Source organism: Burkholderia lata, assembly GCF_902499025.1.
Taxonomy (GTDB): domain Bacteria; phylum Pseudomonadota; class Gammaproteobacteria; order Burkholderiales; family Burkholderiaceae; genus Burkholderia; species Burkholderia lata_C.
In genome coordinates this window covers 55,796-167,947 of the sequence record NZ_CABVPW010000013.1, presented here as the reverse complement: position 1 = coordinate 167,947, position 112,152 = coordinate 55,796, and the positions used below count along the sequence as shown (strand labels likewise).

Here is a 112,152-nt window from a genome sequence, read left to right as displayed (position 1 = left end):
ATGAACGGCGAGCGTGTGTTCCTCGCCGGCGTGCGTGCGAGCCCGAACGACCCGTTCCGCTACATGCGGATTCCGGCCGACAGCCAGGATTCGATCGGCGAATGGATGCACCTGCGCGCCGCGCTCGAGGATCCGTCCGTGCGCGCCGAAGCCGCCGCGCGCTTCGCGCAGCGGTCGCTGCCGGGCACCGACGCGTCGCTGCGCAGCCGCCTGCAGGACAGCGCACTGAAGGTGCTGACCCTTTTTGCGGCGAGCGACGACAGCGTTGGCCGAGGCGCCGACGGCCAGCCGATCGGCGGGTTCCAGGCCGTGGCGACGTTCATCGACCGCTCGGTGCCGAAGGCCGAGCAGGAGAAGGCCGCGAGCCTGCTGCTGCGGATGCTCGAAGGCTCGATGTGGGAGGTCTGGCAGATCGCGCGCGAGCGCGCCGGCGAGCCGGCGGCGCAGCAGGGCACCGACACGATCCGTTTCGTGCAGAACGCGATCAACGCGCTATCCGACAGCTTTTTGTATGGATCGCCGGTCTATTTGCAGCTTGACTCATTCAAGCAGGTGCAAGCTTCGGTATTTCAGTTGACGCGCGCACCCGGCAAGAATCTGGTGTATCTTGGCAGCCTGCTGCTGGTCGCCGGCATCTTCTCGATGTTCTACGTGCGCGAGCGGCGCCTCTGGTTCTGGTTGAAGGACGCCGGTTCGGGCGTCGATGTGGTGATGGCAATGTCCACGGCCCGCAAGACCTTCGATTTCGAGAAAGAATTCGTGCAGACGCGCGACGCGGCCGGTGCCGCCCTGCACGCCGCACCTCGCGACGCCGCGCCCGCCCGTGCGGCATCGACGGCCCGTCCGCCTGCCGGCGACGGTTCCGATTCCGAGAATTCCACCCGGTAACATCATGGATCTCACGCAAGTTTCCTCTTCCCATCGGGCGTCGGCCCAGGCTCCGGCTGTGTCGCCGCTGTTCGACGACCGTCCGTTCCTCGCGCGCCTGTCGCTGTTCGACTGGCTGTTCGCACTGGCGCTCGTGGTGGGCGCGGGCTATGCGCTCGTGCACTACAACGCGCACATGGATTACTACGACAAGGCGGTGATGATCGGCACCGTGCCGGCGCTCATCACGCTCGGCTGGCGCTGGAAGCCCGCGCGGCTGATGATGGCGTCGATCGCCGTGCTGGCGCTGCTGTCGATCCAGATCTACCAGGGCGATCTCGCGCGCGCCGATTCGGCGTTCTTCCTCAAGTATTTCCTGTCGAGCCAATCGGCGATCCTGTGGATGAGCGCGCTGTTCGTGCTCGCGACGATCTTCTACTGGATCGGCTTGCTTGCGCGCTCGGAGTCGGGCTCCGCGATCGGCCAGAAGCTCACGTGGGTTGCTGTGCTGATGGGCTTCACCGGCCTGATGGTGCGCTGGTACGAGTCCTACCTGATCGGCGCTGACGTCGGGCACATTCCGGTGTCGAACCTGTATGAAGTGTTCGTGCTGTTCAGCCTGATCACCGCGCTGCTCTATCTGTATTACGAAGGCCACTACGGCACGCGCGCGCTCGGCGCGTTCGTGCTGCTGGTGATCAGCGCGGCCGTCGGCTTCCTGATGTGGTACTCGGTCGCGCGCGATGCGCAGCAGATCCAGCCGCTCGTGCCGGCGCTGCAGAGCTGGTGGATGAAGATCCACGTGCCGGCGAACTTCATCGGCTACGGCAGCTTCGCGCTGTCGGCGATGGTGTCGGTCGCGTACCTGATGAAGGAACGCGGCGTGCTTGCAGATCGCCTGCCGACGCTCGAAGTGCTCGACGACGTGATGTACAAGTCGATCGCGGTCGGTTTCGCGTTCTTCACGATCGCGACGATCCTCGGCGCGTTGTGGGCCGCCGAAGCATGGGGCGGCTACTGGAGCTGGGACCCGAAGGAAACCTGGGCGCTGATCGTGTGGCTCAACTACGCGGCGTGGTTGCACATGCGCCTGATGAAGGGCCTGCGCGGCACGGTGGCCGCATGGTGGGCGCTCACGGGCCTGCTCGTGACGACCTTCGCGTTCCTCGGCGTCAACATGTTCCTGTCCGGGCTGCACAGCTACGGCAAGCTGTAAGAATTCCGCTGTTCGTCCGACTATGAGACCGCCGGTGCACTGCGTGCCCGGCGGTTTTCTTTTGTAACGGGCGGGCGGTCCGGGCGTCGAACGGCGCAAGACGGGTCGGGTCGAACGCTCATGAAACTGCGCGCGGCGCATGCAGGAGGAGCAGCACGATGTGGATCAAACGCCCTTTGCGGAACGTCCTGACCGGCACGGATATTGCGTCGAGCGAGATTACGCCGCGCGCGGTATTCGAGAACCGGCGGCGCGTATTGCAGGCGGCCGGCCTCGTAGCAGCGGGCGGGCTGCTCGGCGGCAGCGGCGCGGCATTGGCCGCCTATGCGTCGCCCGATGCGCGGGCCGCGAAGCTGGCGGCAAAGACGAATCCGAAATTCGTCGCGGCCGACAAGGTGACGCCGTTCAAGGACATCACCACCTACAACAACTTCTACGAATTCGGCACCGACAAGAGTGACCCCGCGCAGAACGCGGGCACGCTGCGGCCGCGCCCGTGGCGCGTGAGCGTCGAGGGCGAGGTGCAGCATCCGAAGGTGTTCGATCTCGACGAACTGCTGAAGCTCGCACCGCTCGAGGAGCGCGTGTACCGGTTGCGCTGCGTCGAGGGATGGTCGATGGTGATCCCGTGGATCGGCGTGCCGCTGTCCGAACTGATCAAGCGCGTGCAGCCGACCGGCAACGCGAAATACGTGCAGTTCATCACGCTGGCCGATCCGTCGCAGATGCCCGGCCTCTCGACGCCGGTGCTCGACTGGCCGTACTCGGAAGGGCTGCGGATGGACGAGGCGATGAACCCGCTGACGCTGCTGACGATGGGCGTCTACGGGCAGGTGCTGCCGAACCAGAACGGCGCGCCGGTTCGGATCGTCGTGCCGTGGAAGTACGGCTTCAAGAGCGCGAAGTCGCTCGTGAAGATCCGCTTCGTCGACAAGCAGCCGAAGACGAGCTGGAACACGTACGCGTCGAACGAGTACGGGTTCTATTCGAACGTGAACCCGAACGTCGATCATCCGCGCTGGAGCCAGGCGACCGAGCGGCGCATCGGTGAGGACGGCTTTTTCACGCCGAAGCGCAAGACGCTGATGTTCAACGGCTACGGCGATCTGGTCGCGTCGATGTATCAGGGCATGGACCTGAAGAAGAATTTCTGAGGGCGACGGTGAGAAACGACATGCCCCCTTCGACGCTGACGGCCACGCCCACGCCCACGGCCGGCGCCGGTCCGGCTGCACGTGCCGCCCGGGCAGGTGCTGCTCGTCCCGCCGCGCCGCGCTGGCTCGCGCCGGCCAAGGTGCTGGTTTTCGCGGCCGGCCTGTATCCGCTCGTGCGTCTCGTGCTGTTTGGGCTGACCGACCGGCTCGGCGCGAATCCGATCGAATTCATCACGCGCTCGACGGGCCTCTGGACGCTCGTGATCCTGTGCGTCACGCTCGCCGTCACGCCGCTTCGGCGCATGACGGGGTTCGCCACGCTGCTGCGCTTTCGCCGGATGATCGGGCTGTTTGCGTTCTTCTACGCGACGCTGCACTTCACGACCTACCTGTGGTTCGACAAGTGGTTCGACGTCGTCGCGATCCTGAAGGACGTCGGCAAGCGCCCGTTCATCACGGTCGGTTTCGCCGCGTTCGTGCTGCTGATTCCGCTCGCGGTAACGTCGCCGCGCGCGATGGTGCGCCGGCTCGGCCGTCACTGGGCGACGCTGCACAGCGCGATCTATGCGATCGCGCTGTTCGGTGTGCTGCACTTCTGGTGGATGAGGGCCGGCAAGCACAATCTCGCGCAGCCGAAGCTTTATGCGGCGATCGTGGCCACGCTGCTCGGCTGGCGCGTCATTGCATGGGGATGGCGGCGCGTGCGCGCGTGACGGCGCAGCCTGGAAAAACAAAAGGCGATGACCGGAAAGTCATCGCCTTGTTTCACGCGCCGTGCAGGCGGCACGCCGTTACTTCGCGACGGCAGGGCTCGATGCCGGTGCGGGCATGGACGATGCGCCGCTCGACAATTCGGGCGACAGCGTGAGCGGTGTGCCGGACGAATCGGGCACACTGTCGGACGACGCGTTTTCATCGGTCGGCTTCACGTCCGACGGCGGCGTGTCCTGCTGCTGAAGTGGCTTGGGCATCGGAGGCACGGTGGGCAGATAGAGCGCGCCGCTTTGACCGCAGCCGGCAAGAATCGCCAAAGCCGCTACAATCGCGCTCATCCGGAAAACGACTCGCATGATCGTCCCTGAACAATTGAACCGATAGAGTTTAGCATGTCCGATACCGAATACCTGACCCGTGCCGAGGCCGTGCTGGCGGCCGTCGAGCGTACTGTCGACGACGCCAACGACGGCGATCACGACATCGATCTGGAGCGCAACGGCAGCGTCCTGACGCTGACGTTCGAGAACGGCTCGAAGATCATCGTCAACCTGCAGCCGCCGATGAAGGAAGTGTGGATCGCCGCGAAGGCGGGCGGTTTCCACTACCGTTTCATCGACGGCGAATGGCGCGATACGCGCACGGGCACCGAGTTCTTCTCGGCGCTCACCGAATACGCGACGCAACAGGCCGGCCTGGCGATCACGTTCAGCGCGCCGTAACGGCCAGGGCCGAAGCCGGGGCTACGCCCCGAGACGGTGCCCAAAGAAAAAGCGCCCCGCGGGGCGCTTTTTTCATGTCCGGGCCGATGGTCAGTGCGCGAACAGGTTCATGATGTCCTGCTTTTCCTGCTCGTCGACGTGCGGCACGGTGGCGTCGACGTTCTGCGCGGCCGGCGCCTGCGGTACGCCGACCGTCGACACGAAACCGTGACCCGGCGCGAACTCGGTGAAGTACAGCTCGCCGCCAAGCGATTCGACGCCGTCCGGCACCGTCGGCTTGAACTCGGGCACGCCCTTCAGCGCCGCGCCCATGTAGTCGATCCAGACCGGTAGCGACAGGCCGCCACCCGTTTCGCGATCGCCGAGGCTGCGCGGATTGTCGTAGCCGATCCACGCGATTGCGGCGAGCGTGTGCTGGTAGCCGGCGAACCACGCGTCGTGCGAGTCGTTGGTCGTGCCGGTCTTGCCCGCGAGGTCGGTGCGCTTCAGCACGTTGGTCCGCGCGCCCGTGCCACGCTGCGCGACACTCTGCAGCAGGCTGTTCATCACGTACGCGTTGCGTGCGTCGATCGCACGCGGTGCGTTCTGCTCGGCGACGAGCGGCTGTGCGCGCACGACGATCGCGCCGTTCGGATCGGTGACTTCGGCGATCAGGTACGGATTGACACGGTAGCCGCCGTTCGCGAAGACCGAGTACGCGCCCGCCATCTGCAGCGGCGTGACCTGGCCCGCGCCGAGTGCCATCGGCAGGTAGGCCGGATGGCGTTCGGCGTCGAAGCCGAAGCGCGTGATGTACTGCTGCGCGTACTTCGTGCCGATGTGGTTCAGGATCCGGATCGACACGAGGTTGCGCGAGCGCTGCAGCGCGGTGCGCATCGACATCGGGCCTTCGAAGCCGCCGCCGTAGTTCTTCGGCTCCCACGGCTGGCCGCCCGTTTCGGCGGCACTGAAATACAGCGGGCCGTCGTTGATCACGGTTGCCGGCCCGAGGCCCTTGTCGAGCGACGCCGAGTAGATGAACGGCTTGAACGACGAACCCGGCTGCCGCCACGCCTGCGTGACGTGGTTGAACTTGTTCTTGTTGTAGTCGAAGCCGCCGACGAGCGAACGGATCGCGCCGTCCTGCGGGACGATCGACAGGAACGCCCCCTCGACCTGCGGCAACTGCGTGATCGACCATTTGCCGGCGTCGTTCTTCACGACGCGGACGATCGCGCCCGGGCGGATGCGGCGATTCGGCTGCGCATTCGCCGACAGCGCGCCCGATGCGAAGCGCAGGTTGTCGCCTTCGATCGTCGCATTGCTGCCGTCGATGAACGCAACCGTGATCTGGCGCGGGGTGGCGGCCGTGACGACCGCGGCAATCAGTTCGCCGTTGTCGGGGTGTTCGAGCAGCGCGTCGTCGATCGCCTGTTCGCGGTCGTCGGCACCGGCCGGCAGCTCGATGAAGCCTTCCGGCCCCCGATAGCCGTGCCGGCGTTCGTAATCCATGATGCCCTTGCGCAGCGCGGTGTACGCGACCTGCTGGTCCGCGGAGTCGATCGTCGTGACGACGTTGAAGCCGCGCGTGTAGGTTTCCTCGCGGTACTGCGCGTACATCATTTGTCGGACCATTTCCGCGACGTACTCGGCGTGCACGCTGAAATCGCGGCCCGGACCCTTGACGACGAGCGGCTGTGCGACGGCCTCGTCGTACTGCTCGCGCGTGATGAAGTTCAGCTCGAGCATCCGTTGCAGGATGTATTCCTGGCGCACCTTCGCGCGCTTCGGGTTCACGACCGGGTTGTACGCGGACGGTGCCTTCGGCAGCCCGGCGAGCATCGCGGCTTCGGCGAGCGAGATGTCCTTCAGGTCCTTGCCGAAGTAGACCCGCGCGGCGCTCGCGAAGCCGTACGCGCGCTGGCCGAGATAGATCTGATTCATGTAGACCTCGAGAATCTGATCCTTCGTCAGCGCACGCTCGATCCGGTATGCGAGCAGCATCTCGTAGATCTTGCGCGTGTAGGTCTTCTCGCTCGACAGGAAGAAGTTGCGCGCGACCTGCATCGTGATCGTGCTCGCGCCCTGCGACGCATGGCCGTTCGTCAGCGCGACGAAGCCGGCGCGGACGATGCCGGTGAGGTCGACGCCGCCATGATCGTAGAAGCGCGCGTCCTCGATCGCGAGGATCGCTTTCTTCAGCGAGTCGGGCACGTCCTTGAAATGGACGACGTCGCGGCGCTCTTCGCCGAATTCGCCGATCAGCACGTGATCGGACGTATAGATGCGCAACGGCACCTTCGGGCGATAGTCGGTCAGCGCGTCGAGCGACGGCATGTTCGGCCACGCGACGACGAGCGCATAGCCGAGCACGAGGCCGCCGGCCACGACGAGCGCCACGCACATCGTGGCGAATCCGAGCAGGACTTTTTGCCACCAGGGCCGCTTTTTCGGCTCCGGGGCGGGAGGCGGGGACGTAGGGGTCGTGGATTGCATAGGCATACCGGAAAACAGTCCCGCGATTATAGCTGCCCGGTAAGACCGGTCCTGACGCGGGGGCTACCCGCCGCGAAGCCGCGGGTCTGCGTCCTTCCAGCATAGCCCGCGCGCGGCCGTCGCGAGCGGGCGTTGGCCGTTAGGCCGACTGTCGGTCACGCGCGCCGCTTTGCAGAATCAGGTCTCGGAAACGCGGCATGGGCCGCGACGATTTCGGGAGGCAGGGATGGCGGGACGATGGAGAGCGCGGTTTGCGCAGGGCGGGCACCGATCGACGGGAATCGACGTCGGTGCGGACGAGGTGAGGGTGGTCGTGCTGAGCCGGCAGGGTCGGGGCGCGGAGGTGTGCGTCGAGGGGCTCGAGCGGGAGCCGGCCGGGTTGGCCTGCGGGCCGGAAGATGCGCGCTGGGCGGCGGTCGCGCGTGCGCTGGCCGCAGCCGTGTCGAGGCTGGCGGCGGCCGGCGTGCGGTGCGACGCGCGCGGCGTGATGGCGTTGCACGATGACGAAATGCGCACCGCGACGCTCGACCTGGCCGGGCGGGACGACGTCGAGGACGCCGCGCGGCAGGCGGCCGAACGCATCTCGGGGCTGGCGCCGGACAGTCTCGCGTTCGACTGGCGGCAGGATGGCGGTGCGGGGGCGGGCGAGATCGAGGTTGCCGTGGCCCCGCTGGCGCTGCTCGAACGCCGGATCGATGTGGCCGCGCAGGCCGGTGTCGACCTGACGGTGGTCGACGGCGAGTCGGCCGCGGCGCTGCGAGCGTTGCGCTATGCCGCGCAATTCGACCCCGACGCGCAGGCGGGCTCCTACGCGGCGCTCTGGTTCCACGACTCGGGCGTGCACGGCTGGCGCATCGACGGTCCGCTTGCCGTACCGGTGCTGACGCTGTCCGGCGCCGTGCCGGGGGCGTTTTTCGACGCATTGCGCCGGCGCGCGCTCGGGGCGGTGAGTTGCGTACTCGTGGCCGGGGACGAGCGCTGTATCGCCCGCTTCGATACGTCCGTTGCCGAGATTGGCGACGTGCTCGGCACGGTTGCGGTGTCGTTCGACTGCACGGGCTGGCGCGGGCAGCCGTGCCAGCCCGCCGGCATGCCGGGCGGCCCGGCATGGGCGGTCGCCTTCGGGCTGGCATTGCGCGGGGTGTGGGAATGACGGCCTGTCGTGCGGAGCCGGGCGGCTTCAACCTGCTGCCGTACCGCGAGCGGCAGGCGCAGGCGCTGCGACGTCGTCGGGCCGTGCAGTGCGGTACGGCGATTCTGTTCGGTGTGCTCGGCGCCAGCCTGTGGACGGGCGCCGCTGCCGGGGCACGGTGGCGCGTCGATGCCGAGCGTGCAGGCGTGGAGGCGCGGCTGCGGCAGTTGCAGCCGCAGGTGGGTGCTGCGACGCGCGCCGCCAAGGCTGTGGCTGTTGCCGCGCAGCGCGACGCGCAGGCGGCTGCGCTTGCCGTGCCCTACCGGCACGTGGCGGGGCTGCTCGCCGCACTGGCGCAGGTGCGCGACGGCACCGTCCGGCTCGACGCGCTGCGCACGACGTCCGCCGGTGCCGTGCTCGATGCACGCGCCGCGAGCTACCGGGCGGCCGCGCGATGGCTCGCGGGGATGGCGCGCGAGCAACGTGGCTGGCGGATCGATATCGATGCGTTGAAGCCGGCTTCGGATGCGCCGATCGCGACCGGCGGGATGCCGTTCCGGTTCTCGGTCCAGTTGCGCTGGCACGACGCGCGGCCGTCCCGGAAAGCGTCGGGAGGTGGCGCATGACGGCGCACGTGCATCGGCTAGCACCGCGCGATGGCAGGTGGCTTGGCGGCATCCGGCGCGTGCCGCCGGCTGCTGCGCACATCGCAGGCTGCGGGCTCGCGTTCACGGCTGTACTGGCGGGCGGCATTCATCTGGCGAATGCCGCCGACTGGAGCGGGCTCGCGCACAGCCGCGCAATGCTGGCAGCGGCGCAGATGCGTGAGGCCGACGCGCGGCGCGTCCTGGCGGCCGCTGTACGGCAGCGAGACGTGCATCCGGCGGCGGCACACGGCGGTCGCTTGTCGCGTGCGCCGGAATGGGCCGCGTTGATGCTGGAACTGGCCGATCGCGCCGCGTCGAGCGGGCTGCGCGGCGTATCGATCGAACCTCTACGTACCGATGGTGCCGCGCAGGACGGCCGGCACACGGTACGCATCGTCGCGGAGGGCGGCTTTCGCGCGCTGCTGCAGATGGTTGGCGGGTTGGCGCGTTTCCCGGTGCTGGCGGTGCCGACTGCGCTGCGTGTCGAGCGGGGAAGGGAGGCCGCGCGGGTGGAAATGTCTGTCGACGTGTTTCCCGAGCTGCCGGCGGCAACGTCCGCGGGCGGGGAGACGCCGGTTCTGGCCGACACGCCCGGTGCCGATCCGTTCGGCGAGGCTGGCTTGTCTGAAGCGGAGGGCGCGGCGGCCCGCCTGGCAGGCACGATTCGCGATGGGCGCGCCGGTCTCGCGCTGTTCGACGACGGTGGCGGCGCGTTCACGGCCGTGGTGCCCGGCGAAGCGCTCGGGTCTGCGCGGGTGGTGCGAGTCGATCCCGTTGCCGTGACGCTCGCGACGGCGGACGGTGCGTACCGAGTCACGCTGGACGACGGGAGGCGGCCATGACGAAGCGTGGATGTCGGGTGCTCGTCGTCTGGGCCGGATTAACCGCGGCCGGTGCAAGCGCCTCGTTGCCGCCGCTGCCGACCGTCTGGCCTGCCGCATCAATGGATATGCCGGTGCCGGGCACGCCGTTGCCCCAAGGTGCGGTGGGCGGTGCGGACGACACAGTATCGGCGGAGGCCGGCCCGCCCCCGTTCGACCAGGCGGTTCGCGCGGCGCTTCAGGCGGAGGCCGCCACCCCGGCACCCGGGCTGGAGGGGCCGCCGATCCCGTTGGCGCCGCCGGCCCGGATCGGCGACGCAGCGGCACGGCAACCGGGCGATGCGGACGATACGCGGCGAATCTCGCTGAATCTTCAGGGCGCGGGGCTCGCGGCCGCGTTCGACGCGTTCGCGCGGTTCACCGGGCTCAATATCGTCGTCGGCGAGCAGGTGCGCGGCACCGTCTCGTTACGTCTGAACAATGTGCGTTGGCGCGATGCCTTCGATACGCTGCTCGACACGCACGGGCTCGCGATGTCCCGGCGGGGCAACGTGATATGGGTCACGCCGGCGGCCGAACTGGCCGCGCGCGAACGCGAGCGCTTCGAAATGCATGCACGTGCCGCCGATCTGGAGCCGCTTGCGAGCCGGACGTTCGCGCTGCACTACCCACGCGCGCAGGACGTGCAACGGCTGCTGGCCGGCGCGACCGGGCAGCGCCTGCTGTCGAAGCGCGGCGCCGCGGCAGCCGATCCGCGCACGAACCTGCTGTTCGTCACCGAGCTCGCACCGCGCCTCGACCAGATCGCGAGTCTGATCGACGCGATCGACCTGCCGTCGCGACAGGTCCGGATCGAGGCCCGCATCGTCGAGGGCGAGCAGGGCTTTTCGCGCAATCTCGGCGCACGCGTCGCGCTGCGGGCGCAGGAGCGGCCGCCGTCCGGCGAGAGCGCCACGTTCACGGCCGGCGCGCGCAACGCGCTCGACCTTGCTGCGCGGCCGCTCGGCGGCTTCGAAGCCGCGACTGCCGGTTTCACGCTGTTCGCCGCGCCGCTCAGCCGTGTGCTCGATGTCGAATTGAGCGCGCTCGAGGCGCAGGGGCGGGGTCAGATCGTCTCGAGCCCGCGCGTGGTGACCGCCGATCGCGTCAAGGCCATCGTCGAGCAGGGTTCGGAGCTACCCTATCAGGCGAAGGTCGGCAACGGCGTGAGCGGTGTGCAGTTCCGCCGGGCCACGCTCAAGCTCGAGGTCGAGCCGCAGATCACGCCGGACGGGCGCGTGGTGCTCGACCTGGACGTGACGAAGGACAGCATCGGCGAGCCGACGGCGGCCGGCCCGGCGATCCATACGAAACACGTACAGACGCGCGTCGAGGTCGAGAACGGCGGGACGGTCGCAATTGGCGGGATCTATGAGCAACTGAACCGGAACGATGTGACGCGCGTGCCGCTCTTGGGCAAAATACCGTTTCTGGGCGCGCTTTTCCGGCACCGCGCGCAGCGCGACCAGCGCAACGAACTGGTCGTCTTCATCACGCCGACCGTCGTCGATGCGCGCTGCGATGCGCGCGGCGCGGGCAGCGCAGATGCCGATAAAACGGGGCCGGAAGCCGCCGGCGCAGGCTCGACAAGGCAGCCGCTTTGCCAGTAAGCTGCGCCACACACCAGCAAGATTGAAGCAGAGGAAGCCGTTGCAAGCGCGGGACCCACATGCAAACGTATTTTTCGTCGGCCTTATGGGAGCGGGTAAGACCACCGTGGGCCGCGCGGTCGCGCGTCGTCTCGACAGGACGTTCTTCGACTCCGACCATGAAATCGAGGCCCGCACGGGCGCGCGCATTCCGGTGATCTTCGAGATGGAGGGCGAGGCCGGGTTTCGCGATCGCGAAACGCAGGTGATCGCCGATCTCACGCAGCGCGAGAACATCGTGCTCGCGACGGGCGGCGGCGCGGTGCTGCGCCCGGAAAATCGCGACTGCCTGAAAAACAACGGCATCGTCGTCTACCTGCGCGCCAATCCGCACGACCTGTGGCTGCGTACGCGCAAGGACAAGAACCGCCCGCTGTTGCAGACCGAAGATCCGAAGGGGCGTCTCGAAGCGCTGTACGAAGTACGCGACCCGCTGTACCGCGAATGCGCGGATTTCGTCATCGAGACCGGCCGTCCGTCGGTCAACGGTCTCGTCAACATGGTGCTGATGCAACTCGAACTGGCAGGCGTTATCGCCAAGCCGCTACAAGCATGATTACTGTCAACGTCGATCTGGGCGACCGCGCCTATCCGATTCACATTGGTGCCGGCATGATCGGCCGCGCCGAGCTGTTCGCGCCTCACATCTTGGGTTCGTCCGTCACGATCGTCACGAACACGGCGGTCGATCCGCTCTACGGCGATGCGCTGCGCGCGGCGCTCGCGCCGCTCGGCAAGCGCGTGTCGACGGTCGTGCTGCCGGACGGCGAGGCGTACAAGAACTGGGAAACGCTGAACCTGATCTTCGACGGCCTGCTGACCGACCGCGCGGACCGCAAGACGACGCTCGTCGCGCTCGGCGGCGGCGTGATCGGCGACATGACGGGCTTTGCGGCCGCGTGCTATATGCGCGGCGTGCCGTTCATCCAGGTGCCGACGACGCTGCTGTCGCAGGTCGACTCGTCGGTCGGCGGCAAGACGGGCATCAACCACCCGCTCGGCAAGAACATGATCGGCGCGTTCTACCAGCCGCAGGCCGTGATCGCGGACATCGGCGCGCTGGCGACCCTGCCCGACCGCGAGCTGGCGGCCGGCGTTGCCGAGATCATCAAGACCGGCGCGATCGCCGATGCGGAATTCTTCGACTGGATCGAGGCGAACGTCGACGCGCTGAACCGTCGCGACCCGGCTGCGCTCGCGCACGCGGTGAAGCGCTCGTGCGAGATCAAGGCGAGCGTGGTCGCGGCCGACGAACGTGAAGGCGGCCTGCGCGCGATCCTGAACTTCGGCCACACGTTCGGCCATGCGATCGAGGCCGGGCTCGGCTACGGCGAGTGGCTGCATGGCGAGGCGGTCGGCTGCGGGATGGTGATGGCGGGCGACCTGTCGGTGCGGCTCGGCCTGCTCGACGAAGCGTCGCGTCAGCGTCTCGATGCGGTGATCGCGGCCGCACACCTGCCGACCCGCGGGCCCGCGCTCGGCGACGCGCGCTACATGGACCTGATGCGCGTCGACAAGAAGGCCGAGGCCGGCGCGATCAAGTTCATCCTGCTGAAGCGATTCGGCGATACGCTGATCACGCAGGCGCCGGACGAAGCCGTGTTCGCTACACTGGCCCAGACGACCCGCTAACGGCGGCCCGGATGCCCCGGCGCCCCTGACATGGAGGAGACGTGAGCGAGACATCCAGCAGCACACTGCCCGAAGCCGGCCAAGCATCCACTGCGCCGGTGGTCGAGCCGCCGACGCTGGCGGCGCTGGAAGCCCATCTCGCTCCGTATGCCGCACATGCGTCGCAGTCGCGCGGCCGTCGCCATCCGGAAACACCGCCGGCGGCGCGCACCGAATTCCAGCGCGACCGCGACCGCATCGTCCACTCGACCGCGTTTCGCCGGCTCGAATACAAGACGCAGGTCTTCGTCAATCACGAAGGCGATCTGTTCCGCACGCGCCTCACGCACAGCCTCGAAGTCGCGCAGATCGCGCGCTCGGTCGCGCGCAACCTGCGCCTGAACGAGGATCTCGTCGAGGCGATCTCGCTCGCGCACGATCTCGGCCATACGCCGTTCGGCCATGCCGGGCAGGACGCACTGAATGCCTGCATGCGCGAGCACGGCGGCTTCGAGCACAACCTGCAGAGCCTGGCGGTCGTCGACGAGCTCGAGGAGCACTACGGCGCGTTCAACGGGCTGAACCTGTGCTTCGAGACGCGCGAAGGCATTCTGAAGCACTGTTCGCGCGAGAATGCGCGCAAGCTCGGTGCGCTCGGCGAGCGCTTCCTGCAGGGCCGCCAGCCGTCGCTCGAAGCGCAGCTCGCCAACATCGCGGACGAGATCGCGTACAACAACCACGACGTCGACGACGGCCTGCGTTCCGGCCTGATCACGATCGAACAGCTCGCGGAAGTCGAGCTGTGGCAGCGCCACTACGAGGCGGCGCTGGCCGAATTCCCGCACCTCGAAGGCCGCCGCCTCGTGCACGAGACGGTGCGCCGCATCATCAACACGCTGATCGTCGACCTGATCGACGAGACGACGCGCAATCTCGCGCGCGTCGCGCCCGCGTCGCTCGACGACGTGCGCGTCGCGCCGCCGCTCGTGTCGCACAGCGAAACGGTCGCCGCGCAGGCGGCCGCCCTCAAGCGCTTCCTTTTCAAGAATCTCTATCGCCACTACAAGGTGATGCGCATGGCGAGCAAGGCGCAGCGTGTCGTCACCGGGCTGTTCGATGCGTTCATCGACGATCCGCGGCTGCTGCCGCCGCCGTACCAGTCCGACGACACCGCGCAGCAGCCGCGTCTCGTCGCGCACTACATCGCCGGCATGACCGACCGCTTCGCGCTGAAGGAGTATCAGCGCCTGTTCGTCATCAGCGACAACTGACTGTCACAAACGATCACTAGACTTCGCCGGTTCAATGGCGATGGGAATGTTGCACGCGCTGTTGGTAACGTTTTCATAGGAGAGAGGTCGATGAAGAAGAAGCCTGCGGGGACACTGGTTCGTTCGATCGCGCTCGGCGGCGCGCTGATGTTCGGGGTGCAGCACGTGGCGCTTGCCGCCACGGAGATCCAGTTCTGGCACGCGATGGAGGCCGCGCTCGGTGAGCGGGTCAATGCGATCGCCGACCAGTTCAATGCGTCGCAGAGCGACTACAAGATCGTGCCGGTATTCAAGGGCACCTACGACCAGGCGCTCGCGGCCGGCATCGCTGCCTATCGCAGCGGCAACGCACCGGCGATCCTCCAGGTCTATGAAGTCGGCACGGCCACGATGATGCAGGCGAAGAAGGCCGTCGTGCCCGTCCACGACGTGTTCAAGCAGGCCGGCGTGCCGCTCGACGAAAAGGCGTTCGTGCCGACCATCGCGAGCTACTACAGCGACGCGAAGACGGGCCATCTCGTGTCGATGCCGTTCAACAGCTCGACGCCGGTGCTGTACTACAACAAGGACGCGTTCAAGAAGGCCGGCCTCGATCCGAACCAGCCGCCGAAGACGTGGGCCGACGTGCAGGCCGATGCCGAGAAGCTGCGCAAGTCGGGGATGGCATGCGGCTTCACGACCGGCTGGCAGGGCTGGATCCAGCTCGAGAACTACAGCGCGTGGCATGCGCTGCCGTTCGCGAGCCGCAACAACGGCTTCGACGGCGCCGACGCCGTGCTCGAATTCAACAAGCCGCAGCAGATCGCGCACATCTCGTTCCTGCAGCAGATGGCGAAGGACGGCACGTTCACGTACGCGGGCCGCAAGGATGAGGCGTCGGCGAAGTTCTACAGCGGTGACTGCGGGATCCTGACGACGTCGTCGGGCGCGCTCGCGAACGTGCAGAAGTTCGCGAAGTTCAGCTACGGCACGGGCATGATGCCGTACGACGCGAACGTGAAGGGCGCACCGCAGAACGCGATCATCGGCGGCGCGAGCCTGTGGGTGCTGGTCGGCAAGGATCCGGCGACCTACAAGGGCGTCGCGAAATTCCTCGCTTACCTGGCTTCGCCGGCTGTCGCCGCGAAGTGGCACCAGGACACGGGCTACCTGCCTGTGACGACCGCCGCGTACGACCTCACGCGCCAGCAGGGCTGCTACGCGAAGAACCCGAGCGCCGAAACCGCGATCAAGCAGATGCTGAACAAGCCGCCGCTGCCGTACACGAAGGGGCTGCGCCTGGGCAACATGCCGCAGATCCGCATGGTGGTCGACGAGGAGTTCGAACAGGTCTGGGCGCAGAAGAAATCGCCGAAGGACGCGCTCGATTCGGCCGCGTCGCGCGGCGACGAACTGCTGCGCCGCTTCGAGAAGTCGGGCGGCTGAGCCCGCATCGCATCGTGCCGCCGGCCGCGTCGCGTCCTGTACGGATGCGCGCGCCGGTCGGCGGCACGACCCCCTTTCCGCTACGCCTGACCGGATATCCGCGATGCAATCCCGTTCCCGTTTCGGTACGAGCCTGCTGCCGTACCTGCTGATCGCGCCGCAGCTCGCGATCACCGCCGTGTTTTTCCTGTGGCCGGCCGGCGTCGCGCTGTGGCAGTCGACGCAGATGCAGGATGCGTTCGGCACGTCGAGCGAATTCGTCGGTCTCGCGAACTTCACGCACCTGTTCGCCGATCCGCTGTATCTCGATTCGTTCCGCACGACGCTCGTGTTCAGTTCGCTCGTCACGGTGAGCGGGCTCGTCGTGTCGCTGATCCTCGCCGCATGCGCCGATCGCGTGATCCGCGGCGCGCGCGTGATCCGCGGCGCGCGCGTGTACCGCACGCTGCTGATCTGGCCGTACGCGGTCGCTCCGACGATTGCCGCCGTGTTGTGGGCATTCCTGTTCAACCCGAGCATCGGCCTGATCACCTATGCGCTCGCGAAGAGCGGCATCGTGTGGAACCACGCGCTGAACGGCGGCCAGGCGATGTTCCTCGTCGTGCTCGCGTCGGTGTGGAAGCAGGTGAGCTACAACTTCCTGTTCTTCTATGCGGGCCTGCAGGCGATCCCGCGCTCGCTGATCGAGGCGGCCGCAATCGACGGCGCCGGGCCGGTGCGGCGCTTTTTCAACATCGCGCTGCCGCTGCTGTCGCCCACCAGTTTCTTCCTGCTGGTCGTGAACCTCGTCTACGCGTTCTTCGACACGTTCCCGGTGATCGACGCGGCCACCGGCGGCGGCCCGGCGCAGAGCACGAAGACGCTGATCTACAAGATCTTCGCGGAAGGCTTCCAGGGGCTCGACATCGGCAGCTCGGGCGCGCAGTCGGTCGTGCTGATGATCATCGTCGTCGGGCTTACGGTGATCCAGTTCCGCTTCGTCGAACGCAGGGTGCAATACGCATGATCGAAAATCGCAAGGGCTTCGACCTGTTCTGCCACGCGGTGCTGATCGCGGGCGTCGTGCTGATCGTGTTTCCCGTCTACGTCGCGTTCTGCGCGGCGACGATGAACGCGCAGGAAGTGTTCACGGTGCCGCTGTCGCTCGTGCCGAGCACGCACCTGTTCGAGAACGTCGCGTATATCTGGGGGCACGGCAGCGGCGGCACGACCGCGCCGTTCGGCCGCCTGCTCGTGAACAGCTTCGCGATGGCGCTCGGCATCGCGGTGGGCAAGATCGCGGTGTCGATCCTGTCCGCGTACGCGATCGTCTATTTCCGCTTCCCGTTCCGCAACACGGCGTTCTGGCTGATCTTCATCACGCTGATGCTGCCGGTGGAAGTGCGGATCTTCCCGACCGTGCAGGTCGTGTCGACGCTGCACCTGACGAACACCTATGCGGGGCTCACGCTGCCGCTGATCGCGTCGGCGACCGCGACGTTCCTGTTCCGCCAGTTCTTCATGACGCTGCCCGACGAACTGATGGACGCCGCGCGCATCGACGGCGCGGGGCCGCTGCGGTTCTTCTGGGACGTCGTGCTGCCGCTGTCGAAGACGAGCATCGCGGCGCTGTTCGTGATCACGTTCATCTACGGCTGGAACCAGTATCTGTGGCCGATCCTGATCACGACGGAGGCGTCGCTGTCGACGGCGGTGGTGGGCATCAAGACGATGATCGCGAGCGGCGACGCCGCGACCGAATGGCAATACGTGATGGCGGCGACGCTGCTGGGGATGATCCCGCCGCTCGTCGTCGTGCTGGCGATGCAGCGCTGGTTCGTGCGCGGCCTCGTCGATTCCGAGAAATAAATGACGGACGGCAACCGGGAGAAAGACCAAGAATGGCTGCGCTGAGCTTGAAGGGCGTCAGGAAATCCTACGACGGCAAGCAGCACGTGCTGCATGGCATCGACGTGGAGATCGCCGACGGCGAATTCATCGTGCTGGTCGGCCCGTCGGGCTGCGGCAAGTCGACGTTGCTGCGGATGATCGCGGGGCTCGAGACGGTGACGGACGGCGAGATCGCGATCGGCGAGCGCGTCGTCAATATGCTGGAGCCGAAGGATCGCGACATCGCGATGGTGTTCCAGAACTATGCGCTGTATCCGCACATGACGGTTGCGCAGAACATGGGCTACGGGCTGAAGATCCGCGGGATCGAGCGCGCGACGATCGACTCGCGGGTGGCCGCGGCCGCCAAGATCCTCGAACTCGAGCCGCTGCTCGCGCGGCGGCCGCGCGAGCTGTCGGGCGGCCAGCGGCAGCGCGTCGCGATGGGGCGTGCGATCGTGCGCGAGCCGTCGGTGTTCCTGTTCGACGAGCCGTTGTCGAACCTCGACGCGAAATTGCGCGTGCAGATGCGGCTCGAGATCCAGCGGCTGCATGCGCGGCTCGCGACGACGAGCGTCTACGTGACGCACGACCAGATCGAGGCGATGACGCTCGCGCAGCGCGTGATCGTGATGAACCGCGGCTACGCGGAGCAGATCGGCGCGCCGGTCGACGTGTACGAGAAGCCGGCGACGGTGTTCGTCGCGGGCTTCATCGGCTCGCCGGCGATGAACCTGATGCACGGCCGGCTGTCGGACGACGGCGCGACGTTTACGGTCGCGGGCGGTGGCCCGGCGCTGCCGGTTGCCGGCGCGCCCGGCATCGGCACGGCGATCGCCACCGGGCGCGACTGGGTGCTCGGCGTGCGTCCCGAACACATGACGCCGCAACCGGGCGTCGCGCAGGCGACGCTGCCGGTCGACTCGTGCGAGCTGCTCGGCGCGGACAATCTCGCGCACGGCCGCTGGGGCAATCACGACGTCGCGGTGCGCCTGCCGCACGCGGATCGCCCGGCGCGCGGCACGGCGCTGGCGGCGGCGCTGCCTGCGCACCGGCTGCATTTCTTCGATCCCGAGACCGGCAAGCGTGCCGGTTGAACCTGCTGACCTTGCCAAGAGACCGACGATGACGACCCGTACCGACTGGTGGCCCTATCCGCGCGTCGTCGCCCATCGCGGCGGCGGCACGCTCGCGCCGGAGAACACGCTCGCCGCGCTCGACGAGGGCGCGCGCCGTGGCCACCGGATGGTCGAGTTCGACGCGAAGCTGTCGGCCGACGACGTGACGTTCCTGCTGCACGACGACACGGTCGACCGCACGTCGAACGGTCACGGCGCGGCGGCGGGCATGCGTTACGAGGCGCTGGCCGCACTCGACGCGGGCGCATGGCGCGACGCGCGCTTCGCGGGTGAGCGGATGCCGACGCTCGAGGCGGCGGCGGCGCGCTGCATTGCCCACGGGCTGGCCGCCAATGTCGAGATCAAGCCTTGCCCGGGGCGCGAGCGCGAGACCGGGCAGCGGGTGGCGGCCGACGCTGCCGCATACTGGCGCGATGCCGCGGTTCCGCCGCTCCTGTCGTCGTTCTCGTTCGATGCGCTGCAACAGGCGCGCGCGACGGCGCCGGCGCTGCCGCGCGGGATGCTTTACGAGGCCGTGCCGGACGACTGGCATGCGCAAGTCGTCGGCGCGCTCGGCTGCGTTTCGTTGCATGCAGACCACAAACAGCTCGACGAACCGCTCGTGCGTGCGATCAAGGCGGCCGGGCTGCGCATCCTGGTTTACACGGTGAACGACCTCGAACGGGCACGCGAACTCGCGCGCTGGGGCGTCGACGCGGTCTGTACGGACCGGATCGACCTGATTGCGCACGATGCGCTGGACGACATCGCCATCGTCTGACGGCTGTACCGACGGCCGGCGAAGCCGGCGTCGGGAACGTGCCTGACGCGAAAAAACGACGCCCCGGCGGGATTCCCGCCGGGGCGTTTCGCATCGTGGAGACGTTACGTCAGGAAAAATCCGCTACAAATTGCAGCAGGATTAACCATTCCCCAAATATTCGACTACGCTTAGAAGCGGTAGCCGACGTTCAGGTACGTCACGATCGGGTTCAGCGAGATGTGGGCCTTCGACGTTTCCGTCAGCGTACCGACCGGTGTCCGGCGGGCCGTCGTGAAGGTCGCGGTCACGCTGACCGGGATGTACGACATCGAGAAGCCGGCGAACCAGTGCTTCGTGAAGTTGTACGTGAAGCCGGCGTTGAACACGGGCGCCCACTGGTTGCTGGTCTGCGCGCTGGTCGGGCCGCCGAGCACACCGTTCTCGAACGCGCTGTTCGTGATCTTCGCGCCGGTGAACCAGATGTACGTTGCGCCGACGCCGACATACGGACGGAACTTCGCGTTGGCGTCGTTGAAGTAGTACTTGAGGAGGAGCGCGGGGCTCCACTGGTACGCGCGGCCAAGCGTACCAAAATTCGAGAACTGGCCCTTGCCGGTGATGTCGAACTTCGGCGGAATGCCGGCGATGAACTCCGTGGCGATGTGGTCGGTCACGAAGTAACCGGTCGCCAGTGCGAGCGTGTCGGCATCGCTGATGCCGGCGCCCGTGTTGGGAACCGATTGGTTGATGGGCGTGCCGCCTACGCCGTAGAGGAACAGCGGGTCGCTGCTGTCCTGCGGCGCAAGGTGCAGCCAGCCGGTGCTGACGTAGAAATCACCTGCGGATTGTGCATGTGCCGTACCGCCCGCGAAAGCGAATGCGAGCGCTGCGGCCCCCGTAATGGCCAGTTTTCGTTTCATTGTGTCTCCTCCGATCAAAGGCGTGCTCATTATGACGACTGCGTTTAAAACCAAACAAGCTCGTAAGTTAGAGTTTTCTCCCTAGGATTCGTACGACCGTACGCTTTCGCGCCCCGCGGGGACAGGCATTCTACGCAGGTGCGCATTTTCGGACCTCCGGGTATTTCCTAACGCGTTCAAACGGACATTCAGCATGGCACGGTTAGCACGACTCTACGTTCCCGACCAGCCGCAGCACGTGATACTGCGCGGCTTGGATCAGCAACCCGCGTTCGTCGACGACCAGGACTACGAACTCTTCATCGATTGCCTGAAGGCCGCCGCACGCGATCATCACCTGTCGGTGCACGCCTACGTGCTGCTGCCGCGCCAGGTGCAACTGCTCGTGACGCCGAGCGACGAAGCAAGCCTGCCGAAAGCGATGCAGGCCGTCGGTCGCCGCTACGTCGCGCATTTCAACCGGCGCTATTCGCGGCGCGGCACCCTGTGGGAAGGCCGCTATCGCGCGACCGTGATCGAAGGCGAGCGCTATTTCCTGCTCGCGAGCCGCGTGGTCGAGATGAGCCCGGTGCGCGCGCAGCTCGTCGCGACGCCCGAGGCCTATCGCTGGTCGAGCTACCGGCATCACGTCGGGCTCACCGTCGACAGCCTGATCACCGACCATCCGCTCTACTGGGCGCTCGGCAATACGCCGTTCGACCGCCAGCGCGCGTACAAGGAGCTGTGCGAGCAGCCGCTCGACGAGCGGCAGGCCGACCAGCTGCAGCAGGCGACGCTGAAGGGCTGGGTGCTCGGCGGCGAGAATTATCGCGAGTGGGCGGCGCGTACCGCGAACCGGCGCGTGTCGCCGCTGCCGCGCGGACGCCCCAGAAAGGTGCGTGAAAACACGCCGCCGATCCAGCAGTAACGCAGGAACGGCGGTTCAGGAGGCGGCGCTGCGGGCGCCGCTTCTTTTTGCACCAAAACGATACGGCCCCAATAAAATGGCACCAGATCGAGGCATGCATTTAATTGGGGCTCGATCAAGCGGTTTTTGTTGCTATTCCTTTGATTCGTCGCGTATATTCCGAATTCCGGTGGCCCGGGCGAAGCATGCCCAACCACTGTCGGCCGCGCCGTCTCCCGTCGGGAGCGGGATCGACGGCAACAAGAAAATGGTTCAACGGCCTCCAGGCCCCCTTTACGACGGTGTCCCCATGAACGACCACCAGCAGCCGCTCGCCGCGGTGCCCGCCGCACAAGGTCTGTATGACCCGCAAAACGAACACGACGCCTGTGGCGTCGGCTTCGTCGCTCACATCAAGGGCAAGAAGAGCCACGAGATCATTCAGCAGGGTCTGAAGATCCTCGAGAACCTCGATCACCGTGGCGCGGTCGGTGCCGATCCGCTGATGGGCGACGGCGCGGGCATCCTGATCCAGATTCCGGACGCGTTCTATCGCGAGGAAATGGCGAAGCAGGGCGTGAATCTGCCGCCGGCTGGTGAATATGGGGTCGGCATGATCTTCCTGCCGAAGGAAAACGCATCGCGTCTCGCGTGCGAGCAGGAGCTCGAGCGGACGGTGAAGGCCGAAGGCCAGGTCGTGCTCGGCTGGCGCGACGTGCCGGTCGACCATGCGATGCCGATTTCGCCGACCGTGAAGGCGAGCGAGCCGCTGATCCGCCAGATCTTCATCGGCCGCGGCAAGGACATCATGGTGACGGACGCGCTCGAGCGGAAGCTGTACGTGATCCGCAAGACGGCGAGCCACCGCATCCAGGCGCTGAAGCTCAAGCACGGCAAGGAATACTTCGTGCCGTCGATGTCGGCGCGCACGATCGTCTACAAGGGGCTGCTGCTCGCGGGCCAGGTCGGCGTGTATTACCGCGACCTGCAGGACACGCGCGTCGTGTCGGCACTTGCGCTCGTGCACCAGCGCTTCTCGACCAACACGTTCCCGGCGTGGGAACTGGCTCACCCGTACCGGATGATCGCGCACAACGGCGAGATCAACACCGTGAAGGGCAACGTGAACTGGCTGAACGCGCGTACCGGCGCGATCGCGTCGCACGTGCTCGCCGACGATCTGCCGAAGCTGTGGCCGCTGATCTACCCGGGCCAGTCGGATACCGCATCGTTCGACAACTGTCTCGAACTGCTGGTGATGGCCGGCTACCCGCTCGTGCACGCGGTGATGATGATGATCCCGGAAGCATGGGAGCAGCACACGCTGATGGACGAGAACCGCCGCGCGTTCTACGAATACCACGCCGCGATGATGGAGCCGTGGGACGGCCCGGCCGCGATCGCGTTCACCGACGGCCGCCAGATCGGCGCGACGCTCGACCGTAACGGCCTGCGCCCGGCGCGCTACCTCGTCACCGACGACGACCTCGTCATCATGGCGTCGGAAGCCGGCACGCTGCCGATCCCCGAATCGAAGATCGTTAAGAAGTGGCGCCTGCAGCCGGGCAAGATGTTCCTGATCGACATGGAACACGGCCGCATCATCGACGACAAGGAACTGAAGGACAACCTCGCGAACGCGAAGCCGTACAAGAGCTGGATCGATGCCGTGCGCATCAAGCTCGACGAGATCGAGCCGAAGGCCGAGGAAGTCGCGGCCGGCCGCACGCAGGGCGCCGCGCTGCTCGACCGCCAGCAGGCGTTCGGCTATACGCAGGAGGACCTGAAGTTCCTGATGGCGCCGATGGCGCAGCAGGGTGAAGAAGCCGTCGGTTCGATGGGCAACGACTCGCCGCTCGCGGTGATGTCGAACAAGAACAAGACGCTCTATCACTACTTCAAGCAGCTGTTCGCACAGGTCACGAACCCGCCGATCGACCCGATCCGCGAGAACATGGTCATGTCGCTCGTGTCGTTCATCGGCCCGAAGCCGAACCTGCTCGACACGAACAACATCAACCCGCCGATGCGTCTCGAAGTGTCGCAGCCGGTGCTCGACTTCAAGGACATCGCGAAGATCCGCGCGATCGACCAGTACACGGGCGGCAAGTTCAGCGCCTACGAACTGAACATCTGCTACCCGGTCGCCTGGGGCAAGGAAGGCATCGAGGCGCGCCTCGCGTCGCTGTGCGCGGAAGCCGTCGACGCGGTGAAGTCGGGCTACAACATGCTGATCGTGTCGGACCGCAAGACGGACGCCGAGCATGTCGCGATTCCGGCGCTGCTCGCCACGTCGGCGATCCACTCGCACCTCGTCCAGCAAGGGCTGCGCACGAGCACGGGCCTCGTCGTCGAGACGGGCTCCGCGCGTGAAACGCACCACTTCGCGCTGCTCGCGGGCTACGGCGCGGAAGCCGTGCACCCGTACCTCGCGATGGAAACGCTCGCGAAGATGGCCGAAGGGCTGCCGGGCGACCTGTCGCCGGAGAAGGCCGTCTACAACTTCACGAAGGCGGTCGGCAAGGGCCTGCAGAAGGTGATGTCGAAGATGGGCATCTCGACGTACATGTCGTACACGGGCGCGCAGATCTTCGAAGCGCTGGGCCTGTCGAGCGACCTGGTCGAGAAGTACTTCAAGGGCACGGCGTCGAAGGTCGGCGGCATTGGCCTGTTCGAAGTCGCGGAAGAGGCGATCCGCCTGCACCGCGACGCGTTCGGCGACAACCCGGTCCTGCGCGACATGCTCGACGCGGGCGGCGAGTACGCGTACCGCGTGCGTGGCGAAGACCACATGTGGACGCCGGATTCGATCGCGAAGCTGCAGCACGCGACGCGCAGCAACTCGTACCAGACGTACAAGGAATACGCGCACCTGATCAACGACCAGACCAAGCGTCACATGACGTTCCGCGGCCTGTTCGAGTTCAAGGTCGAGCCGACCAAGGCGATCCCGATCGACGACGTCGAATCGGCGAAGGACATCGTCAAGCGCTTCGCGACCGGCGCGATGTCGCTCGGTTCGATCAGCACCGAAGCGCACGCCACGCTCGCGATCGCGATGAACCGGATCGGCGGCAAGTCGAACACAGGCGAAGGCGGCGAAGACGAGAAGCGCTACCGCAACGAGCTGCGCGGCATTCCGATCAAGTCGGGTGAAACGCTGAAATCGGTGATCGGCGACGAGATCGTCAGCGACATTCCGCTGAAGGACGGCGATTCGCTGCGCTCGAAGATCAAGCAGGTCGCGTCGGGCCGCTTCGGCGTCACCGCCGAGTACCTCGCGTCGGCCGACCAGATCCAGATCAAGATGGCGCAGGGCGCGAAGCCGGGCGAAGGCGGCCAGCTGCCGGGCCACAAGGTGTCGGAATACATCGGCAAGCTGCGTTACTCGGTGCCGGGCGTCGGCCTGATCTCGCCGCCGCCGCACCACGACATCTACTCGATCGAGGATCTGGCGCAGCTGATCCACGACCTGAAGAACGTGAACCCGATCTCGAGCATCTCCGTGAAGCTCGTGTCGGAAGTGGGCGTCGGCACGGTCGCGGCCGGTGTCGCGAAGGCGAAGGCCGATCACGTCGTGATCGCCGGCCATGACGGCGGCACGGGTGCGTCGCCGCTGTCGTCGGTCAAGCACGCGGGCACGCCGTGGGAACTCGGCCTCGCCGAAACGCAGCAGACGCTGGTGCTGAACCGCCTGCGCGGCCGGATCCGCGTGCAGGCCGACGGCCAGATGAAGACGGGCCGCGACGTCGTGATCGGCGCGCTGCTCGGCGCGGACGAATTCGGCTTCGCGACGGCACCGCTCGTCGTCGAAGGCTGCATCATGATGCGCAAGTGCCACCTGAACACGTGCCCGGTCGGCGTCGCGACGCAGGATCCGGTGCTGCGTGCGAAGTTCCAGGGCCAGCCCGAGCACGTCGTGAACTACTTCTTCTTCGTCGCCGAGGAAGTGCGCGAGATCATGGCGCAGTTGGGCGTCGCGAAGTTCGACGACCTGATCGGCCGCGCCGACCTGCTCGACACCCGCAAGGGCATCGAGCACTGGAAGGCGAAGGGCCTCGACTTCTCGCGCGTGTTCTACCAGCCGGAAGAGTGCGAGGACGTCGCGCCGCGTCACGTCGACGTGCAGGATCACGGCCTCGAGCGCGCGCTCGACCACGTGCTGATCGAGAAGGCGAAGGCTGCAATCGAGAACGGCGAGCATGTGTCGTTCATCCAGCCGGTGCGCAACGTGAACCGGACGGTCGGCGCGATGCTGTCAGGCGTGATCGCGAAGAAGCACGGCCACGACGGCCTGGCCGACGACGCGGTGCACATCCAGCTGAAGGGCACGGCCGGCCAGAGCTTCGGCGCGTTCCTCGCGAAGGGCGTGACGCTCGACCTCGTCGGCGACGGCAACGACTACGTCGGCAAGGGCCTGTCGGGCGGCCGGATCATCATCCGTCCGACCAACGACTTCCGCGGCAAGTCCGAGGAAAACATCATCTGCGGCAACACGGTGATGTACGGCGCGATCGAAGGCGAATCGTTCTTCCGCGGCGTCGCGGGCGAGCGCTTCTGCGTGCGCAACTCGGGCGCGACGGCAGTCGTCGAAGGCACGGGCGACCACGGTTGCGAATACATGACGGGCGGCACGGTCGTCGTGCTCGGCGAGACCGGGCGCAACTTCGCGGCCGGCATGTCGGGCGGTCTCGCGTATATCTACGATCCGGAAGGCACGTTCGCGGCGAAGTGCAACAAGTCGATGGTCGCGCTCGAGCCGGTGCTGCAGCAGGCCGAGCAGGAGCGCACGGTCGACCGCGCGCTCTGGCATGCGGGCATGACGGACGAAGCGCTGCTCAAGGGGCTCGTCGAGCGTCATTTCCAGTTCACGGGTTCGCCGCGCGCGAAGTCGCTGCTGGAAAACTGGGACGCGGCGCGCCGCCAGTTCGTGAAGGTGTTCCCGCACGAATACAAGCGCGCGCTGGGCGAGATCGGTGCGAAGAAGGCGGCGAAGGAAGAGCTGGCCGCCTGAGCGACGAACGACATAGCGAATGCCGCGCGCGCATGATTGCCGCGCGCGGCTCCCCCACCCGATACACCGAACAGAAGAGCACCTTATGGGCAAGGCAACCGGTTTTCTGGAGTTCGAACGCCGCCACGAGGCGTACGAAGCACCGCTCACGCGCGTGAAGCACTACAAGGAATTCGTCGCGGCACTGACCGACGCGGACGCGAAGGTCCAGGGCGCGCGCTGCATGGATTGCGGCATCCCGTTCTGCAACAACGGCTGCCCGGTCAACAACATCATTCCGGACTTCAACGATCTCGTTTACCGCCAGGACTGGCAGCAGGCGATCGAAGTCCTGCACTCGACCAACAACTTCCCGGAATTCACGGGCCGCATCTGCCCGGCGCCGTGCGAGTCGGCATGCACGCTCGGGATCAACGACGACCCGGTCGGCATCAAGTCGATCGAGCACGCGATCATCGACAAGGCCTGGGCGGAAGGCTGGGTGAAGCCGCTGCCGGCCGAGCACAAGACGGGCAAGAAGGTCGCGGTCGTCGGTTCGGGCCCCGCGGGCCTCGCCGCCGCGCAGCAGCTCGCGCGCGCGGGCCACGACGTGACGGTGTTCGAGAAGAACGACCGCGTCGGCGGCCTGCTGCGCTACGGGATTCCCGACTTCAAGCTCGAGAAGTGGCTGATCGACCGCCGCATGCGCCAGATGGAAGCGGAAGGCGTGACGTTCCGCACCAGCGTGTTCATCGGCAAGGATCCGCTGCCCGAGTCGATCGGCAGCCTTGCGAAGGAAACCATCTCGCCGGACACGCTGAAAGAAGAGTTCGACGCGGTCGTGATCGCGGGCGGTTCGGAAACGCCGCGCGACCTGCCGGTGCCGGGCCGCGAACTCGCGGGCGTGCATTACGCGATGGACTTCCTGCCGCAGCAGAACCGCGTGAACGCGGGCGACAAGCTCGTCGACCAGCTGCTCGCGAAGGGCAAGCACGTGATCGTGATCGGCGGTGGCGATACGGGTTCCGACTGCGTCGGCACGTCGAACCGTCACGGCGCGAAGCAGGTCACGCAGTTCGAGCTGCTGCCGCAGCCGCCGGAAGAGGAAAACAAGCCGCTCGTGTGGCCGTACTGGCCGATCAAGCTGCGCACGTCGTCGTCGCACGAAGAAGGTTGCGAGCGCGACTGGGCGGTCGCGACGAAGCGTCTCGAAGGCAAGAACGGCAAGGTCGAGAAGCTGATCGCAGTGCGCGTCGAGTGGAAGGACGGCAAGATGCAGGAAGTGCCGGGCTCCGAGTTCGAAATGAAGGCCGACCTCGTGCTGCTCGCGATGGGCTTCACGCAGCCGGCGGCACCCGTGCTCGAGGCATTCGGCGTCGCGAAGGATGCGCGCGGCAATGCGCGCGCGGCGACCGAAGGCGATCGCTCGTACTACACGTCGGTCGACAAGGTGTTCGCGGCGGGCGACATGCGTCGCGGCCAGTCGCTCGTGGTGTGGGCGATCCGCGAAGGCCGCCAGTGCGCGCGCTCGGTCGATGCGTACCTGATGGGGCATTCGAACCTGCCGCGCTGAGCCGAATATCGCGAGCGGGTTTCGATGAAAGACGGGCGTCCGGAAGGGCGCCCGTTTTTTATGCGTGCGCCGGATGGCGGTTGCCGCTTAACATGCGCGAAACAGGGTGCAGGCCTTGGCCGATCGACGGCCGAAGCCTGTTTCAGCCACGAACGCGTCGCGCAGTCCATGTCTCGAGAAACCGCCCCGGAAATCACCCGACCGTGCTTGACGGACGACGGCCTGCGCGTCCGGCTGGACGAGGTCGTCGCGCTGCTGCTTTCGTTCGGATCCGGTCTTCACGTCGAGGATCACGCATTCGTCGGACGACAGCGGCCGATCGAAGTCGAGCAACACATTGCCGACGCGATCCACGCCCGGGTGGCGCTGGAGGGCTTCGCCCAGTTCACTCCGAGCGACGACGTGCGGAGCACCCTTCCGCTCGCGGCGATGCGCGACATGGTGGCGAACCTCGTGCAGGCCGGCATTCCACCGGTGTTCGCGTTCGTGTGCGACGAATTCTGGCTCACGTACTGGCGGCTCCACCGGATCGTCCAGGCGGCGCTGGGCGCCGACACCTACCAGTTGATGCCTGATTTCTGGGTATGGCACGTCCGTGCGAACGCGGGGCAGGCCGGCTGGAGCATGCACCGCGATGCGGGGGCGAGATCGCTGTTGCCGGACGGGCGCGCCGGCGCGCTGTCGCTGTGGATCCCGCTGACGCCGGTCGATTCGACCACCGGTTGCGTGATGCTGCTGCCGAAGCATCGCGATCCCGACTATGGGACGGATCGCGTGTCGCAGGCCGAATTCGACGTGCGGGACATCCGCGCGCTTCCCGGGCTCGCCGGCGACCTGATGATGTGGAGCCAGGCCGTGCTGCACTGGGGCAGCCGCGGCAGCCCACTGTCGGACATGCCGCGGATCAGCATGTCAATGGGCGTGCAGGTCGACAGCCTGGGGCCGCTGAACCCGCCGCTGCTGAAATCCGATGTGTTGCCGGATGCCGGGCTGCGGCTCGAACTGATCGCCAAGCAGATCCTGCAGTACGAGCGATTCGCGTCCATCGAACCTGCCTGGGCGCATTTTGCGCGCGTCTTGCTCGCCAGCGGATTGTCCGGGCTGGTCTTCGATATTCCGGTCGAATGGAGGCCTCACTGACGCAACGCAGCGTGCCCGCGTCGTTCGGGCGGGCGACCGCGGATAACTCGCTGATATCTTTCATTTTGTAATGTTCCTTGCGAACTGTCATATCATGTCGCCCCTCGGGCCGCATTCGCGGTGGTTGCATGTGACTGACCCTATTTACAAGGACTCTGGATGGAAGCATTCGTGCAAGGGCTGATCGACGCCGTCAACGGCGTGCTGTGGAACTACGTGCTGATCGCGCTGCTGCTCGGCGTGGGCGTGTGGTTCACGCTGCGGTTCCGGATGATCCAGCTGAAGGCGCTGTTGCTCAGCGTGAAGCTGGTCGGCAGCAAGGGCGAGCCGGGCAGCATCTCGTCGTTCCAGGCGTTCGCGACCGGGCTCGCGAGCCGCGTCGGCACCGGCAACATCGCCGGCGTCGCGGTCGCGCTGACGGTCGGCGGGCCGGGCGCGATCTTCTGGATGTGGATGACGGCGCTGGTCGGGATGTCGTCCGCGTTCGTCGAGGCGACGCTCGCGCAGATCTTCAAGGTGTCGCACCCGGACGGCAGCTATCGCGGCGGCCCCGCTTACTACATCCAGACGGGCCTGCGCTCGCGCGGCTTCGGCGTGCTGTTCTCGCTGTCGCTGATCCTCGCGTTCGGCTTCGTATTCAACGCGGTGCAGGCCAACGCGATCGCCGATGCATTCGACACGTCGTTCGGCTGGAGCCGCGCGACGGTGGGTCTCGGGCTCGTGCTGCTGACCGCGCCGATCATCTTCGGCGGGATCCGCCGGATCGCGGCGGTTGCGCAGGTGATCGTGCCGCTGATGGCAATCGGCTACCTCGCGCTCGCGGTCTATGCGGTCGCGACGCACATTGCGCTGGTGCCGGGCGTGATCGCGCTGATCGTGAAGAGCGCGTTCGGTCTCGAGCAGGCGGCGGGCGGCCTGACGGGCTATGCGGTCAGCCAGGCGGTCGCGATGGGCGTGAAGCGCGGGCTGTTCTCGAACGAGGCCGGCATGGGCAGCGCACCGAACGCGGCAGCGACCGCCAGCACGCGGCATCCGGTCGTGCAGGGGCTGATCCAGATGCTCGGCGTGTTCGTCGACACGATCGTGATCTGCAGCGCGACCGCCTTCGTGATCCTGCTGTCGGGCCAGTACGAGCTGGGCACCGGCATGGAGGGCGCGGCACTCACGCAGCGTTCGATCGCAAACCACGTCGGCGACTGGGGCGGCATCTACATGGCGTTCGCGATCTTCTTCTTCGCGTATTCGTCGGTGATCGGCAATTACGCCTATGCGGAAGGCAACGTCGAATTCATCACGAAGCGGCGCGGCGTGCTGCCGCTGTTCCGCGTCGCGGTGCTCGCGATGGTGATGTTCGGCAGCGTCGGGCAACTGCCGCTCGTGTGGGCAATGGCCGATACGAGCATGGGGCTGATGGCGATCATCAACCTGGTCGCGATCCTCGCGCTCGGCAAGTACGCGCACGCGGCATGGCGCGACTATCGCCGCCAGCGCGCGGAAGGCGTTGCCGATCCGGTGTTCACGCGCAACACGATTCCGGAACTCGCGAACGTGCTGCCGACCGACGTGTGGGGCGAGCATGGCCCGTTGCCGCAGCGTCCGGCCGCGGCTGATCCGGCGCGCGCGCCACGCGCGGTGGCGAGCGAGTCATGAACGGCGACCGGTTGCGCGTGTTCGTCGCGCTGATGCCCGATGCGGCATCGCGCGACGCGCTGCACGCGTTGCCGGTCACCCGTGGCGCGCGGCGTCCGCAGCCCGCGCAACTGCATGTGACGCTCGCGTTCGTCGGCGCGATCGAGCGGGCCTGTTGCGATGCGCTGGCCGCGTGCCTGCCGGCGCTTGCGGCCGCGCATGCGCTGCCGCTGATGCCGGTCGAACGGATCGCGTGGTGGCCGAGCCTGCCGCGCGCGCGGCTGATCGTCGCGGAACTGGCCGCCGAGCCCGCGTGTGCGGCATTGAATGCCGCGCTGTCGGCGAAGTTGCGCGAGCTCGGCGTGCCGTCTGACCGGCGGCCGTTCCGGCCGCACGTGACGCTCGCGCGGCTGCCGCACGATGCGGTCGGGCAGCCGGCGCACGGCGGTGCGGTGAAGCGGCCGGTCGCGCTGCGGTTCGACGCGCTCACGCTGTTCGAAAGCCGGCTGTCGCACGAAGGCGTGTCGCATCGGCCGATCGTGTCGGCGCCGATTGCGCGGGCGGACGGTGAGGCGGGCGGTCAGGCGACGCAGTGAGCGGCTCGCGATCCGTGTTGCGATTGCCGGGCGCCATATGTATCGCGTCAGCGCATCACGTCGCCGATATCGTCGGGCCTACCGGGCCTACCGGGCCTACCGGGCCTACCGGGCCTACCGGGCCTACCGGGCCTACCGGGCGTAGCGCGCGAGCGTCAACCCCGACAGATCGATCTCCGGATCTCGCCCCGTGACGAGATCCGCCACCACCTTCCCCGATCCCATCGACATCGCCCAGCCGGTCGAGCCGTGGCCCACGTTGAGCCAGAGCCCGCCGATCCCGCTCGCGCCCAGCAGCGGCGGCCCGTCGGGCGTCATCGGCCGGCGGCCGACCCAGAAGCGTGCCGATGCGCGATCGGCCGCGTGCGGGAACCAGTCGTCGAGCACCTTCATCAGCGTATCGAGCGCCTGCTGGCGCAGCGCTGCGTGCCGGTTGCCGAGTTCCGCCGTACCCGCGACGCGCAGCGTCGGGCCGAAACGCGTGATCGCCGTCTTCAGCGATTCGTCCATCAGCGCGGCGCGTGGCGCTCTTTCGTCGTCGACGACGGCGAGCGTCGCCGAGTAGCCCTTCACCGGATACAGCGGCACGTCGATGCCGTGCGGCCGCAGCAGGCCGGCGCTGTCGACGCCGAGTGCGACGCCGAGTGCGACGACGATCGCGTCGGCAGCGAGCCGCGCGTCGCGGTGCTGGCCGCCGGCGTTCGATGCGTGCGGATCCGGTCCGCCATCCTGATCGCCGTTACCGACGATCCGTACACCCCGCACCTGGCCGGCTTCGACATCGAGCGCCTGCACTTCCGTGCGAAAGCGGAACGTCACGCCGTTCGCTTCGCACAGCGCGCGCAGTTCGCGCGTGAAGCGTGCGCAGTCGCCGGCTTCGTCGTCGGGCAGGTAGATGCCGCCGACGGGCGCCTGCCGCGCCCAGCGCAGGCCCGGCTCGATCGCCGTGCAGCCGGCGGCGTCGAGCTCGCGAAACGCGATGCCCGCGTCGCGCAGTACCTTCAGCGCGGGCTGCACCATCTCGACGTCGAACGCGCCGCGCAGCAGCTGCAGGTAGCCGCGGCTCGCGCCGTAGTCGAACGGATGACGGTCGCGAAACGCGTGCAGGCATGCGCGGCTGTAGTACGCGATGCGCTGCATCCGCTGCTTGTTCACGCGGAACCGCTCGAATTCGCATTCGCGCAGCCAGCGCGCGATCCAGCGCCACTGCGCGGCGTCGAGCGTCGGCCGGAAGATCAGCGGCGACGCGGGCTTGAACAGGTACTTGAGGATCTTGCCGGGCATTCCGGGCGCGGCCCACGGCGTCACGTAGCCGGGCGCGATCACGCCCGCGTTGCCGAGGCTCGTCGCCTGCGCGACGTCGGCTTCGCGCTCGATCACGGTGACGTCGCAGCCTGCTTCGCGCAGGTGCCAGGCGGTGGTGACGCCGATCACGCCGGCGCCGAGAACGATCACGTGCATGCGGTTTCCGGGACGAAGCGGTGGCTCACGATGCGACGGCCGGATCGTCGGCGAGCGACTTGCCGCGCGTTTCCGGCAGCACGAGCGCGGCGACGATCACGAGCAGGTAGCCGCCGCCAGCGACGAGGCCGATCGCCTTCACGAGCGACATCGACTGCGACAGCGCACCGACGAGGATCGGGAAGAACGAGCCGAGCCCGCGCCCGAGGTTGTAGCAGAAGCCCTGGCCCGAGCCGCGGATCGCGCCCGGATACAGCTCCGACAGATAAGCGCCGACACCCGCGAAGATCCCCTGCACGACGATGCCGAGCGGGAAGCCGAGCAGCAGCATCGCGGTGTCGGTGATCGGCAGCATCGTGTACGCCATGCCGAGCGAGAACGAGCCGATCGCGAACAGGATGAACGACGCGCGGCGGCCGAGCCGGTCGGACAGGATCGCGCCGACCACGTAGCCGACGAACGAGCCGACGATCAGCACGACGAGATAGCCGCTCGTGTTGAACACCGACAGGTGGCGGACGGTCTTCAGGTAGGTGGGCAGCCACGTCGTGATCGCGTAGTAGCCGCCGAGCATCCCGGTGCACAGTGCGCTGCCGAACAGCGTCGCGCGCAGGTGCGGCGGCGAGAAGATCTCGAGGAAGTGGCCCGACACGCGGCCTTCGTCGCGCGCGCGGCGGGTGGCCGTGTAGATGTCGGGATCGCTGACGTTGCGGCGGATGTACAGGATCCACAGCGCGGGCAGGATGCCGATCCAGAAGCAGGCGCGCCACGCGACCTGCTCGGGCAGCAGTGCGAAGAACGCCCAGTAGAGGATCGCGGCCGCGCCCCAGCCGAACGACCAGCTGCTCTGCACGGTGCCGACCGCCTTCCCGCGATGCTCGGGCGAACGGATCGTCTCGGCCATCATGATCGTCACGACCGACCATTCGCCGCCGAAGCCGAAGCCCTGCAACGTGCGCGTCGCGAGCAGCTGCCAGAACGAATGGGTGAAGCCGGACAGGCAGGTGAACAGCGCGAACGTCGCGATCGTCCACTGCAGCACGCGCACGCGACCGTAACGGTCGGCGAGGATCCCGGCGACCCAGCCGCCGAGCGCCGACGAGATCAGCGAACTCGTCGCGATCATCCCGGCCTCGCTCTTCGTCATGCCCCAGGTGGCGATCAGCGTCGGAATCAGGAACGAATAGATCATGAAGTCGAACGCATCGACCGCGTAGCCGCCGAATCCGGCGTACAGCGTCCTGCGCTCGCGCGTCGACAATTCGTTGAACCACTGGAATGCCTGCATGCTTGCCGCCCCCTCTTTTGTCTCGTCTCGCGCTGCCGGATGGCGGCTATTTTACGGGCGGGATGCGGGGTGCCAAAAAGGCGAGTGCAGGTGCGTGGCGGCGCGGCGAGCGGTGAGGGCGGTGGGCGTGCGTTCGGGGAAGGCGCGATGGCCGATCGCGCTTGGGCGCCATGCGGGCCCTGGCGACGGCGATGATCCACGCGCCAGCGGGGCGCGCAGGCGCTTGCTTCAGAGCGTCAGGCCGCCGTCGACATGAACGACCTGGCCGGTGATCTGTCGCGCGGCGTCCGACAGCAGGAACGCGATCAGCGCGGCGACGTCGTCGGGTTCGGCGATCCGGCCGAGCGGTGTCGCCTGTTCGGCCTGCGTCCACACGGCGGCGTTGCCGGCGCTGGGCCCGTGGTCCTTGCGCGTGAAGCCCGGCGCGACCGCATTGACGGTGATGCCGCGCGCGGCGAATTCGGCGGCGGCGGAGCGCACCAGCGATTCGAGCGCGGCCTTCGCAGCGGCGGTGGCCGCGAACGGTGAGTCTGCGCGGTAGCGGTGCGCGACGAACGAACTGACCGCGACGATCCGCGGCGCGGCCGACGCTTCGAGCAGCGGCTGCGCGCGGCCCGCGAGCGCCGAGAACGCGCCGGGCATCGCCGCGAAGGCGGACGCGAGCGCGTCCGCGGCAAGACCGGAAAAGGATTGCCGCGCGGCGAAGCCGGCGTTGGCGACGAGATGATCGAGCCCGCCGAAGCGCGTGGCGGTTGCATCGACGAGCGACGCGGCGACGCGTGGCTCGCCGAGATCGCCGGTGAGCGTGACGCACTCCGCGCCGGAAGCCGTGCACGCGCGGGCGACGTCGGCGAGCCGGGCGCGCGCCGCGTCGTCCGCGCCGCGCGCGTGCAGCGCCAATGCGATGCCGGGTGCCGCGAGCCGCCGCGCGAGCGCCGCGCCGATCCCCGAACCGGCGCCGGTGATCAGCGCGATGCGTGCGATGTGCGCGGCGCGTGCGCTCAAGCCGCGACCTTGTCGCTGTCGCTCACGCGCTCGACGTTGATCGTGCCGACGTGGAACGCGGCCAGCGACTCGCGGTGCGCGATGCTGACGATCGCGGCCTTCGGCAGCCGTTCGGCGAACAGGTGATAGAGGCGTGCCTCGTTGTCGGCGTCGAGCGCGCTCGTCGCTTCGTCGAGGAACAGGAAGTCGGGCTTGTGCAGCAGCACGCGTGCGCCGGCCAGGCGTTGCTGCTCGCCGGGCGACAGCACGCGGGTCCAGTGCGCGGTCTCGTCGAGGCGCTCGACGTAATCCGCGAGGCGGCATGCGCGCAGCGCGTCGCGGCAGGCTTCGTCGCTGAACGCGTCGGCCGTCGCCGGATACGTGAGCGCGGCCTTCAGCGTGCCGATCGGCAGGTAGCTCGTTTGCGGCACGAACATCATCCGCGCACCGACCGGCGCATCGATCGCGCCGTCGCCGAACGGCCACAGGCCCGCGAGCGCACGCATGAACGTGCTCTTGCCGGAACCCGACTTGCCGATCACGAGCCAGCGCGAGCCGGGCTCGATCGTGACGCTGCCGATGTTCGCGAGCGCGTTGCCGTTCGGCAGCGCGAGCTTGAGCGACGACGTCGACAGCGTCGCGTCGTCGACGTAGTGCAGGTTGATGCCGCCGTGCTCGGTCGCGGGCGACAGGCTTTCCTTCAGGTGCGACGTGCCCATCACGCGCTTGAATTCGCGCAGACGGTTGACGGTGGCGCGCCACTCGACCAGGGTCGAGTAACTGTTGATGAACCACGAGAACGAATCGCTGACGGTGCCGAACGCGGACGAGATCTGCATCAGCACGCCGAACGAGAACGCACCCGCGAAATAGCGCGGCGCGGCGACGACGAGCGGGAAGATGATCGCGATCTGCCCGTAGAAGCTCAGCACGAACGTGAGCCGCTTCGTGTACTTCATCACGCGCCACCAGTTGTCGCGGATGCGCATGAAGAGGTTCTGCGCGTTGCCGGTCTCGGTCTTCTCGCCGTCGTAGAACGCGATCTGCTCGGCGTTCTCGCGCACGCGGATCAGGCCGAAGCGGAAGTCGGCCTCGACGCGCTGCTGCTGGTAGTTGATCGACACGAGCGGATGGCCGACCTTCTGGATGATCAGCGAGCCGACCACCGCGTACAGCGCGGCCGCCCACACCATGTAGCCGGGAATCGCGATCGGCGTCGCGCCGAGCGTGAACGTCAGCGCGCCAGCGAGCGACCACAGGATCGTGATGAACGACACGAGCGTGACGACCGTCGACAGCAGGTCGAGCGACAGCGCGAGCGTGGTCGTCGCGAACGACTGGAGATCGTCGGTGATCCGCTGGTCGGGGTTGTCGGCGAGGCGGTCACGTTCGATCCGGTAGAACGCGCGATCGCCGAGCCACTGGCCGAGAAAGCGGTCGGTGAGCCACTGGCGCCAGCGGAAGCCGAGCATCTGCCGCAGGTAGCGGCCGTACACGGCGAGGATGATGAAAGCGAACGCGAGCGCGGAGAACTGCATCAGCAGGTTCGGGAAGTCGTGGACGTCCTTCGACTGCAGCGCGTTGTAGAACTCCGCGTTCCACTTGTTCAGCCGGACGTTGATCCAGACCACGCAGAGGTTGATCGCGATGATCGTGACCAGCAGGCCCCATGCGATTTTCCATTCGGACGATACCCAGTAGGGCTTGATGAGGCTCCATGCGGATACCGGGCGCTCGTCCTGCGGCGCGTCGGAGGCGGAGCGGACGGGATCGATCGATTGGGTCATGTGCTTCCTGATGAGTAGCCGGCGCGCGGGCCGGGCGAAGCCGGGCGCGCGCCGCGATACGGCATGCCGGGACGCGGCGCCGACTGACGGCGGGCGTCCGGATGGTCGCCCGCGCGTCTTAAACGGCACTTAAGGCCGGCGGTGACGCGGCAACCGGCCGCTCGCGCGGCCGGCCTGCGGGCATTGTGCCAGAGCGGCGCGGCACGACGGCGAATTTGCCGCAAGGGGGACAGTTTGCGGCGCTTTCCGCTTTTATGGTCTAATGGCCGACGACGAAACAGGGGTGCTTCGTGGCGCGGCCGGCAGATGTTCCGGGCAGCGCGATGAGGCTGAGAAAAACCCTTTGCACCCGATCCGGGTAATACCGGCGAGGGAAGTTTCTGAACCCGCCGGGTCGCGCTGGCTGCCATCCCACATGGTCAGCGCCCTTGTCCCGCCCGGCCGGCCTTTGCTGCCGGTTTCGTCCTTTTGGGTACGCGCTTTGCGCGTTACGGAAGGAATGATGACCGCACAATCTTCAGTCTTTTGCATGGTTCCCGGCCCGATGTCGCGTGCGTTCGCATGCGGCGGCGCGTGCACGTCGACGTTCGTCGTGCGTGCTCGCGCGGAGGGCGCACGATGAACGTCCGTGACTCCCGACCCGATTTCGCGGTGCTCGGCGGCGGCCTCGTCGGCCGCCTGATCGCATGGCGGCTCGCAGGCGACGGGCATCGCGTCGCGCTTTACGAGCGCGGCGGCCCGGACGGCGAGCAGTCGGCCGCGTGGATCGCGGCCGCGATGCTCGCGCCGCTCGCGGAAGCGGCGAGCGCGGAGCTGCTGATCACCGAGCTTGGCGCCGCGTCGCTCGCGCGCTGGCCGCAGTGGCTCGCGGAACTGCCCGAACCCGTCTTCTTCCAGCATCACGGCACGCTCGTCGTCTGGCATCACGCGGACCGCGCGGAGGCGCCGCTGTTCGAGCGGCGCGTGCGCGCGAACGCGCCGGCCGACCTGTTCGACCACGGTTTCGTGACGCTCGCCGGCGCGCAGGTCGACGCGGCCGAGCCGGTGCTCGCGGGCCGCTTCGCGCGCGGCCTGCTGCTGCCGAACGAAGGCCAGCTCGACAATCGCCAGGCGCTGCGCGCGCTCGCGGCGGGCCTCGTCGAACGCGGCGTCGACCTGCACTGGCACGTCACGATCGACGATGCGAACCTGCCCGCCGCGCATTTCACGATCGATTGCCGCGGGCTCGGCGCGAAACCCGCGCTGCCCGCGTTGCGCGGCATCCGCGGCGAAGTCGCGCGCGTGCGTGCGCCCGGCATCGGGCTTACCCGGCCCGTGCGGCTGCTGCATCCGCGCTATCCGTTGTACATCGCGCCGAAGCAGGACGATCTCTATGTGATCGGCGCGACCGAGGTGGAGGGCGAGGACATGTCGCCCGTCAGCGTGCGTTCCGCGCTCGAATTGCTGAGCGCGGCGTTCTCCGTGCATCCGGCGTTCGGCGAGGCGCGCATCCTCGAACTCAATGCGCAGTGCCGGCCGACGCTGCCCGATCATCGCCCGGCGGTGATCTGGGACGGCGCGTCGACGCTCGCCGTCAACGGCCTGTACCGGCACGGCTTCATGATCGCGCCGGAAGTGGCGCACGCGGCGGTCGCGGTCGCCGAAGCCGCGCTGGGCGGCGCGTTCGGCGATGCCGACGCGTTCGCCGCGTGGCGCGACGCCGCGCGCTGGCCGACGCTCCTTCATCACCGCAACGACACGCGCCAGCCGGCCTGACGCGCGCTGCCGACCGAATTCGACGAAGCCTCATGGATATCCAGATCAATCAACAGACCCTGACGTTGCCCGACGGCGCAACGGTCGCCGACGCGCTCGCCGCGTACGGCGCGCGTCCGCCGTACGCAGTCGCGCTGAACGGCAACTTCGTCGCGCGCACGCAGCACGCGGCGCGCGCACTCGCGGCGGGCGACAAGCTCGACGTCGTGCACCCGGTCGCGGGCGGCTGAGCGCCGCCGGTTCGTCCCCGCTCTTTCAGGAAAACGACATGACGTCCCTCACCTCCGCCGACGCGTTGACGCTGTACGGCGAAACCTTCGCAAGCCGCGTGCTGATCGGCACGTCGCGCTATCCGTCGCTGCAGTCGCTGTCCGATTCGATCGCCGCGTCGCGGCCGGGGATGGTGACGGTCGCGCTGCGCCGCCAGATGACGGGCGGCACGGCCGAAGCCGGCTTCTTCGACCTGCTCAAGCGCCACGCGGTGCCGCTGCTGCCGAACACGGCCGGCTGCCAGACCGTGGCCGAAGCCGTGACGACCGCACACATGGCGCGCGAGGTCTTCGGCACCGACTGGATCAAGCTCGAACTGATCGGCGATGACTACACGCTGCAGCCCGACCCGGTCGGCCTGATCGAAGCGGCTGCGCAACTGGTCAAGGACGGTTTCAAGGTGCTGCCGTACTGCACCGAGGATCTGGTGATCGGCCGGCGCCTGCTCGATGTCGGCTGCGAGGCGTTGATGCCGTGGGGCGCGCCGATCGGCACCGGCAAGGGCGTCGTGAACCCGTACGGCCTGCGCGTGCTGCGCGAGCGGCTGCCCGACGTGCCGCTGATCGTCGACGCGGGGCTCGGCGTGCCGTCGCACGCATGCCAGGTAATGGAGTGGGGCTTCGACGGCGTGTTGCTGAACACCGCCGTGTCGCAGGCCACGCACCCCGAGATCATGGCGCGCGCATTTGCGCAGGGCGTCGAGGCCGGCCGTGCCGCGTATCTTGCCGGCCCGATGGACGCGCGCGAGACCGCGCATGCGAGCACGCCGGTCGTCGGGATGCCGTTCTGGCACCAGGACGGGGGCGGCGCATGAGCGCGCGTTTCGCCGATGCATTCTGGCCGCCGGCCGACGAACTGGCCGAAGCGGCCGAGCGGATTCGCGCGCGGCTCGGCGACTGGCCGGGTAGCGCGGCGCCGTGGCGGCTCTGCGTCGCGGTGCCCGACACGCCTGTCGACGGCGACGTGCTGATCGTTTCGGCGGGCGATCGCGCCGCGCAGGCGCGCGCATCGGCCGCGTCGCGGCCCGCGGCGGCGGGCGCGGTCGCGATCGAATTCGACGAGCAGGGCGCGGTGCTGCACACGGCAGGTGCCCGCTACGCACTCGACGCCGCGCATCCGCTCGGGGACGACTGGATCGCCGCGCTCGCCGCGTTCCTCGATTGCGGCTTTGCGCCGGTCGATGCGCTGGTGCTGGCGCTGGCCTGGCGCGACGGCGACGAAACGCACGCCGCCGATGCGTGGCCGGTCGACGCCGCGCGGTTCCCGCGTGTCGCCGGGCTGCCGGCCGCGCCCGAGCCTGCGTTCGCGCCGTGCCCCGCGCAACTCGGCCTTTATCCGGTCGTGCCGGACGCCGAATGGGTCGAGCGCGTGCTCGACTGCGGCGTGCGGACCGTGCAACTGCGTGTGAAAGGTGCGACGCCGGACGCGTTGCGGCGGGAAATCGCCCGCGCGGTCGCGGCCGGGCGCCGCTATCCCGATGCGCGCGTGTTCATCAACGATCACTGGCAGATCGCTGCAGAAGAAGGGGCGTACGGCGTTCATCTGGGCCAGGAAGACCTCGAAACGGCCGATCTGGCCGCGATCGCGCGCGCGGGCCTGCGGCTCGGACTTTCGAGCCACGGTTATTACGAAATGTTGCGGGCGCTGCACGAGCGCCCGAGCTACCTCGCGCTCGGCCCGGTGTACGCGACCGCGACCAAGGCTGTTGCCGCACCGCCGCAGGGTCTCGCGCGAATCAGCCGCTATGCGCGCTTCGCGGGCGCGCGGGCGCCGCTCGTGGCGATCGGCGGGGTGGGGCTCGATGCGCTGCCGGCCGTGCTGGCAACGGGCGTCGGCAGCGTCGCGGTGGTCAGTGCGGTGACGGGTGCGGCCGATTATCGGACTGCGCTTATTGCACTGCAGCAATGTTTTCCCGGACAATTTGACAATCATTGACCGCAGGGCCCGGAACGGCGTCACGACATCATTCCAATGCAGGCCCTATAATTCGGCGTTCTGCGTAAAAGGATTGTCCGCTCCGTGAGCCCCACTCCTACCGACACACTGCTGGAACTCCGCGACGTCGACTTTGGCTACGGCGACCGCCTCGTCCTGTCGAACCTGAACCTGCGCTTCGGGCGCGGGCAGGTTGTTGCGGTCATGGGCGGATCGGGTTGCGGCAAGACGACCGTGCTGCGCCTGATCGGCGGCCTCGTGCGTGCGCGCCGCGGCCAGGTGCTGTTCGACGGCGCCGATGTCGGCGCGCAAACGCGCGACGGCCTGTACGCGCTGCGCCGCAAGATGGGCATGCTGTTCCAGTTCGGCGCGTTGTTCACCGACATGTCGGTGTTCGAGAACGTCGCGTTCGCGCTGCGCGAGCATACCGACCTGCCCGAAGACCTGATCCGCGACCTCGTGCTGATGAAGCTCAACGCGGTCGGGTTGCGCGGCGCGCGCGACCTGATGCCGTCCGAGGTGTCGGGCGGGATGGCGCGCCGCATTGCGCTGGCACGCGCGATCGCGCTCGATCCGCAGCTCATCATGTACGACGAGCCGTTCGCGGGCCTCGATCCGATCTCGCTCGGCATCACCGCGAACCTGATCCGCACGCTGAACCAGGCGCTGGGCGCCACGTCGATCCTCGTCACGCACGACGTGCCGGAATCGTTCGCGATCGCCGACTACGTGTATTTCCTGGCCAACGGCGGTGTGCTCGCACAGGGCACGCCCGACGAGCTGCGCGCCTCGACCGATCCGAGCGTGCGGCAGTTCATCGACGGCGCGCCGGACGGCCCGTTCAAATTTCATTACACGAGCCCGCCGCTCGCAGCGGATTTCGGGCTCGGCGGAGGGCGCGCATGATCAGCGCGATCGGACGTTACGTCATCGGCGGCCTCGAGCGCGCGGGCTACGGCACGCGGCTGTTCGTGCGCCTCGTGCTGGAATTCTTCCCGCTGCTGCGCCGGCCGCGGCTGGTCACGAAGCAGATCCACTTCCTCGGCAATTATTCGTTCGTGATCATTGCCGTGTCCGGGCTGTTCGTCGGCTTCGTGCTCGGTCTGCAGGGGTATTACACGCTGAACCGCTATGGTTCCGAGCAGGCGCTCGGGCTGCTGGTCGCGCTGTCGCTCGTGCGCGAGCTGGGGCCGGTCGTCACCGCGCTGCTGTTCGCGGGCCGCGCGGGCACGTCGCTCACGGCCGAGATCGGTCTGATGAAAGCCGGCGAGCAGCTCACCGCGCTCGAGATGATGGCGGTGGACCCGATCAAGAACGTGATCGCCCCGCGCATGTGGGCGGGGATCATCGCGATGCCGCTGCTCGCCGCGATCTTCAGCGCGGTCGGCGTGCTCGGCGGTTATATCGTCGGCGTCGTGCTGATCGGCGTCGATCCGGGCGCGTTCTGGTCGCAGATGCAGGGCGGCGTGCAGGTCTGGGCCGACGTCGGCAACGGCGTGCTGAAGAGCATCGTGTTCGGGTTCGCCGTGACCTTCATTGCGCTGTATCAGGGGTATGAAGCGAAGCCCACGCCCGAGGGCGTGTCGCGCGCGACCACCAAGACGGTCGTGTTCGCGTCGCTCGCCGTACTCGGCCTCGATTTCCTGCTGACCGCGCTGATGTTCAGCTAAGCCTCAGCCAAGCCAAATTTTGGGATGACGATGAAAAAGACTGCTCTCGACTTCTGGGTCGGCCTGTTCGTGGTGGTGGGCTTCCTTGCGGTGCTGTTCCTGGCACTGAAGGTCGGCAACATGAGCTCGCTGTCGTTTCAGCCGACCTATTCGGTGAAGATGAAATTCGACAATATCGGCGGGCTGAAGCCGCGCGCGGCCGTGAAGAGTGCGGGCGTCGTGGTCGGCCGCGTGAAGACGATCGGCTTCGACACGAATACGTACCAGGCACTTGTCACGATCGACGTCGACGGCCAGTATCAGTTCCCGAAGGATTCGTCGGCGAAGATCCTGACGTCGGGCCTGCTCGGCGAGCAATATATCGGCCTGGATCCGGGCGGTGACACCGAAATGCTGAAGACGGGCGATACGATCACGATGACGCAATCGGCGATCGTGCTCGAGAACCTGATCGGCCAGTTCCTGTACAGCAAGGCCGCCGATGCGGGCGGTGCGAAGCCGGCAGCCGGTGCGCCGGCCGCGCCCGCACCGGTGGCGGTGCCGGCGTCGGCGGTGTCCGCTGCTTCCGGTTCGGCGGCTCAATAACCACACGAGAGAAAACAAGAGGGTAATGACCATGCAGACGATCCGCATCAGGCACGCCGCGCTGGCGGTAGCGGCAGTCGCCGCGTTGAGCGGCTGCGCGACCGTGCAGACGCCGACCAAGGGCGATCCGCTCGAAGGCTTCAACCGGTCGATGTACAAGTTCAACGACACGGTCGACACCTATGCGCTGAAGCCGGTCGCGAAGGGCTACCAGTACGTGGTGCCGCAGCCGGTGCGCGACAGCGTGACGAACTTCTTCTCGAACATCGGCGACGTCTACATCGCAGCGAACAACATCGTGCAGCTGCGGATCGCGGACGGCGTCGGCGACATCATGCGCGTCGTGATCAACACGGTATTCGGCGTCGGCGGCCTGTTCGACGTCGCGACGATCGCGAAGCTGCCGAAGCACACGGCCGACTTCGGGATCACGATGGGCCGCTACGGCGTGCCGTCGGGCCCGTATCTCGTGCTGCCGCTGCTCGGCCCGAGCACGTTGCGCGACACGGCCGGCCTGGGCGTCGACTACGTCGGCAACCCGCTTACCTATGTGAAGCCGGATGGCCTGAGCTGGGGCCTGTTCGGCGTCAACCTCGTGAACACGCGTTCGAACCTGCTCGGCGCGGGCGACGTGCTGGATGCCGCGGCGCTCGACAAGTATTCGTTCGTGCGCAACGCGTACCTGCAGCGGCGCCAGATGCTGATCAGCAACGCGCGCGGCGAGGCGGCCGCGACGTCGAGCAACGACGCGCTGCCGAAGTACGACCTGCCGGACGACGGCGCGGCACCGGCGGCAGCCGGTACGGCGGGCGCGGCGGCGGTGGGCGGTGCGACGGCGCCGGCAGGTGCATCGGGCGCGGCGGTGGCCGCACCGGCTTCGGGCACGGCCGAATCGCCGAACCCGGCGAGCGAAACGAACGTTCCGGCAATGCAGGTGGCGCCGCCGTCGCCGGGCGGGTTCCGCTTCCCGAGCATCCGGCTGCACTGACGGATTTACATTCGTTACAGCCGGAAACGATTCAGTCGGTAGCGTGCGCGAACTTGCGCGTAAGCTACCTGCTCCAACCTCCGCATCGACTCATATGCAGGTCACCATGATGAAAAAACTGTTCCTGATCCCCGTTTTCGCGGCGCTGTTCTCGTTCGGCAGCGCGGCTCACGCGCAAGTCGACCAGTCGAACCCGCAAGCGCTGATCAAGACCGCGACGCAGCAGGTGCTCGACGAAGTCAAGGCGCAGACGATCAAGCAGGGCGATACCAACCGCATCATCACGATCGTCAACAAGGACATCCTGCCGTACACCGATTTCCGCCGCACCACGCAGCTCGCGATGGGCCGCAACTGGCGCACCGCGACGGCCGAACAGCAGCAGCAGGTCCAGGAGCAGTTCAAGCTGCTGCTGATCCGCACGTATTCGGGCGCGCTGGCGCAGCTGAAGCCGGACCAGCAGATCCAGTACCCGCCGTTCCGCGCCGATCCGGCCGATACCGATGTCGTGGTCAAGACGGTCGCGATGAACAACGGCCAGCCGGTCCAGATCGACTATCGCCTGTACAAGTCGGCGAACGGCTGGAAGGTGTATGACCTGAACGTGCTCGGCGCATGGCTGATCCAGACGTACCAGCAGCAGTTCAACGAGAAGATCCAGCAAAGCGGCGTGGACGGCCTGATCCAGTTCCTCACGCAGCGCAACCAGCAACTTGCCGCCGGCAAGCAAGCGTCGTGAGTGGCTTCGAAGCCGGCTCCTCGCTGACCGTCGCGAGCGCGAAGTCCGCGCTCGCGGACGGTCTTGTGCGCATCGGCGCGGGCGCCACCGCCGTCGATTGCGCGGCGCTGACGCAGTTCGACTCGTCCGCGCTCGCCGTGCTGCTCGCATGGCAACGTGCCGCCAAAGCGCGCGGTGCGACCCTCGACATCCTCAATCTCCCCCCGAAGCTCGCCAGCCTCGCGCGCGCCTACGGCGTCGACGCGCTCATCGAAGGCACCGGGCGACATTGACGCTGCCCGACCGGAGCCTGCCGCGCCGCCCGGCGCGCGCAAGCTTCAGGCCGCGTGCCTCCGGCACCGGCTCCACCAGCCGGTTTGCCCTATAATCAAGCGTTTTGCGGGGCAGCCAATCGGCGTCCGGCCCCCATTTTCATTCGCAGCAAGCACAGAATAGGCGTCGCGGCCCTGGCGTCGCGCACAGTCATGTCAGCCATAGAAATCCGTCACGTCAAGAAGCGCTACAAGTCGCTTCAGGCGCTCAAGGGCGTCAGCCTGTCGGTCGAGGAAGGCGAGTTTTTCGGTCTGCTCGGCCCCAACGGCGCAGGCAAGACCACGCTCATCAGTATCCTCGCCGGGCTAGCCCGGGCCGACGAAGGCAGTATCTCGGTGCGCGGTCACGACGTCGTCAAGGACTTCCGTGGCGCGCGTCGTGCACTCGGCGTCGTGCCGCAGGAGCTCGTGTTCGATCCGTTCTTCACCGTCCGCGAGACGCTGCGGATCCAGTCCGGCTATTTCGGGCTGCGCCGCAACGACGACTGGATCGACGAAGTGATGGCCAATCTCGACCTCACCGAGAAGGCCGACGCGAACATGCGCGCGCTGTCGGGCGGGATGAAGCGCCGCGTGCTGGTCGCGCAGGCGCTCGTGCACCGGCCGCCCGTGATCGTGCTCGACGAACCGACCGCCGGCGTCGACGTCGAATTGCGCCAGACGCTGTGGAAATTCATCTCGCGCCTGAACCGCGAAGGCCACACGATCGTGCTGACCACCCATTACCTCGAGGAAGCCGAGTCGCTGTGCGACCGCATCGCGATGCTGCGGCGTGGCGAAGTGGTTGCGCTCGACCGCACCGACGCGCTGCTGCGTCGCTTCGCCGGGCTGCAGCTCTACCTGCGCCTCGCGACCGGCGCGCTGCCGTCCGAGCTGCGCGGGCTGGAGTCCGACCCGGCCGCCCGCGCGCCGGGCGAGCACCTGCTGCGCCTGACGAGCTACGACGATGTCGAGCGGATCCTCGCGCAATGCCGCGCGGCGGGCTGCACGTTCGACGAGATCGAGGTCCGCAAGGCTGACCTCGAGGATGTGTTCGTCCAGGTGATGAACGGGGCAGACGTCATCGAGGGATTGGCATGAGCGGGTTTCAAACGCTGTTCTACAAGGAACTGCTGCGTTTCTGGAAGGTGTCGTTCCAGACGGTGTGCGCACCGATCGTCACGGCGCTGCTGTATTTGACGATCTTCGGCCACGCGCTGTCGGGCCGTGTCGAGGTCTATCCGGGTGTCGAGTACGTGAGCTTTCTCGTACCGGGCCTCGTGATGATGAGCGTGCTGCAGAACGCGTTCGCGAACAGCTCGTCGTCGCTGATCCAGTCGAAGATCACCGGCAATCTGGTGTTCATGCTGCTGCCGCCGCTGTCGTACCGCGACATCTTCGGCGCGTACGTGCTCGCGTCCGTGGTGCGCGGCCTCGCGGTCGGCACGGGCGTGTTCGTCGTGACGATCTGGTTTATCCCGATGCATTTCGCGGCGCCGCTGTTCATCATTGCGTTCGCGCTGCTCGGCTCGGCGATCCTCGGCACGCTCGGCCTGATCGCCGGGATCTGGGCCGAGAAGTTCGACCAGCTCGCCGCGTTCCAGAATTTCCTGATCATGCCGCTGACGTTCCTGTCCGGCGTGTTCTATTCGACGCACTCGCTGCCGCCCGTGTGGCGCGAGATCTCGCGTCTCAATCCGTTTTTCTACATGATCGACGGCTTCCGTTTCGGGTTCTTCGGCGCGTCCGACATCAACCCGTTCGAGAGCCTCGCGATCGTCACCGGTTTCTTCGTGCTGCTCGCGCTGATCGCGATGCGGCTGCTCGCGACCGGCTACAAACTGCGTCATTGATATCGACAGGCAGCGGCCGCCATCCGGGCGGCGCGCGCCGACAGGAGCCTTACACCATGTTGCCGACTCCCGAACAGGTCAAGCAATACATCGCCGGCGGTCTCGCCTGTACTCATCTGGAAGTCGAAGGCGACGGCCAGCATTTCTTCGCGACGATCGTGTCGGCGGCCTTCGAAGGCAAGCGGCCGATCCAGCGGCACCAGCTGGTCTATGCGGCGCTCGGCGATCGCATGAAACAGGAAATTCACGCGCTCAGCATGAAGACGCTGACGCCCGCCGAATGGCAGAACGCATAATCGGAAATCACTGAGTGCAAGTCACCGTCAACGAGCGCGACGCCGTCCAGAGCGTCGCCACGGCACACCCGGCCGCCAACGGGGAAGCGCATGGCCATGGGATGGACAAGCTCGTGATCGAAGGCGGCCACCGCCTGTCGGGCGAGATCGTCGTGTCGGGCGCGAAGAATGCCGCGCTGCCGATCCTGTGCGCGGGGCTGCTCACCGCCGATCCGGTCGACCTCGACAACGTGCCGAATCTCAAGGACGTGCGTACCACGCTGAAGGTGCTGAACCAGATGGGCGTGAAGAGCGAGACCGACGGTAGCCGCGTGCAGCTCGACGCGTCGCACGTCGACAATCTCGTCGCGCCGTACGAACTCGTGAAGACGATGCGCGCGTCGATCCTCGTGCTCGGGCCGCTGCTCGCGCGCTTCGGTGAGGCGAAGGTGTCGCTGCCGGGCGGCTGCGCGATCGGCGCGCGTCCGGTCGACCAGCACATCAAGGGCCTGCAGGCGATGGGCGCCGAGATCAGCATCGAGCACGGCTTCATCGAAGCCCGCGCGAAGCGCCTGAAGGGCGCACGCATCGTGACGGACATGATCACGGTGACGGGCACGGAAAACCTGCTGATGGCCGCGACGCTCGCCGACGGCGAGACGGTGATCGAAAACGCCGCGCGCGAGCCGGAAGTGAGCGATCTCGCCCACTTGCTGGTCGCGATGGGCGCGAAAATCGACGGCATCGGAACCGATCGCCTCGTGATCCAGGGCGTCGAGCGGCTGCACGGCGCGCGCCATTCGGTGATCCCCGACCGCATCGAGGCCGGCACGTTCCTGTGCGCGGTCGCGGCGGCCGGCGGCGATGTGATGCTGACGGGCGTGCGCCCGCACATCCTCGACGCGGTGATCGACAAGCTGCGCGAAGCCGGCGTGTCGATCGAGGAAGGCGACAGCTGGCTGCGCGTGAAGATGGATCGCCGCCCGTCGGCGGTCACGATCCGCACGTCGGAATACCCGGCGTTCCCGACCGACATGCAGGCGCAGTTCATGGCGCTCAATACGGTCGCGACGGGCACCGCGCAGGTCGTCGAAACCATTTTCGAGAACCGTTTCATGCACGTGCAGGAGCTGAACCGGCTCGGCGCGAACATCACGATCGACGGCAACACCGCGCTCGTGACGGGGGTCGAGAAGCTGTCGGGCGCGAACGTGATGGCGACCGACCTGCGTGCGTCGGCAAGCCTCGTGATCGCCGGGCTGCGCGCCGACGGCGAGACGCTCGTCGACCGCATCTATCACCTGGACCGCGGCTACGACCGCATGGAAGCCAAACTGACCGCCGTCGGCGCGAACGTGCGCCGCCTTTCCGGGAGCCAAGCATGACTGCGCCGCTGACCCTCGCCCTGTCGAAGGGCCGGATTTTCGAGGAAACCCTGCCGTTGCTGGCCGCGGCCGGCGTACAGGTCACCGAGGATCCGGAAACGTCGCGCAAGCTGATCCTGCCGACGACGAACCCCGACCTGCGCGTGATCATCGTGCGCGCGAGCGACGTGCCGACCTACGTCGAATACGGCGCGGCCGATTTCGGCGTGGCCGGCAAGGACGTGCTGGTGGAGCACGGCGGCTCGGGCCTGTACCAGCCGATCGATCTCAACATTGCGCGCTGCCGGATGTCGGTGGCCGTGTCGGCCGGTTTCGACTATGCGAGCGCCGTGCGCCAGGGCGCGCGGCTGCGCGTCGCGACGAAGTACGTCGAAACGGCACGCGAACACTTTGCCGCGAAGGGCGTGCACGTCGACCTGATCAAGCTGTACGGCTCGATGGAGCTTGCGCCGCTGGTCGGGCTGGCCGACGCGATCGTCGACCTCGTCAGCTCGGGCGGCACGCTGAAGGCGAACAATCTGGTCGAGGTCGAGGAGATCATGGCGATCTCGTCGCGCCTCGTCGTGAACCAGGCTGCGCTGAAGTTGAAGCGCACGGCGCTCAAGCCGATCCTCGACGCGTTCGAACGCGCGTCGCAGAATGGCGGTTGAGCGCATCACCGTAACGGAACTCCCATGTCCATCACCATCCGCAAGCTCGATTCGACGAGCGAAGGCTTCGGCGCCGAGCTGCGCGCGCTGCTCGCATTCGAGGCGAGCGAAGACGCGGCGATCGAGCAATCGGTCGCGCAGATCCTCGCCGACGTGAAGTCGCGCGGCGACGCCGCGGTGCTCGAGTACACGAACCGCTTCGACCGGCTGAGCGCGAACAGCGTCGCCGCGCTGGAGCTGCCGCAGGACGCGCTGCAGACGGCGCTCGACGGCCTCGCGCCGAAGGCGCGCGCGGCGCTGGAAGCCGCCGCGGCGCGGGTGCGCGCGTACCACGAGAAGCAGAAGATCGAGTGCGGCACGCATAGCTGGCAATACACGGAAGCTGACGGCACGGTGCTCGGCCAGAAGATCACGCCGCTCGACCGCGTCGGCCTGTACGTGCCGGGCGGCAAGGCCGCGTATCCGTCGTCGGTGTTGATGAACGCGATTCCCGCACGCGTTGCGGGCGTCGGCGAGATCGTGATGGTCGTGCCGACGCCGGACGGCGTGAAGAACGACCTCGTGCTTGCCGCGGCGCTGCTCGGCGGCGTCGATCGCGTGTTCACGATCGGCGGTGCGCAGGCGGTCGGCGCGCTCGCGTACGGCACGGCGACGGTGCCGGCCGTCGACAAGATCTGCGGCCCCGGCAATGCATACGTCGCGTCGGCGAAGCGCCGCGTGTTCGGCACGGTCGGCATCGACATGATCGCCGGGCCGTCGGAAATCCTCGTGCTGTGCGACGGCACGACCGATCCGAACTGGGTTGCGATGGACCTGTTCTCGCAGGCCGAGCATGACGAGCTCGCGCAGTCGATCCTGCTGTGCCCGGACGGTGCGTTCCTCGAGCGCGTCGAAAAGGCGATCGACGAGCTGCTGCCGTCGATGTCGCGCCAGGACGTGATCCGCGCGTCGCTCGAAGGCCGCGGCGCGCTGATCAAGGTGCGCGACATGGCCGAGGCCTGCCGCATCGCGAACGACATCGCGCCCGAGCACCTGGAAATTTCCGCGCTGGAGCCGCAGCAATGGGGCAAGCAGATCCGCCATGCGGGCGCGATCTTCCTCGGCCGCTACACGAGCGAGAGCCTCGGCGACTACTGCGCGGGCCCGAACCACGTGCTGCCGACGTCGCGCACCGCGCGCTTCTCGTCGCCGCTCGGCGTGTACGACTTCATCAAGCGCTCGAGCGTGATCGAGGTCAGCGCGGAAGGCGCGCAGACGCTCGGCGAGATCGCCTCCGAGCTCGCGTACGGCGAGGGGCTGCAGGCGCACGCGAAGAGCGCCGAGTTCCGGATGAAGCACTGACCGCGCGCCGCGCGGGGCCGCGGCTGGCGCCGATGCGCCGCCCGGCTCGCCCCTGAAGGCAGAGGGGCTGGAGACACACCTGTGCAGGGCGGCAGCCGCCGCCCTGCCGACCCATTGACGCCGGCGCGACGTACGCCGGCTTGAGACCATGACGACGCCACAAGACATCATCCGCCGCGACGTGCTCGCGATGACGAGCTACCCGGTGCCGGACGCGAGCGGGTTCGTGAAACTCGACGCGATGGAGAACCCGTACCCGCTGCCCGAAGCGCTCGCCGCGGCGCTCGGCGAGCGTCTCGCGCAGGTCGCGCTGAACCGCTATCCGGCCCCGCGCCCGGCCGCGCTGCTCGACAAGCTGCGCCACGCGATGGGCGTGCCGGCCGGCTGCGACGTGCTGCTCGGCAACGGCTCGGACGAAATCATCAGCATGATGTCGGTGGCGTGCGCGAAGCCGGGCGCAAAGGTGCTCGCGCCGGTGCCGGGCTTCGTGATGTACGAACTGTCCGCGAAGCTCGCGCAGCTCGAATTCGTCGGCGTGCCGCTGAAGGCCGACCTGACGCTCGACGTCGACGCGATGCTCGCGGCGATCGCCGAGCATCGTCCGGCGCTCGTCTATCTCGCGTACCCGAACAACCCGACCGGCACGCTGTATGACGATGCCGACATCGAACGGATCGTCGCGGCCGCGCGGCACAGCCTGATCGTGATCGACGAGGCATACCAGCCGTTCGCCGTTCGCTCGTGGCTGCCGCGCGCCGCCGAGTTCGACAACGTCGTCGTGATGCGCACGGTGTCGAAGCTCGGGCTCGCGGGCATCCGCCTCGGCTATCTCGTCGGTTCGCCCGCGTGGCTGACCGAATTCGACAAGGTGCGCCCGCCGTACAACATCAACGTGCTGACCCAGGCGACCGCCGATTTCCTGCTCGACCACCTCGACGTGCTCGACGCGCAGGCGGCCGATCTGCGTGCGGAACGCACGCGCCTCGCGCAGGCCGTGGCCGCGCTGCCGGGCGCGACGGTGTTTCCGAGCGCCGGCAATTTCCTGCTGGTGCGCGTGCCGGATGCGGCTGCCGTGTTCGACGCGCTGCTTACCGAGCGGGTTTTGATCAAAAACGTGAGTAAAATGCATCCGTTGCTGGCTGAATGCGTGCGGCTGACCGTCGGTTCTCCCGACGAAAACGCGCGCCTGCTGGCCGCTTTGAAACTCGCGCTGCCCGGTTGAGCCTCCTGGCGCCGCAGCGCGAAACGATCAATCCCCATTTACATCGACTCAGTCAAGGAATTGCCATGCGTGTGGCGGAAGTCGTTCGCAATACCAGCGAAACGCAGATCCGTGTGAAGCTCAATCTCGACGGCACGGGCCAGCAGAAGCTGGCTACCGGCGTGCCGTTCCTCGACCATATGCTCGACCAGATCGCTCGACACGGTCTGGTCGATCTCGAGGTTGAAGCGCATGGCGATACGCATATCGACGATCACCACACGGTCGAGGATGTCGGCATCACGCTCGGGCAGGCCGTCGCGAAGGCGATCGGCGACCGCAAGGGCATCCGCCGCTATGGCCATTCGTACGTGCCGCTCGACGAGGCGCTGTCGCGCGTCGTGATCGACTTCTCGGGCCGGCCGGGCCTCGAATTCCACGTGCCGTTCACGCGGGCGCGGATCGGCACGTTCGACGTCGACCTGTCGATCGAATTCTTCCGCGGTTTCGTGAACCACGCGGGCGTCACGCTGCACATCGACAACCTGCGCGGGATCAACGCGCACCATCAGCTCGAAACCGTGTTCAAGGCCTTCGGCCGCGCGCTGCGCGCGGCGGTGGAGCTGGACGAGCGTGCGGCGGGGCAGATCCCGTCGACGAAGGGCAGCCTCTGAACCTGAACTGACCGGACGGAGCGTCAAGGACAACCTCACGGCTTCGGCGCACGGCGCCGGCTTGCGATGGATCTGCTCAAATCGTTCATTTCGCTGCTTGCGCTGATCAACCCGGTCGGTGCGGTGCCGTTCTTCCTGAGCCTGACGGCGCAGCAGACGGATGCCGAGCGGCGGCGCACGATCCGGATCGCATCGGTGTCGGTGTTCTGCGTGATCACGGTGACGACGCTGCTCGGGCAGCAGATCATCAACTTCTTCGGCATTTCGGTCGGGTCGCTCGAAGTGGGCGGCGGGATCATCATGCTGCTGATGGCGATCAACATGCTGAACGCGCAGATCGGCAACACGCGATCGACGCCGGAGGAGCGCCACGAGGCCGAGCTGAAGGACAACATCGCGGTCGTGCCGCTGGCGATTCCGCTGCTCACGGGCCCTGGCTCGATCAGCACGGTGATCATCTATGCGGCGAACTCGCATCACTGGTATGAGCGGGCCGGGCTGGTCGCGATCGGCGCGGTCCTGGCTTTTCTGTGTTTCGTCGCGATGCGGCTCGCCGAGCCGATCGCGAACTGGATCGGCCGCACGGGCATCAACATCGCCACGCGGCTGATGGGTCTGATGCTGTCGGCGCTGGCGGTGGAATTCATCGTCAATGGACTGAGGGCGCTACTGCCTGCACTGAGATGAAAACTTCGATTGCGATTGTGGATTATGGGATGGGCAACCTGCGCTCGGTCGCGCAGGCGCTCAGGAAGGCCGAACCGGCCGCCGACGTGGCGATCGTCGACACGCCGGCCGCGATCCGCGCGGCCGACCGTGTCGTGCTGCCCGGCCAGGGGGCGATGCCCGACTGCATGCGCTGCCTCGGCGAATCGGGCCTGCAGGAGGCCGTGATCGAGGCGTCCCGCACGAAGCCGCTGCTGGGCGTGTGCGTCGGCGAGCAGATGCTGTTCGACTGGAGCGCGGAAGGCGATACGAAGGGCCTCGGCCTGTTGCCCGGCAAGGTCGTGCGTTTCGAGCTCGACGGCCGCCTGCAGGACGACGGCTCGCGCTTCAAGGTGCCGCAGATGGGCTGGAACCGCGTGCGCCAGTCGCAGCCGCACCCGCTGTGGGACGGCGTGCCCGACGACGCGTATTTCTACTTCGTGCACAGTTATTACGTGACGCCGGACAACCCGGCACATACGGTTGGCGAAACGGCTTACGGTGCGCCGTTTACGTCCGCGGTCGCGCGGGACAACCTCTTCGCGACCCAATTCCACCCCGAGAAAAGTGCGGAGGTCGGGTTGCGTCTGTATCGCAACTTCGTACACTGGAAGCCGTGAGCGTCGCGTGCGTGCCACAGTCGGCGGGCCTGAGCGGCCCGTCTTACGGGGCTCGCCCGCCTAAGCGCCGAAAGAGTTGTACTAAACTAGCGAGGCGGCGCGGTACCGGATTGGCCGGTACGCGCCGGATTCTTTTCTTTTTCCACGACGACACCCGATTGCTATGTTGCTGATTCCGGCCATCGATCTCAAAGACGGTCAGTGTGTGCGCCTCAAACAGGGCGATATGGACCAGGCCACGATTTTCTCCGAGGACCCCGCGGCGATGGCCCGCAAATGGGTCGATCTCGGCGCCCGGCGGCTCCATCTCGTCGACCTGAACGGCGCGTTCGCCGGCAAGCCGAAGAATCTCGAGGCGATCGAAGCGATCCTCGACGAAGTCGGCGATGAAATCCCCGTACAGCTCGGCGGCGGCATCCGCAGCCTCGAGACGATCGAGAAGTATCTCGACGCGGGCCTGTCCTACGTGATCATCGGCACGGCGGCCGTGAAGGATCCGGGCTTCCTGCAGGACGCGTGCACCGCGTTCGCCGGCAGCATCATCGTCGGGCTGGATGCGAAGGACGGCAAGGTCGCGACCGACGGCTGGAGCAAGCTGACCGGCCACGAAGTGATCGATCTCGCGAAGAAGTTCGAGGACTACGGCGTCGAATCGATCGTCTACACGGACATCGGCCGCGACGGGATGCTGCAGGGCATCAACATCGAGGCGACCGTGAAGCTCGCGCAGGCGGTCGGCATCCCGGTGATCGCCAGCGGCGGCCTGTCGAACCTCGTGGACATCGAGAACCTGTGCGAAGTGGAAGAGCACGGCGTCGAAGGCGTGATCTGCGGCCGTGCGATCTACTCCGGCGATCTCGATTTCGCGGCCGCGCAAAAGCGCGCGGACGAACTGAACGGCGAACTCGACAACGCGTAAGCGCGGTTGTCCCGCTCGCCGGGGCTGCCTGCAGGCGGCCCCGACCGGAAGCCTCGCGCGAGGCTTTCCGCAACCGGCCGTCCCATCGCGGCATTTGGCGCAACATCATGGCTCTAGCTAAACGCATCATCCCCTGCCTGGACGTGACTGCCGGGCGTGTCGTCAAGGGCGTCAACTTCGTCGAGCTGCGCGACGCCGGCGACCCCGTCGAGATCGCCCGCCGCTACGACGACCAGGGCGCCGACGAACTGACGTTCCTCGACATCACCGCGACGTCCGACCAGCGCGACCTGATCCTGCCGATCATCGAAGCCGTCGCGTCGCAGGTCTTCATTCCGCTGACCGTCGGCGGCGGCGTGCGCGCCGTCGAGGACGTGCGGCGCCTGCTGAACGCGGGCGCGGACAAGGTCAGCATGAACTCGTCGGCGGTCGCGAACCCGCAGCTCGTGCGCGACGCGGCCGACAAGTACGGCTCGCAGTGCATCGTCGTCGCGATCGACGCGAAGCGCGTGTCGGCCGACGGCGAGACGCCGCGCTGGGAAGTCTTCACGCACGGCGGCCGCAAGAACACGGGCCTCGACGCGATCGAATGGGCGCGCAGGATGGCCGAGCTCGGCGCGGGCGAGATCCTGCTCACCAGCATGGACCGCGACGGCACCAAGTCGGGCTTCGACCTCGCGCTCACGCGCGGCGTGTCGGACGCGGTGCCGGTGCCGGTGATCGCATCGGGCGGCGTCGGGTCGCTGCAGCACCTGGCCGACGGCATCAAGGACGGCCGCGCCGATGCGGTGCTGGCCGCGAGCATTTTCCACTACGGCGAGCACACGGTCGGCGAGGCGAAGCGCTTCATGGCCGACCAGGGCATCCCGGTGAGGCTGTGATGAATACGGAAACGAATGCATTGCCCGCGTGGCTCGACAAGGTCCGCTGGGACGACAACGGCCTCGTGCCGGTGATCGCGCAGGAAGCGTCGACGAACGACGTGCTGATGTTCGCGTGGATGAATCGCGAGGCACTGGCGAAGACGATCGAGACGCAGCGTGCGGTCTACTATTCGCGCTCACGCAAGCGCCTGTGGTTCAAGGGCGAGGAGTCGGGCCACGTGCAGCACGTGCACGAGGTTCGGCTCGATTGCGACGAGGACGTCGTGCTGCTGAAGGTCGAGCAGGTGTCGGGCATCGCGTGCCACACCGGCCGGCATTCGTGCTTCTTCCAGAAATTCGAAGGCACCGTCGACAGCGGCGACTGGGTCGCGGTCGATCCGGTGCTGAAAGACCCCGAACACATCTACAAATGACGCAATCGACCGAAGACACGCTGCTGCGCCTCGCGGCCGTGATCGATAGCCGCAAGGGCGGCGATCCCGATCAATCGTACGTATCGCGCCTGTTCCACAAGGGCGACGACGCGGTGCTGAAGAAGATCGGCGAAGAGGCGACGGAAGTCGTACTGGCCGCGAAGGACGTGCGCCAGGGCGGCGCGCCGACCGCGCTCGTCGGCGAGGTGGCCGATCTGTGGTTCCACTGCCTCGTGATGCTGTCGCATTTCGACCTGAGCCCGGCCGACGTGATTGCCGAGCTCGAGCGCCGCGAAGGGTTGTCGGGTATTGAAGAGAAGGCCCTGCGCAAGCGTCGCGAGCGCGAGGAAAACGGCGGCTGACAGACCCTTGTCGCGGGATGGCCACAGTGCGGTAAGCTGTAAGAATTGTCATCTAACAGGGGTAGCATCATGACCGATACGCCAAGCCAGTTTCCGCCGCCGTCGGTGCCGGGGGCCGCGGACGCCGAACGCCTGAACGGGCTGCGCACGCTGACTCACGTGCTCTACGGCCTCTATGCGTTTCATTGGCTGACGGGCGGCGTCACGGGCATCATCGCGATCATCATCAACTACGTGAAGCGCGACGATGTGGCCGGTACGCCGTATGCGGCTCACTTCGAGTGGCAGATCCGCACGTTCTGGCGCGCACTGATCGCGTATGTGATCGGGTTCGCGCTGATGTTCGTGGTGGTCGGATTCGCAGTGATGTTTGTCACATGGATCTGGACGCTGTACCGTATCATCAAGGGTTGGCTGTACCTGAACGACAACAAGCCGCTCGATCCGCAGGCCTGGTTCTGACCGGCCGCGCTCGGGCGTCTGCAGGAGCAACATGAGTCACGATCCGAATTGCCTGTTCTGCAAGATCGCGGCAGGCGAGATCCCGAGCACGAAGGTGCACGAGGACGACGAATTCGTCGCATTCCGCGACATCCGCCCGGCGGCCGAGACGCACGTGCTCGTGATTCCGCGCCAGCACCTGCCGACGCTGTCGGCGGCGAGCGAGGCCGATGCGCCGATGCTCGGCCGGCTGATGGTGCTCGTCTCGCGTCTCGCCGACCAGCTCGGCGTTGCGTATACGGGTGGCGAAACCGGTTTCCGCACGGTGATCAACACGGGCCCGGGCGGCGGGCAGGAGGTCTACCACCTGCACGCGCATATCCTGGCCGGCCCGCGCCCCTGGCAGCGGATGGGTTGACGGCGCGGGGCGTTTCCCCGCATCGATTGTCGAAGCCGGCGCGTTGCCGGCGATTTGCGCCGCATCGCGGCGTGGTTGAGGAGAGGTTTCATCATGGGTGGATTGAGCATTTGGCACTGGCTGATCGTGCTGCTGATCGTCGCGCTGGTTTTCGGTACGAAGAAGCTGCGCAACATCGGTAACGATCTCGGCAGCGCCGTGAAGGGTTTCAAGGACGGCATGAAGGACGGCGAAGCACCGGCGGACGCGCAGCAACTGCCGCGCTCGGGCTCGGTCGACGTCAACGCGAAGGAAACGACGCGTTCCGACTCGAACAAGGCGTAACGCCGGCACGCTGACAGGCATTCGCAATGCTGGATCTCGGTCTTTCGAAGATGGCGCTGATCGGCGTCGTCGCGCTCGTGGTGCTCGGCCCCGAGCGCCTGCCGCGCGTCGCGCGTACGGCAGGCGCGCTGTTCGGCCGCGCGCAGCGGTATATCAATGACGTGAAGGCCGAGGTCTCGCGTGAAATCGAACTCGACGCGCTGCGGACGATGAAGACCGATTTCGAGGCGGCCGCACGCAATGTCGAGACGACGATCCACGACAACCTGCGCGAGCACGAGAAGGAACTGAACGACACGTGGCATTCCGCGGTCGGCGGTCTCAACGAAGCGGCGGGCGACGCCGGTTCGACCGGTTCCGGCATGCCCGCCGCGCCGTCGTGGCGCGGCAGTTCGGCCGCGCTCGCGCCGAAGCGCCGCAACTGGCGCGTCAAGCAGGCGGCTGCGCCTGCCTGGTACAAGCGAGCGACCACTCGCCGCACGCACGTGCAGTCGGGCGCCGCGCGTGTCGCGCGCCACCAGCCGGCCAGCCTGCGCCGGCCGACGCGCTTCTTCTGAGCCGAGCGCATGCTCGCTCGTCAATCCTACCGAGGGCCGGCGTGAGCGACCCCCAGCAGACCCCGGGCGACGCCCCGGAAGAAACCTTCATTTCCCATCTCGTCGAGCTTCGCGATCGCATCATTCGCGCGGGCGCGGCCGTGATCGTCGTGTTCCTCGGGCTCGTCTACTGGGCGCCCGACATCTTCCGGCTGCTCGCGCGGCCGCTGATGCAGAACCTGCCGAAGGACGGCAAGATGATCGTCACCGACGTCACCGGCTCGTTCTTCGTGCCGATGAAGGTCACGATGCTCGTCGCGCTCGTGATCGCGCTGCCGATCGTGCTGTACCAGATCTGGGCGTTCGTCGCGCCGGGGCTGTACCAGCACGAGAAGAAGCTCGTCGCGCCGCTCGTCGGCAGCAGCTACGTGCTGTTCCTGTGCGGGATGGCGTTCGCGTACTTCCTCGTGTTCCCGACGATCTTCCGCGTGATGGCGCACTACAACGCGCCGCTCGGGGCCGAAATGACCACCGACATCGACAACTACCTGAGCTTCGTGCTCGGGATGTTCATCGCGTTCGGGGTCACGTTCGAGGTGCCGATCGTCGTCGTGCTGCTCGTCCGGATGGGCGTGCTGTCGCTGAAGAAGCTGAAGGAGATGCGACCGTACGTGATCGTCGGCGCGTTCGTGGTCGCCGCGGTCGTCACGCCGCCGGACGTGTTCTCGCAACTGATGCTCGCGCTGCCGCTGGTCGTGCTGTTCGAGATCGGGCTGCTGGCTGCGCGGTTCTTCGTGCCGAAGAAGCCGGCCGAAGAGGGCGAGGCGGAGAACGGCGAAGCCGCCAGTTGAAGGCGGCGCACCGGGCGGTGCGCGGCGCGGCCGGTCGTTTGGCCAGACCCGAGGGGCGACCCGGTGGCGGGTTAGTCGGCTGGAAAGCGGGCGGCGAGCCATCTTCCCGGCGACGAAGGTCTTTCGATACAAAGCAAAAGGGCAGCCAACCGGCTGCCCTTTTTCGTTTCCGATGTTTCCGATGGTGTCCGGCATGCGGCGGGATGCCGCTCGCCTGACGTCATTCGGTATCGCTGTCCTGCTCGTCGAGCGTCTGCTTCGGCGGCGGCGGGCGCTTGCCGATCACCACGTTCACGTCGAACTCCTTGCCCTTGCGCACGACGTGCACCTTGGTCGGCGTGCCGGGCTTGATCTGCGCGACGGTATTCAGCAGCTTCGTCGTGTCGGTGATCTCGTCGCCGTTGACCGAGACCAGGATGTCGCCCGGCTTGATGCCGGCCTTGTCGGCCGGGCCGCCCTGCAGCACGCCGGCGACGATCGCGCCCGATTTCTGCGACAACCCGAACGACTCGGCGATCTCCGGTGTGACGTCCTGCGGCTCGACGCCGATCCAGCCGCGCGTGACCGAGCCGGTCGTGATGATGCTCTCGAGCACCGTACGCGCGGTCGACACGGGGATCGCGAAGCCGATGCCGAGCGAGCCACCCGAGCGCGAGTAGATCGCGGTGTTGATGCCGAGCAGGTTGCCGTTCACGTCGACCAGCGCGCCGCCCGAGTTGCCAGGGTTGATCGGCGCGTCGGTCTGGATGAAGTTTTCGAACGTGTTGATGCCGAGGTGGTTGCGGCCCAGCGCGCTGATGATCCCCATCGTGACCGTCTGGCCGACGCCGAACGGGTTGCCGATCGCGAGCACGACGTCGCCGACGCGCGACTGGTCGGAGCGGCCGAGCGTGATCGTCGGCAGGTTCGTCATGTTGATCTTCAGCACGGCGAGATCGGTTTCGGGATCGCTGCCGATGACCTTCGCGGTGGCCGTGCGGCCGTCGGCGAGCGCGACTTCGATCTGGTCGGCGCCGTCCACGACGTGCTGGTTCGTTAGAATGTAACCTTCAGGGCTCACGATAACGCCCGAGCCAAGGTTGGCCGCCGGTTCGTCCTGCTGCTTGCGGGCGTTGCGGTCGCCGAAGAAGTAGCGGAACAGCGGATCTTTCGCGCGCGGGTCGGGCGGCAGCGAGCCGTCCTTGCTGGAGAACACGTTGACGACGGCCGGCATCGCCTTTTGTGCGGCTTCGGCGTACGACGTGGTCGCCGGCGCACCGCCGATGCCCGGCGCGACTTCCCGCAGCGCAACGATCGGCGTGGCGAGCTGCTTGCCGAGCTGTCCTTGCCGTTGCAGCCATTGCGGCTTGAGCGTCACGACGATGAACATCAGCGCGAGCAGCACGGTAACCGCCTGCGCGAAGAACAGCCAGAAGCGTCTAAGCATCTGAATGGATTAGAGGTTTATATGGATCGGATCGAACTTGAATTGTACTTGAACAATACCCTTGAAACCGCGCGCTTCAAGGACTATTGCCCGAATGGCCTCCAGGTCGAGGGGCGCCGCAAGATCGAGAAGATCGCCACCGGCGTGACGGCGTCGGTCGCGTTTCTCGAAGCCGCGCTCGAATGGGGGGCAGATGCCGTGCTCGTCCATCACGGCTATTTCTGGCGCAACGAGCCGCCGCAGATCACGGGCCGCAAGTACCAGCGCCTGAAGCTGCTGCTCGCGAACGACCTGAACCTGTTCGCGTTCCACCTGCCGCTCGACGCGCATCCCGAATTCGGCAACAACGCGCAGCTCGGCGACCGGCTCGGCCTGATCGGCGAACAGCGGTTCGGCGAAGGCGACCTCGGCTGGATGGCGACGCTGCCGATGCCTGTCTCGCTCGAACACTTCGTCGCGAAGGTCGAGCGCACGCTCGGCCGCACGCCGCTCGTGCTCGGCGATTCGGACATGCAGCTGCGCCGCATCGCGTGGTGCACGGGCGCCGCGCAAAGCTACTTCGACGCGGCGATCGACGCCGGCGCGGACGTGTTCCTGACCGGCGAGGTGTCCGAATACGTGACGCACACGGCCGCCGAGAGCGGCGTCGCGTTCGTTGCGGCAGGGCACCATGCGACCGAGCGCTACGGAATCCAGGCACTTGGCGCCCACTTGTCCGAAGAATTCGATATCGAACACCTTTTTATTGATATCCATAACCCGGTCTGAATGCCGGATTTGCGGCAGCGCATCGAAATTTCGCAATGTAGCAGATGCTTAAAAGTGAAATGATTTAATCGCTCCGATAGTGGGGGAAAACCCTTGACTATCAATCACTTCGAAGGGATTTTCATCTCCGGGCCTTGTAAATGGCGGCTCCATTCGAGCAAACTAGCGGCGGAATGGAAAGTCGTGACGGAAAATCCAACTCAGAAGTGGGGCGTGTGATGCGAGACAAGGAAGAGAAACGCGTCGACAGCGGCCGCCGTACCTGGCTGATTGCGACATCCGTAGCAGGTGGCGTAGGAGGCGTAGCCACCGTCATACCTTTCGCGGCGTCGCTTGCGCCGTCCGCGAAAGCGAAAGCGGCCGGTGCACCGGTCGAAGTCGACATCAGCGCGCTGAAGCCCGGTGAAATGGTGACCGTGCCGTGGCGCGGCAAGCCGGTGTGGATCCTGAACCGCACCGATGCGATGCTGGCCGACGTGGTCAAGGCCGACAAGGAAGTGGCCGATCCGACCTCCGAAAAGCCCTATACGATGCCGTTGCCCGCGTATTGCGCGAACGAATATCGCTCGCGGGCCGATCGCAAGAACATTCTCGTCGTGATGGCCGTGTGTACGCACCTCGGCTGCACGCCAAGCCAACGCTTCACGCCGGGTCCGCAGCCGAACCTGCCGGACGACTGGCCGGGCGGTTTCCTCTGCCCGTGCCATGGTTCGACCTACGACCTCGCCGGCCGTGTGTTCAAGAACAAACCGGCGCCTCAGAATCTCGACATCCCGCCCTACATGTTCACGTCGGCAACGACCCTCGTGATCGGCAAGGACGAGAAAGGAGAAGCGTGATGGCCGACAACAAGGAAGTCTCCACGACAGGTCTCACCGGCTGGATCGATCAGCGCTTCCCGCTCACGTCCACCTGGAAGAAGCACGTTTCCGAGTACTACGCACCGAAGAACTTCAACTTCTGGTACTTCTTCGGCTCCCTCGCGCTGCTGGTGCTCGTCAACCAGATCGTCACGGGCATCTTCCTGACGATGAACTACAAGCCCGACTCGACGCTCGCGTTCGCGTCGGTCGAGTACATCATGCGCGAGGTGCCGTGGGGCTGGCTGATCCGCTACATGCACTCCACGGGCGCGTCGATGTTCTTCGTCGTCGTCTACCTGCACATGTTCCGCGGGCTGCTTTACGGGTCGTATCGCAAGCCGCGCGAGCTCGTGTGGATCTTCGGCTGCGCGATCTTCCTGTGCCTGATGGCCGAGGCGTTCTTCGGCTACCTGCTGCCGTGGGGCCAGATGTCGTTCTGGGGCGCGCAGGTGATCGTGAACCTGTTCTCGGCGATCCCGTTCGTCGGCCCTGACCTGTCGCTGTGGATTCGCGGCGACTACGTCGTGTCGGACGTCACGCTGAACCGCTTCTTCGCGTTCCACGTGATCGCGATTCCGCTCGTGCTGGTCGGCCTCGTGATCGCGCACCTTGTCGCGCTGCATGAAGTGGGGTCGAACAACCCGGACGGCATCGAGATCAAGGCGAAGAAGGACGAGAACGGCATTCCGCTCGACGGCATCCCGTTCCACCCGTACTACTCGGTGCACGATTTCCTTGGCGTGTGCGGGTTCCTGATCGTGTTCGCGATGATCGTGTTCTTCTCGCCGGAGATGGGCGGCTACTTCCTCGAGGCGAACAACTTCGTCCCGGCGAATCCGCTGCAGACGCCGCCCGAGATCGCGCCGGTCTGGTACTTCACCGCGTTCTACGCGATGCTGCGCGCGACCACCGACCCGTTCAAGATCGTGCTGATGATCGTGATCGCGCTGCTCGGCGTGCTCGCGCTGATCCGCGCGCGCGGCAAGTGGAAGGCCGGCCTGCCGGTGCTGGCGGCGGCGATCGTCGTGTTCATGTACCTGACGGAGTCGAAGTTCTGGGGCGTCGTCGTGATGGGTTCCGCGGTGATCACGCTGTTCTTCCTGCCGTGGCTCGACCGCAGCCCGGTGAAGTCGATCCGCTACCGGCCGCTGTTCCACAAGGTGTTCCTCGGGATCTTCGTCGTGGCATTCCTGACCCTCGGGTTCCTCGGCACGCGGCCGCCATCCCCGGCTTCGACGCTGATCGCGCAGGCCTGTGCGCTGATCTACTTCGCGTTCTTCCTCGGCATGCCCGTCTGGACGCCGCTTGGCACGTTCAAGCAGCCGCCGGAGCGGGTGCGCTTCAAGCCCCATTAACGTGAGCGAGGAGAGAACGACATGAAGAAACTGCTTTCGACACTCGCGCTGATCGGGGCGACCGCGTGTGCGCTGCTGGTAGCGCCGGCGGTTCGGGCGGAAGGTAATTTTCCGCTCGACCGGGCGCCCGATAACACGGAAAATCTCGTTTCGCTTCAGCACGGCGCGCAATTGTTTGTAAACTATTGCCTGAACTGCCACAGCGCGAACCTGATGCGCTACAACCGTCTGACGGATCTGGGCATATCCCAGAAGGAGATCGAAAAGAATCTCCTGTTCACGACCGACAAGGTCGGCAACACGATGTCCGTCGCGATGCGGCCCGAAGACGCGAAGAACTGGCTCGGCACCTCGCCGCCCGACCTGTCGGTCGAGGAGCGTGCGCGTGGCCGCGACTGGCTGTATACGTATCTGCGGAGCTTCTACCGCGACGATACGCGGCCGAGCGGCTGGAACAACGCGGTGTTCGAGAACGTCGGCATGCCCCATGTACTGTGGCAGCTGCAGGGGCAGCGCACCGCCAAATTCGAAGACAAGACGGACGAGGAGACGGGCGAGAAGGCCCATACGCTCGTCGGCTTCCAGCAGGTCACGCCGGGGACACTGTCCGCGGTGGATTATGATGCTGCGGTTGCCGACCTGGTGGCGTACATGACCTGGATGTCCGAGCCGGCTCAGCAGACTCGCAAACGCCTCGGCGTATGGGTGCTGATCTTTCTCGGTGTCCTGACTTTCCTGGCCTGGCGGCTCAATGCCGCGTACTGGAAAGATATCAAGTAATCACGCCTGACCGGCGTGGGGCCGGCGCAAGGTGGAACCCCGGAAGGAGTTCGCCGAGTGCCGGCCCTCGGCTTTTTTGAGGAAACGCAAACATGATGGTTCTGTATTCCGGCACAACTTGCCCGTTCTCCCAGCGTTGCCGGCTGGTGCTGTTCGAGAAGGGCATGGACTTCGAAATCCGTGACGTCGACCTGTTCAACAAGCCGGAAGACATTTCGGTGATGAACCCGTACGGTCAGGTGCCGATCCTGGTCGAGCGCGACCTGATCCTGTACGAATCGAACATCATCAACGAGTACATCGACGAGCGCTTCCCGCATCCGCAGCTGATGCCGGCTGATCCCGTGCAGCGCGCACGTGCACGCCTGTTCCTGCTCAACTTCGAGAAGGAACTGTTCGTCCACGTCAGCACGCTCGAGAACGAGAAGGGCAAGGCAGCAGAGAAGAATCACGAGAAGGCACGCCTCGCGATCCGCGATCGCCTGACGCAGCTCGCGCCGATCTTCGTGAAGAACAAGTACATGCTCGGCGAGGAATTCTCGATGCTCGACGTCGCGATCGCGCCGCTGCTGTGGCGTCTGGATCACTACGGCATCGAACTGTCGAAGAACGCTGCACCGCTGATGAAGTACGCCGAGCGGATCTTCAGCCGTCCGGCCTATATCGAAGCACTGACGCCGTCCGAAAAGGTCATGCGTCGTTGATGGTGCAATGAGTGCATGACGGAGCGGGGGCGCGGCGTGCCGCGCCCCCGCTCCGGGTTCGAGGATTGTGATGCAAGAGATTTCAACGAAGCCTTATTTGCTGCGCGCGTTGTACGAGTGGTGCACCGATAACGGTTACACGCCGCATATCGCGGTGAGGGTCGACAACTCGACGCGCGTGCCGCGTCAGTTCGTGCGTGACGGCGAGATCGTGCTCAACATCAGCTTCGAGGCGACGAGCCAGTTGCAGATGGGCAACGAGTGGATCGAGTTCACGGCCCGATTCTCCGGGAAGGCGCACAAGATCGAGATTCCGGTTGCCAACGTGCTCGCGATCTATGCGCGCGAGAACGGGCAGGGCATGGCGTTCCAGGTCGATGCGGTCGCGGGTGAAGGTGCGGATTCGGGTGCGTTCGATGAAGATGCGGCGCAGGCCGATGACGCGCAGCGCGACGAGTCGCCTGCCGCGTTGACGCCGGTGGCCGACAGCGGCGCGAACGAGGAACCCTCCGAAGGCGCCGACGAGCCGCCGAAAACCGACGGCGATGGCGACGGTTCAAAAGGTGGCAGCAGACCTCGCCTCAAGATCGTGAAATGAGGTAAAATCTCGCGCTACGCCGGCTTAGCTCATCTGGTAGAGCAGTTGATTTGTAATCATCAGGTGGCGGGTTCGAGTCCTGCAGCCGGCACCAATACCCATGCGGGTCCCAGAGATGGGGCCCGCATTTTTTTGTTCTACCATCAAGGCGTCGTTCTACAAACCGCGTTAGTCCAACATCGGCCACCGCGAGCATCTGGTCGTCGAAGGACTACGCGAGTGACAAGAAAATTTGCACGAGACCACGCATATGCCGGGGGCAAGCGCGCTTATTAAGCCGACGATGACCGGCGGCAGCAAGCCAGAAGCCGTGATCGACGCATTGCGGACTCGCTGTTCTTGGTCCCATCTTCGTGAGGCGTTGAAGAAAGCCAATCTTCCCGCTGGTACGGGGTGGGCTGAATTGGGCGGTGTCGCGGAAGACAAGCAAGGCAATGGCCCGAAGCTCCGACAGTTCCTGTCGGACTATCATTGGGAACACGTCGTAGCTGGTGAGCGCTACGTTCACTTGTACGATTTGCCTTTGGATAGTAAGGCGAAGCTTCCCAATAAATGAAAAAGCTCGTATATGGCGGGTTCGATCTATCGTGCAGGCGCATCGTTTTATCTGCTGCGTGAACGATATCACGTCGCCTTTTTATGGTGAGTTACCGCGTTCGGTTTAACAGGCGCACCTTTCGGCATCGCAAGTATCATTTCTGTGAAAGACGGTTTTTCGATATCGACCGCAAGGTGTCCGTTTTTCATCTGAACGGAATTCGTTTTCTGTTGCTGTCCCGGATGACCATCCGCCAGTACAAATCCGTTTTTCGCACCTTTTGCGGTGATGGTGAACACGCCATTGGGGCTTATAAAATCCGGTATCGGACGATGGAATTCGATATCTTTGGGTGCAGTGACAATCGATTTAGGTGTGGCGGCATATGTTTCAAATTCCACCGCATTCAAATTCGTGTTGTCAACGCTCGAGCCACGAGTAACGAATTTTTCCAGAAACTGGAAATTCATAATGTGGTTCTGGCCGTAACCTTGATCCAAAATGTAATTCAGAAAACCCTTGTCCAGCTTGGTATTGTTGCTGTTGGCCTGAATCACTTCTGCGGATGCCACGTCTTTTTCACTGAAAGAAGACGTGAGGCGATGGCCTTCCATATCGTACATCGGGTTGGTCGCCCAGTTCGATACGGGAAATCGAAAACGCCCCGCCGATTTCTCAAGCGGGGCGCGTACTCATCAATACGAGTAGTTGTAGGTCACGGATTCATTGCCTGCGGGATTCAGAGTCGTGCTAGGCCGTCCGGTCGGATTGTGCCTAATCACAAAGGAAGCACCGTTACCGAATGGCAGATTATTGAAATCCTTAAGACTAACGCTAGTCCCCGGAACGATTTCATTGTGACAATAATTCGATTGCGACGTGTACGGCGGCAAATAGCAAACGGAAACGACATCGCTCGTTGCACCGATATACGACGTGGTTTGAACATCGATGCTAGTCAGTTTTTTGTTTGCGGTCAGCAGCGAGCCCGGAAAATCCGACCCGCTCAGCCCGAAATATGCGCCAGCTGTAAAACCGGCACCAGTCGAAAAAATGAGCGCTTGCGGCGGTGCCGTCGTTTTCTGAATCGAAGTGGTGCCGGCATAAGCGCCGACGACAGCCGACGACAGCAGAGCCGCCAAAGCGAATTTCTTCGTGATTTGTCGCATAGTGATTTTCTCAATAATTGGACAGATGATGTGCGACGAACCGGATGTGCATTCGTCTGATGAATTATCGGTGCCGTTGAGAAAATCTGTAGGGTTTGGGAAAAATTATTTTTTTTGCATCATTTTTCCGCCAATTTATCGAGCGGAAGGGCGTCGACGAACGAATCGTCGCGAACCGTCGTAGAAATTGGACTAGTCGCCTATTGAAGGAACGAGAAGAAATCCTCGGCGTATTCCTGAACAGAGTCGAATTTGTTGGTCTCGAGGGGGGCGGCGCGATAAGCCTTGATTACGACCTCCCACGGCATGCCACATACGGAAGCGGTCCCGAAGATCATTACGCCAACGGGTTCCGTATGAGACAGCTGGAAGATCTTGTTCCCGCCCTTGGAGTACCTGGGCTCGCCCTGACCGTTGGTCGTGGTAACCGCACTGTCAACTGCAGTGACAACCGCATACTTGTTGAGGACCGCGACTTCGCACGTCATCTGATTCCCACGGCGTTTGCTTGGGCATTCTTTGATCGGCAGCGCATCGGTTCCTCAATCGAGATTTACCGAGGGGCTCATTTACTCGGGCTGAGGGCACAGAGGGACCCCGCGGCGCGTCCTCACACAGCCCTTGCAGTGCGGGACGACGCGGTGAAACAACCGTGTCATAGCGATCGTGCTGCGTTTCCAATCCAATGCGGATCCTTGCGGCATAAGGCTGGCATGCCGACAAAGTCGGCAATTTCGAAAACGCGGAAATCTGCCAAGTTGTTGTAATTTATGAATATTTAAAGTGATTTGCAATCCTCAGGTGGCGGGTTCGAGTCCTGCAGCTGCACCAAATTGAACGAAGGGTCGGGAGATTTTGTCTCCCGGCCCTTTGTCATTTCAGCGTTCACATTCCTGGCTCGCTGGTTGTCGCTTGTTCCGTGTTGCGACAGGTAGCCCGGTCAGTTGTCGGCATCGATCGATGCGCCGGGAGAATCTCCATAGCAAGAACATACAAGCTCCGCTTCGGCGCACTGGCTACAGTACATCGCTCACGATCAACGCCCACCCGAACCAGGAGGCCATCATGAGCAAAGTGCTCGATTCCATCGTCGATGCCATCGGTACAACGCCCCTCGTTCGTCTCGACCGGCTGACGAAAGTGCACGGCCTCGAAGGCACCATTCTCGCGAAGCTCGATTACCTGAATCCCGGATTCTCGAAAAAGGATCGTGCGGCGCACGGCATCATCGACGAAGCCGAACGTAGCGGCGCATTGCAGCCGGGGCAGTCCGTCGTCGAGCTGACGTCGGGCAACATGGGCACCGGCCTCGCGATCATCTGCGGCGTGAAGGGCTATCCGTTCGTCGCAGTGATGTCGAAGGGCAACTCCGAGGAGCGCGCCAGGATGATGCGCGCGTTGGGCGCGGAGGTCGTGCTGGTCGATCAGTTGCCGGGCTCCGTTCCCGGACAGGTGTCGGGCGGCGATCTTGAACTCGTCGACCGCGAGGCGCAGCGTATCGTCGTCGAGCGCGGCGCGTTTCGCGCCGATCAGTTTCATCGCGACGGCAACTGGCTCGCGCACTACCGGACGACCGGGCCGGAAATCTGGGCGGCGACCGACGGCCGCATCGACGGGTTCGTCGATTTCGTCGGATCGGGCGGTACCTTTGCCGGTGTGAGCAAGGCGCTCAAGGAACGGAATTCCGCAATTCGCTGTTATGTCGTCGAGCCGGTCGGTGCTGCGCCGATCGCCGGGCAACTGGTCACGCGCCCCGAGCATCCGATCCAGGGTGGTGGCTATTCGATCGGCGATCTTCAATTTTTGAATGGTGTGCGCGCCGACGGCTATCTACAGGTCGCGGGCGATGAAGCGCTGCAGGTCACGCGCGAACTCGCGCAGAAGGAAGGGATCTTCGGCGGCTTTTCGTCCGGCGCGAACGTGGCTGCTGCGTTGCAGCTGCTGGCCGGCGAGATGCGCGGCAAGACGATTGCTGCGGTGATCTGCGATTCGGGGCTGAAGTATCTGTCGACCGATCTTTGGAACGGCTGATTGCGTACGGGGGAGCGCTGCGTTCGTGCACGATTGATGCCGGCTTCGTGAGGCTCGACTACATCCTCGCGCAACACTTCACAATAAAGGGCGACGCGATGTTTGCGTTTCCCTTTGTCGCATTCACGTTCCCTTTTCCAAGGACGCTTTCGGTAGCGCACATCGGATTATCGTACTAATGTGTTTCAGGATCCTAATTTTTAAACTCGTTGCTTGGTGCTGGTGAGGCTCTTATAAATATCCAGCAGGTAAAGCCAGGCCGATCTCTATTTTTCCCTGCAGGTGAATTGTCGCGATGGGTATCATGTGCTGCTTGGGTGTTTTCACAGTACATATGCCTCGTGGCGAAATGAGTGCGGGAGATTGAATGAAGCGACTGTTGATAGCACCGTCGTTGGTGGCAATTCCTGCGTTTGTTGTATCGACCATCATGGCGATGACGCCTGCGTATGCGGATGCCGTGATACAGAAAGATGCCGCTGCACTGAATACGAACGAAAGGGCTCGGCCGTTCGTGGCACAAGTTGTCGGACTCGAGTGGTTGAATCCGTTGCAGCGGCGCGACTATCCAACGCAATGGCAGGTTCTCTGGACAATGGGTCTTGTACAGCCGAACAAGAACGACGACATGGTTCGGACGATGCCGCAGAAATTTGCGAAGCTCCAGTCAATTGGTGCGCTGGTGTATGGCAACCAAGGAGAGGAAACCTTCAAAGGCTTCTATCACAAATACGTCCGTAAAGTGCTCGGACTGTTCGGTGATCGCTATGTAACGAACGCCAAGTATTTCTACACGGTCAAGTCCAAGAATAAGGATGACTGGCGTGAGCTGGCAGGCATCCGTGTCGAGTTTGCCGTGCCGGATAGATTGGACGCTGGTGAGGCTCAGACCTATCTGCAACAGAGCATCATCAGTGAGTTCAACATCGGGAATAAATATTTCCTGGATCTCTGGAGCAAAAACACGCCCCCCGACGTTCACGTCAACCAGGGCGGGGCAAACGCCGGTTTCACGTCGCTGAACCGCGCACTGGAGTACCTGCAGGCGAACCCGGACAAGAGCGCCTGGGTGATGAACTGGGACGCGCCGAGCTTCCCGCCGAAGGACGCGCAGATCAACGAGAACATGGTGGTGCTGTTTCTCGTCGGGCCGAACTTCAAGACGGAGCGCGAACCGCTCGCGTGGATCGGGCGAGCGGCGACGGGCAATGTCGGGGACTACGCGGCGAAGGCTGGCACCACGCGTGCGGCGCAGGCGTGGAAAGCCATCATCGACAGCGCGGCGCGCAACGCGGGCGTGACGGTGCCATCGTTGAACTTCGTCGTGCATGACGCGGGTGGCGACGAAGCATCGTCGGAGCGGATCGGCGCGTTGTCGCAGACGCTGACGGAAGTGCTGCCGGACTACAATTTTCGCGAGCAGACATTCAATACGCCGGCGCTGCTGGGCCCGATGGGCGCCGGTACAGCATTGACGGACGTGGTGCTGGCAATCGGTCGAGCGAATCACCTGGACGAGACGGTGCTGGTGGCGGGGACGACGGATGCGCAGCGCCCGACGGCGGTGGTGGTGGTTCCGCCATCGACAGTCACACTGATCGATCCAGACAAGGACTGGTTCCGTGCGCGGGGCGAGAACAATGCGTATCTGCCGTGGTGGGGGCGTCGCCACGACACCGACTACGGCATGCAAGGCTATTCCTACTGACCGGATAACCGGCCATGTGAGGCGTTATTCAAGTGGGCGACGTTCATAGCCACAGTGGCTACGACGAGACCGGTGCGTCAAACAGCGATGTCATGGGCCGCGCCCCTCCACGTGTTGGCGACTGCTGTACGTGTCCGGTTACACGGGCCTTGCGTTGTCGTCGAGGGCGATGGGCAGTTCGACATTGAGGGGACGCGCTGCTCACGATTGAACGGCCGCTTTGAACCGGTTTGCCCTTCACTACGAGGATCGGTTCGTCCGACCATCCGTGTGAATCTCAACCCATCGTGAACGCGGATATCCTGACACCCGCTCGCGTTGCTGCGGTGACTATGCGATCAAGTTTTCGATTGAAGGGCCCCGGTTGCTGACATTAAATGCAGTGACAAACAAAGCCCGTGTTGCCATACCGTTACACGATCCTGCCCCCTCGCGTCAGCAATATTTTTTGGCAAACGTCTACACACCACTCGAACAATCTCTCGCAGGTAGCACTCAAGAATCAGCAAAAAATGTCGTTAGATAAAACGATGGACTCGTGAGCCAATTCCCCAGATTCAATATCCCGATATGCTGGATCGAGAAATCATGCAGGTTCTGCCCGACGCAGGCAGAGACGAAGAACCGCTTTCCACGCCGGATGTGCACCGCAAGCTCAGCGCCACGCTGATTGATCCTCCGGTTGTGAAGACGGTGCAGCGCTGGCTGGAAGATATGCTCGAAAGCGGGCTCGTCGTAATGGAGCGGCGCGGGCGGGCCAAGTACTGGCGCAAGGTTGCGGGAGCGAGCGGCCTCGCCACGAAGGCAGCCGGCACCATGACGCACGACGAGGCGCTGGCGCTCCAGACACTACGTCGTTTTTCGACTTGGCGTATTCCGACGCTGGTCGCTGACACGTTGGCCCCGTTGTTCGAGGTGGCCGGCAAGCGGCTGGCTATTGTCAACAGCGAGCATGAGCGGCGCTACCGCAAATGGATCGACAAGATCGAGGTTGAGGTCGGTAGCTTCACGCTGCAATATCCTGAGGTCGATTCCGACGTCTTCGCACAAGTTTCACAAGCGCTCTTTTACGAGCAGCAACTTGAAGTCGTCTACCAGCCACGTACAAAGGTCAATAACACCGATGCAAAGGTCGTCCACCCGCTTGGTCTGGTTGAAGTGGGTGGGCTGGTTTATCTCGTGGCGGCGATGCCTCGCCATCCGAACCCGGCGATGTACCGGCTCGATCGTCTCCTGCGCGCTACCGTCTTGCCCGAGTCGTTTACCTATCCGCGCGGGTTCAGGCTCTCGGAGTATGTACGGGAGCAGCGTCAGTTCGATTTCATGGTCGAAGGCGAGGTCCATCTGAGGCTGCGGTTCACGAACGGTGCCGGCCATCATCTGCTGGAAGCGCCGCTGTCCGCGGATCAGCAGTTCAGCCAGAGTGGCGACACGCTCGAGGTGAACGGCACGGTGTTGTTGAGCCAGCGGTTGCGGTGGTGGTTGCGGGCGTTCGGACCGAACGTCGAGGTGATGGCGCCGGAGGGCCTGCGCTCCGAGTTGGCGGCAGAAGCGAAGGCGCTGGCTGGGATTTACGAAGGCGGGTGAGATCGTGACGGGCGCCGTGCCAGTATACGAACTGATTGCGGAGCATGTGCCCTTGCGCTACTAGATCGGTATCTCTCGACGGCGGTCGGACATGGTTTGTCTGAAGGGGGGGTAAGTTGATAAGGCGGCGCATCGAAGCCGTCCTCTTTCACCTCTCAAAGGACAGCACATGTTCACGAATTGCAATTCCTCCCCCCTGCAACATCTGGCCGCATTTGCGATTGTTTTTGTTGCGGCTGTAGTGGGAACCGTAGCCGTAGGAGCATATGTCGATTCGGCAACGAGCGATGCGCAACGCGGATGAATGGCGAGTGTCAGTTAGATCGCAAGTTTGAGGCAGCCCGTCACATATAACAAACAAACTACCAGAAGTGATATGCCAGTACGCCCAGCGCCCTTTACGTTGAAATGTAGTCAGTGCGGTTGGAAACATACGTTTGCCCCGCGTAGCGATGTCCTGATGCCGAACGTGGATACTCGTTCGCATTGCCCGTGGTGTGGTGCGCCTGCATTGATTCGGTCACAGTCGAATCTGATCGGACGGGCTTTCGCGAAATTCAAGCAGGTTTTGCAGCACAAGTGATTGCAGCAAAACGCACACGGGAATGATTTGCCAGACCGTGAGCGAGTCAAGGCATGACCCGTGCAGCGAGCATTCGTCGTGTCTGTCTTTAAGAACTTCATGACGGATTTTCTATGTCTATCGAGTTGGGGCGACATGCAACAAACTGACGGTACATCATCGAATGGCCTGCACCAGGCCGTATTGAACGAAATCGACGATTTGCTCAGGCAGCTCAAGCTCGACGCGACCGACCCGCGTGTTGCGAGCACGATGAAGCAAGTCGTCGATCTCGTCACTCCGATTCATGACGATCTTGCGAAGCGAATCGAGGCCTTGCAGCGACACGCGCGCTGGGACACATTTACGATCGCTTTTTATGGCGAAACAAATGCGGGCAAGTCGACGATCATCGAAACGCTGCGTATCCTGCTGCAAGAGCGCACGAAGACCGAGGCGCGCTCCGCGTTTCGCGCGAAAGAGGCCGAGTTCGGCATCAGCGAAGCATCGTTGGTGGCGCGTGCCGAGTCGATTGAGGCGAGCCGCGCGGCGCTCGACGCGCAGCGCGAGCAAGTCGCGGAACGTAAGACGCAACTTGACGTCGATCGCGATGCGCTCCAACAGGAACTGAATGGGCTGCATCTCGCGATTGAGGCGAAGAAGCGGGCCGCATCGTTCTGGCAAAAGCTCGTGTGGGCGTTCAGCAAGCTACCGGAGCAACGCGAACTCGTGCGTATAGGGCTGCAACAGCGGGAGCTTGCAGCTGCGCACGAGGCGCAGCGTGCACGGCTCGATGCGCAGCTCAACGTCGCGCAAACGGCGCTTCAGTCGCTCGAAGCCGAGCAGGCGAAGGCGCATGCGATGCTCAACAGCCTCGTGCCGTTCGCGGACGGCCAGATTATCGGCACGGGCCGTTCCGACTACACGCTCGACGCACACGGCTATGAATTCGATGCGAACGGTCAGCGCTTCGAACTGCTCGACGTGCCCGGTATCGAGGGTAAGGAAGCACGCGTTATCGACAGCATTCTCGGCGCGGTAAAGGCAGCACACGCGGTGTTCTATGTGACTGGCAAGCCTTCCGCGCCGCAGACCGGCGACAAGGACGGGCAAGGCACGCTCGAAAAGATTCGCGAGCATCTCGGCGATCAAACCGAAGTCTGGTCGATTTTCAACAAGCGCATCACGAATCCGATCCAGCTCGAAAAAGGCGAATTGCTGACCCAGGGCGAACGCGCGAGCCTCGCTGTGCTCGACGAGACGATGCGCGAGCATCTGGGCAACAACTATCAGCGTTATATCGCGTTGAGCGCGCAGCCCGCGTTTCTGGCGGCGGCCGATTGTCTCGTACCAGGTTCGGACACCGCGCGCAGTCGCGAGAAGTTCCTCGCGAAGGCGAGTCCCGCGGACGTGCTCGCGAGGTCGGGTTTCCAGTCGTTTCTCGACTGGCTGAGCAGCAGCATGGTGACCGACAGCGATGCGCGTATCCGTGCCTCGAACGTTCACAAAGTATGCAGCGCCGTGCAGACGGCGGCCGGCACGGTCGCGCTGATCCAGCGTGACAAGGTCGCACCACTTGCTGCGGACGTTCAGCGCGACTGGGCCCACGTTAGCGAGCAACTGGCACTCGCGGTGAGGGCGCTCGGCCCAGCGTTGCAAACACATGCGGACGCCGCGATACGCGCGTTCGAAACGCGCGTGCGCGAGCAGATTTACGAGCAGATCAAGGATGGCGTCGATAACGACGACGTAAAGGACGCGCTGGGCGCAGCGATGAAGCGCGAGCAGGCGAAGCTTGAATCGACCCTGCCGACGGTGATGGAGCGGGAGCTCGCGCGTTTCCAGCGGGACGTGAGCGATACGCTTGAACGCTTCCAGCGGCGCATCGAGGAACTACAGGATGCGTATCGGTCGATCGACACGCCGACACTCGGTAGCTTCGAGTTGAACATGGAGTTCGGCAGCGGCGTAAATTACATGTCGCTCATCGCGGCGCTCGCAGGGGGGCTAATGATGATCTGGAATCCCGCCGGCTGGGTGACGCTCGCCATTGGCGGAGTGACGCTTGTCGTGAGCATCGCGAAAGCAGTCTGGGGCTTCTTCGACAGTGATTACAAGAAATCGCAGCAGCGCAAGGCCGCGAACGAAAACATCGGGCGCGTCGTCGGTCGCATGGAAGACGCGATGAAAAGCAGTTGCGACAAGGTGATAGAGAGCGTTAAGACGCGCATTGACGAGATCGCCTCGGAAGTCGAGCAATCGGTCAATCAGGTGGTGCACATCAATTCAACGCTGATCCGCGTTAGCGCGAATCTCGCGCAATTTTCTACAACGATTTCCGAAACAGAGGCAGTGTAATGGAACAGACGCTCAAGTCTTTCAAGGAACGGCAGACGGAAACGTTGAAGGTGCTCAGCGATCTGCGGTTGTTCCTCGCGCAAGGCGAAGCGTTCGGTATCGACACCGATCCGAACGTCAAGGCGAAGCTCGACAATGCGATCCGCAGCGTGGAGGAGGACAAGCTGCGCGTCGTGCTGATTGGCGGGTTTTCTGAGGGCAAGACGGCGATCGCGGCCGCGTGGCTCGAACGGCTCGACAAGTCGACAATGAAAATCAGCCATGAGGAATCGTCGAATGCAGTGACGGTCTACGAGGCGAGCCCCGATTGTCTGCTGATCGACACGCCGGGTCTGTTCGGCTTCAAGGAACAGTACGACGCGCAAACCAATACGCTCGAAAAGTACAAGGAACTCACGCGCAAGTACGTGAGCGAGGCGCATCTCGTGGTCTATGTCATGGATCCGACGAACCCGATCAAGGAGAGCCATCGAGACGATCTCACCTGGCTGTTCCGCTCGCTGAACTTGCTGCCGCGCACGGTGTTCGTGCTAAGCCGCTTCGATGCGGTCGCGGATGTCGAGGACGAGCACGAATATGCGAAGCTCTTCGCGATCAAAAGGGACAACGTGGCAAGCCGCCTGCGCGATCTGATCGCGCTGACCGACGCGGAAGCCACGGAGCTCGCCGTGGTTGCCGTCGCCGCCGATCCGTTCGAGATGGGCACCGAATACTGGCTTGCGGACCTCGAGCGCTTTCGCGCGCTCTCGCGCATCGAGTTGCTTCAGCATGCGACGTCGGAAAAGGTTGCCGCGGCGGGAGGCATCGAGGCAGTTGTCGACGAAACGCGGCGCAGCATCGTGCGTGACGTGCTTGGCAAGCAATTACCTATTGCCGTCCATAACGACGATCGCATCGCGCAGGAAGTGAACCGCCTTGAAACGATGAATAACCAGTTGCGCAAGCAACTGAATTCATCCGATGAACGTATTGGCGATGTGCGCATTGGTCTGCGCAGCTTTGTGACAGATTTCTTCACCGACCTGATCTTGCAGGCGCGTGGCCAATCGATGGACACGTTCGCGGAATTCTTCGAGCGCAATATCGGCTCCGACGGCGTGGTGCTCAACGCGAATCTGCAAAACGCGTTCGATCAGCAGATGCGCTCGGTGAAATTCGAAGTCAGCAAGATGGCCGTCGGCTTCGACGCGGAGGTGAATCATTTCAACGCGAGCGTGCGTGCATACGGCAAGCAGGGAATCGATTATGTAGTCAAGAGCGGCCTGATCAACAACACGTCGGTGCTGGCGGCGCGGGATGGCATTGTTGGTGTCGCGAAGGTCGTTGGACTCGATCTCGGCAAGATGCTGAAGTTCAAGCCGTGGGGCGCCGTCAATCTCGCGAAGGGGCTCAACGGCTTGTTGTCGGCATTCGGTCTTGCGCTCGAAATCTGGGACTCCGTGGAGCAGATGAAGCGCGAACAGGCGTTTCGCAAGGTGCTCGACACGATGGTCGAGAACTTTGAGAACCAGCGCGCGGAATTGCTGGAGTTGATCGGCGGATCGCATTTCGAGGATCAGTTTTTCCCGGAACTCGTCGATTTGCGCGCCAACGTAACGGCGGTCGAGCAAAGCGTCGTGGCGGGGCGCGAGAAGCGTGAGCAATTCCATCGCTGGCGCGATCAGGGCGAAGCGATCGATGCGGAGTTCCGGACGCTGGATGCCGCCTGATCGAGCCTTCCGTTAATTCCACGGCCAGCCGGTGGTCTCAGTACGGGAGAGCCCGCATGGGCAACGGCTGGCCGTTCCCGATGGATGACGATTCTGATTCCTTTCCCGACAAAAGTGCAAAGACGCGCAGGCACTGTCGCAGGCGGTCCGGGAAGCAGGATGCGCTCAAGGCATAGGCGGACGTCGTCAAGCCGTTGCTCTTGAAAATCCTCTTCGGGCTCGGGGCAGAGCGCCAGTGCTCCCGCGAAAGCTTGTTGCGCTTGATGAGGGCGCAATAGCACCCTCGTGGCAGGCATTCGACGTCAATATCCGTCCATGAACAAAACCATTTCCACTTCGCGTAGCGTCCAAGGTTGCCATCCTGAGTCGCCCGTAGCCGACCTACGCTCACGGTTATTGAGCTCGTCGCGAATCGCACGAACGAGCGCGCTGCCTGCATAGACGCTGCTCCACTTCTGGTAGCCGCTGCGCCATCCCGTCAATGCATAGGGGTTACGCTGCGTTCGACTGCCACCCCGCCCTGGTACTCGGCCGATACGACCAAACTGCGCCGGTACCTCTCGATAGCCCTGATTCAGCAAGATCCGATCAATGCGTCTGATCAGCGAGTGCGCAACCCGGCTGTCCCAGATGACGAGACCATGCTCTGGTTCGAGATGGGCCGTTGCGAACGCGGCAACCTTCGTCCAGCCGCTGTTCATCCGTGCACCGTCTCGCACCCGGCCCTCGATAGCGGAAGCAAATACCGCCTCAACCTGCTGCCACTCGTAAGCTTGCCGCTGCGAAACCCCGCCCCAGACGAACACTCCTGCGGCGAACTCGACTGCCAGCCTTTTCTGGCCTTCCGACCATTTTCCGACTGAATCAGCGAGTTGCCGAGCAGTATCGAGCATCGGCGCGAGCACCGCGGACGTTTCGGCGTAGCCGGTGGCCGGATGCGGCCAAAAATAGGCATAGAGGCGCGCCCGCCAACCCGAGACAGGTGCACCGAGCGGCCGGTTGCGATACGTCGGGATGAACTCGTCCGTCTCGATATCTGTGACCAGCTGTTCGATTATTACGTTGGGGAAATCGGGTTGCACTGTTTGGTCACTTGTGTGCAATACATCGCCAGCGTCTTCTGTGTCCGCCATGTCCTCCTGCATGCCGTCGCCGGCGTCCCATGCATCAGCGATGGCCTCAAGTGCGGGGGCAACGCGTATTTCTTCGAGGAGTTCGCGTCCCAGGGCGGTAAGACGAACGCCTTTGACCGTAAGACCGCCTATCGGATTGACGGTCATCGCATGCTCCAGGAGATGAAGATTGGCATCCACCATTTCGAGCGAGGCCTGCTTCGCGTTGCGATACGGGGGAGTGGCCAGCATACGGCACATGATATCGAGCGCAAAGCGAACGCCAGTGCTGAGACGATTGGCCAAAGACTCATTCGCGGCAAGCCGCGGCATTGGATCGGTCAACGGGTTTCGTTCAGGTTGAAACCGCTTGAACCAGAAGTCCCATGCAGCGAGAAATCGAAGATCCGAAATTTGCTGACGACGTGCGTGTGGAAGCGTAATCACTTGATGGGTTCCTCGTTCGATGGTCTCTGTCTGTAAAGATGTCGTTGATTGCCTGCTCGTTGGCGCACGGTCGAACAATCGCTTCACCGGGTGATGGATATATCGGCAATCGGATGCCGAGGTTGAATTGCCGCGCGATTGCACCGGAGCGGATCGGAGCGCGGCGTCGATGGCAAGCCGTGTTTCGAGTGCCCCGCCTCGAATCTTCCTGCTGCATGTGTGCTCACTCATCGATTGGGCAGGCGGCGCGATCACGCCCAAAGCACGGGATATGAGCGGCGTAGTTTGCTGGGGGATCGTCCCCCGCGCCGCGCCGACGACTGTAAAGCAGGACGGGGACATTTCATGTCCCGATTGGGTCGTGCGTGCTTCGCTGTTCGCGCCGCTTGAGTTCAGGACAGTGATTGTCCCAATCGAGTCACAGACTGCTGGTTCAAATGCAATGGAGGGCACCAACACCATGACGAAGCAGAGCCATGAGTACAACAATCCCAACACCACGCGCCACGAGATTCGTGAACGGATCAACCGTGCGCCGCTTCGCATCGCGCTCAGGCTGTGGGGTTACGATGCGTCCCAGGCGCAGACGTGGATCGAATCCTTGCCCACGCTGGACGGATCACTCGCCTGGGCCCTTGCCGTCGCGTCAGACAATCGCGACGCCGATGTCGTCGTTCATATGGTCAAGCCGTCATGCCTGGTGGGTTCGACGTTCTGCTGGAACTGCATCGGCGCAAACCGGGCGATCCAGCGCAGGCTTTCCGTGTCCGGCACCGCACTCGTGTTATTTGCCGGTCATGCATGTCAGATGCCATCTGCGCGCACGGGGCAGTGGGTCGTGGCCGGGGGCCTGCCGCCGTGTGCGGCACTCTCCCAACTCTCGCATCTGATCGCCGCCGCAGCAGCGCCTACGTCGTCGGGAGCCAAGGCCGTGCGAAGCCATCTGCTCGAGATGATGGTGCGCGAATTGGACGGCGCGTGAACGTTGCGGGGCGGTTCTCATGACAAGATGGTCAGGTGATCGGCAGTGCCGGTTGCCACGAGGTGGATCGCCGAGGACATCGTGAGTGAGGTACGATCAGCAGGTTGCGCTCGCACAAGTCTTGATGTCCTGCCGGAGTTTGTCGCCGCGCAACAGCTTTACGAACTGCTTGGGTTCGCGTCCGCCGAGCCGATGGCGTTCAATCTCGTGCCGGACACGAAGTTCCTTAGCGTTGATCCGCAGCTTTACCGTGTCGGCGCAGACCTGAGCAAAAAAGAGGAACCCGTATTGCTGCGGGTTCCCCGCTGTCTGCAGGTGGCGCTTAAGTGTTGGGCTCGTTGTCGCCCTTGTCACCTGCAGCGACGATTGAGGGTTGGACTATGCTCGGAGCCCGGTTTTCCTGGTTGACGAGGGTATCAACGGTGGCGGTAGCCATTTCGCCTACGTCCCCGCACCGACCTGCATCACGTGTGCGGCGCGTAGTGCATCGCCGAGCATCTTTCCCATCGCCAGCCCGCATTTCTTCGCGAGACTGTCGGAATCGACGCACGTGTCGCCATCGGCGCGCACCTTGTAGATCGGATTGAACATGTAGCGCGTCCCTGCAGGCTTTTCTCGGGTCTCCGCGACCGGCTTAATCTTGACGTCGGAAACGGTCATCTGCCACGTCGCCCTGACAGGCGTGTCGTTGCGGCGCAAGTCGGACGCCGTGTACAGGCGAACCATGTGACTCGGATGCATTGCGTCCAGCGCATGCGGTATCGGATCGACGAACTTCATCACGTCGAGCTCGACGAGCTTCGTCGGTATGTCCGTCAACGTGCCCTGGATGCCTTCGCCGAGTCCTGCCAGATAGGCGCGGCCCTCGCTGCCGAATGCCGGCGAATCGAAGATCTTGCCATCCACGACGATCAGGATCCCGCTCGCCTGCGTGGGCGTGATGCCGGCCACGCTCTCGTCGACGAGAGTCGGCGTCGTCACGCAGCCGCTCACGAGCGCTGCAACCACGCACGTTGTCATTCCACGTACTGTTTTCATGACGGGTCTCCCGGGTGGGACGTCGTGTTTGTGCGATGCCATGCCGCCGAGTGCGGGATGTTCGCGTGATTGTGTTGGATGCGGCACGATTTGCCAACGCATCGCCCACGATCTGTCCGAACGTAATCGTGTCACCCGGGCCGCGAGCCCCCCCATCACATCTGCCTGAACAACCCCGCATACGCACGACTCACCGGCAGCATCTCCCGCTGCCCGTGCACGCGAATCCGCAACCGTCCCAACAGATCGCGCTCGACACGATCGATCGCTGCGTACGCAACGATCACGCCGCGATGCACCTGCGCGAACCGTTCCGGATCGAGCCGCTGCATCAGTTCCTTCAGCGGCGTGCGAATCACGAGCCGTTCGCCGGCCGTGACGACTTCCGTGTATTTTTCCGACGCCTGGAAGTACAGCACGTCGTCGACCGATACGAGCCGCGTTGCATCCTTCACGCCGACCGTCAGCCAGCGGATCGGCGCAGCGTCCCGCGCTTGCGCTGCCTGCTCGAGCGCATCGGCATGCGCGGGCGCCGGCCCGCCGCGTTGAAGCTTCGCGATACAGCGCAGCAGCCGCTCGTCCGTCACCGGCTTCAGCAGATAGTCGACCGCCGCACGATCGAACGCGTCGACCGCGTATTCGTCGTAGGCCGTGACGAACACGACATGCACGTCGGGCGCCAGTGCAGCGAGCTTCAACCCGTCGATGCCGGGCATCCGGATGTCGAGAAACGCGATGTCCGGGCGCGGCGACGCGTTCAGCGCGGCCAGCGTTTCGATGCCGTTGCGCGGCATCGCGACGATGTCCAGTTCGGGCCACAGCTGGCCCAGCCGCTGCGCGAGCGAGGCGGACAGGTTCGGTTCGTCGTCGGCGATGAGGGCGGTCGGCATGTCAGTCGATCGGAATCAGCAGGGTAGCGGTGACGCCATGCGCGGCGGCGGCGTTCGTCTCGACGGAGACGCGGCCACGCTCGCCGTGCAGCGTCCGGATACGCGCGGCGACGTTGGCGAGCCCGACGCCGCCATGCAGGCGCGTATCGCTTTTGCCGAGCCCGACGCCGGTATCGATCACGTTCAGTTCGAGGCTGTCGCCGCGCATCCTGCCGCGAATCACGATCACGCCGCCGTCGATCGACGGCTCGATGCCGTGCAGCAACGCATTCTCGACGAGCGGTTGCAGCAGCAGCGGCGAGAACGGCAGCGCGTGCAGTTCCGCCGGCACGTCGATCGCATATGAAAGCCGCTCGCCGAGCCGGATCGACGCGATCTTCAGCAACGCGTCGACGAGCTCGAGCTCGTCACCGAGCGTCGACGTCGCATCGCGCGTGCGTCGCAGGCTCGCACGCAGGTAGCGGTTCAGGCTGTCGAGCATCGTCGATGCACGAGCCGGATCGCGCTCGATCAGGCTCTGCACGTTCGCGAGCGTATTGAACAGGAAGTGCGGCTCGATCTGCGCCTGCAGCAGCGCCAGGCGCGCGGCCGTCTCGGCCTGGCGCGCTTCGGCCGCTTCGCGGCGCTCGGTCTCGAGTGTCGCTCGCATGCGCATCGACTGCAGGAACAGCGACACGCACACGAACAGGATCGCCGAGATCAGAAACGACGGCCCGTAGTTGTCCCACGTTCCGATGCGCGCGTGCCCGAACACGTGCGGCACGTTCCCGTTGATGATCGTCGCCGCGATCTCGTAGCCGATGAGCACGCTGGCCGGCGCGATCACGATGGTCTTCAGCGCGAGCCCCGGCTTGCGCGGCAGAAGCCAGTCGGCAGCGTGACTGAGCAGCAGCGCGCAGAAACCGATCGCGTTGGCGACGACGAGGTCGGGCAACAGCGGTTCCTGGAAATGGAGCGCCCAGAAACCCAGGCCGACGACCGAGTTGAAGCACGCGAATGCGAGCAGTGCGGCCGGATCGCGCAGCAATCGCGGCGCGGCGCCGGCGGGTGGCTGCGAAATCGGCGAAGGGTCGGACGTGGCTCGCATGATGTCGGGTAAGGATGGCGCACGATGCGCCGATGACCTGACCTTACTGCCGGACGGGCCGACTGCGCGCGCGATGCGACGAACGGCACGCGGCCTCGACGAAGCGCTTCGGCTGCCGACGGTTGGCCGGTTTCCGTCACGAGTGTAGTGGAAGGGGCGGCGGAAGGACACGGGGTGTGGCCGGTTTCGCGTCGAGCGTGAGCGCCGGCTGGCGCGTCGAACGCCGACCTTTCGGTTCAGAAGCTGCCGTCCTCCGGGTTCGTGGGCGCATCGGGCTTCCCGATCAGCCGAACGATCGTCGCCACGACGCGCAACTCGTCCGCGAATTCCAGCCGCCCGTCGCAAGCCCCGCCGCCTGCCGGGATCGCGCAGTACGGTGTCACCGTGTCCACTCCGATCAGGCGACTTCGACCATGTCCACGCTCCTTCACCTGAAGCCTTACGTGTACGTCATGTTCTGCGTGCTGCTGTACATCGGCATCAAGCGCTGCTTCCCGCGCGAGGTACCGGTTGCACGGCCGCTGATCTCGCCGTTTGCGTTCGGGATGCTCGGCATCGTCAGCATGAACGGACTCTTTCCGCATGCGGGCATCGACGCGAACGCGATCGCGCTGGCGGCTGTCCTGGGCGGCGCGGCGCTCGGCTGGCTGCACGCGAGCCGGTGGCGGCTCGAGTACCGCCCGGCGTCGTCGGGCCTGCGCGTGCGCCTGCCCGGCGACGCGAGCCTGCTCGTCACGCTGATGCTGACGTTCGTCGCCGAAACCGGCATCCATTACGCGGTCGCCGTGCACGCGCCGTGGGCGGCGACGGGCGGCTTCGCGATGCTGTCGTTCGCGGTATGGGGCGTGCTCATCGGGATGACGCTCGGGCGTGCGGCGAACGTGGTCGTGCGCGGCATGCGCGATGCGAACGGATCGGGGCGTGGGGGGTTCCCGTATTCGGTCGATCCGCGATGAAGGGGGCGAAACGGTCCGCGAGCGGGCAACTGACGGCCTGACGGGCGATGCGGCGTGTCTTCGTCAATCGTCGGGGCATCGAACCGGAACGGCGTGTAACGAACGCTATCTTGCGCCCCGTTTTCCTGTCATGGTCGCGTCATGGTGCGCCCATAACGTTGCACGTTCTCGTCGCGGCGGCACCGCCGGACCTGGAACGTGCGCAACCCGCTCGCGACGACGTGCCCGCGTCGCAGGCGGGGGCCGACCGGGATCTCGCTCCCGGCGGCGCAGCGGTCTTGCATCGCGCCATTTCATTCGAAAATACGATCGACGACGGTTCGAACCGGACCGCGGACGATCAGGAGACAGGGACCATGCTGAGTCCGCATGAATTCTCGATGCTGTTGCGCGTTGCGCGTGCGCCGGACAGCGTCGATCCGTCGAATCCGGCCTTCGCCGTGCTGGTCGAGAAGCGGCTGGTCGACGATACGCAGGTACGCATGAATGCCGTGGCCGCGCGCCCGGCGCTGACACCGGTCGGCCAGATGCTGCTGGCGCGCTTCGACGAAGCGGCTTGAGGAGAAGCGTCACGCCTTCACCGAAACGAAGGGCGTGACGCGTTGACGCGCCGGGTCGCTTACTGCGCGACCGGCACGGTCACGTCGCTGCCGAACCAGTGCATCGAGATCTTCTTCAGCGTGCCGTCCTTGTGCAGCGAATCGAGCGCGTCGTTGATCGCCTTCTCGAACTTCGGGTTGCCCTTGCGGAACGGGATCGCCATTTCCTGCTTGCCGCCGTTCAGCACCGCGCCCGCGCGCAGCGGCAGGTTCGACGTCTTGATCATGTACGGCAGCATCAGGCGATCGTCGAGCGTCGCCTCGATCCGGCCCGCGGCGAGGTCGCGCAGCTTTTCCGGCGCGCCCGGATACGTCTGCACCTCGATGCCCGGCACGGTGCGCGCCATCTGGTCATAGTTGGTACCGAGCGTCACGCCGAGCTTCTTGCCCTTGAAGTCGTCGAGCGACTTGAAGTTGCGCGTGTCGTCCTTGCGCTGGATCAGCTGGGCGGCCGAGTACGTGTACGGCTCGCTGAAGTCGAGCGCTTCCTTGCGCTGCGGGGTGATCGTGACCTGGTTGACGATCACGTCGAACTTGCCGGCCTGCAGGCCGGCGATGATGCCGCTCCATTCGGTCGGAACGAACTGCGTCTTCACGCCGAGCTTGCCGGCGACCGCGTTCGCGACGTCGACGTCGAAACCCTCGAGCTGGCCCGATGTGCCGCGCGAGTTGAACGGCGGATACGTGCCTTCGAGGCCGACGCGCAGCACGCCGGCTTTCTTCACTGAATCGAGCAGGTCGTCCGCGTGCGCGGCGACGGCCGTGAAGCCGAGGGCCGACGCGAGCAGCAGGCCCGACAGCAGGAACTTCGAACGTTTCATCGCAGATCTCCAGTGGTCAGCGGGTGTGGGGTGAGCGCCGGGCGCCGGTCGGGCGCGGCGGGCCGCAATACGGGCACGTAGACACTACTCGCAACCGCGCCGCGCCGGAAGTCGAATTGGCCCTGATTGCAATCGATTTCATCGGAATCGGATGACTTGGCGGTGCAAGCGGAATAGTCTGATCAAAGCCGCCCGTTCGGGTGTGTCTTAGCCATCGGGCCCGGAGTAGATCGCCATGGATTTCAGGTTTTTCGCCGACGTCGCAACTTACTCCCTCGATGACGGCGTTCATGTCGTCGGCCTCGCGGATCGCGATCCGCCGATCAGTTACGTGATCCTGCAACGAGGCGTGGAAGACGATGACCAGGATCAAGCGCTCGGCCACGACACGTATTACATGGAAGTTGGCGAGGACGGCGTCGCCGGCTATGGCGGCATCGACGCCGTATCGCTGCGCGGCGAGATGCTGAATATCTATCTGGCACCGGACGCGGCGTGGGCGAAAGGGTTGGTGCTGGTCACGATCGTGGTGCGCGCGACCGACGGGATCGAACAGGTGAAGCGGGGGCTGACGGCGATCTTCACGGGGACGCCGACTCGGCTGCACGTTGATTGACGTGCATCGGGAGTCGGGTGGATGCGGAATTGGCATAATCTCGGGCCGCCGCGAGGATCTCGCGGCTGGAGCACTGCAATCAACCCGGATATCACTGCACTACCCATGTCGACCGACGCCGCGACCGAAGTGTCGCTGAAACATATTCTCGAACGCCCCGGCGATTTCTCCGGATGGCTTTACCTGCCGCCGATGCCGTGGACGCCCGATACGGAGGGGGTATTCTCCAACGATACCGGCGATGGCAACGTCACGGTACCCGCCATCGCCCGGCAGTCCGGGTGGCAGATCACGCTCGCCAGCGCGACGATCGAGGACATCGTGATCAACGCGCACGACCAGATCGACGAGCCGAGCATTCACCAGCTGTTCGACGCGTTCGTGTTCTACATCGAAAACGACGAATTCATTCTGTTCTGACGGGACGCAGGTCACTCGCCTGCGGTACGTCGCGTTCAACTGGAGGGCACGATGCACGACATGAATCCGAAACCGTGCGCCGCTGATTTGCGTGATCGCGATTTCGACCTGATCTACGTTTATGCCGGCAGCTCCGGCGACGCACCTGTTCATGAAGAGCTACCCGCGCGCCAGGTCGAACCGGGCGTCTACGAATTACTGGCGTCACCCGGCCTCACGTTGAATCTCGCGAAAGGCGATCTTGTCCGCATCGATGCCCCCGATCGTCCGGCTACGGTGCTGAAACGAGGCGGAAACTACTGCATCCAGATCTACGGCGACGCGATCCCGGATCACGAGATCGACCGGCTCGCGAGCGAGGTCGCGTCCGAGCTGCGCGGCACGCTCGACGGTCGCCATGGCGGCTCGCTCGCGCTGTCGGTGCCGTCCGGTGCGGGCGGCGAGCGCATCCGTACTGTTTTCGACGGCTTTACGGAACGAACCGCCCTCGCTTGGTATTACGCAAACATCTACCGGAACTTCGAGGATCCGGAGGATGAAACGCTGCTCGACTGGTGGCTCGAGCGGTGACGCCGAGAAGACGAACGCAGGCGTGGCGGGACAGTCTACGGAGACCAGGATGAGGGTACTGTCGATTGCCGATGCAGGTGGCAACGAGTCCGAGCCGAGAGTCGGCGGCGGCGCACTGATCGGGAACATCGAGGACTGGCCGACCACGACATCCGGCGAACCGCTGCATCTGATCGCGTCGTTTCCGGCCGGTTTTCTGGGTATCGATCGGGGCAGAGACGAGTTCGTCTCGGTGTTCTCGTTCTACTCGAAGCACGACTACTTCGTCGATCGAATCACCTATCACGGCGATCCGTCCGAAATGCGCGTGATCGAAGAGGAGCGAACCACCCGCGTCGTCTTCCATGATCGAAAGCGCGTCGTGTCCGAGGCGGACGCGATACCTGCGAGAAGGCTGATTGCAGGCGAGCCGGCAGCTCGACCGTTTCAAAGGAGCGGGTTGGGCGGCATCCCGGGATTTCTGCAGAATGAAAACCTCGCAATCGATTCGAGATTCGAGTTCGCGCTGCAGTTGTACGGGGGAGACTTTCCCGACGGATGGTCCGATATCTTCGGATTGAGCGACGCGGTCGGCTATCTGTTTGTCGACAGGCTCGCGAGAGAGGGGCTGTTTTTCGTTCAGGTAACCTGAGAATTCGAAACGATGTGCACAGTCCACGTCATCGAGGAAGTTTACATCGGCAACCGCGCGCACGTGACGGAAGGGAAGCGCGGTGCGACAACGCTATGCAAGCCGCCGCTGCAATCGAAAGACTGAACGGCCTCGATCGCTCGACCGTCGCGTTCGAGGCGAGCAACGGAACGGTAATGACGATCGGTGGTGGTGGTGGCCGGTACGTCGTGTTCATTGCCTCACATGTTGACGCCGCGTTGCTGAACCTGACGACACCCACCGCGCCGATGGGCGAAACGATCGACCTGGTTGCTGGTGGCCAGCGAGGCAGCTATCGGGAGCGAGACTGCGTGGATTGCGCGACGGCCGTGCAGGCAGCGATTCATTTCATCTCGAGCGGCGGCGCCGATCCCGCGCTTTGCTGGCAACCCGGCTGACACGTCGATATGAACGCAGCGAACATCGACGGAGGTAGATCGATGATCCGGACCTCAACCACCGGTACGACCACGGTAGAAATCGAAGCGGCCGAAGCGTCCCTTGGCCGCGCGTTGCCATACTCGTTCGCGACCTGGCTGCTGCTCAACAATGGCCGGTCGCTCGGCGGATTGCTCGTGTTCCCCGTCTTCGATGCGCGCAATCCGCGCAAGACGTGGAATTCGATCGTTCGGCACTACAACGAGGGCTGGCGCGAGTGGCGAGACACCTTCGACCACACGGGCGCCGATTTCTCGAATCTGTTGCCGTTTGCCGAGTTCGGGACGGGTGACTACTATTGCTTCGACTACGGCCGGACCGACGCGTCGTTGGAGCCGGCCGTCGTCCTGTGGTCGCACGAGACGGGCGAGACGGCACACGTGGCCAACGATTTCGCCACCTTTCTGTCGATGCAGGGCCACGAGGGAGAAGGCGCGAATTGAATGTGACCGATGATCCAATGGCGGTGCGTGAACGCCAGGAGGCCGTGTGCGCGCGATACGGCATGAGCGCTACCGACCCTGGGCACAAGGTCGCCGTCGCCATGTCGACGCTCGGGCGAATGCCCGTCTATGGCACGCGCATCGCGCTGAAAGACGGAGATGACATCGGCTGGTTTTTCCATTGCGGGGAGTATTCGGACGCGGTCGATTTCTACCAGCCGTTGCACGCCGCCCACCTGGCGGCCTACCTGCCGCTGGTTCTGCCGTATCTGAGGTTGCCGCCCGGCGCGCGCTTCATCATCGATGCCGCCGGATACGAAGACGTCTGGATGGATTCGCCTGACGGTGACGCATCTGCGTGAGTTCGCAAAGGACTCTCCGCGTGACTGGGGCGTGCGTGATGCAGACGTCGCGAATCGACGATGCACAATAAAAAAGGACCGCCGGGCGGTCCTTTTTTCATGAAACAGCGCTCGAGCAATCGCGCTTGTTACGGCAACGAAATCGTCAAATTCGCCGACTCCGGCCCGACCTTGATCACCTGCGAATAAGGCGCCAGCGCCTGCAGCGTCTTGTCCTTCAGATACGTGTTGAGCCCCAGATACCCGAGCAGCGCAACCAGCGCGAACACCGCGCCGATCGCCCAAACCGGCACCTCGCGCTTCAACCGATGCGCGATCTGATCCGGCAGCGGCCAGTGCGGCGCGAACGGCGCCCGCTTGCCCTTCATGTGCGCGATCTCGTCACCCAGCCGCGCGGTGAGGTAAGCCAGCTTCTCCGGCCCTTCGAGCAGATACTTGCCCTGGAACCCGAGCAGCAGGCACATGTGGAACACCTCGAGCGACTGCAGCCGCGCCGCGCCCTGCGCGCGACATTCCTCGAGATACTGGAAGAACTTCTCGCCCGCGAGCTGTTCGCCGAACAGCACGAGCTGCAGCGGCCGGCGTTCCCAGTCCGTGCGGATCTTGAACTGCGACGACAGCACCATCTCGTCGATCGCCGCGCAGAACGCGAACTTCGCGCTGTACACATCTTCAGCCGCGATATTCAGCTTCTTCGCGCCGCGCTCGAAGTCCGACAGGAATTCCTGGATCCGCGTGCTGAACTCGCCCGCGCTCTCCGGCTCTCGCCCGTTCTTGAGCAGGAACAGCATGAAGAACCCGTCGTACAGCAGGTCGAGCAGCGAACGGGCCTGGAACGAGGCGTCGGTCGACGCCGGGGTATGCAGCGGTGCCGGCGCGTTGTCGCCGAACAGGGAAGGCGCGTAGCTCATGATGTGACCGCGATCAGTTCGAATTTCAGGTCATTGATGCCAGTCGGCGCATAGATCATCGCAGACTGGGCCTGCAGCATGCGCTCGTACAGCGCGCCGCGCGAATCGAGCGCGAAGTAGCAGGCGCCGGGGCGCACCGGAATCGCGGGCGGCACCTGCGGCGTGTACGAGAGCCGCACGCCGGGCATGGCCGACAGCACGAGCTTGTCGACGTCGTCGGGCGCACCGACCTTGAAGCGGGCCGGCACCGCATCGACGAGCTCGACGCTCGGCATGTCCGCGGACACCGCGAGGTAGAACTCGGTCTTGTCGTCGATCTTGCCGGAATCGAGCCGGCCGAGGTGGAACGACGGGCGCACCTCGTCGAGCGTGATCGCGAAGTAGCGCGTCGAGATCACGGTGTCGAGCAGTTCGCGCAGCATCAGGTCGAGACGCGCAAAGCTCGGGCCCGGATCGTCGTGGCGGTACACCGGCAGGTCGGCGAGCGTATAGCCCTTCGAGAACGTCATCAGCTGGCCCGCGAGGCGCAGCAGCTCCTGGAACAGCCGCTCCGGATGCAGCGCCGAATGCTGGTGCAGGTGCGCGAGCGTCGCGAACGCGGCGTTGGCGGTGTGCAGCAGCCAGAACGACGCGATGTCGCCCGAGCGGAACTCGATGATGTTCTTCGACGGCTCGCGGTGGAAGCCGTACAGCGCGTTCACCTTCGCCTGCAGCGCGTCGACGAGCTGGCGCAGCCGCTGGTGCAGGATCGGCGACGCGTCGATCGCGAGGCACGGCGGCACGAAGCTGTCGTCGATCTCGAAACCGGACGTCGCGGTGCGGCGCACGCGCACGAGCGGCACCGACAGCAGCTGGTCGCGCGGTTCACTGTGCGCGATCAGCTTGACCTGCGTCTTCAGGAACGTGATGTCGGCTTCGGCCGCGTCGGTGAAGTTGTCGCCGACGCTGGTCTGCTCGCTGACGAAACGCGTCATGAAGCCGGCGGCCGGATCGTCGCTGTAGTTGGTGCCGTTCTCGCGCAGCGGGTGCAGCGCCAGATAGAACACGAATTCGTTGATGCCGTCGGGCAGCGTGTCCAGCGCGATCGGCGGCGGCAGGTCGTCGGCCTGCGGCGCGGCATACAGCGCGCCGTCCGGGAACACGAGCGCGAGCTCGGCCACCCGCAGCACGTTGCTGCCGAGCGCATCGCGGTCGATGCGCACCGAGCGCACGCCCCAGTTGTACGGCTGGATCGCCTGGATCGATTCGAACAGGCGCGCTTCGTGGTACGCGTCCTGTCGCTGAAAGTGTTGAGGCCGGAGGAACAGCCCTTCCCCCCACAGCACCTTGGCCGAATAACTCATGTCAAATCCGGTTAATGTCGAGTTGCGATGTAATCGATTTGTTCGTGCCCGAATTAAATCGCCAATTGTTAACTCTTGTTAATTGACATTCGTGCGTCATGTTTAACCGCAGGACACCGAAGAAAGCAAATTCAGCGGTTGCGAAGGCGCACCCTGTTGCGGTGCGATGACAGTGCCGTCGGTGACCGTCATCGCGCAATTATGCAGGCCGATGATTATGCCGGATTTCTCCGACTTCACCGGATCGAACGTCAGTTTCCATCGTTGCAGTGCGGGATCGCGGAACAGCGCGACGATGCCGAATGCCTGCGCTTCGCGCGAAACCTTCTCGGTTGCCGTATAGCGCTGGCCCGGAATCAGCGTGATTTCACGCACGTTCAGCAGGTCGGCGCCCAGCGCGGCCTTTTCCTTGGTCGGATCCGTGAATGCGTCGAACGGCGCCTGCTGGAACGACGTCGGGTCCTTCAGCGTATAGAGCCGCACGACGAGCGCGAGCGGCTTGTTGTCGGTCGCGGCATTCAGGTTCGGCGCCGCGGCGAGCGTGATGCCGAGGTTGCGCGGCGGCTTCTGCGCGTCGGGCACCTCGGGCTTGCCAATGCCGGCGGCGGACATCACGGCGCTCGCGGCCGAGCCGAGCAGCGGGGCGGCCGCGCATCCGGCCAGAAGGGCGCAGGCAACCAGTGGCAGCGCGTAGCGAATCATCAACGATCTCATCGTATTTCCGGCGTGCTGCCTTTTATCCCTGTCAAATCTGCCGGGTATTTTCGCGTTCGCTGCGTATCCCCGGCATTGCACTGTTCAACTATTAAGCACGCCCGCGTCGCGGCAGGCGTCCGGAAATTTTTTCCGCCATCCGGGCGGCGCGTCGCGGAACCAGTAAAACTTGCCCATTCCGGCCAAAAGAAAAATCGCTGCGAGCCCGCTGCGAGAGGCCATTGGAGGGGGTAGCGCCCAGTTTTAAAAGGAATTACTCTTCACACGACGATTGAATTATGAAAAATTGATCGGTACTATACCCGCGCGCTTCTTGCAAAGCAAAAGAACCAGATTCTCAACGATTTAAAACTCACGCGCCGGTGGATATAACGATGAAAGACCGTCTCTTCGCAAAACTGTCTGGGGTAGTAGTGGCTTGCGGCGTGATCGCCGGTTGTGCGAGCCAGCCTCCCGCACCGCCGACTGCCGAAGTGTTCAACAAGTCACTGGCGGATGCGGACGCAGTTGCGAAGGCGGGGGACCAGGACAAGGCCCTCGGCCTGTATCAGCAGCTCGCGAAGTCGGATCCGACGCGCGAAGAGCCGTGGTCGCGCATCGCGCAAATCCAGTTCGCCCAGAACCACTACGGCCAGGCAATCGTTGCCGCGCAGGAAGCCCTGCAGCGCGACGCGACCGACCGTCAGGCAAAGAGCGTGCTGGCCGTGGCCGGCCTGCGGATCGCGACGCAGTCGCTCGGCGAGCTGCGCCAGGATTCGTCGCTCGCGGGCGACGCGAAGTCGGATGCGCAAGCGCTCGCGAAGCAGCTGCGCGACACGCTCGGCGAATCGGCGCTGTTCCCGCCGGAGCAGAAGGCACAACCGAAGAAGTACACGGGCCGCCGCCCGGTTCATCGTCCGAAGGTCGCGGCCGCACCGGCCGCCGAGGCTGCTGCGACCACCGCGCCGACGCCGCCGGCATCGAAGGGCGGCGCGGATCCGTTCGGCGCACTGCGCAACTGACCGCAAAACTGACGCGATAACCACAACTAACCTGGGAGCCGTCGAGATGGCCAAGAAAGAAAGCATTCAGAAAAGCTTGCAGAAAATACGGCCGCCGCGCGTCCAACTGACCTACGAGGTCGAGAAGGGCGACGCGATCGAGGTGAAGGAACTGCCGTTCGTCGTCGGGGTCGTCGGCGATCTGGCGGGCCAGTCCGAAATCGAGCAGCCGAAGCTGCGCGACCGTAAATTCGTCAACATCGATCGCGACAATTTCGACGACGTGATGAAGGCGATCGAGCCGCGTGCCGCGTTCCAGGTGGAAAACCGCCTGAGCCCGGAAGGCGGCAAGTTCGCAGTCGACCTGAAATTCCGTTCGCTGTCGGATTTCAGCCCGGACGAAGTCGTCGAACAGGTCGAGCCGCTGCGCCGCCTGCTCGAGGCACGCTCGAAGCTCGCCGACCTGCGCAACAAGCTCGCCGGCAACGACAAGCTCGAGGATCTGCTGTCCGATGTGCTGAAGAACACGCAGCAGCTGCAGGAGCTCGCGAAGGGCACGGGCGGCGACAAAGACGGCGAATGACGACGGAGTGTTGAGATGAACCAGCAAACGGCTGCGGCCCAAGCGAGCGGCGCGGAATACGCCGCCGGGACCTCGCTGCTCGACGACATCGTCGAGAAGAGCAAGGTCGCGAAATCCGATTCCGAGCATGCGCGTGCGAAGGACCTGATCGGCGAACTCGTGCACCAGGTGCTCGACGGCACAGTGATCGTGTCGGACAACCTGTCGGCCACGATCGACGCGCGCGTCGCGGAACTCGACCGCCTGATTTCCACGCAGCTTTCCGCAGTGATGCACGCGCCGGAATTCCAGCGCCTCGAAAGCACGTGGCGCGGGATGGACTACCTGGTCAAGGAAAGCAACACCGGCCAGACGATCAAGATCAAGGCGCTGCACGCACCGAAGCGCGACCTCGTGCGCGATTTCAAGGGCGCGAGCGAGTTCGACCAGAGCGCGCTGTTCAAGAAGGTCTACGAAGAAGAATTCGGCACGTTCGGCGGCTCGCCGTTCGGTGCGCTGATCGGCGATTACGAGATCTCGCGCCAGCCGGAAGACATGTACTTCATCGAGCAGATGTCGCACGTCGCGGCGGCCGCGCATGCGCCGTTCATCGCGTCGGCATCGCCCGAGCTGCTCGGCCTCGAGTCGTTCTCCGACCTCGGCAAGCCGCGCGACCTCGGCAAGGTGTTCGATACGGTCGAATATGCGAAGTGGAAGTCGTTCCGCGACGCCGAAGATTCGCGCTACGTCGGCCTGACGCTGCCGCGCTTCCTCGGCCGCCTGCCGTTCAATCCGAAGGACGGCCAGACCGCGGAGAACTTCAACTTCGTCGAGGACGTCGACGGCACCGACCACGACAAGTACCTGTGGTGCAACGCCGCGTGGGCGTTCGCTGCGCGCCTGACGGCCGCATTCGACGACTTCGGCTGGTGCGCGGCGATCCGCGGCGTCGAAGGCGGCGGCCTCGTCGAGGACCTGCCGACCCACACGTTCAAGACCGACGACGGTGAAGTCGCGCTGAAGTGCCCGACCGAAATCGCGATCACCGATCGCCGCGAGAAGGAGCTGAGCGATCTCGGCTTCATCCCGCTCGTCCATTGCAAGAACTCAGATTACGCCGCGTTCTTCGCTGCGCAGTCGGTGCAGAAGCCCAAGAAATACAGCACCGACAGCGCGAATGCGAACGCCGTCCTGTCCGCCCAGCTTCAGTACATCTTCTCGGTATCGCGCGTCGCGCACTACCTGAAGGCGATGATGCGGGACAAGATCGGTAGCTTCGCATCGGCGCAGAACGTGGAGACTTTCCTCAACCGGTGGATTTCGCAGTACGTCCTGCTCGACGATAACGCCTCGCAGGAACAGAAAGCGCAATTTCCGCTGCGCGAGGCATCCATACAAGTGTCAGAGATTCCGGGCAAGCCGGGCTCGTATCGTTCGGTCGCGTTCCTGCGCCCGCACTTTCAGCTCGACGAACTCTCGATTTCTCTGCGACTTGTCGCTGATCTGCCCAAACCGGCAAATTCATAAGCGAGTAAATCGCCCGGGCGGGCCGCCTGGGTAGGACGTTAAAACCACCTCTTTGGGGAGTCGAAGGGCCATGTTACATATGCACTTGCAGTTTGGTAGTCCCGCGGTGAAGGGCGAATCCGCGGACAAGGACCACCAGGGCTGGATCGAACTGAAATCGTGGGATCACTCGATCGTTCAGCCGCGTTCGGCAACCGCATCGACCGCTGGCGGTCACACGATGACGCGTTGCGAACACGGCGACATGATTTTCACGAAGGAAATCGATTCGTCGAGCCCGCTGCTGTACCAACACGCTTCGGGCGGCACCACGTTCGACGAGGTGACGGTCCATTTCTCGCGCGCTGATGGTGAAGGCAAGCGCGTGCAGTATCTGGAAGTCAAGCTCAAGTACGTGATCATCTCGAGCATCGCCCCGAGCGTTCGCGAAGAAGGTCTGCCGCTCGAGACGTTCTCGCTGAAGTACGCAGCTGTGCAGTGGAAGCAAACCCAGCAGAAGATCGGCGGCAACCAGGGTGGCAACACGCAAGGCGCCTGGAGTCTGACGAAGAACGACAAGACCTACGCGGTCTAAGGTCGGTTGCGGCAACGGGGCGCGCGGCGTCCCGTTGCCGTTTTCGCTGTGAATCCCGGCCGATGAAACGATTCGAACCCAGTTTTCTCGACAAGCTGTTCGACGACGAACCGCACCTGCCGGCCTCGGCAGCGATGCGGCAATTGTCGCTGGACGAGCTCAAGAACACGGTCGCCCGCGACGTCGAGGCGATCCTCAACACCCGTATCGCCCACACCGAAATCGAGCTGGCCGCGCTGCCGGAGTGCCAGAAGTCGGTGCTGACCTACGGGCTGAACGATTTCGCGGGGCTGAGCCTCGCGAGTCATTACGATCGCGCGTTCATCTGCAAGTCGATCCAGCAGGCCATCGCGCGCCACGAGCCGCGCCTGCAGCAGGTGCAGGTGACGTTCGAGCTGAACGAGCAGGCCACCAACGCGCTCTACTTCGCGATCCAGGCGCTGCTCGTCGTGCACCCGGCCGAGGAGCCGGTGAGTTTCGACGCGATGCTGCAGCCCTCGACGCTGCAGTATTCGGTCACGCGCGCACGCGCAGCAAGAATGCAGTAAATCATGCCGCCGAGCGGGCCGGACCGCCCGGTGGTGGATCAGGGTCCGGCAGGAAATATTGAGGTTCGGGGTCGTCGATGGAAGAATTGCTGCCGTATTACGAGCGCGAATTATCGTTTTTGCGGCGCTATTCGCGAGATTTCGCCGAACGCTATCCGAAGATCGCGGCGCGGCTCGCGTTGTCCGGCGAGCATTGCGAGGATCCGCACGTCGAGCGGATGATCGAGTCGTTCGCGCTGCTCGGCGCGCGCATCAACAAGAAGCTCGACGACGATTACCCGGAATTCACCGAGGCGCTGCTGGAAGTGCTGTATCCGCACTACCTGCGGCCGTTCCCGTCGTGCTCGATCGCGCAGTTCACGCCGGCGTCGCCCGGCCAGCAGACCGAACCGGTCGTGATCGATCGCGGCACCGAGCTGAAGAGCCGCCCGATCCGCGGCGTGCAGTGCCGGTTCCGCACCGCCTATGACGTGACGCTCGCGCCGATCCGCATCTCGGAAGCACGCTACACGCCGGTCGCGCTCGCGCCGAGCGCGACGGTGCTGCCGTCGAATGCGACGGGCGTGATCTCGATCACGTTCGAATCGCTCGCCGCGCAACTCGATCTCGGCGCGCTGAAGCTGCCGACGCTGCGCGCGCACCTGCACGGCGAGCAATCGTTCGTCGCCGCGCTGACCGACTGCCTGTTCGTCAACGTGCTCGGCGCGTATGTCGAGCCCGAACGCAACGGCCGCTGGACCGCGCTGCGCAAGCTGCCGATCGCGCATGCCGGCTTCGACGAGGAAGACGCGCTGATCGACTACCCGGCGAAATCGCATCCCGCGTATCGCCTGCTCACCGAATACTTCGCGTTCCCCGACAAGTTCGATTTCGTCGACTTCGACATCGCGGCGATCGCGCGCGCGACCGGCCGCTGCCAGCGCGCGACGCTGCATCTCGTGCTGCAGGACGTGCGCAGCGATTCGCATGTCGCGCGGCTGCTCGAGCTGCTGACGGCGAGCCACTTCCGGCTGTTCTGCACGCCGATCGTCAACCTGTTCCGCCAGCACGGCGAGCCGATCCGCATCACGCACCGCGCGGTGTCCTACCCGGTGATCGCCGAGGCGCGGCGCGCGTTCGCGTACGAGGTGTATTCGATCGATTCGGTGAAGCTCGTCCGGCAGCAGGCGCACGAGGAATCGGTGATCGAGTTCCGGCCGTTCTATTCGCTGCATCACGGTGAATCGGCGCGGATCGGCCATTACTGGTTCGCGCGCCGCAACGACTGGGTCGCGCAGAAGAGCCCCGGCTACGAAACCGAGATCTCGATCGTCGACATCGATTTCGAGCCGACGTCGCCGCAGACCGACACGCTGAGCCTCGACCTCACCTGCACGAACCGCGACCTGCCGGCGATGCTCGCGTTCGGGCTCGAAGGCGGCGACCTGTTCCAGGAAGGCGGCGCGCAGACGAGCGGCATTTCGCTGCTGCGCCGCCCGACGCAGAGCGTGCGCTTCGAGCGCGGCCGCGCCGCGCACTGGCGGCTCGTGTCGCACCTCGCGCTCAATCACGTGTCGCTGGTCGCGCACGGCCTCGCGCCGCTGAAGGAAATGCTGACGCTGTACGACCTGCGGCGCACCGCCGTGTCGATGCGCCAGATCGACGGCCTCGTCGGCGTCGAGCAGCGCGGTGCCGTGCAGTGGCTGCCCGGCAAGCCGTTCGCGACCTTCGTGCGCGGCATCGAGATCCGCCTGACGATCGACGAGGAGCACTTCGTCGGCGCGAGCCTGGCCTCGTTCGTGCGCGTGCTCGACAGCTTCTTCGGGCTGTACGTGCACCTCAACAGTTTCGTTCAACTAGTCGTCGTGTCGAAGCGCACCGGCGAGGAGATCATCCGATGCAAGCCCCGGACCGGCGAATCGATCCTGGCGTAGTCGATACGCTGCTCGACGAACCGCACCGCTTCGAGTTCTTCCAGGCGGTGCGCGTGCTCGAAGGGCTGTTCGCGCGGCAGGCGTCGGATGCACCCGGCGCGTGGCGGCAGGGCGACGTGGTCGCGCAGCGCATCGAATTCCGCAACACGCTGTCGCTCGGCTTTCCGCCGAGCGAGATCGAAGGCGCGCGCTCGTTCGACGACGACGGCACCCAGCTCAAGACGGGCGAGGCGCGCGGCGCCGCGCTCGCGGCCGGCGAGCTCGGCCACGTCGAGCTGACGCCCGCGTTCTTCGGGCTGCTCGGTGGGCAGGGCGCGCTGCCGCTGCATTACACCGAGCAGATCGTCGCGCGCGAGCACCTGAAGCGCGACCATGCGGCGCGCGCATTCTTCGACGTGTTCTCGAACCGCGCGACCGCGCTGTTCTATGCCGCGTGGAAGAAGTACCGGCTGCCGTTCCACTACGAGCTCGATCGCGACGAGCGCTATCTGCCGCTGCTGCTCGCGATCGCGGGCGTGCCGAGCGACGAGGTGCGCGACAGCCTGGCGGCCGGCGTGGGTGGCGTGCTCGACGAGGCCGTCGCCGGCTATGCGCTCGCCGCACGGCACCGGCCGATGTCGGCCGCGTACCTGCAGCGCACGCTGTCCGACTATTTCCGCGTGCCGGTGAAGATCGACCAGTTCGTCGGCAAGTGGTACGACGTGCCGGCCGACCAGTTGAGCGTGCTCGGCGAAGTCAACGCGGTGCTCGGCGCGACGGCGCTCGTCGGTGAGCGTGTGTGGCAGCGCGACATGCGCGCGCGGATCATCGTGGGCCCGCTGTCGAAGCGCGACTACGAGGCGTTCCTGCCCGGCGGCGCGCACGCCGTCGCACTGGAGCGGATGCTGACGCTGCTCGCCGGCGTCACGCTCGAATACGAGGTGAAGCTCGTGCTCAAGCGCACCGAGGTCGGCGCGAGCGTGCTCGGCGCAGGCTCGCGGCTCGGCTGGGACGCGTTCCTCTGCACGCGCGACGCGGTCGAGGACCGCTCCGACGCCCGCTACGAACTGCACGTGATTCACTGATTCCGAACGACAACAAACACGCAATCGAACCTGAGACTGAGATCGACGCCATGAGCACGCCTCTGAAGACCCTGATCACGAAACTGAATCCGCTGTGCCGCCACGCGACCGAGCGTGCGGCAAGCGCGTGCCTGGCGCGCGGCCACTACGAGGTCGATCTGGAGCACCTGTTCCTCGCGTTGCTCGAAGAAGCGACGGGCGACCTGCCGCTCGCGCTGCGCGCGAGCCGCGTCGATCCGCACGCGCTGCACGCCGATCTCGAGCGCGAACTGACGCGCCTGAAGACGGGCAACACGCGCACGCCGGTGTTCTCCGTGCACCTGATCGCGCTGTTCGAACAGGCATGGCTGATCGCGTCGCTCGACTCGCAGCTCGGCCGCATCCGTTCGGGCCACCTGCTGCTCGCGCTGCTGACCGCGTCCGATCTCGCGCAGTTCGCGCAACGGATGTCGTCGCAGTTTGCGGAAATGAACGTGACCGACCTGAAGCACAAGTTCGACGAGATCATGGCCGGCTCGAGCGAAGCCGAGCCGCGTCAGGCGGACGACGAGGGTAGCGACGTCGCGCCGGCCGCCGACGGCGCGGCGCCCGCTGCCGGCCCGTCGAAGACGCCCGCGCTCGACACGTACACGACCAACCTCACGCAGCGCGCACGCGACGGCAAGATCGACCCGGTGATCGGCCGCGAAGCCGAGATCCGCCAGGCGATCGACATCCTGATGCGCCGCCGCCAGAACAACCCGATCATGACCGGCGAGGCCGGCGTCGGCAAAACGGCGGTCGTCGAAGGGCTCGCGCTGCGCATCGCGGCCGACGACGTGCCGCCGCCGCTGCGCGGTGTCGCGCTGCACGTGCTCGACATGGGGCTGCTGCAGGCCGGCGCGAGCGTGAAGGGCGAGTTCGAGAACCGCCTGAAGAGCGTGATCGACGAGGTGAAGAAGAGCGCGCACCCGATCATCCTGTTCATCGACGAGGCGCACACGATCATCGGCGCGGGCGGCCAGGCCGGCCAGAACGACGCGGCGAACCTGCTGAAGCCGGCGCTCGCGCGCGGCGAGCTGCGCACGATCGCGGCGACGACGTGGAGCGAATACAAGAAGTACTTCGAGAAGGACGCGGCGCTGGCGCGGCGCTTCCAGGTGGTGAAAGTCGAGGAGCCGAGCGAGCCGCTCGCGGCCGCGATGCTGCGCGGGATGTCCGGCCTGATGGAGAAGCACTTCAACGTGCGGATCCTCGACGACGCGATCACCGAAGCCGTGCGCCTGTCGCACCGCTACATCAGCGGCCGCCAGCTGCCGGACAAGGCGATCAGCGTGCTCGACACCGCTTGCGCGAAGGTCGCGCTCGCGCACAGCGCGACGCCGGCGGCGATCGACGACACGAAGAAGCGCATCGAGCGGATCGATGCGGAAATCGCGTCGCTGGAGCGCGAGGCGGCCGGCGGCGCGTCGCACGACGAGCGGCTCGGCGAGCTGCGCGGCACGCGCGACACGGCGCTCGAACAACTTGCGAAGGACGAAGCGCGCTATGAAGCCGAGCGCGCGATCGTCGCCGAGATCACCGTGCTGCGCGACACGCTCGACAAGGCGCGCGGCCCGTCGGAAGACGGCAAGCCGTTCGACGTGCAGCTGGCGCGCGACAAGCTCACCGAATGCGTCGCGGCGCTGCATTTGGTGCAGGAAGGCGAGCCGATGGTGCCGCTGCAGGTCGACGGCCACGTGGTTGCCGAGATCGTCGCCGCGTGGACGGGCATTCCGCTCGGCCGGATGGTGAAGGACGAGATCGACACCGTGCTGAACCTGCAGCCGCTGCTCACCGCGCGCGTGATCGGCCAGGACCATGCGCTCGACGCGATCGCGCAGCGCGTGCGCACCGCGACCGCAAACCTCGAGGATCCGAACAAGCCGCGCGGCGTGTTCATGTTCGTCGGGCCGTCGGGCGTCGGCAAGACCGAGACGGCGCTCGCGCTGGCCGACATCCTGTACGGCGGCGAGCGCAAGATGGTCACGATCAACATGAGCGAGTACCAGGAAGCGCACAGCGTGTCGGGCCTGAAGGGCTCGCCGCCGGGCTATGTCGGCTACGGCGAAGGCGGCGTGCTGACCGAGGCCGTGCGCCGCAACCCGTATTCCGTCGTGCTGCTCGACGAAGTCGAGAAGGCGCACCCGGACGTGCTCGAAATGTTCTTCCAGGTGTTCGACAAGGGCGCGATGGACGATGCGGAAGGGCGCGAGATCGACTTCCGCAACACGCTGATCATCCTGACGTCGAACGTCGGTTCCTCCGCGGTGATGCAGGCGTGCCTGAACAAGCCGGCCGAGGAACTGCCCGATCCGGACGCGCTCGCGGAGACGCTGCGCCCGCAGCTGTACAAGACGTTCAAGCCCGCGTTCCTCGGGCGGATGAAGGTCGTGCCGTACTACCCGATTTCCGACGACGTGCTGGCCGAGATCATCGAGCTGAAGCTCGAGCGGATCCGCCGCCGGATCGAGGCGAACCACAAGGCGGCGTTCGAGTGGGACGAGTCGCTCGTCGATGCGGTGCTCGCGCGCTGCACCGAGGTCGACTCGGGCGCCCGCAACGTCGACCACATCCTGAACGGCACGCTGCTGCCGGAGATCGCGGGCCATGTGCTCGGCCGGATCGCCGACGGCGAGGCCATCGCGCGCATCGCGGTGCGCGCGGACGAGGCCGGCGAATTCACGTACACCGTCGAATGAGCTCGGCCGTGCAACACAAGCATTTGATGAACTGACCGAATCATGCCGATCAATCTCCCCGAGCTGCTGACGCCGATCAGCGATGCGTCGCCCAGCGGCGACGACCTGCTGTTTTCGAACGAATTCGACGCGATCCAGGACGCGCGGCGCTACGACGATCCGACGCTCGACCAGGGCGAATGGGTGACCGAGATCAAGGAGGCCGACTGGGGCTTCGTGGTCGACCATGCGGGCGAGCTGCTGCGCACGCGCACGAAGGACCTGCGGCTCGCCGTGTGGCTGACCGAGGCGCTCGCGCTCGAGGACGGCATCACCGGCCTCACCGAAGGCTACGCGCTGCTCGAGGGCCTGTGCCGCGACTTCTGGGACACCGTGCATCCGCTCCCCGAAGACGACGACACCGAGCACCGGCTCGGCAACGTCGCGTGGCTGTCCGGCCGCACGGCCGAGCTGCTGCGCGCGGTGCCGATGACGGACGGCGCGTCGAACGCGTTCAGCACGCTCGACTGGGAAGTGGCGCAGCACGTCGCGCAGGCCATCAAGCGCGACCCCGAACACGCGGACGACATCGCGCGCGGCAAGCCGTCGATCGAGCAGATCGATTCGTCGCGGCGCGTGACGTCGATCGCGTTCTACACCGCGTTGCTCGCGAACCTGAAGGCGTTCGAATTCGCGCTCGATGCGTTCGAGGAGCGGCTCGTCGAGCGCGCGGGCGATTCGGCGCCGAGCTTCCGGCAGGCGCGCGACGCGTTCGAGACCGTGTACCGGCTCGCCGAGCGCTTTGCGCGCGAGCAGGGCTATACGGGCAGCGCGCCGCACACGCAGTCGGCACCGCAGGCGCAGCCCGAGCGCATCGAGCCGGTGTTCGGCAATCCGATCCAGACCGAGGAGACTCACGTGCAACCGCAGCCCGTTCCGCGCCCCCCGGTGACGCAGATGATCGCCGGCATCCAGAATCGAGCGCAGGCCGTCGACCAGTTGCGCGCGGTCGCCCGCTACTTCCGCCAGACCGAGCCGCACAGCCCGGTCGCGTATCTCGCCGACAAGGCTGCCGAGTGGGCCGACATGCCGCTGCACAAGTGGCTCGAGAGCGTCGTGAAGGACGACGGCTCGCTGTCGCATATTCGCGAGCTGCTGGGCGTGCGGCCCGACGAGCAGTCGTAAACGCAAAACGGGCGGCGCATCGCTGCAGCCGCCCGTTATCCCGCGCCAGGTTGCGCCTCGCGGAGCAACCTGTGCCGTCCGTTACTGCCCCACCCGGAACTCGATCCGCCGGTTCCGTGCCCGCCCGTCCGCCGTATCGTTCGGCGCGATCGGCTGATCCGGCCCGACGCCCGTCGTCGTCATCTGCTGCGGCGGAATGCTCTTCGTGATCAGGTAGCCCTTCACCGAATCCGCGCGTGCCTGGCTCAGCGCGATGTTCGACGTGCGGTTCCCCGAGTTGTCGGTGTGGCCGATGATGTCGACCGTGCGGTTCTGCATCTTCGCGAGCGCGGCCGCCATCTGGTCGAGGATCAGCTTGCCCTGCGGCGTGAGCGTCGCGCTGCCGGTCTCGAACTCGATCGTCCGGTTCGCGAGCGTCTGGTCGAGCACGCCCTGTTCGGACGCCGACACGCGCAGCCCGTTCCTGATCGTATACGTCGGGTTCAGCGTGTTCGCCATGTCGCTCGCGAGCTGCTGGCGTTGCGCCTCGTTGTGCACCTCGCCCTTCATCTCGATCTGCGTGCCGTTGATCTTCAGCTGCCCCTTGCTGATCTGCTTGAGCTGCGCGCCGAGCAGCTTCTGCACGTTCGCGCTCCAGTTCGGCGGCGTGGCGACGTCACCCACTTCGATCTGGTCGACGACGTTCGTCGCACCGTAGGTATCGCGCAGCTTCTGCAGCACGGCGGCCTTGGTCGCTTCGTCGGGCACCTTGCCGCCGACGACCACCTGGCCGGGCGTCGCGTTCGCGGGCGGCGGGGTGACGGTGCTCGCGGTGCCGGCCGTGCCGTGCATGACGGCGCCGGAGGCCGTCCCCGGTGCGGCGCCGGTGTTCGCGGGCAGCGCGGTCGTCGCGACCGTGCCGTTGCCGACCGGCGTGACGGTCGCGCCCGTATTCTGCGCGAAGGCCGCGCCGCTGGCGAAGAGCCCGGCAGCGAGGAGGGCGGCGACGGCGGGTGAGAAGGCAGCCGAAAAGCGCGTGCGCCGGACGTGAATCGTGCGATGCATCCCGTCAGCCTCCGATGAACGCTTCGCGGAACGCGTCGATGGCGACGCGCAGCGAGAGCTGCGGTTGGTCGAGGTAGCTGACGAGCTTGCTGATCTGGTGATCGTTTTGCGCATGGGCGTCGATCCACTCGGGATCGTCGATGTCGATGTTGTGGGCGGCGTAGGTCTGCGGGTCGACGACGCTCAGCAGCGTCTTCGCCGACGCGCCGTTGAAGCCGATGATGAGCCGTTCGCGCTCGGCGATCGTGCCGATGAAGATCGCGAGCTCGAAGTCGGCCTGCGCGACGAACGGCGCGATCAGTTCGAGCCAGAACGCGGCGACGAGGCTGCGGTAGAACGGATCGACCGGCAGCGGCAGCGTGAGGCCGCGCTCGATGTGCGACGAGCCGCTCTGCATCACCGGCCGCAGCAGCGAGCCGAGCGCGAGCATCGCGCCGCGCAGCCGCACGGGATGACCGCTCTCGAGCAGCATCTCCTGGAGGCCGTACAGCGACTGGTGTTCGACGAAATCGTTGAAGGTGCCGTCATGCGACGTGCCGGGGCCGCCGACGTCGATCGGCACCTGCGTGTCGCCGAGCGCCTGCAGCGCACCGGGCGGCTCGTCCTTGCCGAGCAGCGGCGGGATCTGCGTGGCGACGCGCGACCACAGCCGCGCGAATGCGAGCGGGCTGCGCGCGAGGAACGCGAGCGGCCGGTCGACCTCGAGCGCCGTTGCGCCGAGGAACGGGAAGCGGCGCATCGACACGTCGTGGCTCGCGACCATGTGGCCCGCGATCGCGAGCTTGCTGCGCGAGCCGAGGAACGCGAAATGCATCGGCTTCGCATCCTCGTAGACGAGCTTCCAGCGCGGATCTTCCGCGAGCAGTTCGAGCGCCTGCGCGATCCAGCGGTCGAGCGTCTGCAGCAACTGCGGGTTGTGCGGGCTCTTCACGAAGTCGCCGCGCGACGGAATCTTGCCGAAGTAGGCGATCTGCGCCTGTACGGTTTGCGTCATTGCGCCCCCTGGGCATTCGTTGCGTTGACGGCCGCGACGGCCGGCGCTGCGGCCGGCGTGCCCGTGCCGGCGGTCTGGGTCGCGTTCTGCGCGGCACCCGCGCTCGCGTCGGCGACCGACGACGGCAGCTGCAGGCCGCGCAGGCTCTGCTGCTGCGGCTGGTCACCGCCACCGCCGGACGGTTGCGACGTGCTGATGATGCGCATCGTCACCGACACGTTCACGCTGCCCTGTGCCCACGTCAGGTCGAAGGTGCCATCCGGACGGCGCTTGCGTTGCGCCGAGTTGATCAGCTTCTCGAGACCGTAGCGGCCCGGCTCGTTGACGAGCTGCACCGTGCGGCCGTCGAAGGTCGTCGCGGACAGCGTCGCGCCCGGTGCGCCCTGCGGGTTCGGCCACACGAAGTTGGTCCACTGCGGCGGCGTGTTGCGGTAGCGCAGTTGCTGGCCGTCGATCGCGATCGTGTACTCCGTCGTGCCCGTGCTCGGCTGCGGCAGGATCTGGAACACGGTCTGCGGCTCGGACGACGCGGCGGCGCTGCCAGCCGCACCGCCGGCGAGCGGCGCGACCCAGCGTGCGAAGCCGTTCGTGAAGTCCGGCGTGAGGCCGATGCCCATGTCGCCCCACGTGCGGGCGGCGAGGGTGTCGCCGCGGCGCACCGCGAGCGGCCCGAGCGTCGTGCCGACGAATTTCGCGATCGAGCCGTCCGGACCGAACACCTGCGCGATTTCACCGGCACCGGCCTCGACCTTCGCGCTCGCCGCGAACGGGTACTTCGTCGCGAGCGAGTTCTGGAACGGCTGGTAGACCTGCGCGTTCCACACCTTGTTGACTTCGGCGCTGGCCGGCTGGATCACGACCGCGAACGCCTGCATCAGCGGCCGCACGAGCAGCGGACGCAGCGACTTGCGTTGCGAATCGGTGAGGCCCGTCAGCATCTGCTCGTCGACGAGCTTCAGCGAATCGGCGAGTTCCGAACCGTTGCCGTCGAGCGTCTGCTGCATCAGCTGGCGCGCGCCCGGCCCCGGGTCGCCCTGGTTCTTGATCACGTTGAAGCGCGTACGGACCTTCGACAGCGAATCCATGTAGCCCTTGAGCATCGACGTGCCGTCATGCGTCGCGACGATCCGCGCGAGCCCGATGAACTCCTGGCCGATCGGACCCATCGGCACCTCGGCCGGATTGCCGTTGATGTCGATGTTGGCGGCCGCCACCTGGCCCGCCTGCGAGCGCGAGAACAGTTGCTTGACCCAGTTCACGACGCCCGTCTGCGCCTTCTTGATCGTCACGTTCGCGAGCGACGGGTTGTCCCACGACGTCTGGTCGTACGCGGTCTCGAGGATCTTGCGGATCGGCGAATCCTGCGGGTCGCCGAGGCGGTTCATCCCGTCGACGGCCTGGCCGAAGCTGCTGAAGCCCTGCACCGCGATGCCCTGCATGAACTTCTGCCAGTGCTGCGCGTACTCGGTCTTGTACATGCCGACGAGCGTCTTCTGGATCTGCTCGGGGCTGCCCTCGAGCGTCAGGTCGTCCTGCGTCGACGTGTTCAGCACCCAGTCCTTCGCCTGCAGTTCCTTGGTCGCCGCGTCGCGGATCGCCGGCTGCACGTAGTCGAACCACGCTTCGCGCGTGAACGTGCCCGGAATCGCGTAGCTGCCTGCCACGAGCCCCTGGTTGCCGTCGCCGACGATGCGCGCGATGGTCATCGGCGCGAAGCGGGTCGACGCGCGTGCCTTGATTTCCTCGTACACGCGCTGGCGGGCCGGCATCCCGCGCACGACGTGGCGCAGGTTCTCGCGGGTCTGGTCGACGAGCGCGAGGTTCGCGTCGATCATCGGCCAGTCGTCGTCATTCACACGCGACAGGTAGAACGAGATCATGCGCTCCGCGCTCTTGATCATCTCGTCACGCGGCATGTTGCCGCGATTCGTCTCGAGCCAGCCGCGCCAGAAGCGGGCGAGCTGGTCGGTCAGGTGCGCCTGCTCGACGTGACGCTTGTCGGACAGCATCAGGTACGTCTTGAGCGCGTTGTACGCGTCCTGCACGTTGGTCGGCGACGCATCGCTGTAGAGGCCGCCCTGCGGTGCGGCCGGCTGCTGGGCTGCGGCGGCCGGCGCGGGGCCGGACGCGGCCAGTGCGGCACCGGCCTGCGGCGCGGCGCCTGCCGCGTTCGTCGAGACCGGGATCGGTCCACCCTGCACGGCGCCCGACTCGGGCGGGCGCGTCATCGGGACGAGCTGTTCGGGGTGCGCGTTCACGTCCTTCATGAACGACGCGAGGTTCTGCGACACGGGGGCCAGCAGGATCTGGCGCACGCCGTTGTAATACTCGGTCAGCAGGTGCTGCTCGAGACGGTCGCCCTGGTACAGGCCGAGCGACACCGAAATCGGCTTGTCGCGGCGGAACTGCTCGAGCTGTTCGATCCGGTCTTCGAGGATGTCCATCGCCTGCAGGCGCGACTGCAGGTCGTTGCGGCCCTGCTGCAGGCGCGTGACGTTGTCGAGGTCGGCCTGCACGTTCGCGACGAGCTGCTGGTTGCCGATCGTCGACCAGGTCCAGCCGCCGAGTGCGAGCGCAAGCGCCGCGACGAAGCCGAAGAAGGTCGCGTAGCGCAGCCGCGTCTTGGTCGGGCTCGCGAACTGCCGTACCGTCTGGCGGTCCGCGAAGATCACCTTCGAGAACAGGTCGCGCAGGAAGAAGCCGTTCTTCGAGAACGCACTGTGCGGCTTCGGCAGCGCGGCGCCGTCGAGGCCGAAGCGATGCGCGATGCGCTGCGCGGCCGCGCTGTTGGTTTCGCCTTCCTGCAGCGCGCTGGTGAAGTAGAAGCCGCGGAAGATCGGCTTGTACTGGAACGGGTTGTTCTCGAACAGCGTCGCGAGGAACGCGCGCAGCGACGGCTTGATCGTCGAGAATTCGAGCGGGAAGCTCAACTGGCCCGGCGACAGCTGGTTGCCGCGCGACAGCGACAGCTGCGCGACGCTGATTTCCTTCAGCCCTTCGTAGAGTTCCTCGAAGTGCGTGTCGAACTGCGCGACGACGTCGCGCTTGTCGTCCGGCTCGTAGGGCAGGGTGGCGCCCCACACGCGGTCGTATTCGTGCTTGTCGCTGCTGCTGAAGAATTCGGTGAAGCCGGTGATCAGGTCGGCCTTCGTGAACATCACGTAGACCGGCGCGAACACCTCGAGCTTCTCCGTCAGCTCCTGAACGCGCTGGCGGAGATTTTTCGCGAGGTTGATCGCAAATTCGGGGCGGTTGCCGGTGAGTTCGGCGATGCTCGCGGTGACGATGATGCCGTTGATCGGCGCCTTCGGGCGATAGCGCTTGAGCAGGCCGAGGAAGCCGAGCCATTCGCTGCGGTCTTCTTCATGCACCGAATAGCGGCCGGCCGTGTCGAGCAGGATCCCCTCGGTCGTGAAGAACCAGTCGCAGTTACGCGTACCGCCGATGCCGTGGATCACGGCGCTGTTCTTGTCTGCGAACGGGAACTGCAGGCCGGAATTGAGCACGGCGCTGCTTTTGCCCGCGGCCGGGTTGCCGATCACGATGTACCACGGCAGTTCGTACAGCGCGGAGCCGCCCGACACCTGGCCGATCTTCGACGTCTTGATCGTCTTCACCGCGTCCGACAGGCGCGTGCGCAGCACGTCGAGGTCGGCGGTCTTCGAGTCGGGCGCGAGCGCGGCGGCGGCGGGCGCGGCGATCTTGCCGGTTTCCGCCTGCTCTTCCAGCACCTGACCGAGCTGCTGGTTCGCGCGCTTCACGCGCCAGCGGCGCACCAGCGCGACGACGAGCCACAGCGCGAGGATCGCGGCAAAGGCGATCGCCGCCCACAGGAGCGGCAGCTGCAGCATGTCGGCGACGATGAAGAGAATGGCCGCTAGCGCGACGATCCCGACGATCGAGAGCGTACGCGGATGAGTCAGCACGTTGAGGATGCGTTGCATAGGACGTTCAGGTTCCGGTGCGATTCGGTGAGGCGACGCAGGCGCGCCGAGCGGCAAGGGTGGCGCCGCGATGTGTCGCCATGCTGTCAAACGGGATGAAGGGGGCTGGCATCAATGCGCCCGCGGCATCGGAGAAGGCGCGCGCATTAATGAAAGGACGCTGTGAGATTTAAAACGGAAGCGGCGGCCGGAAAAAATCGCGCACTGGAATGCATGATTTTTTGCGCCGCCCATATCGTTTCCTGCCGGGATATTAAAAAGCCCCATGCCGCCCTCATTATTTCCTGTCCGGCAGCCCTGGCTAGCTGCCGCGTCCCAGTTTAAAACCGGGTTTATGGTATTCCACGTGCCCGAGATCCATCATTTTCCAGCGGCCCCCCCAGGTCAGGCCAACCTGTTCGGCGACCTGGCCATACAACTGGTAGCCGCGCATCGCCCACGGATCTTTCTCGGAAATGACCAGCTTGCCGTCGCGCAGGAATGCGTTGTCGGCCGCCAGCCCGAATTGGTGATAACTCTGGAAGGCTGCCGCGTTGGTCACGCTACCGCCCATCTGCGCCAGCCGGTTCTGCCGTTCCGGGCTCCGATAACCTTCCAGCAACGCCATTTCGTAACCATATTGTTCGTGCATGATCTTGTAGACCAGCAGCAAACGCGTACGGAAATCCGGATCCAGCAGGTTCCAGTCGCGGCTCGCATCCTTCAGCGCCGGGCGTACCTGTTCGACTTCCTTGGTGGCGAAGACTTCCGGCGGCAGCGGCGGGGGCGGCACGAGTTGTTCGCCCTGCAGCAGCGCGGCGATCTTCTCGTCGGGCACGCGCGCCGTGTCGTCGTACTGGAACAATTGCCGGCCGCGTAACGCAATGGCGACCAATGGCGGCGTCGCAAGAATACCTGCCGATACCATAATCATCAAGCGCCGGCGAATCAGTAAATTTTGCACATCGTTTAAAGCGCCGCGCGTAACGCTTGCCGATTTAACAATCTGACTTCGCGTACGCGAGGCGCGATCGTTCGCACGGCGCGTTAGACGGCCGTGAAACTGGGCGACGGATTCGAAAACGGTCGCGCGGATACCCGGTAAAAGCAACAGTGCCGCAACCGCTACGGCAAGGGCGAAATAGGCGACGAGTGCGACGGCAATCAAAGAAATCCCCGGAAATTGGAATTGATTGTGTTTTGCAATGCTTGCTCTTAGAATCAGGCTGCTTCGAGAGGCCGGGCTATATTATCGCGGTGAATTAAACCAGGATTCAATGAGACGCTGAATGAGTGCGCCGGAAAATTCAAATTCGAAATCTCCGCCCAGCCTGCTGTCCGATACCAAACCGGCAGGCGACGGAGCTCAGCAGTCGCGCATTCTCGCGAATCTGGAAGGACGTGTCACGCCGCCCGCCGAACCGGCGCGCCGTTCGCTGAAGGCGCCGATCGCCGCCGTCGTGGCCCTGGTGGTGGCCGTCGGTGGCTGGGGCGCGTGGCGCATGCAGCATTCGGGCGAGCAGGCTGTTGCCGTCACGGCCGAGGCTGCGCCTGCTGCAGCCGCGCCGGCGAAGGCCGCAGCGGCCAGCGATGCCGCCGTGCAGGTCGCGCAGAATGCCGCGCCCGCCGCATCCGCCGTGCAACCGGCCACGATCGTCAACGACGACGCAGCTTCCCGAACCGTTGCTTCCGCATCGTCCGCGTCCTCCGCGGACAACAGCCGCCTGTCGCGCGCGCTTGCCAACGGCGCCGACGACGCATCGGGTGCGGCCACGGCCGGTGCGGCAGCCGCTGCCGCTGCCGCGACGACCAAAACCGCGAAGGCCGACGCCGCGAAGGGCGCGAAGGTCGCAGCGCACGGCAAGACCGACACGAAGGCCGATGCGAAGGCCGAGGCCCGCAAGCATCACAAGGAACAGCAGGCCGAGCTCGCGCAGGCGAAGAAGCATCGCGACGCGACGCCGACCCGTACCGCGAAGGCGGGCGGCAAGGACGATCCGGATGCGGATCTGCTCGCGGCGCTCGTCGCGCGCACGAAGCCGGCCGACAAGAAAATGGCCGGGCAGAAGGCGCAGGTCGTGCCGACCAAGACGGCGGCGACGACCGGCTCGCTGGCATCGCGCGTGAAGGAGTGTTCGGAGCGCGGCTTCTTCGAGGATCAATTGTGCCGCTGGCGCGTCTGCGAAGGCCACTGGGGCAAGGATCCCGCGTGCCCGAGCGCCGCGCAGTCGGAGACGCGGCAGTAACGCGTCTTGCGCGTGCCGGCCTGTCGCACCTGCGCCGCCCGTTGGGCGGCGCGTTGCTTTTGGGGCATGGAATCGGCCGGTATGATGCGGCGTGACGCTGTCACCGGCACGTCACGCCCGTCGGGCATACGTCTCCTTTCCTTTTCCGGCGCGGGCCCGCGACCCGCTTTGCGCGGCGCGCCGCGCGCCGCACGACCTTCGACACGATGGACCTGATCGTACAGACTTACGGCGCCGATACGTCCGGCATGGTGTGCGGATTCCGCTTCGTTCCGGGCGGCTCCGGCGCGACGCTCGATGCCGACGCGGCTGCCGCGTGGCTGCGCACGTGCCGTGAGCACGATGCTGCATCGGGCGATTTCGTCTGGCTGCATTTCAATCTCGCGCACGGCGCGAGCGAGCGCTGGATGCGCACGCATCTCGGGCTGCCCGACAGTTTCTTCGCATTCCTGCACGAAGGCTCGCGCTCGACGCGCATCGAGCAGGAAGACGGCGCGTTGCGCGCGATCGTCAACGACGTGATGTTCAACCTCGAACTGACGCCGTCGGAGATCGCGACGCTGTTCGTCCACGTCGAGCGGCGCATCATGGTCACCGCGCGGCTCAAGCCGCTGCGCTCGGTCGACACGCTGCGCGCGTGCGTGCGCGACGGCGAGCAGTTCAGGTCGCCCGCGGAGCTGCTCGTGCACCTGCTGCGCGACCAGGCCGACCTGCTGATCCAGATCATGCGGCGCACGAGCGTCGACGTCGACCGCATCGAGGATCGCTTCCTGTCGCAGCGGCTCACGTCGAGCCGCATCGAGCTCGGCGCGATGCGCCGCACGTTGACGCGCCTGCAGCGCATGCTCGCACCCGAGCCCGGGTCGATCTTCCGGCTGCTCGCGAAACCGCCTGCCTGGCTGCATCTGGAAGATGTGCAGGAGCTGCGCGAATCGACCGAAGAGTTTTCGCTGGTGCTTGCCGATCTGGCGGGGCTCAACGAACGGATCAAGCTGCTTCAGGAAGAGGTCGGTTCGCGTCTCGACGAGCAAAACAACCGGACGCTGTTCACGCTGACGCTCGTGACCGTGATCGCGCTGCCGATCAACATCGTCGCGGGCTTCTTCGGGATGAACGTCGGCGGCGTGCCGTTCTCGGAGAACAAGCACGGCTTCTGGCTGATGGTGCTGCTCGTCGCGGGTTTTACGGGGCTTGCCGCGTGGTGGGCGTTCCGCCGGCGCGACGACCGCTAGCACCACCGGCGCCGCATCAGCACGTCAGCGCAGCAGCGCGATCGCGCGTTCGCCGATCACCATCCCGAGCAGGCCCACCAGCGCGACGAGCGGCGGGGCCGGCGAGCGCACGTGAAGCAGCGCGTACAGCACGCCGACACCCAGGCCCACCGCGAGTGACATCACGTAATCCATCATGGCAGTCTCCCGTGCGGTCCGGTGTCAGGGCTTGAGGATGACGCGCTCGCGCGCACCGGCCAGCACCGCGCGATACGCGTCGTGCGCGCGCTC

Annotated in this window: 110 protein-coding genes, 1 tRNA gene and 1 riboswitch (2 of these 112 only partly in view); of the genes, 86 read left to right on the top strand and 25 right to left on the bottom strand. The window is 65.3% G+C overall.

The window, feature by feature from the left end; genetic code table 11:
* The 4 genes from BDI24065_RS15565 to msrQ form a co-directional block, all read left to right on the top strand.
* Positions 1-888, top strand: the 3' end of a protein-coding gene (locus BDI24065_RS15565) for a cytochrome c biogenesis protein ResB (RefSeq protein ID WP_175032031.1). 1,329 nt of this gene lie to the left of the window's left edge; 888 of the gene's 2,217 nt are visible here — the last part of the coding sequence; the start codon falls outside the window, past its left edge; the stop codon is at positions 886-888.
* Between the two features lie 4 nt (positions 889-892).
* The gene (gene ccsB, locus BDI24065_RS15560) at positions 893-2,083 is read left to right on the top strand and encodes a c-type cytochrome biogenesis protein CcsB (protein ID WP_175032030.1); all 1,191 of its coding nucleotides are present in this window, start codon (positions 893-895) and stop codon (positions 2,081-2,083) included.
* 158 nt (positions 2,084-2,241) lie between these two features.
* Positions 2,242-3,237, top strand: a complete 996-nt coding sequence (gene msrP / locus BDI24065_RS15555) for a protein-methionine-sulfoxide reductase catalytic subunit MsrP (RefSeq protein WP_175032029.1) — start codon at positions 2,242-2,244, stop codon at positions 3,235-3,237.
* Positions 3,238-3,257: 20 nt separating this feature from the next.
* On the top strand, positions 3,258-3,950 hold the full coding sequence (gene msrQ / locus BDI24065_RS15550) for a protein-methionine-sulfoxide reductase heme-binding subunit MsrQ (protein WP_175032028.1): 693 nt from the start codon (positions 3,258-3,260) through the stop codon (positions 3,948-3,950).
* Positions 3,951-4,028: 78 nt separating this feature from the next.
* Here msrQ and lptM read toward each other — a convergent pair whose 3' ends face one another.
* Positions 4,029-4,307, bottom strand: a complete 279-nt coding sequence (gene lptM, locus BDI24065_RS15545) for an LPS translocon maturation chaperone LptM (protein WP_175015552.1) — start codon at positions 4,305-4,307, stop codon at positions 4,029-4,031.
* A 36-nt stretch (positions 4,308-4,343) separates the two neighbouring features.
* Between lptM and cyaY the strand changes: the two genes are divergently transcribed.
* The gene (gene cyaY, locus BDI24065_RS15540) at positions 4,344-4,673 is read left to right on the top strand and encodes an iron donor protein CyaY (protein ID WP_043191836.1); all 330 of its coding nucleotides are present in this window, start codon (positions 4,344-4,346) and stop codon (positions 4,671-4,673) included.
* A gap of 90 nt (positions 4,674-4,763) precedes the next feature.
* On the opposite strand, the gene BDI24065_RS15535 is transcribed toward cyaY, so the two are convergent.
* Positions 4,764-7,148, bottom strand: a complete 2,385-nt coding sequence (locus tag BDI24065_RS15535) for a penicillin-binding protein 1A (protein WP_438820014.1) — start codon at positions 7,146-7,148, stop codon at positions 4,764-4,766.
* A 226-nt stretch (positions 7,149-7,374) separates the two neighbouring features.
* Between BDI24065_RS15535 and BDI24065_RS15530 the strand changes: the two genes are divergently transcribed.
* From BDI24065_RS15530 to ugpQ, 12 genes are all read left to right on the top strand, one after another.
* A complete protein-coding gene (locus BDI24065_RS15530) occupies positions 7,375-8,301 on the top strand; it encodes a competence protein ComA (RefSeq protein ID WP_175032026.1) in 927 nt (308 codons plus the stop codon).
* Positions 8,298-8,906, top strand: coding sequence for a fimbrial protein (locus BDI24065_RS15525; RefSeq protein ID WP_175032025.1), 609 nt, complete (start codon positions 8,298-8,300; stop codon positions 8,904-8,906). The genes BDI24065_RS15530 and BDI24065_RS15525 overlap by 4 nt, the downstream gene beginning before the upstream one ends.
* Positions 8,903-9,769 carry a pilus assembly protein gene (locus tag BDI24065_RS15520; protein WP_175032024.1) on the top strand — a complete coding sequence of 289 codons (867 nt, stop codon included), beginning with the start codon at positions 8,903-8,905 and terminating at the stop codon, positions 9,767-9,769. The genes BDI24065_RS15525 and BDI24065_RS15520 overlap by 4 nt, the downstream gene beginning before the upstream one ends.
* A complete protein-coding gene (pilQ, locus tag BDI24065_RS15515; RefSeq protein WP_175032023.1) occupies positions 9,766-11,397 on the top strand; it encodes a type IV pilus secretin PilQ in 1,632 nt (543 codons plus the stop codon). The genes BDI24065_RS15520 and pilQ overlap by 4 nt, the downstream gene beginning before the upstream one ends.
* A gap of 40 nt (positions 11,398-11,437) precedes the next feature.
* On the top strand, positions 11,438-11,992 hold the full coding sequence (locus BDI24065_RS15510; RefSeq protein WP_175015564.1) for a shikimate kinase: 555 nt from the start codon (positions 11,438-11,440) through the stop codon (positions 11,990-11,992).
* Entirely contained in the window at positions 11,989-13,068 is a 1,080-nt protein-coding gene (gene aroB, locus BDI24065_RS15505; RefSeq protein ID WP_175032022.1) for a 3-dehydroquinate synthase, read from the top strand. Before BDI24065_RS15510 ends, aroB begins: the two co-directional genes overlap by 4 nt.
* Positions 13,069-13,133: 65 nt before the next feature.
* A complete protein-coding gene (locus tag BDI24065_RS15500) occupies positions 13,134-14,318 on the top strand; it encodes a deoxyguanosinetriphosphate triphosphohydrolase (protein WP_254609770.1) in 1,185 nt (394 codons plus the stop codon).
* Positions 14,319-14,408: 90 nt separating this feature from the next.
* Positions 14,409-15,743: a sn-glycerol-3-phosphate ABC transporter substrate-binding protein UgpB gene (ugpB, locus tag BDI24065_RS15495; RefSeq protein ID WP_175032020.1), complete on the top strand. Its 1,335-nt coding sequence runs from the start codon at positions 14,409-14,411 to the stop codon at positions 15,741-15,743.
* Positions 15,744-15,846: 103 nt separating this feature from the next.
* Complete coding sequence (gene ugpA, locus BDI24065_RS15490) at positions 15,847-16,749, top strand: sn-glycerol-3-phosphate ABC transporter permease UgpA (RefSeq protein ID WP_175032019.1); 903 nt, start codon at positions 15,847-15,849, stop codon at positions 16,747-16,749.
* Positions 16,746-17,591: a sn-glycerol-3-phosphate ABC transporter permease UgpE gene (gene ugpE, locus BDI24065_RS15485; protein WP_089444814.1), complete on the top strand. Its 846-nt coding sequence runs from the start codon at positions 16,746-16,748 to the stop codon at positions 17,589-17,591. Before ugpA ends, ugpE begins: the two co-directional genes overlap by 4 nt.
* Before the next feature lie 32 nt (positions 17,592-17,623).
* Positions 17,624-18,709, top strand: coding sequence for a sn-glycerol-3-phosphate import ATP-binding protein UgpC (locus tag BDI24065_RS15480; RefSeq protein ID WP_175032018.1), 1,086 nt, complete (start codon positions 17,624-17,626; stop codon positions 18,707-18,709).
* 28 nt (positions 18,710-18,737) lie between these two features.
* Positions 18,738-19,511, top strand: a complete 774-nt coding sequence (gene ugpQ, locus BDI24065_RS15475; RefSeq protein ID WP_175032017.1) for a glycerophosphodiester phosphodiesterase — start codon at positions 18,738-18,740, stop codon at positions 19,509-19,511.
* A gap of 170 nt (positions 19,512-19,681) precedes the next feature.
* Here the strand turns inward: ugpQ and BDI24065_RS15470 are convergent, their stop codons facing one another.
* Entirely contained in the window at positions 19,682-20,413 is a 732-nt protein-coding gene (locus tag BDI24065_RS15470; protein ID WP_011350702.1) for an OmpW/AlkL family protein, read from the bottom strand.
* A 193-nt stretch (positions 20,414-20,606) separates the two neighbouring features.
* Here BDI24065_RS15470 and BDI24065_RS15465 point away from each other — a divergent pair, with 193 nt between their 5' ends.
* From BDI24065_RS15465 to thpR, 6 genes are all read left to right on the top strand, one after another.
* On the top strand, positions 20,607-21,320 hold the full coding sequence (locus BDI24065_RS15465; RefSeq protein WP_006477151.1) for a transposase: 714 nt from the start codon (positions 20,607-20,609) through the stop codon (positions 21,318-21,320).
* A gap of 289 nt (positions 21,321-21,609) precedes the next feature.
* Entirely contained in the window at positions 21,610-26,313 is a 4,704-nt protein-coding gene (locus tag BDI24065_RS15460) for a glutamate synthase-related protein (RefSeq protein WP_175032016.1), read from the top strand.
* 85 nt (positions 26,314-26,398) lie between these two features.
* Positions 26,399-27,865, top strand: coding sequence for a glutamate synthase subunit beta (locus tag BDI24065_RS15455; protein ID WP_175032015.1), 1,467 nt, complete (start codon positions 26,399-26,401; stop codon positions 27,863-27,865).
* A 24-nt stretch (positions 27,866-27,889) separates the two neighbouring features.
* Complete coding sequence (locus BDI24065_RS15450) at positions 27,890-29,005, top strand: phytanoyl-CoA dioxygenase family protein (protein ID WP_175032014.1); 1,116 nt, start codon at positions 27,890-27,892, stop codon at positions 29,003-29,005.
* A 159-nt stretch (positions 29,006-29,164) separates the two neighbouring features.
* Positions 29,165-30,655, top strand: coding sequence for an alanine/glycine:cation symporter family protein (locus BDI24065_RS15445; RefSeq protein WP_175032013.1), 1,491 nt, complete (start codon positions 29,165-29,167; stop codon positions 30,653-30,655).
* Entirely contained in the window at positions 30,652-31,230 is a 579-nt protein-coding gene (thpR, locus tag BDI24065_RS15440; protein ID WP_175032012.1) for an RNA 2',3'-cyclic phosphodiesterase, read from the top strand. Before BDI24065_RS15445 ends, thpR begins: the two co-directional genes overlap by 4 nt.
* A 132-nt stretch (positions 31,231-31,362) precedes the next feature.
* Here the strand turns inward: thpR and BDI24065_RS15435 are convergent, their stop codons facing one another.
* The 4 genes from BDI24065_RS15435 to BDI24065_RS15420 all read right to left on the bottom strand — a co-directional run bounded on the left by BDI24065_RS15435 (position 31,363) and on the right by BDI24065_RS15420 (position 36,750).
* A complete protein-coding gene (locus BDI24065_RS15435; RefSeq protein ID WP_175032011.1) occupies positions 31,363-32,691 on the bottom strand; it encodes a D-amino acid dehydrogenase in 1,329 nt (442 codons plus the stop codon).
* 25 nt (positions 32,692-32,716) lie between these two features.
* On the bottom strand, positions 32,717-33,979 hold the full coding sequence (locus BDI24065_RS15430; RefSeq protein WP_175032010.1) for an MFS transporter: 1,263 nt from the start codon (positions 33,977-33,979) through the stop codon (positions 32,717-32,719).
* A gap of 228 nt (positions 33,980-34,207) precedes the next feature.
* A complete protein-coding gene (locus BDI24065_RS15425; protein WP_175032009.1) occupies positions 34,208-34,984 on the bottom strand; it encodes an SDR family oxidoreductase in 777 nt (258 codons plus the stop codon).
* A complete protein-coding gene (locus BDI24065_RS15420; RefSeq protein WP_175032008.1) occupies positions 34,981-36,750 on the bottom strand; it encodes an ABC transporter ATP-binding protein/permease in 1,770 nt (589 codons plus the stop codon). The genes BDI24065_RS15425 and BDI24065_RS15420 overlap by 4 nt, the downstream gene beginning before the upstream one ends.
* A 269-nt stretch (positions 36,751-37,019) precedes the next feature.
* A riboswitch (TPP riboswitch) is annotated at positions 37,020-37,143 on the top strand.
* 225 nt (positions 37,144-37,368) lie between these two features.
* Here BDI24065_RS15420 and BDI24065_RS15415 point away from each other — a divergent pair.
* From BDI24065_RS15415 to tatC, 29 genes are all read left to right on the top strand, one after another.
* Positions 37,369-38,505: an FAD-dependent oxidoreductase gene (locus BDI24065_RS15415; protein ID WP_175032007.1), complete on the top strand. Its 1,137-nt coding sequence runs from the start codon at positions 37,369-37,371 to the stop codon at positions 38,503-38,505.
* A gap of 32 nt (positions 38,506-38,537) precedes the next feature.
* The gene (thiS, locus tag BDI24065_RS15410) at positions 38,538-38,735 is read left to right on the top strand and encodes a sulfur carrier protein ThiS (RefSeq protein ID WP_027783340.1); all 198 of its coding nucleotides are present in this window, start codon (positions 38,538-38,540) and stop codon (positions 38,733-38,735) included.
* A gap of 38 nt (positions 38,736-38,773) precedes the next feature.
* A complete protein-coding gene (locus BDI24065_RS15405) occupies positions 38,774-39,589 on the top strand; it encodes a thiazole synthase (RefSeq protein ID WP_011350714.1) in 816 nt (271 codons plus the stop codon).
* Positions 39,586-40,710 (top strand): thiamine phosphate synthase, encoded by a 1,125-nt coding sequence (gene thiE / locus BDI24065_RS15400; RefSeq protein ID WP_175032006.1) that lies wholly within the window; start codon positions 39,586-39,588, stop codon positions 40,708-40,710. Before BDI24065_RS15405 ends, thiE begins: the two co-directional genes overlap by 4 nt.
* A gap of 84 nt (positions 40,711-40,794) precedes the next feature.
* Positions 40,795-41,616 (top strand): ABC transporter ATP-binding protein, encoded by an 822-nt coding sequence (locus BDI24065_RS15395; protein ID WP_128847766.1) that lies wholly within the window; start codon positions 40,795-40,797, stop codon positions 41,614-41,616.
* Positions 41,613-42,380, top strand: a complete 768-nt coding sequence (gene mlaE / locus BDI24065_RS15390; protein ID WP_175032005.1) for a lipid asymmetry maintenance ABC transporter permease subunit MlaE — start codon at positions 41,613-41,615, stop codon at positions 42,378-42,380. Before BDI24065_RS15395 ends, mlaE begins: the two co-directional genes overlap by 4 nt.
* A 24-nt stretch (positions 42,381-42,404) precedes the next feature.
* A complete protein-coding gene (gene mlaD, locus BDI24065_RS15385) occupies positions 42,405-42,965 on the top strand; it encodes an outer membrane lipid asymmetry maintenance protein MlaD (RefSeq protein WP_041492723.1) in 561 nt (186 codons plus the stop codon).
* A 31-nt stretch (positions 42,966-42,996) separates the two neighbouring features.
* A complete protein-coding gene (locus BDI24065_RS15380; protein ID WP_175032039.1) occupies positions 42,997-43,953 on the top strand; it encodes an MlaA family lipoprotein in 957 nt (318 codons plus the stop codon).
* A gap of 109 nt (positions 43,954-44,062) precedes the next feature.
* Complete coding sequence (locus BDI24065_RS15375; RefSeq protein WP_175014750.1) at positions 44,063-44,692, top strand: MlaC/ttg2D family ABC transporter substrate-binding protein; 630 nt, start codon at positions 44,063-44,065, stop codon at positions 44,690-44,692.
* Positions 44,689-44,964 carry an STAS domain-containing protein gene (locus tag BDI24065_RS15370; protein ID WP_043191779.1) on the top strand — a complete coding sequence of 92 codons (276 nt, stop codon included), beginning with the start codon at positions 44,689-44,691 and terminating at the stop codon, positions 44,962-44,964. The genes BDI24065_RS15375 and BDI24065_RS15370 overlap by 4 nt, the downstream gene beginning before the upstream one ends.
* Positions 44,965-45,156: 192 nt before the next feature.
* Positions 45,157-46,083: an ABC transporter ATP-binding protein gene (locus BDI24065_RS15365; protein WP_011350722.1), complete on the top strand. Its 927-nt coding sequence runs from the start codon at positions 45,157-45,159 to the stop codon at positions 46,081-46,083.
* Positions 46,080-46,835, top strand: coding sequence for an ABC transporter permease (locus BDI24065_RS15360; protein ID WP_175032004.1), 756 nt, complete (start codon positions 46,080-46,082; stop codon positions 46,833-46,835). The genes BDI24065_RS15365 and BDI24065_RS15360 overlap by 4 nt, the downstream gene beginning before the upstream one ends.
* Positions 46,836-46,891: 56 nt before the next feature.
* Positions 46,892-47,131: a BolA family protein gene (locus tag BDI24065_RS15355; protein ID WP_006477131.1), complete on the top strand. Its 240-nt coding sequence runs from the start codon at positions 46,892-46,894 to the stop codon at positions 47,129-47,131.
* Between the two features lie 14 nt (positions 47,132-47,145).
* On the top strand, positions 47,146-48,495 hold the full coding sequence (gene murA / locus BDI24065_RS15350) for a UDP-N-acetylglucosamine 1-carboxyvinyltransferase (RefSeq protein WP_175032003.1): 1,350 nt from the start codon (positions 47,146-47,148) through the stop codon (positions 48,493-48,495).
* A complete protein-coding gene (gene hisG, locus BDI24065_RS15345) occupies positions 48,492-49,145 on the top strand; it encodes an ATP phosphoribosyltransferase (protein ID WP_011350725.1) in 654 nt (217 codons plus the stop codon). The genes murA and hisG overlap by 4 nt, the downstream gene beginning before the upstream one ends.
* Positions 49,146-49,169: 24 nt before the next feature.
* The gene (hisD, locus tag BDI24065_RS15340; RefSeq protein ID WP_175032002.1) at positions 49,170-50,486 is read left to right on the top strand and encodes a histidinol dehydrogenase; all 1,317 of its coding nucleotides are present in this window, start codon (positions 49,170-49,172) and stop codon (positions 50,484-50,486) included.
* 148 nt (positions 50,487-50,634) lie between these two features.
* Positions 50,635-51,708, top strand: coding sequence for a histidinol-phosphate transaminase (gene hisC / locus BDI24065_RS15335; protein ID WP_175032001.1), 1,074 nt, complete (start codon positions 50,635-50,637; stop codon positions 51,706-51,708).
* 65 nt (positions 51,709-51,773) lie between these two features.
* Complete coding sequence (gene hisB, locus BDI24065_RS15330; protein ID WP_011350728.1) at positions 51,774-52,361, top strand: imidazoleglycerol-phosphate dehydratase HisB; 588 nt, start codon at positions 51,774-51,776, stop codon at positions 52,359-52,361.
* A 66-nt stretch (positions 52,362-52,427) separates the two neighbouring features.
* Positions 52,428-53,048, top strand: coding sequence for a YchE family NAAT transporter (locus BDI24065_RS15325; RefSeq protein WP_011350729.1), 621 nt, complete (start codon positions 52,428-52,430; stop codon positions 53,046-53,048).
* Entirely contained in the window at positions 53,045-53,686 is a 642-nt protein-coding gene (gene hisH / locus BDI24065_RS15320) for an imidazole glycerol phosphate synthase subunit HisH (RefSeq protein ID WP_175032000.1), read from the top strand. Before BDI24065_RS15325 ends, hisH begins: the two co-directional genes overlap by 4 nt.
* 163 nt (positions 53,687-53,849) lie before the next feature.
* Positions 53,850-54,605 (top strand): 1-(5-phosphoribosyl)-5-[(5-phosphoribosylamino)methylideneamino]imidazole-4-carboxamide isomerase, encoded by a 756-nt coding sequence (hisA, locus tag BDI24065_RS15315; RefSeq protein WP_175014747.1) that lies wholly within the window; start codon positions 53,850-53,852, stop codon positions 54,603-54,605.
* Between the two features lie 107 nt (positions 54,606-54,712).
* Complete coding sequence (hisF, locus tag BDI24065_RS15310; RefSeq protein WP_175031999.1) at positions 54,713-55,486, top strand: imidazole glycerol phosphate synthase subunit HisF; 774 nt, start codon at positions 54,713-54,715, stop codon at positions 55,484-55,486.
* Positions 55,486-55,902, top strand: a complete 417-nt coding sequence (gene hisI / locus BDI24065_RS15305) for a phosphoribosyl-AMP cyclohydrolase (protein WP_174958698.1) — start codon at positions 55,486-55,488, stop codon at positions 55,900-55,902. Before hisF ends, hisI begins: the two co-directional genes overlap by 1 nt.
* Positions 55,899-56,264, top strand: coding sequence for a phosphoribosyl-ATP diphosphatase (locus BDI24065_RS15300; RefSeq protein WP_006485344.1), 366 nt, complete (start codon positions 55,899-55,901; stop codon positions 56,262-56,264). Before hisI ends, BDI24065_RS15300 begins: the two co-directional genes overlap by 4 nt.
* 69 nt (positions 56,265-56,333) lie before the next feature.
* The gene (locus BDI24065_RS15295) at positions 56,334-56,726 is read left to right on the top strand and encodes a DUF4870 family protein (RefSeq protein ID WP_046544796.1); all 393 of its coding nucleotides are present in this window, start codon (positions 56,334-56,336) and stop codon (positions 56,724-56,726) included.
* Between the two features lie 31 nt (positions 56,727-56,757).
* The gene (locus BDI24065_RS15290; RefSeq protein WP_175014744.1) at positions 56,758-57,123 is read left to right on the top strand and encodes a histidine triad nucleotide-binding protein; all 366 of its coding nucleotides are present in this window, start codon (positions 56,758-56,760) and stop codon (positions 57,121-57,123) included.
* A 93-nt stretch (positions 57,124-57,216) separates the two neighbouring features.
* Positions 57,217-57,447 carry a Sec-independent protein translocase subunit TatA gene (gene tatA / locus BDI24065_RS15285; protein ID WP_021161850.1) on the top strand — a complete coding sequence of 77 codons (231 nt, stop codon included), beginning with the start codon at positions 57,217-57,219 and terminating at the stop codon, positions 57,445-57,447.
* Between the two features lie 26 nt (positions 57,448-57,473).
* Entirely contained in the window at positions 57,474-58,004 is a 531-nt protein-coding gene (tatB, locus tag BDI24065_RS15280) for a Sec-independent protein translocase protein TatB (RefSeq protein WP_175031998.1), read from the top strand.
* Between the two features lie 41 nt (positions 58,005-58,045).
* Positions 58,046-58,834, top strand: coding sequence for a twin-arginine translocase subunit TatC (gene tatC / locus BDI24065_RS15275; protein ID WP_175014742.1), 789 nt, complete (start codon positions 58,046-58,048; stop codon positions 58,832-58,834).
* A gap of 220 nt (positions 58,835-59,054) precedes the next feature.
* On the opposite strand, the gene BDI24065_RS15270 is transcribed toward tatC, so the two are convergent.
* Positions 59,055-60,260: a Do family serine endopeptidase gene (locus tag BDI24065_RS15270; RefSeq protein WP_043191754.1), complete on the bottom strand. Its 1,206-nt coding sequence runs from the start codon at positions 60,258-60,260 to the stop codon at positions 59,055-59,057.
* Between the two features lie 21 nt (positions 60,261-60,281).
* Between BDI24065_RS15270 and BDI24065_RS15265 the strand changes: the two genes are divergently transcribed.
* The 8 genes from BDI24065_RS15265 to BDI24065_RS15230 all read left to right on the top strand — a co-directional run bounded on the left by BDI24065_RS15265 (position 60,282) and on the right by BDI24065_RS15230 (position 65,884).
* Entirely contained in the window at positions 60,282-61,028 is a 747-nt protein-coding gene (locus tag BDI24065_RS15265) for a Nif3-like dinuclear metal center hexameric protein (protein ID WP_175031997.1), read from the top strand.
* Positions 61,029-61,246: 218 nt separating this feature from the next.
* Positions 61,247-61,867: a ubiquinol-cytochrome c reductase iron-sulfur subunit gene (gene petA / locus BDI24065_RS15260; RefSeq protein ID WP_175032038.1), complete on the top strand. Its 621-nt coding sequence runs from the start codon at positions 61,247-61,249 to the stop codon at positions 61,865-61,867.
* The gene (locus tag BDI24065_RS15255) at positions 61,864-63,246 is read left to right on the top strand and encodes a cytochrome b (protein ID WP_175031996.1); all 1,383 of its coding nucleotides are present in this window, start codon (positions 61,864-61,866) and stop codon (positions 63,244-63,246) included. The genes petA and BDI24065_RS15255 overlap by 4 nt, the downstream gene beginning before the upstream one ends.
* A 21-nt stretch (positions 63,247-63,267) precedes the next feature.
* Positions 63,268-64,026, top strand: a complete 759-nt coding sequence (locus BDI24065_RS15250) for a cytochrome c1 (RefSeq protein WP_175031995.1) — start codon at positions 63,268-63,270, stop codon at positions 64,024-64,026.
* 92 nt (positions 64,027-64,118) lie between these two features.
* Positions 64,119-64,730 carry a glutathione S-transferase N-terminal domain-containing protein gene (locus tag BDI24065_RS15245; protein ID WP_006400565.1) on the top strand — a complete coding sequence of 204 codons (612 nt, stop codon included), beginning with the start codon at positions 64,119-64,121 and terminating at the stop codon, positions 64,728-64,730.
* A 70-nt stretch (positions 64,731-64,800) separates the two neighbouring features.
* Positions 64,801-65,328, top strand: coding sequence for a ClpXP protease specificity-enhancing factor (locus BDI24065_RS15240; protein ID WP_175031994.1), 528 nt, complete (start codon positions 64,801-64,803; stop codon positions 65,326-65,328).
* An 18-nt stretch (positions 65,329-65,346) separates the two neighbouring features.
* Positions 65,347-65,422, top strand: a tRNA-Thr gene (locus tag BDI24065_RS15235).
* A 156-nt stretch (positions 65,423-65,578) separates the two neighbouring features.
* Positions 65,579-65,884 (top strand): hypothetical protein, encoded by a 306-nt coding sequence (locus BDI24065_RS15230; protein WP_175031993.1) that lies wholly within the window; start codon positions 65,579-65,581, stop codon positions 65,882-65,884.
* A gap of 68 nt (positions 65,885-65,952) precedes the next feature.
* On the opposite strand, the gene BDI24065_RS15225 is transcribed toward BDI24065_RS15230, so the two are convergent.
* On the bottom strand, positions 65,953-66,489 hold the full coding sequence (locus BDI24065_RS15225) for a hypothetical protein (protein WP_254609769.1): 537 nt from the start codon (positions 66,487-66,489) through the stop codon (positions 65,953-65,955).
* Positions 66,490-66,561: 72 nt separating this feature from the next.
* The gene (locus tag BDI24065_RS15220) at positions 66,562-67,035 is read right to left on the bottom strand and encodes a hypothetical protein (protein WP_175031992.1); all 474 of its coding nucleotides are present in this window, start codon (positions 67,033-67,035) and stop codon (positions 66,562-66,564) included.
* A gap of 855 nt (positions 67,036-67,890) precedes the next feature.
* Here BDI24065_RS15220 and BDI24065_RS15215 point away from each other — a divergent pair.
* From BDI24065_RS15215 to BDI24065_RS15195, 5 genes are all read left to right on the top strand, one after another.
* Positions 67,891-69,066, top strand: a complete 1,176-nt coding sequence (locus BDI24065_RS15215; RefSeq protein ID WP_217481818.1) for a PLP-dependent cysteine synthase family protein — start codon at positions 67,891-67,893, stop codon at positions 69,064-69,066.
* A 367-nt stretch (positions 69,067-69,433) separates the two neighbouring features.
* On the top strand, positions 69,434-70,774 hold the full coding sequence (locus BDI24065_RS15210) for a virulence factor (protein WP_175031991.1): 1,341 nt from the start codon (positions 69,434-69,436) through the stop codon (positions 70,772-70,774).
* A 588-nt stretch (positions 70,775-71,362) separates the two neighbouring features.
* Entirely contained in the window at positions 71,363-72,361 is a 999-nt protein-coding gene (locus BDI24065_RS15205; protein WP_254609768.1) for a helix-turn-helix transcriptional regulator, read from the top strand.
* Between the two features lie 718 nt (positions 72,362-73,079).
* Entirely contained in the window at positions 73,080-75,281 is a 2,202-nt protein-coding gene (locus tag BDI24065_RS15200) for a hypothetical protein (protein WP_175031989.1), read from the top strand.
* Positions 75,281-76,990, top strand: a complete 1,710-nt coding sequence (locus BDI24065_RS15195; protein ID WP_175031988.1) for a LeoA/HP0731 family dynamin-like GTPase — start codon at positions 75,281-75,283, stop codon at positions 76,988-76,990. The genes BDI24065_RS15200 and BDI24065_RS15195 overlap by 1 nt, the downstream gene beginning before the upstream one ends.
* A 302-nt stretch (positions 76,991-77,292) precedes the next feature.
* Here the strand turns inward: BDI24065_RS15195 and BDI24065_RS15190 are convergent, their stop codons facing one another.
* A complete protein-coding gene (locus tag BDI24065_RS15190) occupies positions 77,293-78,549 on the bottom strand; it encodes a hypothetical protein (protein ID WP_175031987.1) in 1,257 nt (418 codons plus the stop codon).
* Between the two features lie 169 nt (positions 78,550-78,718).
* Between BDI24065_RS15190 and BDI24065_RS15185 the strand changes: the two genes are divergently transcribed.
* The gene (locus tag BDI24065_RS15185) at positions 78,719-79,531 is read left to right on the top strand and encodes a hypothetical protein (RefSeq protein ID WP_175031986.1); all 813 of its coding nucleotides are present in this window, start codon (positions 78,719-78,721) and stop codon (positions 79,529-79,531) included.
* A gap of 441 nt (positions 79,532-79,972) precedes the next feature.
* On the opposite strand, the gene BDI24065_RS15180 is transcribed toward BDI24065_RS15185, so the two are convergent.
* The 4 genes from BDI24065_RS15180 to BDI24065_RS41630 form a co-directional block, all read right to left on the bottom strand.
* On the bottom strand, positions 79,973-80,569 hold the full coding sequence (locus BDI24065_RS15180; RefSeq protein ID WP_175031985.1) for a hypothetical protein: 597 nt from the start codon (positions 80,567-80,569) through the stop codon (positions 79,973-79,975).
* A gap of 155 nt (positions 80,570-80,724) precedes the next feature.
* Entirely contained in the window at positions 80,725-81,459 is a 735-nt protein-coding gene (locus tag BDI24065_RS15175; RefSeq protein ID WP_175031984.1) for a LytR/AlgR family response regulator transcription factor, read from the bottom strand.
* A gap of 1 nt (position 81,460) precedes the next feature.
* Complete coding sequence (locus BDI24065_RS15170; protein ID WP_175031983.1) at positions 81,461-82,546, bottom strand: sensor histidine kinase; 1,086 nt, start codon at positions 82,544-82,546, stop codon at positions 81,461-81,463.
* 236 nt (positions 82,547-82,782) lie between these two features.
* Entirely contained in the window at positions 82,783-82,929 is a 147-nt protein-coding gene (locus BDI24065_RS41630; RefSeq protein ID WP_175031982.1) for a hypothetical protein, read from the bottom strand.
* A gap of 30 nt (positions 82,930-82,959) precedes the next feature.
* Here BDI24065_RS41630 and BDI24065_RS15160 point away from each other — a divergent pair, with 30 nt between their 5' ends.
* The gene (locus tag BDI24065_RS15160) at positions 82,960-83,502 is read left to right on the top strand and encodes a DUF6622 family protein (protein WP_175031981.1); all 543 of its coding nucleotides are present in this window, start codon (positions 82,960-82,962) and stop codon (positions 83,500-83,502) included.
* Positions 83,503-83,858: 356 nt separating this feature from the next.
* The gene (locus tag BDI24065_RS15155; RefSeq protein ID WP_175031980.1) at positions 83,859-84,062 is read left to right on the top strand and encodes a hypothetical protein; all 204 of its coding nucleotides are present in this window, start codon (positions 83,859-83,861) and stop codon (positions 84,060-84,062) included.
* A gap of 59 nt (positions 84,063-84,121) precedes the next feature.
* Here BDI24065_RS15155 and BDI24065_RS15150 read toward each other — a convergent pair whose 3' ends face one another.
* On the bottom strand, positions 84,122-84,922 hold the full coding sequence (locus tag BDI24065_RS15150) for a transporter substrate-binding domain-containing protein (protein ID WP_174939780.1): 801 nt from the start codon (positions 84,920-84,922) through the stop codon (positions 84,122-84,124).
* Positions 84,923-85,157: 235 nt separating this feature from the next.
* Between BDI24065_RS15150 and BDI24065_RS15145 the strand changes: the two genes are divergently transcribed.
* From BDI24065_RS15145 to BDI24065_RS15115, 7 genes are all read left to right on the top strand, one after another.
* Positions 85,158-85,538, top strand: a complete 381-nt coding sequence (locus tag BDI24065_RS15145; RefSeq protein WP_175031979.1) for an Imm10 family immunity protein — start codon at positions 85,158-85,160, stop codon at positions 85,536-85,538.
* A gap of 105 nt (positions 85,539-85,643) precedes the next feature.
* Positions 85,644-85,958, top strand: coding sequence for a DUF7716 domain-containing protein (locus BDI24065_RS15140; RefSeq protein WP_175031978.1), 315 nt, complete (start codon positions 85,644-85,646; stop codon positions 85,956-85,958).
* 60 nt (positions 85,959-86,018) lie between these two features.
* Positions 86,019-86,528: a DUF4265 domain-containing protein gene (locus tag BDI24065_RS15135; protein ID WP_175031977.1), complete on the top strand. Its 510-nt coding sequence runs from the start codon at positions 86,019-86,021 to the stop codon at positions 86,526-86,528.
* Between the two features lie 49 nt (positions 86,529-86,577).
* Complete coding sequence (locus BDI24065_RS15130) at positions 86,578-87,159, top strand: hypothetical protein (RefSeq protein ID WP_175031976.1); 582 nt, start codon at positions 86,578-86,580, stop codon at positions 87,157-87,159.
* A gap of 95 nt (positions 87,160-87,254) precedes the next feature.
* Positions 87,255-87,578 carry an Imm1 family immunity protein gene (locus tag BDI24065_RS15125; protein WP_175031975.1) on the top strand — a complete coding sequence of 108 codons (324 nt, stop codon included), beginning with the start codon at positions 87,255-87,257 and terminating at the stop codon, positions 87,576-87,578.
* A 9-nt stretch (positions 87,579-87,587) separates the two neighbouring features.
* Positions 87,588-88,061, top strand: coding sequence for an SMI1/KNR4 family protein (locus tag BDI24065_RS15120; protein ID WP_217481817.1), 474 nt, complete (start codon positions 87,588-87,590; stop codon positions 88,059-88,061).
* Positions 88,062-88,063: 2 nt separating this feature from the next.
* Positions 88,064-88,423 carry an immunity protein Imm33 domain-containing protein gene (locus tag BDI24065_RS15115; RefSeq protein WP_175032035.1) on the top strand — a complete coding sequence of 120 codons (360 nt, stop codon included), beginning with the start codon at positions 88,064-88,066 and terminating at the stop codon, positions 88,421-88,423.
* Positions 88,424-88,551: 128 nt separating this feature from the next.
* On the opposite strand, the gene icmH is transcribed toward BDI24065_RS15115, so the two are convergent.
* From icmH to tssJ, 3 genes are all read right to left on the bottom strand, one after another.
* The gene (icmH, locus tag BDI24065_RS15110) at positions 88,552-89,334 is read right to left on the bottom strand and encodes a type IVB secretion system protein IcmH/DotU (RefSeq protein ID WP_175031974.1); all 783 of its coding nucleotides are present in this window, start codon (positions 89,332-89,334) and stop codon (positions 88,552-88,554) included.
* Entirely contained in the window at positions 89,331-90,677 is a 1,347-nt protein-coding gene (tssK, locus tag BDI24065_RS15105) for a type VI secretion system baseplate subunit TssK (RefSeq protein ID WP_011350756.1), read from the bottom strand. Before tssK ends, icmH begins: the two co-directional genes overlap by 4 nt.
* Before the next feature lie 102 nt (positions 90,678-90,779).
* Positions 90,780-91,391 carry a type VI secretion system lipoprotein TssJ gene (gene tssJ / locus BDI24065_RS15100; protein WP_011350757.1) on the bottom strand — a complete coding sequence of 204 codons (612 nt, stop codon included), beginning with the start codon at positions 91,389-91,391 and terminating at the stop codon, positions 90,780-90,782.
* A 374-nt stretch (positions 91,392-91,765) separates the two neighbouring features.
* Here tssJ and BDI24065_RS15095 point away from each other — a divergent pair, with 374 nt between their 5' ends.
* The 9 genes from BDI24065_RS15095 (at position 91,766) to tssA (ending at position 102,443) form a co-directional block, all read left to right on the top strand.
* Positions 91,766-92,392 carry a tetratricopeptide repeat protein gene (locus BDI24065_RS15095; protein ID WP_175031973.1) on the top strand — a complete coding sequence of 209 codons (627 nt, stop codon included), beginning with the start codon at positions 91,766-91,768 and terminating at the stop codon, positions 92,390-92,392.
* 46 nt (positions 92,393-92,438) lie between these two features.
* Positions 92,439-92,954, top strand: coding sequence for a type VI secretion system contractile sheath small subunit (tssB, locus tag BDI24065_RS15090; RefSeq protein ID WP_043191648.1), 516 nt, complete (start codon positions 92,439-92,441; stop codon positions 92,952-92,954).
* Between the two features lie 15 nt (positions 92,955-92,969).
* On the top strand, positions 92,970-94,460 hold the full coding sequence (gene tssC, locus BDI24065_RS15085; protein ID WP_006477094.1) for a type VI secretion system contractile sheath large subunit: 1,491 nt from the start codon (positions 92,970-92,972) through the stop codon (positions 94,458-94,460).
* A 70-nt stretch (positions 94,461-94,530) separates the two neighbouring features.
* Entirely contained in the window at positions 94,531-95,034 is a 504-nt protein-coding gene (locus tag BDI24065_RS15080) for an Hcp family type VI secretion system effector (RefSeq protein WP_006477093.1), read from the top strand.
* 62 nt (positions 95,035-95,096) lie between these two features.
* A complete protein-coding gene (gene tssE, locus BDI24065_RS15075; protein WP_043191646.1) occupies positions 95,097-95,582 on the top strand; it encodes a type VI secretion system baseplate subunit TssE in 486 nt (161 codons plus the stop codon).
* Between the two features lie 77 nt (positions 95,583-95,659).
* Positions 95,660-97,495 carry a type VI secretion system baseplate subunit TssF gene (gene tssF / locus BDI24065_RS15070; RefSeq protein ID WP_174958769.1) on the top strand — a complete coding sequence of 612 codons (1,836 nt, stop codon included), beginning with the start codon at positions 95,660-95,662 and terminating at the stop codon, positions 97,493-97,495.
* Positions 97,459-98,559: a type VI secretion system baseplate subunit TssG gene (gene tssG, locus BDI24065_RS15065; RefSeq protein WP_175031972.1), complete on the top strand. Its 1,101-nt coding sequence runs from the start codon at positions 97,459-97,461 to the stop codon at positions 98,557-98,559. Before tssF ends, tssG begins: the two co-directional genes overlap by 37 nt.
* A 50-nt stretch (positions 98,560-98,609) precedes the next feature.
* Positions 98,610-101,279: a type VI secretion system ATPase TssH gene (gene tssH, locus BDI24065_RS15060; RefSeq protein ID WP_175031971.1), complete on the top strand. Its 2,670-nt coding sequence runs from the start codon at positions 98,610-98,612 to the stop codon at positions 101,277-101,279.
* 42 nt (positions 101,280-101,321) lie between these two features.
* Complete coding sequence (gene tssA / locus BDI24065_RS15055) at positions 101,322-102,443, top strand: type VI secretion system protein TssA (protein WP_069246994.1); 1,122 nt, start codon at positions 101,322-101,324, stop codon at positions 102,441-102,443.
* Between the two features lie 81 nt (positions 102,444-102,524).
* On the opposite strand, the gene BDI24065_RS15050 is transcribed toward tssA, so the two are convergent.
* The 4 genes from BDI24065_RS15050 to BDI24065_RS15035 form a co-directional block, all read right to left on the bottom strand.
* Positions 102,525-103,487, bottom strand: coding sequence for an OmpA family protein (locus tag BDI24065_RS15050; RefSeq protein ID WP_175031970.1), 963 nt, complete (start codon positions 103,485-103,487; stop codon positions 102,525-102,527).
* 4 nt (positions 103,488-103,491) lie between these two features.
* Positions 103,492-104,481, bottom strand: coding sequence for a type VI secretion system-associated protein TagF (tagF, locus tag BDI24065_RS15045; RefSeq protein ID WP_174939747.1), 990 nt, complete (start codon positions 104,479-104,481; stop codon positions 103,492-103,494).
* The gene (gene tssM / locus BDI24065_RS15040) at positions 104,478-108,425 is read right to left on the bottom strand and encodes a type VI secretion system membrane subunit TssM (protein WP_175031969.1); all 3,948 of its coding nucleotides are present in this window, start codon (positions 108,423-108,425) and stop codon (positions 104,478-104,480) included. Before tssM ends, tagF begins: the two co-directional genes overlap by 4 nt.
* A gap of 301 nt (positions 108,426-108,726) precedes the next feature.
* Positions 108,727-109,572 carry a M15 family metallopeptidase gene (locus BDI24065_RS15035; protein WP_041492728.1) on the bottom strand — a complete coding sequence of 282 codons (846 nt, stop codon included), beginning with the start codon at positions 109,570-109,572 and terminating at the stop codon, positions 108,727-108,729.
* 121 nt (positions 109,573-109,693) lie between these two features.
* Between BDI24065_RS15035 and BDI24065_RS15030 the strand changes: the two genes are divergently transcribed.
* Entirely contained in the window at positions 109,694-110,650 is a 957-nt protein-coding gene (locus BDI24065_RS15030) for a phage tail protein (RefSeq protein WP_175031968.1), read from the top strand.
* Between the two features lie 206 nt (positions 110,651-110,856).
* Positions 110,857-111,882, top strand: coding sequence for a transporter (locus BDI24065_RS15025; RefSeq protein ID WP_175031967.1), 1,026 nt, complete (start codon positions 110,857-110,859; stop codon positions 111,880-111,882).
* Positions 111,883-111,906: 24 nt separating this feature from the next.
* On the opposite strand, the gene BDI24065_RS15020 is transcribed toward BDI24065_RS15025, so the two are convergent.
* Together BDI24065_RS15020 and BDI24065_RS15015 are read right to left on the bottom strand one after the other, a co-directional pair.
* On the bottom strand, positions 111,907-112,059 hold the full coding sequence (locus BDI24065_RS15020) for a DUF1427 family protein (protein WP_011350776.1): 153 nt from the start codon (positions 112,057-112,059) through the stop codon (positions 111,907-111,909).
* Between the two features lie 24 nt (positions 112,060-112,083).
* A protein-coding gene (locus tag BDI24065_RS15015; protein ID WP_175031966.1) for a quinone oxidoreductase family protein crosses the window boundary here: on the bottom strand, positions 112,084-112,152 show its final stretch. It continues 909 nt past the right edge of the window; the window shows 69 of its 978 coding nt (coding positions 910-978); the start codon falls outside the window, past its right edge; it ends in the stop codon at positions 112,084-112,086.

What these genes read in the sequence shown, in the direction of transcription:
- tssK (WP_011350756.1), bottom strand. Translation starts at nt 90,677, where the DNA reads ATGAGTTATTCGGCCAAGGTGCTGTGGGGGGAAGGGCTGTTCCTCCGG.
- lptM (WP_175015552.1), bottom strand. Translation starts at nt 4,307, where the DNA reads ATGCGAGTCGTTTTCCGGATGAGCGCGATTGTAGCGGCTTTGGCGATT.
- BDI24065_RS15155 (WP_175031980.1), top strand. Translation starts at nt 83,859, where the DNA reads ATGCTGAGTCCGCATGAATTCTCGATGCTGTTGCGCGTTGCGCGTGCG.
- icmH (WP_175031974.1), bottom strand. Translation starts at nt 89,334, where the DNA reads ATGAGCTACGCGCCTTCCCTGTTCGGCGACAACGCGCCGGCACCGCTG.
- BDI24065_RS15250 (WP_175031995.1), top strand. Translation starts at nt 63,268, where the DNA reads ATGAAGAAACTGCTTTCGACACTCGCGCTGATCGGGGCGACCGCGTGT.
- BDI24065_RS15120 (WP_217481817.1), top strand. Translation starts at nt 87,588, where the DNA reads ATGAACGCAGCGAACATCGACGGAGGTAGATCGATGATCCGGACCTCA.
- hisG (WP_011350725.1), top strand. Translation starts at nt 48,492, where the DNA reads ATGACTGCGCCGCTGACCCTCGCCCTGTCGAAGGGCCGGATTTTCGAG.
- BDI24065_RS15020 (WP_011350776.1), bottom strand. Translation starts at nt 112,059, where the DNA reads ATGATGGATTACGTGATGTCACTCGCGGTGGGCCTGGGTGTCGGCGTG.
- hisA (WP_175014747.1), top strand. Translation starts at nt 53,850, where the DNA reads ATGTTGCTGATTCCGGCCATCGATCTCAAAGACGGTCAGTGTGTGCGC.
- BDI24065_RS15195 (WP_175031988.1), top strand. Translation starts at nt 75,281, where the DNA reads ATGGAACAGACGCTCAAGTCTTTCAAGGAACGGCAGACGGAAACGTTG.
- BDI24065_RS15025 (WP_175031967.1), top strand. Translation starts at nt 110,857, where the DNA reads ATGGACCTGATCGTACAGACTTACGGCGCCGATACGTCCGGCATGGTG.
- BDI24065_RS15290 (WP_175014744.1), top strand. Translation starts at nt 56,758, where the DNA reads ATGAGTCACGATCCGAATTGCCTGTTCTGCAAGATCGCGGCAGGCGAG.
- hisC (WP_175032001.1), top strand. Translation starts at nt 50,635, where the DNA reads ATGACGACGCCACAAGACATCATCCGCCGCGACGTGCTCGCGATGACG.
- BDI24065_RS15240 (WP_175031994.1), top strand. Translation starts at nt 64,801, where the DNA reads ATGCAAGAGATTTCAACGAAGCCTTATTTGCTGCGCGCGTTGTACGAG.
- thpR (WP_175032012.1), top strand. Translation starts at nt 30,652, where the DNA reads ATGAACGGCGACCGGTTGCGCGTGTTCGTCGCGCTGATGCCCGATGCG.
- petA (WP_175032038.1), top strand. Translation starts at nt 61,247, where the DNA reads ATGCGAGACAAGGAAGAGAAACGCGTCGACAGCGGCCGCCGTACCTGG.
- tagF (WP_174939747.1), bottom strand. Translation starts at nt 104,481, where the DNA reads ATGACGCAAACCGTACAGGCGCAGATCGCCTACTTCGGCAAGATTCCG.
- BDI24065_RS15360 (WP_175032004.1), top strand. Translation starts at nt 46,080, where the DNA reads ATGAGCGGGTTTCAAACGCTGTTCTACAAGGAACTGCTGCGTTTCTGG.
- BDI24065_RS15470 (WP_011350702.1), bottom strand. Translation starts at nt 20,413, where the DNA reads ATGAAACGAAAACTGGCCATTACGGGGGCCGCAGCGCTCGCATTCGCT.
- BDI24065_RS15030 (WP_175031968.1), top strand. Translation starts at nt 109,694, where the DNA reads ATGAGTGCGCCGGAAAATTCAAATTCGAAATCTCCGCCCAGCCTGCTG.
- BDI24065_RS15135 (WP_175031977.1), top strand. Translation starts at nt 86,019, where the DNA reads ATGAATCCGAAACCGTGCGCCGCTGATTTGCGTGATCGCGATTTCGAC.
- BDI24065_RS15480 (WP_175032018.1), top strand. Translation starts at nt 17,624, where the DNA reads ATGGCTGCGCTGAGCTTGAAGGGCGTCAGGAAATCCTACGACGGCAAG.
- BDI24065_RS15080 (WP_006477093.1), top strand. Translation starts at nt 94,531, where the DNA reads ATGTTACATATGCACTTGCAGTTTGGTAGTCCCGCGGTGAAGGGCGAA.
- ugpQ (WP_175032017.1), top strand. Translation starts at nt 18,738, where the DNA reads ATGACGACCCGTACCGACTGGTGGCCCTATCCGCGCGTCGTCGCCCAT.
- msrP (WP_175032029.1), top strand. Translation starts at nt 2,242, where the DNA reads ATGTGGATCAAACGCCCTTTGCGGAACGTCCTGACCGGCACGGATATT.
- ugpA (WP_175032019.1), top strand. Translation starts at nt 15,847, where the DNA reads ATGCAATCCCGTTCCCGTTTCGGTACGAGCCTGCTGCCGTACCTGCTG.
- BDI24065_RS15265 (WP_175031997.1), top strand. Translation starts at nt 60,282, where the DNA reads ATGGATCGGATCGAACTTGAATTGTACTTGAACAATACCCTTGAAACC.
- BDI24065_RS15095 (WP_175031973.1), top strand. Translation starts at nt 91,766, where the DNA reads ATGAAAGACCGTCTCTTCGCAAAACTGTCTGGGGTAGTAGTGGCTTGC.
- BDI24065_RS15205 (WP_254609768.1), top strand. Translation starts at nt 71,363, where the DNA reads ATGCAGGTTCTGCCCGACGCAGGCAGAGACGAAGAACCGCTTTCCACG.
- BDI24065_RS15465 (WP_006477151.1), top strand. Translation starts at nt 20,607, where the DNA reads ATGGCACGGTTAGCACGACTCTACGTTCCCGACCAGCCGCAGCACGTG.
- BDI24065_RS15160 (WP_175031981.1), top strand. Translation starts at nt 82,960, where the DNA reads ATGTCCACGCTCCTTCACCTGAAGCCTTACGTGTACGTCATGTTCTGC.
- tatA (WP_021161850.1), top strand. Translation starts at nt 57,217, where the DNA reads ATGGGTGGATTGAGCATTTGGCACTGGCTGATCGTGCTGCTGATCGTC.
- ugpB (WP_175032020.1), top strand. Translation starts at nt 14,409, where the DNA reads ATGAAGAAGAAGCCTGCGGGGACACTGGTTCGTTCGATCGCGCTCGGC.
- BDI24065_RS15225 (WP_254609769.1), bottom strand. Translation starts at nt 66,489, where the DNA reads ATGTACGATATGGAAGGCCATCGCCTCACGTCTTCTTTCAGTGAAAAA.
- hisH (WP_175032000.1), top strand. Translation starts at nt 53,045, where the DNA reads ATGAAAACTTCGATTGCGATTGTGGATTATGGGATGGGCAACCTGCGC.
- thiS (WP_027783340.1), top strand. Translation starts at nt 38,538, where the DNA reads ATGGATATCCAGATCAATCAACAGACCCTGACGTTGCCCGACGGCGCA.
- BDI24065_RS15170 (WP_175031983.1), bottom strand. Translation starts at nt 82,546, where the DNA reads ATGCGAGCCACGTCCGACCCTTCGCCGATTTCGCAGCCACCCGCCGGC.
- BDI24065_RS15130 (WP_175031976.1), top strand. Translation starts at nt 86,578, where the DNA reads ATGAGGGTACTGTCGATTGCCGATGCAGGTGGCAACGAGTCCGAGCCG.
- BDI24065_RS15230 (WP_175031993.1), top strand. Translation starts at nt 65,579, where the DNA reads ATGCCGGGGGCAAGCGCGCTTATTAAGCCGACGATGACCGGCGGCAGC.
- BDI24065_RS15430 (WP_175032010.1), bottom strand. Translation starts at nt 33,979, where the DNA reads ATGCAGGCATTCCAGTGGTTCAACGAATTGTCGACGCGCGAGCGCAGG.
- BDI24065_RS15460 (WP_175032016.1), top strand. Translation starts at nt 21,610, where the DNA reads ATGAACGACCACCAGCAGCCGCTCGCCGCGGTGCCCGCCGCACAAGGT.
- BDI24065_RS15050 (WP_175031970.1), bottom strand. Translation starts at nt 103,487, where the DNA reads ATGCATCGCACGATTCACGTCCGGCGCACGCGCTTTTCGGCTGCCTTC.
- BDI24065_RS15535 (WP_438820014.1), bottom strand. Translation starts at nt 7,148, where the DNA reads ATGCAATCCACGACCCCTACGTCCCCGCCTCCCGCCCCGGAGCCGAAA.
- BDI24065_RS15325 (WP_011350729.1), top strand. Translation starts at nt 52,428, where the DNA reads ATGGATCTGCTCAAATCGTTCATTTCGCTGCTTGCGCTGATCAACCCG.
- tssM (WP_175031969.1), bottom strand. Translation starts at nt 108,425, where the DNA reads ATGCAACGCATCCTCAACGTGCTGACTCATCCGCGTACGCTCTCGATC.
- BDI24065_RS15445 (WP_175032013.1), top strand. Translation starts at nt 29,165, where the DNA reads ATGGAAGCATTCGTGCAAGGGCTGATCGACGCCGTCAACGGCGTGCTG.
- tssE (WP_043191646.1), top strand. Translation starts at nt 95,097, where the DNA reads ATGAAACGATTCGAACCCAGTTTTCTCGACAAGCTGTTCGACGACGAA.
- BDI24065_RS15525 (WP_175032025.1), top strand. Translation starts at nt 8,298, where the DNA reads ATGACGGCCTGTCGTGCGGAGCCGGGCGGCTTCAACCTGCTGCCGTAC.
- BDI24065_RS15420 (WP_175032008.1), bottom strand. Translation starts at nt 36,750, where the DNA reads ATGACCCAATCGATCGATCCCGTCCGCTCCGCCTCCGACGCGCCGCAG.
- mlaD (WP_041492723.1), top strand. Translation starts at nt 42,405, where the DNA reads ATGACGATGAAAAAGACTGCTCTCGACTTCTGGGTCGGCCTGTTCGTG.
- tssH (WP_175031971.1), top strand. Translation starts at nt 98,610, where the DNA reads ATGAGCACGCCTCTGAAGACCCTGATCACGAAACTGAATCCGCTGTGC.
- hisI (WP_174958698.1), top strand. Translation starts at nt 55,486, where the DNA reads ATGAATACGGAAACGAATGCATTGCCCGCGTGGCTCGACAAGGTCCGC.
- BDI24065_RS15210 (WP_175031991.1), top strand. Translation starts at nt 69,434, where the DNA reads ATGAAGCGACTGTTGATAGCACCGTCGTTGGTGGCAATTCCTGCGTTT.
- BDI24065_RS15435 (WP_175032011.1), bottom strand. Translation starts at nt 32,691, where the DNA reads ATGCACGTGATCGTTCTCGGCGCCGGCGTGATCGGCGTCACCACCGCC.
- BDI24065_RS15375 (WP_175014750.1), top strand. Translation starts at nt 44,063, where the DNA reads ATGAAAAAACTGTTCCTGATCCCCGTTTTCGCGGCGCTGTTCTCGTTC.
- aroB (WP_175032022.1), top strand. Translation starts at nt 11,989, where the DNA reads ATGATTACTGTCAACGTCGATCTGGGCGACCGCGCCTATCCGATTCAC.
- tatB (WP_175031998.1), top strand. Translation starts at nt 57,474, where the DNA reads ATGCTGGATCTCGGTCTTTCGAAGATGGCGCTGATCGGCGTCGTCGCG.
- BDI24065_RS15415 (WP_175032007.1), top strand. Translation starts at nt 37,369, where the DNA reads ATGAACGTCCGTGACTCCCGACCCGATTTCGCGGTGCTCGGCGGCGGC.
- tssF (WP_174958769.1), top strand. Translation starts at nt 95,660, where the DNA reads ATGGAAGAATTGCTGCCGTATTACGAGCGCGAATTATCGTTTTTGCGG.
- BDI24065_RS15140 (WP_175031978.1), top strand. Translation starts at nt 85,644, where the DNA reads ATGTCGACCGACGCCGCGACCGAAGTGTCGCTGAAACATATTCTCGAA.
- BDI24065_RS15520 (WP_175032024.1), top strand. Translation starts at nt 8,903, where the DNA reads ATGACGGCGCACGTGCATCGGCTAGCACCGCGCGATGGCAGGTGGCTT.
- BDI24065_RS15450 (WP_175032014.1), top strand. Translation starts at nt 27,890, where the DNA reads ATGAAAGACGGGCGTCCGGAAGGGCGCCCGTTTTTTATGCGTGCGCCG.
- BDI24065_RS15355 (WP_006477131.1), top strand. Translation starts at nt 46,892, where the DNA reads ATGTTGCCGACTCCCGAACAGGTCAAGCAATACATCGCCGGCGGTCTC.
- mlaE (WP_175032005.1), top strand. Translation starts at nt 41,613, where the DNA reads ATGATCAGCGCGATCGGACGTTACGTCATCGGCGGCCTCGAGCGCGCG.
- ccsB (WP_175032030.1), top strand. Translation starts at nt 893, where the DNA reads ATGGATCTCACGCAAGTTTCCTCTTCCCATCGGGCGTCGGCCCAGGCT.
- BDI24065_RS15295 (WP_046544796.1), top strand. Translation starts at nt 56,334, where the DNA reads ATGACCGATACGCCAAGCCAGTTTCCGCCGCCGTCGGTGCCGGGGGCC.
- BDI24065_RS15200 (WP_175031989.1), top strand. Translation starts at nt 73,080, where the DNA reads ATGCAACAAACTGACGGTACATCATCGAATGGCCTGCACCAGGCCGTA.
- BDI24065_RS15175 (WP_175031984.1), bottom strand. Translation starts at nt 81,459, where the DNA reads ATGCCGACCGCCCTCATCGCCGACGACGAACCGAACCTGTCCGCCTCG.
- BDI24065_RS15145 (WP_175031979.1), top strand. Translation starts at nt 85,158, where the DNA reads ATGGATTTCAGGTTTTTCGCCGACGTCGCAACTTACTCCCTCGATGAC.
- tssC (WP_006477094.1), top strand. Translation starts at nt 92,970, where the DNA reads ATGAACCAGCAAACGGCTGCGGCCCAAGCGAGCGGCGCGGAATACGCC.
- BDI24065_RS15150 (WP_174939780.1), bottom strand. Translation starts at nt 84,922, where the DNA reads ATGAAACGTTCGAAGTTCCTGCTGTCGGGCCTGCTGCTCGCGTCGGCC.
- tssB (WP_043191648.1), top strand. Translation starts at nt 92,439, where the DNA reads ATGGCCAAGAAAGAAAGCATTCAGAAAAGCTTGCAGAAAATACGGCCG.
- BDI24065_RS15245 (WP_006400565.1), top strand. Translation starts at nt 64,119, where the DNA reads ATGATGGTTCTGTATTCCGGCACAACTTGCCCGTTCTCCCAGCGTTGC.
- BDI24065_RS15530 (WP_175032026.1), top strand. Translation starts at nt 7,375, where the DNA reads ATGGCGGGACGATGGAGAGCGCGGTTTGCGCAGGGCGGGCACCGATCG.
- BDI24065_RS15365 (WP_011350722.1), top strand. Translation starts at nt 45,157, where the DNA reads ATGTCAGCCATAGAAATCCGTCACGTCAAGAAGCGCTACAAGTCGCTT.
- thiE (WP_175032006.1), top strand. Translation starts at nt 39,586, where the DNA reads ATGAGCGCGCGTTTCGCCGATGCATTCTGGCCGCCGGCCGACGAACTG.
- BDI24065_RS15125 (WP_175031975.1), top strand. Translation starts at nt 87,255, where the DNA reads ATGCAAGCCGCCGCTGCAATCGAAAGACTGAACGGCCTCGATCGCTCG.
- msrQ (WP_175032028.1), top strand. Translation starts at nt 3,258, where the DNA reads ATGCCCCCTTCGACGCTGACGGCCACGCCCACGCCCACGGCCGGCGCC.
- BDI24065_RS15380 (WP_175032039.1), top strand. Translation starts at nt 42,997, where the DNA reads ATGCAGACGATCCGCATCAGGCACGCCGCGCTGGCGGTAGCGGCAGTC.
- BDI24065_RS15270 (WP_043191754.1), bottom strand. Translation starts at nt 60,260, where the DNA reads ATGCTTAGACGCTTCTGGCTGTTCTTCGCGCAGGCGGTTACCGTGCTG.
- tssA (WP_069246994.1), top strand. Translation starts at nt 101,322, where the DNA reads ATGCCGATCAATCTCCCCGAGCTGCTGACGCCGATCAGCGATGCGTCG.
- tssG (WP_175031972.1), top strand. Translation starts at nt 97,459, where the DNA reads ATGCAAGCCCCGGACCGGCGAATCGATCCTGGCGTAGTCGATACGCTG.
- BDI24065_RS15180 (WP_175031985.1), bottom strand. Translation starts at nt 80,569, where the DNA reads ATGAAAACAGTACGTGGAATGACAACGTGCGTGGTTGCAGCGCTCGTG.
- hisD (WP_175032002.1), top strand. Translation starts at nt 49,170, where the DNA reads ATGTCCATCACCATCCGCAAGCTCGATTCGACGAGCGAAGGCTTCGGC.
- cyaY (WP_043191836.1), top strand. Translation starts at nt 4,344, where the DNA reads ATGTCCGATACCGAATACCTGACCCGTGCCGAGGCCGTGCTGGCGGCC.
- hisB (WP_011350728.1), top strand. Translation starts at nt 51,774, where the DNA reads ATGCGTGTGGCGGAAGTCGTTCGCAATACCAGCGAAACGCAGATCCGT.
- ugpE (WP_089444814.1), top strand. Translation starts at nt 16,746, where the DNA reads ATGATCGAAAATCGCAAGGGCTTCGACCTGTTCTGCCACGCGGTGCTG.
- BDI24065_RS15185 (WP_175031986.1), top strand. Translation starts at nt 78,719, where the DNA reads ATGGCAAGCCGTGTTTCGAGTGCCCCGCCTCGAATCTTCCTGCTGCAT.
- hisF (WP_175031999.1), top strand. Translation starts at nt 54,713, where the DNA reads ATGGCTCTAGCTAAACGCATCATCCCCTGCCTGGACGTGACTGCCGGG.
- BDI24065_RS15405 (WP_011350714.1), top strand. Translation starts at nt 38,774, where the DNA reads ATGACGTCCCTCACCTCCGCCGACGCGTTGACGCTGTACGGCGAAACC.
- pilQ (WP_175032023.1), top strand. Translation starts at nt 9,766, where the DNA reads ATGACGAAGCGTGGATGTCGGGTGCTCGTCGTCTGGGCCGGATTAACC.
- BDI24065_RS15455 (WP_175032015.1), top strand. Translation starts at nt 26,399, where the DNA reads ATGGGCAAGGCAACCGGTTTTCTGGAGTTCGAACGCCGCCACGAGGCG.
- tssJ (WP_011350757.1), bottom strand. Translation starts at nt 91,391, where the DNA reads ATGAGATCGTTGATGATTCGCTACGCGCTGCCACTGGTTGCCTGCGCC.
- BDI24065_RS15300 (WP_006485344.1), top strand. Translation starts at nt 55,899, where the DNA reads ATGACGCAATCGACCGAAGACACGCTGCTGCGCCTCGCGGCCGTGATC.
- BDI24065_RS15220 (WP_175031992.1), bottom strand. Translation starts at nt 67,035, where the DNA reads ATGCGACAAATCACGAAGAAATTCGCTTTGGCGGCTCTGCTGTCGTCG.